Below are 115,343 nucleotides of genomic sequence, written 5' to 3'. Positions count from 1 at the left end.
TGAATAAGAATGCTTTATTCCAAAACGTATTAATCCGTTATAGGCCAATACATACATAAAAATTGTTTCAATGACCATAATTGTTAGATAATGAGCAATTTTATTTACCATTATTTTTTGTTGTTCTAGTCCTTTATAAAAAAAGTCACTTAACAAATAATAAATAGGTAACAAAATGACCGTGTAAATCGGTTTCCACCAGTTTATTTTATAAATCTTTAAAAAGATAAATAATCGTTCAATACAATAATAAAAAAGTGTAAATCCAAGTTTCCATTTCAATTTCTTACCAAAAACAGTAATAAATGTAGCTGATACCGGTATGTATAACCCTTGAGATAGTATAGCTCCTAAAACATTATCAAAATACTTCTTTTTTACTAATGTTGGTTTATACCTATAGGCTTGAAACATATTTAAAACAATGTATTCAAAGATAAACGCCATTCCAATATTTAAAAAAAATAATATCCACGTGTTTGAAGATCTACGTTTTTTTAATAAGCATATAAAGAGAGTTTGAAACAATGCCAAAAGCAAAAAGGGTACAGATCTTTTATTTAAACGAACCTGTAAGTGCATCAAATCACCAACTATTCTAGGTTTATTATTATCATGTGTAATTTCTAATAAATTATGAAGGAAAAAACGCATTAGCTGTCACATAACAAAGGAGGTCAGAGCTTTATGAAAATTAGATTTTTAACTGGATTAGATTCAGCTAAATATAAATCCTTGAGGTTGGAAGCACTTCAAAATAATCCTGAAGCTTTTAGCTCAAGTTATGAAGAAGAGGAAAAAATGCCTATTCGACAAACGGAATTAAAATTAAATACCAAATATACTCATACAATCGGTGCTTTTATAGATGAAGATCTTATTGGGATTGCCACTTTAGTCGTTGAAACCAAAAAGAAAATACTTCACCGAGCCATGATCGTTGCAGTGTATGTTCATCAAGATTATCGAAATGCTGGTATCGGTAAAAAAATAGTAACGGAACTTATTAAAAAGGCAAAATCAATGATGAGCATAGAACAGATTTACTTAACTGTAACAGCAAACAATCATCCGGCCAAACAGCTTTATCAGTCAATAGGTTTTGAAACGTATGGAATTGAAAAAAGAGCACTGAAAATTGAAGACACTTATTTTGATGATGAATTAATGGTGTTATTTATTAAATGATTTTTTATAGCTAGGTAATTTTCCCAATATAGGCATTCACCCAAGAATTTTCTCCTCAGTTAGCATAAGTTTATAGTGGGAAAGGGAGAGGAGTGCTTATATGCAAACTGAATACCATGTACCAGCAATAAATCAGTATGACGTTATTCATCCAAATGACTCACGAATTTTTGGTAGACCTTTTGGCAGATTTGGATATGGCAGACCTTTTGGGTTTGGTTTCGGAAGACCTTTTGGGTTTTATCGACCATTTTGGGGAGCTCCATTTTTAGGTGGTGTATTAGGAGGCTTGTTAGCTGGTTCTTTAGCCTATCCATTTTACTACGGATATCCATATCCATATCCATACTATCCTTATTATCCTATCTATTAATTAGTAAGGAAGTATTTATTTTTGGCCTTAATAATTGTATTAAGGTCGTTTTTTTCAGAAAATTTCTACTTGCTTCAAGGTGTATTTGGTTGCATTATAAAGATAAAGAAGTATGACTGCTTTTTAAGGATATCCTGATTTTTTTATAAAATAATTCAACTTCTTTATCACATTTTACAGGGAGAGAATATGCTTACACCAGTTATAGAAATGTCAAAAAAGCCATGGTTTCTAGGAATGATTGTAATGATATTTATTATCATTATGTTGTGGTTCATTCCGATAGAGAAACGTAAATATGGTGTTGATCAACATTTATTAACTACTGACTACACAGGTTTACTACCTGAAAAAATAGCAAAAGTAGAGAAACATGAAACTCCTTATGAGTTGCAAAAAATCGTAAAACAAGCAAATATTGCGGACGAAAAAGTTTCAATTGCCGGTTTGCAGCACTCGCAAGGTGGTCATACATACTATAAAGATGGTGTTTTAATCGACATGAAATCTATGAATACCATTATTGACATTAACGAAAAGAAAAGAACAGTTAAGGTAGAAGCAGGTGCAACTTGGGAAGATGTTCAGAAAGCTGTAAACCGTTATGGATTAGCATTGAAAGTAACTCAATCTCAATCTATATTTACAATCGGCGGCTCTTTGTCTGTTAATGCCCATGGAAGGGATATTCGCTTCGGGTCCATGGCTGATACCGTTAAGGAAATGACATTACTTACTCCAACAGGTGATATCAAGACTGTATCTCGTGATGATGAAGAGCAATGGATGAAATATGTTTTCGGTGGGTATGGATTATTTGGAATCATTCTTGATGTAACATTAGAATTAACAGACAATAACATTTATACGATTCATACGGAAGAAATGAAAACAGACAAATATGAATTATATCTTACCTCAATACTTAATCGGCAGGAAACAGCGATGCATTATGCAAGAATTAGCGTTGCTCCGACATCATTTTTAGAAGAAATGTATGTGATTGACTACAAAGATACAGGGATAACAGATCGTACAACAAAGTTAAAAAACGAAACAGGGATTAAAATAAGTAAACTAGCCTTAGATATGGGCCGACAGGGCGGATGGCTGGAAGACCTTTTCTGGGAAATGCAAAAACAATTTATTCAGTCTCTTGATCATGATAAAATCACCCGAAATAATGCTATGAGATCTGAATCAACATTTATGGAGTTTACCAAGCCTGGTCAAGTTGAAGTACTTCAAGAGTTCTTTATCCCAGTGAGAAATTTCGAAGAATATATCTCCGCGCTTAAGCCATTACTTACAAGTGATGATCACGACGAAGACTTTAAGATCCATAATATAACTGTCCGTTATGTGGCTCAAGAAGAGGTTACAAGTTTAAACTATTCTACTAATGATATGTTAGGACTTGTTGTCTTAATTCAACATGGGGTAGAGAATAAAGACATAGAAGAGGCGAAAGAAATGATCCGAAAATGGACAGATCTAACGATAAATCATGGTGGCACGTATTATCTGCCATACTATCCTTATCAAACAGAAGAACAGTTCCAAACAGCCTATCCGAATTGGAAGAACTTCCAGACAGAAAAAAGACGCAGAGATCCTAATGGGGCTTTTCAAAATTTGTTTTATGAGCACTATCTCAAATGAGAAGAGCTAAGTTGAAAAGAAGAATAATAGAAAACTTTCCTCTCATTATAACTGTAGGACAAGTTGTTATTTTTCCTTATTATATTATTTGGTTAAAAGAAATTTCTTACACCTATACCTTATTTGCATGGTTTTTTGCAGGGTTCTCTTTTTCAGCTGCGTGGGGTTACAGAGTCTATCATTCTAGGAAGAATCTTCATTTTTTAGGAATATCATTTATCTATTTTGCGATGGGGATCATTTATGTGTCCATTTATTTTATAAACGTACAAATTGAGGTTCTCCCTTATTTTGCTCTGATCATTCAAGTTCTATTAGGTTTTTTACAAGGATATTTTCGTGCATGGCATGTTGAACAATCCCTTTACAAATTGCAAGCTGTTCACCATTACCTACTAGTTGGTGTATGTATGATTGGTCTATCCTTTATAAAAATCCTCTCACCAGTTGCTTTTCTTACATCTTTTGGGGTTTTTCTTCTTACAATTGGGATTATCGGAATCATTCAAAGAGCATTTACAAGATATCCATAGTAAATAATGATTTAAACAAGAATTCACCAATTAAATAATGAAAGTCTACTAAAATAGTCAATAAGAAAAAAGGATGATCTCACAATGAAAAAACAAAGAACATGGATACCCTTAACAGTTCTAGTTTTAGCTATTTATATTTTTCATTCCACTCCTCATCTGTCCTTAAGAACATATGTCTTTTTTACAGGTTATCCAATTCAAGCCATCACATCTGGTATCGTTGATGATAGGTACCACAATAAAATGGATAAAAAAGAGTATGAAAAAATAAAAGCAAAGGCTTATACATTAACAGATCCTCCAGTTGAAAAGCAAACACAAGGTGTCCTTAGTAATTATTTAGTAAGGAAATATGGGATCTTCTACATAACGGATTACTTAGGGGATACTTAAATAAAAAAATAAAGCTCGTTAATCAAGTTAAATAATATTACGAATCATCTCATAAACTAAAACATGTCCAATTTTCGGAGGAGAGACATGAAGTATGTGAGAATCGGTGTCATGATAATTCTTGGCAGTATCCTTCTTTCAATAGGGATTAACTTATTCTTAACTCCGTATAAAGTATTAGATGGAGGAATTATCGGGATAGGGTTAATTTTGCATTATTTATTAGGACTAAAAGCAGGTTTAATGGTCATTTTTCTCAGTATTCCTGTATTTCTTATCGCATGGATTTATTATCGTCAATATTTTTATAATAGTTTACATGGAATGCTTGTATCTTCTTTTTTTATCGATTTACTGAAGCCGCTCTCAGGTGTTATTCATTTAGCTCCTTATATCAGCTCGTTAGTTGGAGGGATATTTGTTGGCCTTGGAATCGGTTTAATGCTTCGGATTGGTACAAGTACAGGGGGAACCGATTTACTTGCTCAATTTTTATTTGAAAAAACAGGGATTAATGTCGGAATCCTGATATTTTTCATTGATAGCATCGTCATTTTACTTGGGGGCTTGTTAATTTCAGGAGAGACGTTCCTATTATCCTGTATAACGATACTTGCCGTTGGATTAACCACAACATTTATTTCAACTAAATCCAGTCACTCTACGTAAATAATGCGCGATATAGCCCTTCCTGAATGGAGGGCTCTATTTTTGTCAAAACATACTCAGTTGATAATCTTTTGATAACAATTCCAATAACCGGATACCGGCAATACTATTTCCTTTTTCATCTAATGAAGGACCAAATATTCCAATTCCGAATTTTCCGGGAACAGATCCCATGATACCGCCGGACACTCCGCTTTTAGCAGGAATTCCAATTTTTATAGCAAATTCTCCTGAAGCATTGTACATTCCACATGTAACCATGAAGGTCTTACATATTCTTGAAACATCAGAGGGAATGAGTTGCTTACCAGTCCGCGGATCAGCTCCATCCATAGCAAAAACAGCCCCAATCCTTGCTAAATCCAAGCAATTCATTTCAATTGAACACTGTTTGGAATACAAGTCAATTAATTGTTCAACATCTTCATCTATAATCCCATGTTGCTTTAAAAAATAAATTAAGGAGCGATTTAAATCAGCTGTTTTATACTCTGATTGAGCCACTTCTTTATTATAGGTAACCGATTGATCATTTGTCAGATCTTGAACAAATGACAATAATCGTTGTAATCTTTCTTCGGTAGAATCTCCATTGATCATATGTGTCACAACAAGTGCACCAGCATTTATCATTGGATTTAATGGTTTTGCAGGTGCCATCGTTTCTAATTTGGCGATGGAATTGAATGGATCTCCTGTCGGTTCCATTCCTACTCGATCAAACACAAACTCTTTCCCTTTGTCCATTAATACAAAAGCGAGGCTTATTACCTTTGAGATGCTTTGAAGAGTGAATTTCTTTTTAATATCTCCCGCTGAAACACATTCTCCACCTGGATAGTGAATCGCTATGGATAGATCATCCGGATTTTCTTTACCTAGTGCAGGAATATAATCTGCAACTTTTCCTTTTGTTGTCCATTCCTTTGATGTTTCCACATACCGTTGTAATTCATCACTTGTTCGACATAGCATTTATTATCACCTTCAATGTAAAAATGTCTTTTGCTGCCGGAATAATGTCCACGCAATCAAAAGACATATATATTAGCTTGATTTTCTACTTTTAAACATCTTGTCAGAAGAACGAAGTTGCAATGGATCAAAGAAGTTCGCAATCTCTCTTTCTGCACTTTCTATTGAATCCGAGCCATGAATCACATTTTCCTCTTTTTTGAATGCAAAATCACCGCGAATGGTACCAGGTTGGGCTTCCGTTGGGCTGGTTTTACCTATCATTGTACGGGAAACATCGATAATATTTTCGCCTTCCCATACCATCGCAAAAACTGGAGAAGATGTAATGAAATCAACCAATTCTCCGAAAAATGGCTTATCCTTGTGCTCCTCATAATGATATTCTGCCTTTGACTGATCAATTGTCATTAACTCGGCATTAAGTAAGGCAAATCCTTTTTGCTCAAAGCGTTTCACAATTTCTCCAATTAACCCGCGTTTGACACCATCCGGTTTCACCATAATAAACGTTCGTTGCATCGACATCTTATATCCACCTCTTGAATCATTTTTAAAGAATCCTGTAAACAGTATTGACAATATGCAACATCCTTTAAACATTTAGTGAAATAATTGTGATCATTCATTTTTTCACGGCATACAATGGTGTTAGACATTAGTTATCAGGGAAGAATCCAGATGAAAGAGTTGTTTTTGTATGGCATTAAGTAAAGATCGCCTTATTGGAAGGAAAGCTATACTTCTATTATTATCAGAAGACCCCGACATGCAGTTAAACCAACTCAAAGAAAACAATTGGAAGGGCTGTATTGGTAAAGTCGGTTCAATGGATGCACATAAAGTAGTGGCTGCGATTGAAACAGCGGCTAAAAAAAACGGCATTATTGAATCTACTATCTATCGTGAATCACACGCTTTATATCATGCAATAATGGAAGCCTTACACGGCGTGACCCGTGGCCATGTTCAATTAGGATCAGTTCTTAGAACGGTTGGACTGTCATTTGCTGTTCTGCGAGGAAATCCTTATGATAAGGAACAAGAAGGTGACTGGATTGCTGTCTCTCTTTATGGAACAATAGGTGCACCTGTCAAAGGGTCAGAACATGAAACCATCGGCCTTGGAATTAACCACATATGAAATTGCCCAAAGTGAAAATAGTGAGTAGGGGGCTATATCTTGGAATCCATTGATTTCAAGATATAGTCCCCTTTTCTATTTGTAAGAAGGAGGAAGTAAATAGGTGATTACGTTAAATGGCCAAAACCTAACGTTTCAATCTTTGCAAAAAGTTATTTTTGATCGAGAGAAAGTTAGTTATACAGAAGAAAGCATGAAAAAAGTGATGGAAAGTAGAAAAGCCGTTGAACATATTGTTTCTAATGGAAAGATTGTATATGGAATTACAACTGGTTTTGGAAAGTTCAGTGATGTTTATATAGATAAAGATCATGTTGAGAACCTTCAACTCAATTTAATTCGATCACATGCATGCGGGGTTGGTGACCCTTTTCCGGAAGAGGTATCACGAGCAATGATTCTGTTAAGAGCAAATGCCTTACTAAAGGGATTTTCCGGTGTTCGACCCGTTATTATTGAAAGATTACTTGACTTAGTTAATGCAGGAATACATCCTGTTATCCCTCAACAAGGCTCTCTTGGTGCAAGTGGTGATTTAGCCCCGTTATCACATTTAGCTCTTTGCTTACTAGGGGAGGGAGAGGTTTTTTATAAAGGAAAAAGAATGCCTTCAATCGATGCATTATCAAAAGAGTCTATTATACCGGTTACGCTTACAGCAAAAGAAGGTTTGGCCTTAATTAATGGGACACAAGCGATGACTGCGATGGGTGTTATAACATATTTGGAAGCAGAAAAACTAGCATATCAAGCTGAGTTAATTGCTGGTGTTACGATTGAAGCATTGGAAGGAATTATAGATGCCTTCGATCATGAAATACATGTTGCAAGAGGCTTTAAGCAACAAATAGATGTAGCAACAAGAATTCGAGACTATTTAAAGGATAGTCTACTCGTAACAAAACAAGGAGAACGGCGAGTTCAAGATGCTTACTCAATAAGATGTATCCCTCAAGTACACGGAGCGATATGGCAAACATTGGACTTCACAAAAGAAAAGCTTGAGATCGAAATGAATGCAGCAACAGATAACCCTCTTATCTTTCAAAATGGATCAAAAATCATTTCAGGTGGGAACTTTCACGGTCAGCCCATTGCGTTTGCGATGGATTTCTTAAAAATCGCCTTGTCAGAGCTTGCCAATATATCAGAACGAAGAATTGAACGACTTGTTAATCCTCAGTTAAATGATTTACCGGCATTTTTAAGTCCGGAGCCGGGCCTTCAATCAGGTGCTATGATCATGCAATATGTTGCCGCATCACTCGTATCAGAAAACAAAACGTTGGCACATCCGGCAAGTGTTGATTCCATCCCATCATCGGCAAATCAGGAAGATCATGTAAGTATGGGGACAATTGCAGCGAGGCATGCGTATCAAATTATAACAAATGCACGACGAGTTCTTGCTATAGAAGCCATTTGCAGTATTCAAGCGGCAGAAATTCGAGGTTCTCATAAAATGGCATCTATTACTGGATCATTTTATAAAGAAGGAAGGAAAATTGTTCCATCGATTACACATGACCGCATTTTTTCACTTGACATCGAAGGAATGACAAATTGGTTAAAAACAGAGGCTCTTTACTTCAAAAATGTATTGGAGGGAAAGCTATATGAATAACAATAAAGTATCGAAATACAGAGGAAATACCTTGCATACAAAAGGGTGGCAGCAAGAAGCTGCTCTCCGAATGCTCATGAATAATCTTGATCCTGAAGTTGCCGAGAATCCATCAGAATTAGTCGTGTATGGAGGAATTGGAAAAGCAGCACGTAATTGGGATTGTTTTGATAAGATTGTCCATTCGCTTAAACAATTAAATAACAATGAAACATTACTTATTCAGTCAGGAAAGCCTGTTGCAGTTTTTCAAACACATGAAGATGCCCCACGTGTTTTATTAGCTAATTCCAATATTGTGCCTGCCTATGCTAATTGGGAGACATTTCATGAACTTGATCAAAAAGGGCTAATGATGTATGGACAAATGACGGCCGGAAGCTGGATATATATCGGTTCACAAGGCATTGTTCAGGGGACTTATGAAACATTTGCAGAATTGGCAAAACAGCATTTCAATTCAACATTAAAAGGAACGATTACCTTAACAGCAGGACTTGGTGGAATGGGTGGTGCCCAACCATTAGCAGTAACAATGAACGGTGGTATTTGTATAGCAATTGAGGTTGATGAAAAGAAAATTGATCGTAGAATACAAACCCGGTACTTAGATGTGAAAGCTACTAGTATAGAAGAAGCGATCATGCTGGCCACAAATGCAAAAAAATCACGAATACCGTTATCAATAGGTCTACGAGGAAATGCTTCAGATCTATTACCTGAGATGTTGAAGATTCATTTCATTCCTGATATTTTAACAGATCAAACATCAGCACATGACCCTTTAAATGGATATATTCCATCAAACATGACACTAGAACAAGCAGAACACCTGAGAACATCGGATAAGAATCTCTATATAAAATGTGCCAAAACCTCAATTGCCAAACATGTAGAAACAATGCTTGCAATCCAAAATAAAGGGGCCATTACATTTGATTATGGTAATAATATCCGTCAAATAGCCAAAGATGAGGGTATACATCAAGCATTTGATTTTCCAGGTTTTGTTCCGGCATACATTCGTCCTCAATTTTGTGTCGGCAAAGGACCGTTCCGATGGGTGGCATTATCAGGCGACCCGGAAGATATTTTAAAAACGGATCAAGCAATCTTAAAAACTTTTAGTGAAAACAAGCCACTTTGTAATTGGATTAAGATGGCGCAAGAGAAAATTCAATTTCAAGGCCTTCCATCACGCATTTGCTGGTTAGGATATGGTGAACGTGCGAAGTTTGGAAGAATTATAAATGATATGGTTGCAAGCGGTGAGCTCAACGCACCTATAGTAATTGGTCGTGACCATTTAGACGCCGGTTCCGTTGCTTCTCCTAATCGGGAAACAGAAGCAATGAAGGATGGATCAGATGTTGTCTCAGATTGGCCAATCTTAAATGCGATGATTAATGCGGTTGGAGGAGCAACATGGGTGTCTGTTCATCATGGAGGAGGTGTAGGTATGGGATACTCACTGCATGCCGGGATGGTGGTTGTTGCTGATGGCACAAAAGAAGCTGAACGAAGAATTGAACGTGTGTTAACAACTGATCCCGGAATGGGAGTTGTTCGTCACGCAGATGCGGGATATGACCTTGCCATTGAAACAGCCAAACAACATGGATTAAACATGCCGATGTTAAACCAAGGAGGGGATGCTTGATGAAAAGGCCATTATGGATTAAACACATCAATCAATTGGCCACTTTAAAATCAAGCCAACTTGGTCCTCGAACAAAAGCTTCGATGTCAGATATAGGAATTATTAAGGATGGGAGTATATGGGTCGAAGGCGGTCTTATCCAAGCAGTTGGTACAACAGATCAATTAAAACAACTCTACCGAAACAATCATCACAATGCCGATATTATTGATGCAACAGACCATTTAGTCACGCCCGGCCTTATCGATCCACACACACATGTTGTGTACGGAGGAAGCCGTGAGAAAGAATTCGAATTAAGATTAAATGGGGCTTCTTATATGGACATCATGAATGCAGGCGGTGGAATTCATTCCACTACGAAAATGACAAGAGAAGCTACAGAGGAAGATTTGATAGAGCAAACAATAAATAGGCTCAATTCCTTTTTAGAACATGGTGTTACAACGATTGAAGCTAAGAGTGGATATGGACTTAACTTAGAAACAGAACGAAAACAATTAAATGTGATTAAAAAACTACAGCAACTACACCCCATCGATCTTGTTCCAACTTTTATGGGTGCCCACGCTGTACCTGTGGAATATAAAGGGAAAGAAGACCTCTACGTTAAGCTGATTATTAACGAAATGTTACCGACAATAGGAAATGAAAACTTAGCTGAGTTCATTGATGTATTTTGTGAAAAAGATGTGTTTACCGTTGAGCAATCAAAAAAAATTTTAGAAGCAGGGAAGCAATTTAACCTGATTCCAAAAATTCATGCTGATGAAATTGTTTGTTTAGGTGGCGCAGAATTAGCTGCCGAAGTTGGAGCCATATCAGCTGAGCATTTACTTAAGACAACTGAGCAAGGAATGAAAGCCATGGCTCGTAAGGGAACAATTGGATGTTTACTTCCAGCCACCGCTCTATACTTAAGAGAAGAAGCAGCTAATGGAAGAAAAATGATTGATGAGGGAGTAGCTGTAGCCATCTCTACAGACTGTAACCCTGGTTCATCACCAACTACCTCCATGCCTTTAGTGATGAACTTAGCATGTTTAACAATGAAATTAACTCCGGCTGAAGCATTAACCGCAGCCACATACAATGCAGCCTGTGCAATAAAACGTGAACATATCGTTGGAAGCATCGAAATAGGAAAGCAAGCAGACATCGTGTTGTGGAACGTAAAAAATTATCAAGAACTGCAATATCGATTCGGTGTCAATCATGTCAAAACAGTCTGGAAAAAAGGAATCAAGGTGGTAAACCGATGAAAGAGCATTGGTTAGTTCAACCAGAATGGTCATGGAATCAACCTAATAAACATAATCCAACTTATGTTCATGAATGGGTACAATCCATTCATGCGATGAACACCCCACCTGAACTTCTCATTTATGGCGCACCATTATCACGCTCTTCCATTAGTGTCTCAGGAGCATCTCTTTACCCGTTGGAATTTCGTCGTATTTGGAAAGGTTTTGCTACTTATAACATAGAAAAAAACATTGATCTTAGCTCTTTTCTTGTCGGGGATGCAGGAGATATCTCCATGCATACGACTGATATTTCTATGTCACACGATCGAATCAAACAATCTACATCATATCTTTGCTCAAAATATCCATACACACGAACATGTATGATCGGCGGAGATCATTCCACAACCGCTTGTGCAGTAAGGGGCATTCAACAAGCATTCCCTAATGAAACAATTGGTATTTTGCAGCTTGATACACACCTTGATGTAAGAGATCCCAAAATAATGGGACCTTCAAATGGAACACCTATTAGGCAATTAATTGAAGAGAACATTGTAAAGGGAGAAAATATCGTTAATATTGGCCCACATGGTTATTATAATGCCAAACCATTAGTTGATTTCGCCAATAAACACCATATTAAGACCATCACTTTAAAAACAGCTCGAAAAGCTGGAGTTATCCAAACTGTCCTTCACGCTCTTAAAACATTAAGCGAAAAAGTAGATCGCATTTATGTAACGGTAGATCTTGATGTGCTCGACATCTCTTTCGCCCCAGGTGTTCCAGCATCAACTCCAGGTGGAATGACAACAGAAGAACTTTTTGATAGCCTACTCGAAATTGGACGTCATGCTACTGTTCAGCATATCGACTTTGTTTGTCTTGATCCTAGTAAAGACACTCCCGTAAATGAAACAGTTAAGATAGGAGGGTATGCCTGGATGCAGTTTGTTACAGGATGTGTGTTAGGAAAGTTATCTTGATACATGATTTCAGTTCCCTATTAAAGTGGAGCTGTTTTTTTATGTCTAAAAACGTTTGTTAACATGATTGAGAATAAATCAATCGTTCTATGTAACATAATGCTACACATTTGTAGACTGAAAGACCAAAACGTTGGATAATTTAGAAAATTCAAACTACTGAGGTGATGGATATTTGCCAACTACTCAATTTGCAATTGAGATGACAAACATTGTCAAAAAATTCGGCTCTGTTATCGCGAGTGATCATGTAAACTTTTCCGTAAAAAAAGGTGAGATACATGCATTATTAGGTGAAAATGGCGCAGGAAAAAGCACAATCATGAGTATGATATCAGGCATTTATAAAGCTGATAGTGGAACAATCATAGTCAATGGTTTACCATGTCAGATTCATTCTCCAAAAGAATCTATGAAGCTGGGAATTGGAATGGTTCATCAAAACTTTCGATTGGTTCAGACTCTAACTGCTACTCAAAATATCATTCTCGGCGAAAAAGGTCAAATATGGCGGAGTTCATCTTGGATGAAAAGGAAATCAAAAGAGGTTGAACAAATTGCAGAGCAATATGGATTAACATTCCCTACCAATGTTCCTATTTGGCAGCTTTCCGTTGGTGAACAGCAGCGTGTAGAAATTGTCAAAATACTATACCGCGAGGCAGATATTATCATATTTGACGAGCCAACATCTGTTTTAACACCAGCTGAAGCAGAGCAATTATTTTTAACGATGCAGGAGCTAAAACGCAATGGAAAAACGATGATTATTACAACACATAAGTTAAAAGAGGTGATGAAGGTTGCCGATCGCATCTCAGTTATGAGAAAAGGGAAAATGATCGAACATTTGAACAAAGAGGAAACGACCGTTCAGGAATTGGCCCAGTTAATGGTCGGAAGAGAGGTGAAAAAGGGAATAACTGTGGAGTCGCATCCTATAGGAAAACCAATTCTCCAAGTGAATAAGCTCACCGTTCACACCAAACAGGGATTAAACGCTTTAAGCCAAATCGATTTTACCATACATGAACACGAGATTATTGGGGTTGCCGGAGTCGCAGGCAATGGACAAAAAGAACTTGCAGAGGCATTAACAGGACTAATTCCCTGGAACAGTGGAACTGTCATTTTTGAGAACGATCAATTAGGCAACCCCTCTATTCAGAGCTTAATTGATAAAGGAATCGCACATATACCTGAAGATCGAATGAAGAGTGGGCTCGCAGGAAGCTTAGGAATTGTTGAAAACTTACTGTTTAAATCTTATCGGTCAAAAAAACGAGCAATACTCGGATTATTAAAAAAGAAGCAAAATGAGCAATGGGCTAGAGAGCTGGTCAAGAACTTTGATGTTCGTACTTCAGATTTACTTAGCCCTGTTCAACAGCTTTCTGGAGGTAATCAACAAAAGCTCTTATTCGCAAGAGAAATTGATCAAAATCCAAAACTGATGATAGCCGTCCATCCTACACAAGGACTGGATGTAGGTGCAACAGAAGCTGTTCATCAAATGTTACTAGAGCTTCGACACTCAGGCGGGGGCATTCTGCTCATTTCTGAAGACTTAGATGAAGTGCTTCATCTTTCAGACAAAATTCTTGTTCTTTATAACGGAAGAATAAATGGTGTCATTGAAAGGGGGAAGGAAGAAAAAGAATACATCGGTCAATTAATGGCGGGTTTAGACGCGATGGAAGGAGTTGTTTTATGAGTCAAAAATCCTCAATTGAACAAACGGTCATAAATGATAATAGCACGAATAAAAGACATGAACTACCGTTCCGTTTTGAATATGATCCGCACAAAAAATCACATAGCATCTTTGTTCCATTCCTTTCCATCATCGTAGCTTTAATGCTATGTGCTCTCTTTATTCTATTAAATGGATTAAATCCAATAACGGTGTATTTGAAGATGCTACAAGGTGCATTTGGTTCCATTTTTGGAATTAGTGAAACCCTTGTAAAAGCAACACCACTCTTACTTTGTGGTCTTGGCGTTGCAATCGCGTACCGTATTTCGATTTGGAATATTGGAGCAGAGGGCCAATTTTTATTAGGTGCTATGGGTGCCACGGCAATTACTATTTATTTTCCACAGTTGCCGGGTGTTGTCTATATTCCGCTTATGGTTATCGTTGGTATAGTCTCAGGTGCATTGTGGGGGTTATTAACCGCTATTCCTCGTACATATTTTCAAGTAAATGAACTGATCACTTCTCTTATGCTGAATTATGTAGCGCTTTTATTATTAGATTATTTTGTTTTTGGTCCATGGAGAGATCCAGATGGCTTTAATTTTCCTGGATCACCTATGTTTGTTCCTTCTCAATTACTGGCGACGATTGGAGGTACAAGATTACACATCGGCATATTTTTCGCTGTCATAGCTGTCTCTCTCTTTGCTTTTTTCACATTAAAAACACGTTGGGGCTACGAGTTACGGCTTTTAGGAGCAAATCCAACAGCAGCAAAATATGCAGGTATACGCATTAATAAGCATATTTTGATTGTCATGATGATAAGTGGAGGATTAGCTGGCTTAGCTGGCATGGTTGAGGTGTCGGGAGTAGCTGGAAGGCTGATGTACGGAATCTCACCCGGTTATGGGTATACCGCCATTATCGTGGCATGGCTTGCAAAACTAAATCCATTCGCTATGATTCTTTCTTCTGTTTTTATCGGTGGTTTGATCGTTGGAGGATACAGTGTTCAAACAATAGGATTGCCGTCATCTTTGTCATTCATGCTACAAGGAGCCATTTTATTTTGTTTAATAGGTGGAGAAATGATCAGCAAATATCGCATAAAAAAAGTATACAAAGAAAATTCATAGAGTACTAGAAAGGAGGGATTAACATGGATGTAACCGCGCTTTTAATAACAGCTGCTATATCTTCCGGAACACCCTTGCTCTTTGCTGTACTTGGGGGAATATTGAGTGAAAAAGCCGGTGTTATCCATTTAGGTACAGAGGGTATAATGCTCATTGGCGCCGTAACATCCTGTATTATTTATCTTCAAACAGAGAGTTTGATTATTACATTTTTCGGTGCTTTGTTAGCTTCAGCAGTGCTAGGGCTTATCCATGCATTTTTATGTATTACCCTGCGCGCAAACCAGATTGTAAGCGGACTTTCAATTACTCTTTTTGGAACTGGTATGAGTGCCTACCTAGGAAAAGCAGTAGCTGGAGTTGCTTTATCAATATCCGTTCCACACGTCCCATTAACCTCGCTTGGAAACATCCCATTTTTAGGGCGTATCTTTTCTAATCTTGATCTCTTTATTTGGATGAGTATCGGTTTAGCTGTCCTTTTGTACCTTTATATGTATAAAACTTCTTGGGGTCTTCACCTTAAAGCAGTTGGTGATAGCCCATCAACCTCTGATGTAATGGGAATATCAGTTATCGGCTTTCGATATATCCATGTTATTGTTGGCTCAATGCTCATGGGGCTTTCAGGGTTTTATTTAATTATGGCATACTCTCCTAACTGGATTGAAGGAATGACAGCCGGGAGAGGTTGGATTGCCATTGCCTTAATTATCTTTGCGAGGTGGAATCCATTATATGCACTAGCCTGTGCCTACTTTTTCGGAGGACTAGATGCACTTGGGTTTAGAATTCAAATATTCGATTTTGGCATACCTTCATATTTTTTAAAAATGATTCCGTATCTCTCTACAATTCTAGTCCTTATGTTTATTGGCTGGAAAAATAGACATAAACCGCCGATTGAACCAAAAGCATTGGGACTACCATATTTTCGGGAAAAGCGTTTTTAACTCCATATATCAATTAAAGGAGGTGATGATTCCTTAATAAACTTGGAATTTCATTGAAAAATCTAAGGGGGATTTAGATGAAGAAAAAATGGCTAGGAATGATCGTACTTCTTTTCATGATTTTCATGTTTGCGGCTTGTTCACAAGAAAGCTCCCAACCTGCAGAATCATCACCGCGAGAAGAAAAAACAGACGCTACAACGGAAACAACAGAAATGCCAAGAGTTGCCTTTGTCTATATTGGTGTGCCAGGAGATGGCGGTTGGACATTTGAACATGATAAAGGAAGACAAGCAGTTGATGAAGCATTTGGAATTTCCTCAACAACTGTAGAAAATGTCCCGGAAGGCCCTGATGCTGAGCGTGTCATCGAGGAGCTTGCTCAAGATCATGACATTATCTTTACAACAAGCTTTGGGTATATGGATCCAACAGTTAATGTAGCGAAAAAATACCCGGATGTTGTCTTCATGCATGCAACCGGATATAAAACAGAAGATAATTTAGGTACATATCAAGGTAAAGGCTACCAACCAGGCTATTTAGCCGGGATTGCTGCAGGAGAATTAACAGAAAATAACAAAATTGGCTATGTTGGTGCATTTCCAATTCCAGAGGTTATTTACACAATTAATGCTTTTACATTAGGAGCTCAGAGTGTAAATCCTGATGTTGAGATATCTGTTGTTTGGAGCAATACTTGGTTTGATCCGGCTACAGAGAGACAAGCAGCTATTACTTTACTAGATGAGGGAGTCGATGTTCTCGCAAACTATCAAGATTCACCTGCAGGTATCCAAGCTGCTGCTGAGCGGGGAGTTTGGGGAATGGGGAATGACTCTGATATGAATAAATACGCTCCTGATACCTATGTGACAAATCCAACACTAAACTGGGGACCATATTATGTAGATGTTGTCCAAAGCGTAATCGATGGTACTTGGAAACCAGGTTCATACTATGGGGGTTTAAAGGAGCAAATGGTCGACCTTGCACCATATGGAAAGAATGTTCCACAAGATGTTCAAACTGTTGTTGAAGAGAAAAAACAAGAGATGATCGATGGTAGTTTAGAAGTTTTCACCGGGCCAATCACCGACCAAACTGGAGAAGTAAAGCTTACTGAAGGTGAAACCATGCCATTAGAAGATATATTAAGCATGAACTGGTTTGTGAAAGGTGTAAAAGGAACGATTCCGGAATAAGAAAGGATGACAACATTGATTGTAAAAGTCCCAGTTTTAATTCATCAATGGCATCCGGTTTTACTGTCAAATGAATTAAATGAACAGCCTAAAGCTATTGAAATATTAGGAGAAAAAGTTGTGGTTTTTCGAACCTCTCAAGGTGTTTATGCCTTTAAAGATTTATGTATCCACCGGGGCGTTCCGCTTTCTCTCGGGAAAGTCGTAAATGATGAGATTATATGCCCTTATCATGGATGGACATATAATAGTTGTGGAACATGTACACGCATACCTGCCTTGCCTGCAGGAAAAGCCATTCCAACCAAAGCAAAAACGATTACCTATTATTGTACAGAAGAGCTTGGCTTCATATGGGTTTGTTTAGGAGAACCGGAAATGTCAAAGCCAAAAATTGGTGAACTAACATCTGACTGTTCACAAAATAATCAGGTAAAAATGGGTCCATATGAATTGGAAGCAGCAGGTCCAAGAGTGATTGAAAACTTTTTAGATGTTTCCCATTTGATGTTTGTTCACGAAGGATTATTAGGTGATAGTCAATTTCCGGAAATTAGTGATTACCATGTTTATCAAAAAGACGGAGTCCTGATTTCAGATGAAATTGATATTTATCAGCCTGATCCTGACGGGAGAGGTCACGATGTACAAGCAAAATACACATACAAAGTGTTTAATCCCTTATGTGCCGGATTTAGAAAAAGTATTGATGATTCAGAAGAATTCTTTGATTTATATCTTATTGTTTTACCTGTAAATGAAAAGAAAAGCAAAGCATATATGATCATGGAGCGAAATTATGCACTTGAGGAGGACGAAAATATATTTATACAATTTCAGGATCTATTAATCGAGCAAGATCGTGTAATTGTCGAAAACCAAAAGCCTGAATTGTTGCCTTTGGATCTTCAAGCCGAATTGCACTTGAAGAGTGACCGTGTGAGCATTGCTTACCGAAAGTTTCTGATGGAAGTAGGTTTAACGTTTGGAACAGAGTAAGCTAAATAGAATCATATGAAAACTAATTGAGAACTTCCAGTAATGGTTGTTCTTTTTTTGAGGGTTTGTGTCGTTTTTTTCTAATCGAAAATAAAGTACGTAAAATAGTAAATAAATCCTCAGAATAGAGAATAACCACTGAAAATAGAAAATATTTCAACAATATCGAGAATAAGCTCGATACTAATTTTCCTTCGACAAAAAATATACAGGATCATAATCAACTAGATACTTTAGAACCAAAAATAAAAATAAATTACTAGTATTTCAGTCAAAATACCTGTTTTCTATCTCTCCCCACGTCCTTTTTCACTATAAAAATATAATATTAAAGATAGAAACAACACTATTTCATTTCAATAAGATCTGCTAATTATGTCAAAATGATAGGATTTCTCTGCTATTAAAACAAGGTTACTAAAACAGTACAATAACAATATAAATCTATAAAATATGGGAGGAATATGATAATGAATCTAAAAAGAAAAATAGTATCTGCGTCACTATCAAGTCTATTAGCTTTTGGAGCAATGACAGTTGTTTCCTTACCAGTCGGTGCAGTCGGTAACGGGCCAAACACTGGTAATGGATCCATCCAAACATCCATTCTTCATACATATGATAGTTTAGTGGAGTATTTAAAAACGCAGGATAACAAGCAGGATAAAATGGAGCTTGAAGTCATTGGACAAACGGTCAAAGGCAGAGATATCTACATGGCGAAATACATATCAAATCCACAAAATCCGACCATATTATTCTTAACACAGCAACATGGAAATGAGCAATTGACAACAGAAGGAGCACTTGAATTTATTAAACACTTAGGAACTAATAAAACCAAGGGTGTATTAGATAATGTGAATATCCTTATCATTCCGATGCTTAATGCAGATGGAGCAATGGGGGACGTTAACTTTTCATTAGACAATTACTTAGCTGATGGAGATCGTCACTTAACTCGTTATAATGCCAATAATGTTGATTTAAACCGTGAGCATGATAAAGCTCCAAGTGAAATGGAACCAGAAGCAAGGGTTCTTCATGAAAATGTTTTTGCCAAATACAACATTGATTATATGATCGATCTTCACCATCAAGGTACTCGAAGTGAAACAGAGGGTGAACTTGTATCCGGTTCGATTTTGTATCCTACAAATGCTAACGTAAAACCTGAAGTCCTAGAGCGCTCGAAAAAACTAGGGTCAGTTGTCTATCATACACTTGAAAATACCGGATGGGGTCATATTGGAAAATACAATGGGGGAAATGGTGAAAATATAGGGCGTAATGGTGCAGCCGTTCGATATGATATCTCTACACTATTATTTGAAATGCGTGGAATGTCAGATCATTATATCGAATCTTACGCTCTTGGCCAAAAAAGCAATGGATATTTAATTAAACAAACAATTTTAACACTAGATACTACTGTCAGAGCCATTGCAGATGGTTCAATTGATACCGCAGATACGAGTTTTTGGGACACTCTACCAACACAGACAAATCGTCCAAATGAAGAATCTGACGAATGACAAAACATGATATGAGCACATCCACTATATAGGATGTGCTCATTTTGTAAGTTTGATAGAATCATGAAAATTCGATAACACACATCCGAAAAAATACAAAACACTATGTCGAAATATCTAACATTTCATTTGACAAGCTTAATATAACCTATGGTAGTATAATGATGTGCTTTTTATACACAATTTTACCAAAAAAAGGGGGCTACACTTTGAAAAAACTTCGTAGTAGTTTTTTATTCATCATGGTTCTTACACTTGCAATGATTATTACTGCTTGTGGCGGTGGTAATGAAGGTGGGACAAGCGGTGCTGGTGAAGAAGGCGGCACTGATGGCGGGAAACAAAACCTTAGCCTATTAACTGGTGGTACTGGTGGTACATATTATCCACTTGGTGGACAAATCGGAAATATTATTTCTGATAACACAGATGCAAATATTACACCTCAAACATCAGGTGCTTCTGCAGAGAACATGGAAACTTTGAGAAATGGTGAAGCTGAAATTGCTTTCTCTCAAACAGACATTGCTTCTTATGCTATTGAAGGAAAAGAAATGTTTGATGGCGCTGCTATCGATAACATCCAAGCAATTGCATCTCTTTACCCTGAAACAATTCAACTTGTTACAACTGCAGATAGCGGCATAAAATCAGTTGAGGATTTAAAAGGAAAATCAGTATCAATCGGTGCTCCTGGATCAGGTGTTTACATCAATGCGATGCAAATTCTTGAAATCCACGGTCTAACAACTGATGATATTAAAGCTCAAAACTTATCGTTTGATGAGTCTACCGATGGAATCCAATCAGGTAATATTGATGCAGCATTCGTTACAGCCGGTACTCCTACAGGTGCAGTTGAAGCATTGTCTGCACAAGCAGATGTTGTAATTGTTCCGCTCGCAGATGATAAAATTGCTGAGTTAGTGGAAAAATATCCATATTACTCAGAAGATACAGTACCAAGTGGAACATACAAGATTGATTCTGAAGTGAAGACGGTTGCTGTTAAAGCAATGTTAGTCGCTTCTAAAGATCTTGACGAGAATTTGGTTTATGAGATGACAAAAGCAATGTTTGAAAACACTGACCAAATCACTCATGCAAAAGGAGAGCTTATTAAAGCTGAAACAGCACTAGAAGGTTTAGGTGAAATGGAGCTACATCCTGGAGCAGCCAAATATTTTGAAGAAAAAGGCATTTCAAAATAAAAGCTTTTACATGTCGATAGATCGCATGAGCGGTCTATCGATTTCATATGTTTTATGTATGTAAGGGATGGGTATTATGAAACTAAAATTAGTATTAATGATCATACCTCTACTATCGCTTATCGCATTTTTAATTTTCTTTCCTTATAAATCAATTATTGCCTTTACCTATGAAGATAAAGACGAAATTCTCGCTTTTTTACCTATAAAAAATGAAGATACCTTTCGAATTAAATACACCCATTCCATTCACCTCTCAGATGTTGTTGAAACATATTCCGCCTCTGAAAAAGAGATTACGCTAAAAGAGCTTTCTTACAAAGATTTTGCGGTTGGAATGCCTTCTAATGCTGAAGGTGACGAGGTATTTGAGGTAAAAAATGGTACATACTATATTACAAATATGAATCGTCATTTTCCATATATTGATTTAAGACTCGGACAAGTGAGAGCGGATCATCGAATGATTTATAAGGACCACACATATACATTATCTAATTTTATAAAACCAGGAACCTGGATAAGAATATCACCACAAAAAATTTCATATTGGGAGCAATTGAAAGGAGTGAACATCAGTGAGCAATAAAGAAGAAATAAAGACTTTAACCGAAGAAGAGCAACAGGCACTTTTAGAGAAATATGATCCTGAGGCTGGAACAAGAAAGCTTACTGGAATTATTGGTTGGATAGCATTTTTAGGTTTATTAGCATTCTCCCTATTCCAGCTGTACACGGCCATTTTTGGTGTATTTACAGCACAAATACAAAGAACTGTTCACTTAGGCTTTGCCTTATCCTTAATCTTTTTACTATTTCCTGCTAATCGGAAGAAACTTCAAAAGGGGAAACTTCAGATTGCATGGTACGACGGGATATTGGCTTTATTAAGTGTTGCCGTTGGAGCTTACTGGCCATTATTTTTTAATGACTTGGTTATGAGTGTTGGACGTTTATCAACAATGGATTTTGTTATTGGGATTATTGCAATATTGTTGGTTCTTGAAGCAACAAGAAGAGCAGTCGGTCTTCCTATTACGATTATTGCCGTTCTATTCTTGTTATATGGATTGTACGGTCAGTTTATGCCGGGGTTCCTGGCGCATAGGGGATTATCCTTAGAGCGACTTGTTCAAACAATGTTCTTTACAACTGAGGGTATCTTAGGTACACCACTTGCTGTATCTTCAACTTTCATTTTCTTATTCCTTTTATTTGGTGCATTCCTTGTTAAAACAGGAGTGGGTCAATATTTTAATGATTTAGCAGTTTCGATTGCGGGTCGTAGAATTGGGGGACCTGCAAAAGTAGCTATTTTCTCCAGTGCACTTCAAGGTACAATTAGTGGAAGCTCTGTCGCAAATGTTGTTACATCAGGATCTTTTACAATACCGATGATGAAGAAACTTGGATATAAGAAAGAGTTTGCCGGAGCAGTAGAAGCAGCAGCTTCAACAGGTGGACAGCTAATGCCGCCAATCATGGGTGCTGCTGCATTCCTGATGGTAGAGTTTATTGGTGGAGGCATCACGTATTGGGAGATTGCCAAAGCTGCTGCCATACCTGCAGTTCTTTATTTTGCGGGTATATGGATCATGACACATTTTGAAGCAAAAAGAATTGGCTTACGTGGTTTAACGAAAGAAGAAATGCCTGATCGGAAAGAAGTAATTAAGAAAATTTACTTATTACTACCTATTATTGCCGTTATTGTTTTATTAATGTCAGGTGTGATCGTTACACATGCAGCACTTTATTCCATTTTAATTGCGATTATTGTTGGACTAATTAATAAAGAAACAAGAATGGGACCTAAGGAATTTGTATTAGCTCTTGTTGATGGTGCCCGTTCAGCATTAGGAGTTGCTGCTGCAACAGCCGCAGCAGGTATCATTGTAGGTATTGTAACGAAAACTGGACTTGGTTTAAAAATGGCTAATGGATTAATCGATCTTGCCGGAGGATATTTAATCCCTACATTAATGCTTACAATGTTGGCAGCATTAGTTTTAGGAATGGGATCACCGACAACAGCAAACTATGTTATTACATCAACAATTGCTGCACCAGCTATTATTTTATTAGGTGTTCCTGATTTATCAGCTCACTTATTCGTGTTCTATTTTGGAATCATTGCTGATATTACACCACCTGTAGCATTAGCAGCATTCGCAGCCGCAGGTGTGGCAGGAGGAGAACCATTACGTACGGGAGTGAATTCTGCAAAACTAGCCATAGCTGCTTTCATAATCCCGTATATCTTTGTCCTTTCTCCACAGTTACTCATGATCGACACAACTTGGTTTGAGTTAGTCTGGGTCATCATCACAGCATTCTCAGGAATGATTGCGATTGGTGCAGGTATCATCGGGTATTGGTTTAGAAAGTTACACTGGGCGGAACGAATTATCGCGATCATTACAGGATTGCTGTTAATCTATCCGGAAGGAATCTCCGATATAACCGGAATCATTACCTTCGTTACATTACTTGCGTTACAAATTTTTTGGAAACGAGATAAAGAGAATACATTAAAAATGTCAAATTAAGCAAGCATAACCTGAATTCACAGTTAGTGGATTCAGGTTTTTTTACTTTATTAATTATGAATAATGAAGCTGGTTGTGTTTAGAATTATGTGAAAAAGGGACCCAGATGATTCCAGGTCCCTAAAGGTACATCACATTATTGGTTTCGAAGTTGATTTTCAGCCATAGCGACTAAACGCTTTGTCATTTCTCCACCAACTGAACCATTTGCACGAGCAGTTGTATCAGCTCCAAGTTGTACCCCAAATTCATTCGCTATTTCCTCTTTCATGGAATTCAGAGCATTTTCTGCACCAGGCACGACCAATTTATTTCTTGCCATTGTACAACACCCCTTTGAATGGTTTAGGAACTTTAAGCACTGATATGAGATGCTCAAATTTATTTTGCCCAAAATGCTAAATAATATCATTCTGCTTTCAGATCTCCGTATATCCTTTTTCATAAGAGGGAAACATAGATGTAAAGGCATTAATTGCGTACTGTTATAAAGGAGGAAAACGGTCGATGAATATGTTTGAAAAATTTCCGGTTGCACATTTAGATTCTGATCAACTACAAAAAATCCTTACACTAGAAACCGAACTTCGTAATGAAACAAATGAGAACATCGTTTTAATTGCTTATGATGAAAAAGGGGAAGAATAAACATTATATTTATTTTGTAAAATTATCCAAAATTATGTTGATATTTCCTATCTATTCTTATATGATGATATCTATTGAGTTAAATTTCTCTGTGATTAAAAAAATTTCCCCGCTCAGTTATACTGGGCGGATTTTCATTTTTCATTTTGTCTACTTTTGTATAAACGCACGTATACTAGATTAAGAGTGACCTAGCTTGTTAGTTTTAAATTCATCTGATTTGAGGTGTATTGAACATGTTTTCCCAAGAAGAGAAAGATGCATTATACAAAGTAATTGCAACAAGAAGAGATGTGCGGAGTTTTAATAATAAACCGGTACCTGCAGATGCTGTAGAGCGAATATTGAAAGCAGCACATCAAGCACCATCAGTAGGATTTATGCAGCCTTGGAATTTTATTTTAAATGATTCCAACGAATTGAAAGAAAAGCTAGCTTGGGCTGCTGATAAAGAAAGAAGAGCACTTGCTATTCACTATGAAGGGGACGAAAGGGCATCATCATTTCTTAAATTAAAAATTGAAGGAATTAAGGAAGCTCCAATTACGGTCTGTGTTACATGTGATCCAACCAGAGGAGGAGCCCATGTGCTTGGGAGAAATTCAATTCCGGAAACTGATATGATGTCAACAGCTTGTGCAATTCAAAATATGTGGTTAGCTTCATGTGTAGAAGGCATAGCAATGGGCTGGGTTAGTTTTTATAAAAAGGCTGATATCCGTGAAATTTTAGAAATACCTCCACATATCGATCCGGTTGCTCTCATTTCATTGGGTTATACAGATGTTTATCCAAAGGCACCGATCTTAGAATCGGCAAAATGGGAAAAAAGAAAGGATTTACAAAACTTAATCTCTAAAAATAAATGGGAGGGACCAGAGAAGTAAACATACCATATGATACACATGTCTTGTCATTTTTTATGTGTATCTTTTTTAGAGAAAATAAACAGAAATTATTGTTATAAAGGAGTCATTTTTTACATGAAAGAAAATCAATTAGTACATAAGCATGAGGAAACCCTTTTTATTATCTGTGTGATCACGACGTGTTTAGCTGCTTTATATTTACTAATATCTATTGTTGGTGTTTTTATTTTTTTAGCATTTGCTCTTCTTTCGCTTTTTTCACACGTTATTTCAATGTCACATATTCAGTTAAATGGTGTTCGACTTCGTGAAACACAGTTTCCGGATTTATATGAAAAAGTTGTACAGCTTTCAACAAAAATGGAATTAAAAAATATTCCAGAGGTTTATATTCTTGAATCTGGTGGTTTATTAAATGCGTTTGCGACAAAAGTACTAGCGATCTCGGGAAAAAATATGGTTGTTTTATATTCAGATTTTGTTGATATCGCTGATGAATCCCCGGATTTTGATATTGATTATATTATTGCTCACGAACTTGCTCATTTAAAACGAAATCACATTACAAAAAGTATCTTTGTATCGTTAGCTATGTGGATTCCATTCTTGGGGACTAGTTATCTGCGAATGGCTGAATATACTTGTGATCGAATGGCCGCTTATTATACAGAAAAACCTCAAAATGCAATCAATGGATTATTAATATTAGCAGCAGGGAGACGATTATATAACAAAGTCAATTTAAATGAATTTTTAGAGCAATATAATGAGAAAAAAGGTTTTTTTGCAACTCTCACAGAATTATTGTCAACTCATCCGCCAATTCCAAAAAGAATACACGAAATTGAAACATTTATGAATGATGATAACCAACCATCAGTAACATTAGTAAGTAAAACAAAACAAGTTGTGTTTATCATTATCCTGGTTTTCTTCCTGTTGCCAGGGTTATTTATTGGATTAACCGTAGGAACTGCATTCATAATCTCCAAGCTTGATTTCTTAAGTGGATTTGCAGATCCATATAGCTACGAAGATGAATATAGTTATGAGGACGAACCTTTAATGCAATCAATTGTTGATGATGATCAGGAAACAGGTGAACAATTATTAGAGGATGGGGCAGATCCTAATACGATTAATGAATTTGGCGAAAGTGCACTGATGATTGCCATTATGAATGAAAAACTGGATTTTGTTCCAATGCTTCTTGAATATGGTGCAGATCCGAATCATCAAGATGATTACGGATGGACGCCGTTAATGTCAGCCGTTGTTGCGGGTGATCTTGAATCAGGAAAATTACTGCTCGAATCTGGGGCTGATCCAACATTACAAGATACAGATGGCTTGTCAGCAATGGACTATGCAAATGATTATGATAATCAGGAATTTATTCAGTTACTTGAATCGTATGTAAATGATCCTAGTATGTTCTAACAAGCTACAGTTATATCTTGAATAAATATAGTAAAAAGGATGAACATAATCAAGTTCATCCTTTTTATATAATCTTTTTTCGGGATGGTTTAATGACATGATCCATCAACTTGAGTCAATTTATTTTTCATAAGAAGAAAATTATTATATGATCGTATATACATATAATAAACAATAGGAGGTTTACTTAATGGTAAATGAAGTCTATTTAAATGATACACCTATTTCTATTACCAAATACGAAGAAAAATCAGTTAATAATCTTATTCAACTATCTGTAGAATTCCTTGTTACTAGTGACGATTATCATGACATCACGACTTTATTATACAAAAATACGTTTGATGTAAAAATACCTGAAAGAAATATTACCTTTCACGGTGTTATAAATAACTATTCCACTTCCCTAACAAATTTATATAAAGAAAACCAAGTATCAAAATTTTCTCTTCAAATCATTGAACAGTCAAAATAGAGAGGCGATAATATGAGGTTAAGTATATTAGATCAGGCACCCATATCTTCAAACCAGACACCTCGTGACGCGTTACTGGAATCATTACAATTAGCTCAAGCAGGTGAGCGTCTAGGGTATACTCGTTTTTGGATTGCAGAACATCATGATATAACAGGACTGGCATGCTCATCACCTGAAGTAATGTTAGCTTATATTGGAGCAAATACAAAAACAATTCGTATTGGTTCGGGAGCTGTTTTATTACCATATTACAGACCTTATAAGGTAGCAGAGACATTTAACTTGCTAGCTACCTTATTCCCCGATCGAATTGATATAGGGTTCGGACGTGCACCGGGGGGATCCGCAGAAGCAACAAATGCGTTATCAGACCAATTTCTTCAGCAAGTGTGGGATTTACCAAAATCTATTATGGAGTTACTTCATTTTATTTATAACGACTTTCCATCAGAACATGAATATGCCAGAGTTCAAGCAGCTCCACTTCCTGACACAGCTCCTGTACCTTGGCTCCTGGGGACAAGTAAAAAAAGTGCCTTATTAGCTGCAAAAACAGGCTTAAGCTATGCATTTGGGCAGTTTATGAGTGATAATGACGGTGAAGATATTATTAAACTATATCTTGATCATTTCAAACCAAAACGAATAGAAAACCATCCCAACGTAATTCTGACGGTTTCAGCGATATGTGCGGAAACGAATGAGAAGGCTGAAGAAATTGCGTTAAGTTCACTATTATGGTCTATTCAGAAAGAGAAAGGTGAAGGAACACAAGGTATTCCTTCTATTCAAGAGGCAATAGAATATCCATATTCCGAAGAAGAAAAGCAAAAAATTGAAAAGATAAAACAAAAAATGATTATTGGTAACCCGTTAGAGGTAAAACAGAAGTTAATCGATATTCAAGCTACTTATCAAGCCAATGAAATCATGCTTGTCACAATCACACATTCGCCGGAAGATCGTCTCACATCTTATCGGCTAATTGCAGAAGCATTTATGTAACATGTATAATCCATCTTTTATCGCTCATTCTATAGTAGAGAAGAGTGTATAGATAAGGAGATGGCATAATGAAGGAATATGATATTACACATATGATCATAGATGATGGATTATATGCAGAAGAATCAGTGACAACTGATTTCACTCATAAGAATAAAGATTACAGTATTACGTTTAAAAAAACAGATCTCGAAATTTTAAATAAATGGGTATTCGAAAACAATACCTCACTCCCTGCAAATCTTTCAGATGAATTGATTGAACTCATTCGGGATGAAGTGAAGAAGAAGATAAACGAATAACCTCAACAAGATGATGTTACCTCCTTGTTGAGGCCTATCTTTATATGGAAAAAAGTAAAGAGTCTTTCAGTACTGTTATTTCATCTTTTTGTAGACCATTCTCTGCACTTTCAAAAGCTATTTTTACTAGCCACCTCGTAAATGGAGCAACATTCATTTGTTCAATTTCTTCTAGGCTGTAAAAACCTGCTTCATCTGACTCAATTCCATCAGGAACCGGGTCACCATTTATATAATCCATTGTAAAAGCAATATAAACATTATGAATTTGGCGTGGAAGATCACGAAGTGCAACAATTCGATTTACTCTCGCTGTTATTCCAGCTTCTTCTTTGACCTCTCTTTGGATTGTTTCTACAATGTTTTCAAATTGTTCAATATATCCGCCAGGATTAGTCCAATATCCTCTACCAGGATCATGAGCACGTTTCACAAGGAGAATTTTGTTTTCTCTAATTACTAACCCTCCTACACCAATACTATAATCACCCCAATGAACGAACTCACAACTGGAGCATGCTTTTCTTTCTACACCATCGATTTCTCGAAAACCCATTTCTGAACCACATTTCATACAAAAGTTTACTGACAAATTCATCATCCTTATTTTTATAAATTCTTTTCATATATTCTCCAGGTCGTACACCATTCCCTCTTTTTGCTGAAAAATGAGGGAGAATTACAGCGAATCAAGAAGAGAAATATCATTTTTTGCGCTTGCCCAGGAAATGTTCTTGGTATATTCCTATTACCTATCATGAATAAATTCATGGTAAACTGTATGTTGACATTTATCTTAAAATAGTTAATCCGCTTCAAAGGAGGCCAGACATTGAATATTAAACTAAATCATCAAATCATAAAAGAAGTGTGTGGCATAACATCCTTTAAAAGGGGAAGTGCTTTTTACCATGCAAATAAAGTAGTCTTTGACTCTTATCAAAACCATCAATATAATGCAACAGTCACTGGCACAGAAGATTTCCACGTTACAATAAAACATGCGGGAAAAGGAGAATTTAAAGCAGAGTGCACTTGTCCAAAACTAGCTTCGTTTGATAAAGATTGTCAGCATATTGCTGCTGTTTTGTTATCAATCTATGAGCAGCAAAGGAAAGGAACAATGCTAGAAAATTCTGCCTCGTCAACCGAACAATTGACAGAAGGATTGTTTGGCTTATTTAATAGTTCTCAATTCAGAGCAAGCAGACATCAAGATCACTTTGAAAATCGTGAAGTGTTGGAAACAGAATTTGTTTGTAGGCCAATTAAAGGAGAAGACGGACATTACCTACTTGGAATAGAGATAAGTATTCAGAATCATAAAATTCGAAATATCCGTACCTTCTTAGAAAAATTAAAGCAAGGAGACGCTATCCAGCTTTCTTCTTTTACTTTTTATCATGACAAGCATTGCTTTCTGAAAGAAGATGATGTGATTTTACAACAACTGATTCAAGTTGCACATGACGAGAAAATCTATAATGAACATAGATTAACACAATCACAACTTATATTAATTCCACCGACTTCATTTGGAAAACTATTTCCTTTTCTCTTACAAGCACCGCTCGTGAAGATTGAAAATAAGAAAAAACGTTACCTAAGGATTATTCAGTCAAAGGATTTACTCCCTATTAATTTTAGTTTGGGTAATACTCACCATAACAGCTATGAACTTTTGATTAACGGTTTGGAAAAAATGGTAGTCCTACAACCATATCAATGTATTTTGTATGAAAATACGGTTACTTTTCTAGAGAATGAAGATTCAATACGATTATTTGAAATGCAACAGATGCTCAAATCCTCTGGGACTAATCGACTCATGATTCCTCAAAATCAAATAACGACTTTTCTTGAAAAGGTGGTACCAGGTCTCCGTAGACTTGGAAACGTATCATTTACAACTGAAATGACAAATTTGATGATAAAAACACCATTAGTCGCAAAACTGTATGTAGATCGAATTAAAAATCGGTTATTGGCAAGCCTTGAATTTCAGTATGATCATATCATTCTTAATCCTCTTGAATCCCGTGAACCACCAACGAATACATTGCTCATAAGAGATCTGGAAAAAGAAAATGAAATTTTAAGGTTGATGGAAGAGGCTATGTTTTCTCAAACCGATGAAGGCTACTATCTACAAAATGAAGAACTAGAATATGAATTTTTACACTATCTTGTGCCGAAGCTTCAGAAGTTGACACAAATCTATACTACAACAGCGGTACGCTCTCGTCTCTTTAAGGAAAATGTGAAACCGCAAATACGTATAAAAATGAAAAAGGAACGGATAAATTGGTTAGAATTCAAGTTTGAAATAGAAGGATTTGTAGATAAACAAATCAAGGAAATATTAGAAGCCCTTGAAGAGAAACGGAAATATTATCGATTAAAAAACGGCTCATTGCTTTCTTTAGAATCAAAAGAGTTTCAGGAAATACAACGGTTTCTCCAATCTCCTTTTCTCCAAAATCAACGTTTATCTGATGGATTGGATATACCGTTCGAGAAATGTATTCAGCTTCTTGATTATGTTGACAGCAGTGAATCATTTCAATTAGAAGCCTCTTTTAGAGAGTTTCTTCAAACAGTTCGGGAACCTGGAAGCCTTGAATTTCCAATACCTGAGCGTTTGGACTCAATTCTTAAGGACTATCAAAAAACAGGATACAAATGGATGAAAACCCTTGCCCATTATGGATTTGGAGGAATATTAGCCGATGACATGGGATTAGGGAAAACTGTCCAGAGCATCGCGTTTATTGTGTCAGAGCTTTCATCTATTCGTGAGACAAAAAATCCAGTTCTCATTCTATGCCCATCGTCACTCACCTATAATTGGCTAAGTGAACTTCTAACTTTTGCACCGGAAGTACAGGCTATCGTGTTAGATGGCAGTAGAGCAGAACGGGAATCCCTTCAAAAGGATATATCGAACATAGATGTTGTCATTACGTCGTATCCTTTATTACGTAAGGACATTAAGTGGTATGAGAAACATGATTTCCATTCCGTATTTTATGATGAAGCACAAGCATTTAAAAACCCTTTAACCCAAACAGCACGAGCTGTAAAAAAAATAAAAGCAAACTACCGTTTTGCTCTTACGGGTACTCCAGTTGAAAATTCGGCAGAAGAGCTTTGGGCCATTTTTCATGTTGTGTTTCCACAGCTGTTTTTAGGGTTAAAGGAATACAGTCAGCTTACAAATAAGACGATTTCACGCAGAATTCGGCCATTTTTATTAAGACGAATAAAAGAAGAAGTTTTACACGAATTTCCGAAAAAATACGAAGAAACAGATACTGTCGAGCTACTTCAGGAACAAAAGAAGCTGTATGCAGCATATTTGGCAAAGCTTAGACATGACACACTTAAACATTTAGATAAAGATACAATCCGAAAAAACCGAATTCGAATTTTAGCAGGGATCACGCGATTACGGCAAATTTGTTGTCATCCAAAACTCTTTGTTGACGGATATAAGGGCAGCTCAGCAAAATTTGAACAGCTCTTTCAAATCATTGAAGAAGCAAAACATGCTGGAAAAAGGGTGCTCATTTTTTCTCAGTTTACAAAAATGTTAGAGCTTATAGGAAAAGAACTCACAATAAGAGGACTTTCATATTTTTATCTTGATGGACAAACCCCCTCCGAGGAACGGGTAGAAATTTGCCAACGATATAATACAGGGGAAAGAGATTACTTTCTTATTTCATTAAAAGCAGGAGGAACCGGTCTGAACTTAATGGGTGCGGACACCGTTATCTTGTATGATACATGGTGGAACCCTGCAGTAGAAGAGCAAGCAGCCGATCGTGCCCATCGTATTGGTCAGAAAAATTCTGTTACCGTGTTAAAACTTATTTCAAAAGGTACGATAGAAGAAAAGATGAATGAGCTCCAAGATAAGAAGAGAAATCTGGTCGAAGAAATCATTGAATCCAACAGTGAGACCTCCTCAACTCTTACAGAAGAAGATATAAGAGAAATTTTAATGCTATAAGCCTTCAATCAAAGATTGAAGGCTTTTCCCTATGCTTCCTAAAATTGGCGTATTTATTCCTGCCTATCATCCATTATACTAGAATAATAGATGAACATCGTTTTTTAGAAGGAGGGACGCGAAATACTGCACCAATATGCTAAAACAACTAAAGAGATTCGTTCTCTCAAGCATGATTATTATCCTTTTAAGTATTATTGGCGTTATTGTAACGGTAGAATATTGGAGTCACACAGAAGCAGGAAAGGTTCCTGTAAAAACTGGTGTTTTATTACATGCAGTCGATCAACGGATTGTAACATCCAGTATGAAGGTTCCTAAAATCTTTACAGGTTCTGGTAAATCCCGTTTTGACCGTAAAAATATGACCATTCCAATGCCCGACGGAGCGGAAATACCGATCAGAATTTATCAACCTAAAGCAGACGGTCCACATCCTATCATTTTATATTATCACGGCGGAGCTTTTTTAGAAGGCTATGGAAACATTCAAACACTTGATAATATCGTCCGTACATTAGCCTCTAAAACAAATAGTGTTGTTATTTCTGTCGGATATCGCTTAGCACCTACATATCCTTTTCCAACTGCAACTGAGGATAGCTATAAAGCACTGGTCTGGACAAAGGAACATGCTGATCTATTTGATGGAGATTCTTCTAAACTAGCTGTAGTAGGAGATAGTGCCGGAGGAAATTTAGCGACAGTCGTCACGATGATGGCCCGGGATAGAAACGGACCAAAGATTATCGCTCAAGCACTATTATATCCGTTAACTACGTTTCAAGATGTTTCATTCCCTTCACGTCAAACCTATGATAGCGGTTATTATTTTATATCAAGAAGTGTTATGGAAAAAGCTAGAGAAAATTATACCCCTGATGAAAAAATGTGGTCTAATCCCTATACATCACCACTTGATGCCAACCTTAGCAACCTTCCTCCAGCGTTCATCATAACAGCTGAGTTTGATCCACTTCGTGATGAGGGAGAAGCGTATGGGAAACGTTTAGCTGACTACAAGATTCCAGTTACGGCGACTCGATATAATGGTGTCATGCACGGGTTTATTTCATTATATGAGGTTATGAATAGAGGAAAACAAGCATTAGATGAAACAGCAACATACTTAAATGCTGCTTTTGGGAAACAACCTACCTATCAATCTTATAGCTTTACTATCAATGAAGAGCAATCTACGATAGAAAAACTTCAAGATCGGGGAGAAGCCTATGCAATTGGAGCTTTTTTAATAGGAAAACAGGCTTTTTCCTTAATGCCATCTTGGTGAAATAAAAAAGGATGATCAAGTTATATGTTGATCATCCTTTTTCACTTATAATTCAAAATCTACGACAACAATATCAGAAAGACCGATCTCTTTTAAATAAGAAACAGCTTCCTGGTGTTTTTCATGTGGACCATATGCTTCAAGAGACTGCTTATCTTCAAATCGTACTGTAAGACCTACTTGGAATCCCTGGCTCCTATCTGAAAAGTTTAAACCTGCTTGAATATCGATAATTCCGGAGATTTCATGTTTTAAATTTTTCAGCTTTTGAATCGCTTCTGTTTGTTGCTCAACAGATGTTGTCTCGTTAAATTTAAATATCACTATATGTTCAACCACTGCTACTCCTCCTAATATGTACAACTATTTTACTTTTCCCTTTTATTATTGCATAATTCAGAAGAGATGTTCAATTAAAAAAGGATTGTGTATAAGAAGAAGGAACGCTATAGTTAAATGAGCTTAGAACTATTAATAAAGGAAGTGTCAAATTGATTAACATAGAAATACCAAAAAGTGATGTATCGATTATTAAAAGAAAGCAACCAGAACAAGAGAATACACCTGTCATAAAACCAATCCAAGGATTTATTGACCTTCATGAAATCCCAAGAGATAAAGGTGGAGTCATCTTGTTTTACAACAGACAGGATGAGCTGCTATTTGTCGGCAAAGCTAGAAAACTAAGACAACGTGTAAAAAAACATCTTGAAGACACCGTTTCTCCACTAAAAAATCATCGAGATGAAGTTTTTCGCATTGATGTTTCAATAGTGGAAGATCCGATGGAACGTGAAATATATGAAACATATATCATCAATACACTACAAGCAAAATACAATGTAGACAAAGTGTTCTTTCATTAATTAGTAAAAAATCGGGTACTATGCATAGTTGCATAGTCCTTTTTTTCGGTTTAGGAACAATGAAATGAGTAAAATTTCTCAAGCTGGAAAATTGAGAAACTGAATGTCTTATATTAGACTAAGCTAAGAATAAAGAGGAAGAAAGAGGGGAATATCATTAAGCTAAGTGTTCTGGACCAATCAGTTATTAGAAAAGGGGAAACAGCAAGTATATCTTTTAATCAAACTCTAGAACTGGCAAAGTTATCTGAAGATCTGGGATATACACGGTTTTGGGTAGCGGAACATCATAATACAAGCGGAATTGCAGGAACATCACCAGAGATTTTAATCTCACATATTGCTGCAAATACGAGTACTATCCGTATTGGTTCTGGCGGAGTACTTCTTCCACAATACAGTCCATTTAAAGTTGCTGAGAATTTTAAGCTACTAGAAACTCTTTATCCTAACCGTATTGATCTAGGAATTGGCCGCTCACCAGGAGGGTCTCCCGCAATCCGATTAGCATTAACAGATAGTCTACGAAAAAGCATGAATGAATTCCCGAGGCAGATATCAGATCTACAAGGATACTTAGATGACTCTATACCTGACTCTCACCCTTATCATAACGTTAAAGCCTATCCTGTTAGTGATGGATCACCTGCAGTTTGGATTTTAGGCGTCACACACCGCGGAGCAAGAGTAGCAGCAGAAAAGGGCACTGCATTTACATACGGACATTTCATCAACCCGGAAAATGGATTGAAAGCAATGGAAACATATCGGGAGAGTTTTCAGCCGTCAATTTCTCTGAAAACTCCAAAGACGAATGTATGTATCTTTGTTATATGTGCACCTACACAGGAAAGGGCAGAGGAGATCGCCATAAGTCAGGACATTTGGTTATTATTTTTAGAAAAAGGGATAGATACACATATTCTGCCTGTTCACGAAGCGAATAATGTCAAACTAACTAAAAAGGATAATGAAAGAATCGTGGAAAATAGGAGAAGAATGATAATAGGTACACCTAAGAAAGTTCGAGAGGAAATCATTCGATTAAGTGATTACTATAAGACCGAAGAGTTTATGATCATCAATAATACCTATGACTTTCAAGAAAAGTTGCAAACATATAGGTTATTGGCAGAACAATTTCTCTAAAAAATGCGGGACAAATGTTGTCACCGCATTTTACCTTTTACCGTTTTTTCTTTTTATCATTACCTAATGGCTGATTCTTAACTTTTTTCTCAAGAACCACATTTACTTGAACAAGATTTTCAATATTCTTTACGCTTAAAACCTTCCCTTTACGCCCTTTAATTTTTACCGCATCATCCTCAGAAGGAACATGATTTAATAACTGACACAACAAAACCGTATTTTCTTCCACAAAATGAACAACTGTCACTTTTCATTTCTCCTTTTTATCAATTTGTCAAAAAAGGATTTCTAGAACTAATCTCCATTTGTTAGTACATTGTTATATGATATGAAACGATGTGAAAAAAGACACAGATATTGTTTGAATGGATTCATTAAATCAATGAAAAAACATGCTAATATAGATAAGGTTACATTTCCAGAATAATAGACAAAGTTTTGAGGTGCTTTTGTGGAAAACAAATTTTTAAGAGGAACTTTTTTCTTAACTGCTGCAACACTTATTTCAAAGGTATTAGGGTTTATTTATATCATTCCCTTTACTGCGTTAGTTGGGATACATGGATATGCATTATACCAGTATGCTTATAAACCTTATACGATTTTTTTAAGTTTATCTACAATAGGTTTACCCTTAGCGGTATCCAAATTTGTTTCTAAATATAATGAGCAGGGGAATTATAAAGCAGGACTCACCCTATTGAGGTATGGAATGCTGCTTATGACGGTAAGTGGTGTTGTCTCTTTTACTATCCTTTATTCACTTGCTCCTAGCTTAGCCAGGGTATTATCAGATCCGGACAGCTTATCAGGGAATACTGTTGAAGATGTTGAGTATGTGATTCGCCTTGTCAGTTTTGCATTATTGATCATCCCTCCAATGAGCATACTTAGGGGTTATTTTCAAGGAAGTCAATCCATGGGTCCATCAGCTATTAGTACAGTTCTAGAACAGGTTGTCCGTATTGTCTTTATTTTGGCTGGTGCATATACTGCTATACATATTCTAAATCAATCCATTAGAAATGCTGTAGGATTAGCAACCTTCGCAGCCTTTATTGGTGGAGTAGCAGGTTTTGCTGTCTTGATTGTCATAATCTTATCAAGGAAAAAATTAATAAAAAAACAAATGGAAGAAAGCTCAATGAACGAGAATGTAGCAGTAATCTCCATGTTTAAAGAGTTAATTGGATATGCGATACCATTTGTTGTTACCGGCTTAACTATTCCTATTTTCCAGAACATAGACACATTCACAATTAACAAGTTATTTCGACTTATCGACTATACATTATTAGAAGCAGAGAAGATAAATTCAGTTATTGGCTTAACCCAAATTCTCATAATGGTACCAGTATCATTAGCTACAGCATTCGGCATGTCATTAATACCAGGTATCACATCATCTTTTACTAACGGAAAGATCGGTGAGGTCCAACATAAGATTACCCGCACATTGCAAACTCTCATGTTTTTTATTTTACCTGCAGCAATAGGATTAACTATTCTTAGCAAACCTATTTTTTTGATGATCTTCGGAAATAGAAATAGTCCTGATCTAGGCGGAGAGATTATGCAATCTTATTCCATGGCATCTGTCGTTTTTGCTTTGTTTACTGTTACAACAGCGATTATGCAGGGATTAAATAAACAAAAGAAAGTCATGATCGGAATAATGATTGGAGTCATCGTAAAAATAGTTTTAAATATTATTTTTATCCCTATTTTTAAAGAGGTGGGACCTGTTATAGCTACTTATTGTGGTTTAACCCTGTCTGTCTTGTATAATGTGTATTTTATTCAGAAAACCATTGGCTTTGACTACAAGACTTTGATTAAAACATTAAAGCCTATCATTTTTCTTTCTGCGATCATGTCAATAGCTGTGATATCTTTGAAACTATTAACAGAAAATTGGCTTCTTGAGAGTCATAGTACATATATTAATGCATGTATCGTTTCTATTGTAAGTATTGTGACTGGGGCTCTTGTGTACTTAGGGATGGCGGCGAAAAGCAATCTTTTAAATGATTTAGGAATAGCTAAATATAGAAAATATAAAAATGAGTAAATAAGATGAGTTTTATTCAGAGGCTGTATGAAGAATATTTATTATGATTGAGAATTATCTCTAAAAGCAGAAAGATGATCTACACACATAATCAAAATAATCGTTGAAAATGTGCAGTAGATCATTAAGCTTTTAGCAGGAATGCCATTTCTTAAATCGAATTTAATTCCTCTTCAAAGTAAAACGTATTTGGGTATTCTTTTAGTGTATAAGAATATCGCTTCATATTTGCGACGTAACTGCTGTTGCTGATCGTTACAATTTCATTAGTAGCCTTAAGACGAACTTTTTCATTAACTTCATATTTATTTTGTTTATTTTTCACAACGTTCCAACTTTCTTTGTAAGAGATATTAATATTATCTCACAAAATAAGTTATTTAGTTTGGATAGAAGAAAATATTTTGCCATAATGACTATTTTCAATTCATAGGGACGCATATTTCACAAGTAGGATTCGTATTTATATCACCTGTGTATCTTTCTATAATTGGTTTGTTATCCATTTCAAACTCATTGTTTTGGATGGCTAATAAAATATTTTCATATGCTTTTTGGATATCTACTGCTGTATGTTTGACTTCGTAAACAAGGTAATTCCCACCTGAAATTTCTTTTACACTAATTGTTCCATCTATCTCATAGTTTTCTGAGATCACAATACATGCGTCAAATTTGCAGTTTTCAGGTTGCATGGTTTCAGGGTTGTCTTGTGGAATGCCAAACAGGATTGCTGTTTTAAGAAGATCTTTTTCTCTAGCCCACTTTTTTAATTCCTCCATCACCTTTATGTTTTCAGGACCATATGGACCAACTCTTCGTACATAAGCAACACGATAGTTTGGAATTGTTTCAGTTTTACATTTCATTCATACATTCTTCCCTTCACGATTAATATTGTTAGGTACATTTCGAATGTAGCATGCTTAAAAATGATTTACACTTTATTTTTAAAATTTTGGTAATTATGTATAATATTGTTATGATTTCAAAAGCGGGAAGCAGTAACAATCTTACACATTCACAGTTGAAATATACTACAAGGAGGATCCTGGAGATGGAAATTTTCCCTAGATTAGAAACAGATAGATTAGTATTAAGAGAAATTTCAAGGGATGATGCCGAGGGCATATTTGCTTGTTTTTCTAATGAAAATGTGACGAGATATTATGGTCATGAGACGTTAAATAATCTAGAGCAAGCTGAAGCGTTTGTCGAATTTTTTGCAAACAGTTATAAAGAGAAAAAAGGAATTCGTTGGGGAATTGAAAGAAAAGGAATACAGGGAATAATCGGCACAATTGGATTTAATGCTTGGTCTCCTAAACATAAACGAGCAGAAATAGGATACGAAATACATCCAAAACAGTGGAGAAAGGGTTTCACTTCTGAAGCAGTCTTAAAAGTAATCCAATATGGATTTGATGAATTAGACATTACTCGTATAGGAGCTGTTGTTTTTACAGAAAATGAAGCTTCTAATCAATTGCTTTCCAAAGTAGGATTTCAAAAAGAAGGGATTCTTAGGAATTATATGTATCAAAATGAAAAGGCGTATGATACATATGTTTATTCCTTGATAAGAAATAGATAACGTTCTTTTAGGTAGCGGGTACAATCCAAAAATCCTAGAGGATGATGGAGACAATAAGTAGAATAATCTAATGTTAGAAGTATAGGTATGATCTTAACTATTTGAAAAGGGGATGAGATAAAAATGGATGCTACATTTAACCTGGAAACAGCTGTTTTTAATTATAGGGTAGCAGCAATTATGATTGAAAAAAATCATGTGCTAGTTCACAAACAAGTAAATGATCAACATTGGGCTATACCGGGGGGAAGGGTAGAAGTACTAGAAGATTCACGAACAAGTATTACGAGAGAAATAAAAGAAGAGCTGGGGTTAGATATAATAGTAAATAATTTGCTGTGGTTTACTGAAAATTTTTTTGAATATAATCATAAAAATTTTCATGAAATAGGTTTATATTATGAAGTTTCATTTAAAAGTCAACCTAAATTTGGTAGCGAGGCTTTTTATGGAGAAGAGGGTGAAAGACTAATTTACAAGTGGGTTCCTATAGATGAACTGGGACACCTAGTACTCTACCCTGAATTTCTTAAAAGCTCACTAAAAAAGTTACCAAAATCAACCGAACATGTTGTTATCGGTAAAAAAGCTTGAGTTTTAGTCTCAGTTCGAAGAGCTTTCTTGGTGTTAATCAATCTTGCAAGAAGAGTTTGTATTTGTGTAGAATTACGATTCTTCTATTTGGTCTCTGCCTGTTTTTTATAGAATGATAAACTTATACAGCAACGAGAGTTAATTTTTCATAGAAAAAAACACAACGAGGATCAAGCATTGTTTTCAGGTTTTTACTATAATTAAAACAACTCTAAAATCATGAGGATATAGTACATGGTTACTTCTAGTCGGAAGGAGGATAGAAGTTTTATACATTTTTAGAGTAATATAAATTTGTAAGCGTTAACATACTCTTGATGATTTATCAATGGATGTATATCATTGTGCAAAAGTTAACCGCAAAGGAGGAATTCCAAGTGTCTTTCTACGAAAAAAAAGTAACTATTCTTGTCATTTTCGTTTTACTGGCAGGTTTAATGTCGGGTTGCAGTTTTACAGTAAATGGTGCAAATACGGGGGTTAAAGACGGGAAAATTCAGCTTCGAGTTACCTGGTGGGGATCTCAGGATCGCCATGATAAAACCCTAAGAGCTATACAATTATTTGAAAAAGAAAATCCGGATATACACGTTATTCCTGAATTTACAGGTTGGGATGGGTATTGGCAAAAATTAGCGACTGCCGCTGCAGGTAAAAACTTGCCTGACGTTATTCAAATGGATTATGCGAAATTAATGGAATATATTGATCGAGACCTTATTGTCGATATGAACTCATATGTTGAAACAGGTACACTAGATTTGAGTGATGTTGGTAAGGCGTATATTGAAGGAGGATATGTTGATGGGAAGCTTTACGCTGTTAATTTAGGCACGAATTCTCCAGCGATTGCATATAACCCTGAAATGTTTAAAAAAGCAGGAATAGAAGAGTTTAAGCCCGGTTATACATGGGAGGATTTCGCAAACATTTCCATGCAGCTCCAAGAAAAATTCGGGGAAGGTATGTATGGTGCAGGAGGAGTAGCAAATGCTCTGCCATGGTTTAACATTTATTTAAGACAACATGGCTTTGAAGTTTATAACAGTGATGGAACGGGACTAGGATATGAAGATGACAAATTTCTAATAGACTTCCTTCAATATTGGGACGAGTTGTTAAAGGCTGGCATCGCGGCACCGCCAAAGGTAACATCGGCAATTCAAGGCCTTGAAGATGAGTTAATTGTTCATGAAAAGTCTCCTTTTCTTTGGTTTCACAGCAACCAAATTGTGGCTTTACAGCAATCAGCAGGAAAGGATATTAAATTAGCTGTTTTCCCTAGCACTTCTGGTGGAAAAGAGGGGCTCTATTTAAAACCGTCTCAGTTCTTCTCTATCTCAAAAGATTCAAAACATAAAGAAGCGGCAGCTAAATTTGTTGATTTTATTACAAATGATATAGAAGCCAATGAATTACTTGCTGCCGAAAGAGGGGTCCCTATTTCAAAAAAAGTTCGGGAACATTTAAGACCAAAAATGAATGATGCAGGGAAAGAGATGTTCGACTATGTTGAACGAGTTGAATCTCATTCAAGTCCAATTTATCCACCTGAACCACCTGGATCAGGTGAAGTGGGTATATTGTTTGATCGAATCATAGAGCGATTAAATTATGGAAACATCAGTGCGGAAGAAGCGGCCACTCAATTTAGGGAAGAAGCGGCAGAAATATTAACTAAAAACAAATAAATATTTTTTATACCATTGGAGGTGCGAAGATTGAAAGCGGATACAAACACAAAAGAGATATCGAATATTGAAGTAGTTACTCATCAACGTACAAAAGTCGCTAATTTGAAGAAAAGTTTGAAAAAGGAATGTACAGCTCTTGCGTTTATTTCACCATGGTTACTTGGATTTCTTGTTTTTACAATTGGTCCAATGATTGCTTCACTCTATTTGTCATTTACGGATTATGATATGTTAACAACTCCAAAATGGATCGGTCTTGAAAATTACATCAATATGTTTACAGAAGACCCGCGATTTTGGACCGCTCTTAAGGTAACGTTTACGTTTGTGTTTATATCTGTTCCATTAAAGCTTGCGTTCGCTTTGTTTGTGGCGATGTTATTTGTAAAGCCTCGACGTGGAATTGGTGTTTACCGGGCTGTTTATTATGTCCCATCGATCGTAGGCGGAAGTGTAGCTGTCGCCGTTATGTGGAAGCAGCTGTTCGGTTTGGAGGGAGCAGTGAATGGCATTCTTGGTATTTTTGGAATGGAAGGACCGAACTGGATTGCAGATCCGAACTTTGCTTTGTGGACGTTAATTCTTCTCGTTGTTTGGCAATTCGGCTCTCCAATGTTGATATTTTTAGCCGGACTGAAACAAATTCCAGTCGAACTTTATGAGGCTGCGGCAGTTGATGGTGCAACCAAATTTAGTCAATTTATAAGAATAACTCTCCCGATGCTGACGCCTGTCATCTTTTTTAACTTAGTCATGCAAGTAATTGGTGGTTTTATGACCTTTACGCAAAGCTTTTTAATTACTGCAGGTGGTCCACTCGACAAAACGTTATTTTATGCGGTGTATTTATATGAGAAAGGATTTACTTCTTTTCAAATGGGATACGCATCAGCAATGGCGTGGATTATGTTAATTATTGTAGCGATATTTACAGGATTGATCTTCAAGTCATCCTCTGCATGGGTTTATTATGAGTCGGAAGGTGGGAAGTAAATATGAAAAAATCGACAAGAAGCTTTGTCTTTCACTTTTTCACAATAAGTATCGGTTTTGTCATGCTTTATCCAATTTTGTGGACATTGGCTAGTTCTTTAAAACCAGAATCAGAAGTATTCAAAAATGCAGCTTCCCTGATTCCTAACGCTCTGGAATGGGGAAATTATGTTCAAGGCTGGAAAGGTTTCGGAGGTATTACATTTGGCTCTTTCTTTTTAAACTCAGGACTTGTAACATTACTTGTAGTAATCGGTACACTATTCTCATCTTCATTAGTCGCTTTTGGATTTGCCCGTTTGGACTTCAAGTTTAAACGAGTATTGTTTATCTGCTTGTTAGGAACAATTATGCTTCCGACACAAGTCACTTTAATCCCACAGTATGTTTTGTTCCACAATCTTGGATGGGTTAATACATATAATCCTCTAACGTTACCAGCTTTCTTTGGTGGTTCTGCTTTTTTCATTTTTTTAATGATCCAGTTTATTAAAGGTATTCCAAGAGAATTAGACGAGGCAGCCGTTATTGATGGATGCAGCACTTTCGGAATCTTTTACAGAATTATCCTGCCGTTGATGAAACCGACATTGGCAACCGTTGCTATTTTTTCTTTCTATTGGACATGGGACGATTTTATGGGACCCTTAATTTATCTAAATGACCCGAATTTATTTACTGTTTCTCTAGGCTTACGATTGTTTTCCGACCCATCATCAGTGACAGAATGGGGACCGTTGTTTGCGATGTCAATCGTTTCGTTGTTACCGGTGTTTATCATCTTTTTATTCTTTCAAAAGTACCTCGTAGAAGGCATTTCGACAACCGGGCTTAAATAATCATTAGAAAGGGAGGCGGGAGGTGTAATGGTGAAAACATGTAATCTAGCTTTCTACCGAAACAGGGGCAATCCTAAATCAGACAATTTTGATTTCCATTCTCATTCGGATTTTGAAATTTATATGTTTCATAGAGGGAATTGCAACTACTTAATCAATAATAAGGTTTATTATTTGCAACCAGGGGATATTATTCTGATGAATGGATTAACTCTTCACCGCGCGAATCCGTTGCCACCTGAACCATATGAACGAAGTGTTATTCATTTTTCTTCTGAATTAATTCAATCAAACCTGGATGTTCTTGACTTTCCTGAATTATTAGGCCCTTTTAATACTTTTAACAATTGCTTGTTTCGTAACATACCAGATGATTTGCTGTCACGGATTGAGAAGTTGATCGAAAAAATTGCAGATTTATATGAAGAGAGCAAGAATACATCAGTGATGTATGACATGGCATTAAACAACCGTTTTAGTGAGGCAAAAATACAAACATTGGTGATTCAACTGTTATTTGAAATTTTCGAACTAAGTCAGACTCACTTAAATAGGCTGATTCAAGTTGAATCTGAAAAAGCACAACATGTAAGAAGGATAATATTGTGGATTGAACAGCATTATCATGAAAATGTAACATTGGACAGTATTGCAAAAAACCTCATTATCAGTAAATATTATATGTCCCATATATTCAAAGAGGTGACTGGAGGAACCATAATAAAATATCTTATGGGATGCAGAATAAATCGAGCAAAAAGACTGTTGCAAACTGAACCAAAAAAGTCAATATCAGAAGTAGGGTTAGAAGCTGGATTCAAACACACTTCTCATTTTAGTAGAATATTTTTGGAGAAGACTGGAATGACTCCATCAGATTATCGAATAAAATATTGTAAAACTCAACAATTTTCTCCAGCAACAGAAAATACGTTTTATTTAAACGATAGAAAAGGACAAAGTGAGGGAGTTTGCTCTACGATCGAATTAAATTAAAAGATAACAGTTATATGGACGAAGAATTTGGGCTTACATTATTAGCATTTTCGCAATCACCATTCATTGTACTGCACCCCGATTGTTAGACACAATCGTACAATCGGGGTGCAGTGATTCTGCTCGCTTTAAACTATACACACTCTATTATTAAAATAACAATGGTACTTCACCTAATATAACATCTGCATATAAACACTTCTCGTTTATTTTGAAGACAGAGAAATATAGAAAAATGCCGATAGTCAGCTAAAAGAAAGGACTAAATAAACATGATTTTGGAAGTAATTGCCATTTCTTTAACAGATGCAAAAGACGCACAAGAGGCTGGAGCAGATAGAATTGAACTGGTCACAGGTATAGGTGAGGGTGGATTGACACCAAGCTATGGCATGATCGAACAGGTTTGTGGCGAAATAAACATACCGGTAAATGTGATGATCCGTCCGCACAGCCACTCATTCACCTACAATCGTGATGATGTAAAAACAATGGTAAAAGATATTCAAGTATGCAAAAAGCTTGGGGCAAGTGGAATTGTCATCGGTGCACTTACTGAAGACCGTTCTATTAATCATGAGACACTAAATCGACTGATTGACGCATCAGACGGGTTGGATATTACATTCCACCGTGCATTTGATGAAGTACACGATCCAATAAGATCTTTAGAAATTTTAATGTCCTATAAAGAAATATCACGAATTTTAACATCGGGTGGAAAGAATAAAGTCCCTGATGCTGTTAAAGAAATTCAATCATTAATACAAAGATCAGCTAACTCTCATATTGAAATTATGCCAGGATCTGGATTGACAACTGGTAACTTAACGCAATTTATGGATCAAGTGAATATTTCTGAAGTTCACTTTGGTTCTGGAGTTCGACACCAATTAAGTTTTTCAGAATTCATTGATCCAAATAAAATCAAAAGCATAAGAAAAATAATGAAATCATTCACATAAATACTGTAATCATTTCGGAAATAGGATTCTTCAAATAAAATGTATGGTAGGCACAGCTATTTAAACATGTGTATTTTGATTAGATGGAAAAATCTAAAATACCCAGTCTGAATAATAAAGGAAGAGAAGAAGAACCTGAAGTTGCTAACGAACAAACGGCTTATTTAATAGAATTGATTTCATTATTTAACTTTTGTCGAATGATAAATAACATTATTACGTAAAATATAAATTTGACGTAATAAACTCAATAATTTATACTAAAAGTATAGAAAAATCGTCTCGAGGTGTATGTAATGGCTTCAGAATCACAGCAACAGCATTATAAAAAATTACAAGTGTTGCTCAAAGAATTACCTTGGTATGTTGAAGAATACATTGATCATAAACGCAGAAAACTTTCCGCAGCATCTTTGCTTAATTACTGCCATGATTATAAGATTTTCTTCAATTGGATCATGTCTGAGCAACTATACGCTGGCAATCTAAAAGATATTCCATTAGAACTGTTAGAAACATTAACCGTTCAGCAAGTTGAAAGCTTTTTATACGTATTGCAGTACGAACTACATAACAAAGAAATTACGGTCAATCGTAAATTATCCGCTTTAAAGTCCCTATTTAACTACTTGCAAAACATTGCTGAAACTCGTGATCTTAAGCCATATATTCAGCGAAATGTTATGGCAAAAATTGAGTTTAATGAGCTAAAAGACAGCATGGAAACAATCGCAAACAAAATTGAAGGGAAAATTCTCCTTGGTGATGAATATGAAAAGTTCCGCCGGTTTATTGCTCATGATTATGGTGAATTGAATAAGGAAAATAAAAAGCTTTTTAACTTTTACCAGCTAAACCAGGAACGCGATACGGCCATTGTTTCCTTGATATTAGGCTCAGGACTACGATTATCAGAGGTTGTAAACCTGGATATAGATGACATAGATTTCAGCAAGTATACAGCTCGCGTAATACGTAAAGGAAATAAGGAACAATTCGTTTTCTTCAGTAAAATTGCCATGGATGATCTTCAGGAATATTTAAAAATTAGAGGAAATCGCTATAAGGTTAAAAAAAACAATAAAGCCTTATTTGTAGCAGCTGCAATGGGTCCAAAAGGAAAATCCAGACGCCTAACAGCAAGATCAATTGAGAAACTGATTGAAAAATATGCTGCAGCTTTCGGAAAACCTTCGTTAACTGTACACAAATTAAGGCATTCATTTGCTACAAGATATCACTCAGAAATCAACGATGTACCAAAGTTACGACGCCAACTGGGGCATTCATCAATTCAAACAACGATGATATATACGCATATACGAAATGATGATTTAAAAAGTGCTGTAGATCGGATGGATATGCCTAAGGACCACATTGATTAAAGTGGTCTTTTGGCATAATTTTTTATCCTAGTTAACATAATATATATTATACAAAGTTAAAATAAAAAGATAAATTCTGTCTCAAAATCTAAGATTACTTAAGTAATTGAGACAGAATAAATTTTTTATCATGTATAAGGATCATCAATAAACTTATTTATTCGGAACAATTGTAACGCCTAATTCTGCAGCACGGATTTCTTTTACATTCATAAGCTCTGTTAATTCGCTCGCACTACCAGTCACAACAACACCTAAAACCTTGATATTTTGAGGAGAAATATTGGCATGATCTCCTTTTAAATACCTATATATACGTTCATATTCTCCATAATATTTTCCACCTTCATTATTTAAACCTGCTTTAACATATTCAATAAATCTCTCTTCATTTTTTTCGGACTCATCTTCATTAGTAAAAATGTGATCAAAACCATATATATATGTAGATATTTCCGGCAAACTAGGTATTACTTCTGTTTTATCACTATTTTCAATCGTTACCTCCCCCCCTTTTAGACGCTCTACATCTGTATATGTATCAGCCCAATACCACTTTAACGTTACGTTATTTGGTAAAAATTCTCGAACTTCATTAGGTGAATAGCTTCGGTCAAATGATAGTCCCATCTCCATTAATGTTTCACTTGGATAGTCTTTAAGATTATTAAGATCATTTCTTACATAATCATAATCCACACTTGGGTGATAAAATTGCATCATTCTTTGTTTTGTTTCTTCATCATAAGATCTATTTTGCCCATCTTTCCTATCAGCAATTTGGAACTGTCGATCTCCCTCTACACTTCTTACCCCTCCAAATATACTATAATTAAACACTTGATCACTCCAATTAACTGGTGTACCTTCTATTTCTTTGTATCTATTATAGGATAATGTACCATTGAACAAATCTCTTCCTAGAAATTCAGGACCTAACTCCTCTACGTTTGGACGGGTAATTTGATTAAAAAGTTCGACATCTTTCATTGCCTTTTCTTGATTCCATCTCATAAGCGAAAGCCAGCCAAACCCTAAAGCCACAAATAGTATAAGAACAACTATAATTGTGATGCAAATAGTTCGAAGAGTACTGATTAGTTTTGCTTTTTTTACTATTTTATTGTAGGTTTGGTTTGAATCTTTTTCATTAAACAGATCATAAAGCTCCTGCTCTTTGTTAGTGTTCTCTTTATCATTCATATTTTTCTAACTCCCTTCTATATACTTCTTTAAACGCTTCTCTCGCCCTGTACAAATATGTTTTTAATGTACCTGGATTAAGATCCAGCATTTCAGCAATTTCCTCGTAGCTTAATTCCAAATCATATTTCATGACTAATAATTGTTTATACAGGGGTTTTAATTGACCAAGTATGATTTGAATATCATTTCTGAGTTCTTTGTTATCAATATAATCTTCCGGTAATGATGCTTCATCAACTAATTCATAATTTTCCAACGATATTTGAATTTGTTTTTTCTGCTTCCGGCAAAGATCGTAGTAACGATTAATTGCTACGCGAAATAGCCAACTGAACACTTTATTTGCATCCACTGAGTCCATGTACAACAAAAATTTGTACAATGCATCCTGTACAATATCTTCAGCATCTCGAGGGTTTGCTCCAATCTTGATTAGATACTTAAATATAATGTCTGATTTATTACGTAATAATTTGTGCAGATCTGCTTCCTCAATCAATAACTCCCCTCCTTCCGCTTATATAACGTATATAATCTAAGAAAGTTAACAATAAAAAAGAATTATTTTTCAATTAATAAATAAAAGTTTGATACTCATGAAGTGCAATTGAACCACATTAAAAATCACATACAAAAGAGCTTAGAAATTTTCCTAAGCTCTTTGTCATTTATCTTTATCTCAAAACCAAATGATCAATATCTACACTTCTTGAATCATTTCCACTCTGTTTCCGAAAGGGTCTCTGAACTCAAAACGATCAAAACCTGGGATTGGTACTCCTTCAATTATCTGAATTTCATTTTGTTCTAACACATTTCTCCAGTATGATATATCCTCCACTTGATAAGCTATATGGGCTTTCGTTTTTAAACGGTCAAAACCATCTTCTGTACCTATATGTACATCTCTATCTCCAACTTTTAACCAAAAGCCTCCACGCTCCTTTAGTGATTCGGGCTTTTCCTTCTCAGGTAAACCGAGAATTCCACAGTAGAAATTTCTCCCCTCTTTTTCGGCACCTTTTGGTATGGTTATTTGAGCATGATGTAAACCTAGAATCATACTATCTCCCCCAATTTCATCTACTTTTCTTTTACCAATAGCATTTTAATCATCTAGTGTGAAAAATGATCAGCTAAACAATAAGTACAAGACAATGACGACTACTACAACAAATCCTCCAATTGTTGGGCTTCCATAAAAGGTTCTATTCCAACTATCATCAGTCTCAATTTTGCTTTTTTCACGGTTATCCTTGTTGTTATTCTTCATTCCTATCACCTCTAGAAAAAGGACTAATCCTTATAATCAACTACTCCACTTTAAAATCAATACTATATTTATCACTTAATGACTGTTTTACGTCATGTGATAAATCATATTGTAATGTTATGTTACCCTTATCATATTTATATTGCTTAAATATGTTCTTTTCAGCGATGATCCAGTCTGATTCTTCTTTGTGAAAAATAACATATAAATATCTTTTATAATTCTTTTCCGCTTCAACCGCTACATCCTCCACTGAATACAAGATAACAGTCTGATGATCAGCAAATAATGGCTTAAGTTTCTCTATAACAATTGGTCCTTTTTGGGCACCTTTCTCATTCAAAGAATCATCAGTTAATCTTATAGAGCTTTCCTTTCCTAAAGTTCCAAGATACGTCTCATAGTCACCTATATTAAAAGCGGATATATGTTCTCTATATGATGCTTCAATTTCAGCAACAGTTTGCTCTCTTTCGACTTCACTGAGCACTTTACTATTTTTCATTCGAAAACCATTTTCCAGAAATGGTGCAAGCACTAGAAGGCAAATTAAACATAAACATACACAAGCTAGCGTCATTCTGAATGCTCTATATCTATATTTTTTTCGACGATGATTTGATTGACGAGAAATTTTGCTCTGAATTTGGTCTTTAAGTAATGCTTTTCTGTCGTTGCTCCAGATAATTTCATTGTTTAACGTATGTAACTTTTTATCTAGTGAAAGACGTGATTTCTTCATAGTCTTCCTCCTTTAACAACAACTTCTCAAGATTCTTGTTTGCTCTGTGTAAGGTTGTTTTAACCTTTGATTCACTCCAATTTAAAATCTCTGCTGTTTCTCTTATAGAAAACCCCTGAACCTTTCTAAAAAGGATCACTTGTTTTTGCGCCACTTTTAATCCATTTAAGGCATCTAACAAACGTTTACTTTCTTCTTTCACTTCAACGATCTTTTCCGCAGAAGGATAAACTTTAGTTTCTTTTGAAAGTCCATTTAGTAATCTTCTTATCTTTGATTCTTTTCTAAAGAAATCCATTGTAGAATTATGGGCAATCCGAAACAGAAAATTTCTCACCTTATTTTTATCATTTATATGTATCTGGTATTGATATGCCTTTAAAAATGTCTCTTGCAGTATATCTTCTGCAGTTTGCGACTCCTGCACCATAGAGAATATATATTTAAAAAGTGATACGCTATATTGTTCATACCACCACATGAATTCTTCCTCATCTGTACACTTCATCAAAACACCCTCCGCGAATTACTTGCTAACTAGACGTATCGTTTCGTTTGCGTTCTGACACTTCCAAAATTTAGCACCTTCTTAAAATACCATATAATTACATTCTTTTAAACAAGCATTATATAATTATATTTACAGAGAATTAAGAAAAGCTTAATGATGTTTAAATAAAATAACAGTTAATTATTGAAGGAAGAAATATACTGTACCTATGTTATTCAATATAAAAATCCTGATTTAATAAATAAATCAGGATAAATGAATATTATAACTGTTTAATTTTTTCCTCATACTTCGTTTGAATTAACTTCGTCATCTCACCAGGTTTACCGTGACCAATAGGACCTTTACCTTTAATTTCAATAATCGGAGTTATTTCAGAAACGGTTGCTGATGTAAACACTTCATCACTACTCAATAAGAAGTCTACTGTTATCGTTGTTTCTTCAACCTCAATTCCAATTTCTTTTGCTATTTCAAGTATCGTAAGTCTAGTAATCCCATTTAATATAAGATTATTTGCCGGAGATGTATATAATTTATTATGTTTATAGACAAATACATTTGAGACACTACCTTCTGTTACAATATCTCCTCTATGCAAAATCGCTTCAAATGCACCGTCTTTATTTGCTTTTGTTTTCGCTAATACACTTCCAAGTAAATTTAAGCTTTTAATATCACATTTTGTCCATCTTTCATCCTCGTGTAAAATAGCAGTTGCACCTTTCTCCATTAGTTCAAGAGGTCTTTTCGCCTGTTCAACATAAGCAATTAATTGGGGGCTTAATTCTTCTTTATTATAAATATGACTTCGTTGTGCAGTACCTCTCGTTAATTGTGTATACACATATCCGTTATCTATAGAGTTTCGTTCCAATAGTTCTTCAAACATTGATTCCAGCTGTTCTAAATCCAGTGCTGAATCGATATCAATTTTTCTGGCACTTTCGATATAACGGATTAAATGCTCTTTCAATTTAAAGTACTTCTTATTGTAAAATCGAATTACTTCATATACTCCGTCTCCAAATTGATAACCACGATCATAGATTGATAGTTTGACTTCATTTTCATCCAAGAACTGATCATTTACTAAAAACTTCTTCATCTTATCCACCGCTTTCTTAAAATCTGAAAATGATTAGGCTAAAATCATATCTCAACCTAACGATATGTGCTCATTCTGTATATAAAAAGCTAGTTTAAAATTCTTCATATGTTGCAGGATCTTGATTATTCAATCTGCCATCAGTTCGAGACATTGTTGAGATCTGGACCATTTCTTCTTCATTCAGTTCAAAATCAAATATTGAGATGTTTTCAAGCTGTCTTACAGGGGAAGCCGATTTTGGAATTGAGATAGCTCCTAGTTGATAATGCCAACGTAATATAACTTGTGAAACAGTCTTCTTATAAGTATCTGCAATTTGCTGTAATGCGCTAATCTCCAGTACATCATTTCCACGAGCTAATGGACTCCAAGATTGAGTAGCTACATGATGATTTTCATGCCACTTTCTTTGATCCGCTTGATTAAAAAATGGATGTAATTCAATTTGATTCAAACTAGGTTTCACACCCGTTTCCTGTTCAAGACGTTCCATATGTTCAGGTAGAAAGTTACATACACCAATTGAACGGATAAGTCCATGTTTTTTTGCGTCGATTAGCGCTTGCCACGCTTCCACATAGTGATTTTGTTTTGGGTTTGGCCAATGAATAAGGTAAATATCGTAATAATCTAAATTCGCACGATATAGTGATTCTTGAATCGCGATCATGGCTTTTTCATACTCTTGATATCTTCCAGGCAGCTTAGACGTAATAATTAATTCTTCTCTTGAAACAGTACTTCGTCTAACCGCTTCACCTACTGTACCTTCGTTTTCATAATTATAAGCAGAATCTATCAAACGATATCCTAATTGATCAATGGCATATTGAATCGATTGAACTCCTTGATTCCCTTTTAAATTATATGTACCTAAACCAACAACAGGTATCGTTAATCCATCATGTAACGTTATTTCTGGAATGAATTTGTCCATTTTATTCCTCTCCCTTCGTATTTTAGGTTACCATAATTTTGAAACCTTTTCATAGATAATGTGGTCTGTGTAGCAGAATGATGACATATTTAAATCCCTAATATTATTTATTCCACAACATCTCTGCTAATTCATACAGTGAATTTGGTTGGTTTATTCGAAAGTATCTACCCTCTTTTTGGATATAACCCTTTTTGGAAAATTGTGAAACAACATGCATTAAGTGTCGATAAGATACACCCAAAAACTCACAAACCGTTACATGCTTCTCTTTATATATACCGTCGTCAGAAGTTTGCAAAATAAATTCAGCCAAACGATTTTCAAGAGGAAATGATAAACTTTGTGAATACTTAGCGGCCATGTTTGTTGCTTTCATACTTAAAAATTTAGTTAATTCCTTAAGAAATACCACATCTTCTAATAATGTTTCACGACAGCTATGAAAAGGAATAGCAAAACATATTGTCTTTGTAGAAACTTGAATCCCTTTTGTATAATAAACATCATTTAATAATTCCATTTCTCCAATGTAATCATTAGCATTAATAAAATTAAGTAAAGAGACTTTTCCGTTTTGATGTGTGATATATATCTTTGCTTTTCCTTCGATAACATAAAATAAATAGGATGGTCTTTTTCCTTCTTGAATAATCCATTCATCCCGTTTATATTCATGTACTTCAATAAATTCTTCAATTGGAGACGAAAATAACTGGCAAATCGAATGATTTTTAATAAATCTAAGTTTTTTTTCATTTTTATAAATTTCCATTTTCCACCCCAAAATATGAGATATCTCCTATTATGTTACACAAAGATAGTATATCATCCAATCAAAGGAGAGATATAGAATGAATACACAACACTGGATGAGCAGACAATATTTTAGTTTTTTTGTAACGTGGGGGATCTTTCTACCCTATTGGACAGGGTGGATGATCTCTGCAAAAGGAATGTCGATTTCACAAGCTGGATTGATCATGAGTTTAGGACTTGTTGTGAGAGGCATTTCAACATTATTTATTTTCCCATACTTATCAGAAAAGCTAAGTAATAAAACAATTTTAAATGGTACAGCAATTGGTACTCTCGTTGCTCTTATCTGCTGTATACCGGCTGATTCGTTTTCAAGTTTACTTTTTGCAACCCTTGTATTGCATGTTTTTTACCCAACATTGATGCCTGCATTAGATAGTACCGCTGGCGTACTTTTGCAAAGGAAGCAATTAAAAAACTATGGGAAGAGTAGATTATGGGGCTCTATTGGATTTGTCGTTGCCGGTATTACCTTAACATTCTTTACCGGCTCTTTAGGTGATGAGGTGATATTATGGGCATTGTTAGTTGGAATAGCAGCATTTCTAATCCTTGGGTTAATGAAAACTCCAAGAATTTTATTAGAAAAGCCTCAAAAAGATCCTTCCATAAAAGAGAACATAATAGATTTGTTTCGGAGCAGTCACTTCGGAATAGTACTTGCCATTGTTATATTAATACAAGCTGCACATGCTTCCTATTACAACTATGGTTATATTTATTTACAAGAAATTCATGTACCAAAATATCTCATTGGTTCCATTATTAACATTGCCGTACTTGCAGAAATCATTTTCTTCTCAATCGCTGATAAGTTCTTTCATAAATATTCAGTTAGTACTTTACTAACATTAGCGGCATTGGGATCAACCATCCGTTGGATCATCGTGTTCACTTTTCCAAATGTGATGATGTTTAGTATTTCCCAACTATTACATGCATGTTCATTCGCAATGGCGCATTATGCCTTTATGAAATACTTAATAAAAAATATCCCAAATAGGCAGATACCAAAAGCACAAGGGTTATACTCTGCATTAGCACTTAGTTGGAGCACTGCCGTTTTTACGATTTTCGGAAGCTATTTATACGAAATTGAACCGAGATTTGCTTTTATTGGTATGGTTTTAAGCACCATACCAGCGCTTGTCCTCACATTTTTTGTCCTCACATTTTTTTATCGAAAAGTTGAACACAAAAAACAATCTGAAGTTGCTATATCGTGATACGCAAATGAATGAAATGTTATAGAAAACGTTCATTCACAAACCTGAATTAGTATAGTTTTTAGCATAAAATAGCAATAGGAAAAGCAATGGAATTCACCTTCCATTGCTTTTGAATTTAGCCATCTGTTCGTAATAAGTTGAAATCTATTTAAGACTTGAGCAGTTCGCTCACTAAGATGCAGATCCTCGTAATATCATATAAAGAAGCTAGCCAAATTTGCAAATCTAGTATGTTTGATTTTCTTGAAAAAACCTACCCGTTATCTTGATTTGAGACTTTTTTATTTCGTCTTATGATCTTTTCCTTTACTTTTCGCTTCCCTCTCATTACCCCTTTTAAAATTACCTGTTATCTTGGCCATTACTAATTGTACATCTTTTTCATTTTCTGCTTCGGTAACTTTCCGTAAAAACTTCTCTGCTTCTTTCCCTTTTAAGATTTTCACTTGTTTCCCATAATACTCTAAAAAAATGGTCTTATCTTTATTGACACGATAACTAAAAGGAGTTTCGTCTAAATGATTTCTTTTATCAATTTCACCCATTTTACACACCTATTCTATTAGATTTTTACACAAGCTGTTCTCATTTGGTATACATTAACTAAACATCCGATTAATTAAAAAGATGATATCTATTAAGACATCATCATTTTTAATAAATCATTCTAACCATTTATCTATGCTTATGTTTACTGTTGATTCATAGCACTTTCATCCATATAAACAACTTCCCAAATGTGACCGTCTAAGTCTTGAAAACCCCAACCATACATAAATCCATGATCTTGTGGGTCATTTGAGATTTTACCTCCTGAAGCTACTGCTCTATTTACCAACTCATCAACTTGGTCTCTACTATCAGCTGATAAACATAAAATTGCTTCAGCAGAAGTGGTAGCGTCCACGATTTCCTTCTTACTAAACTCTTTAAAACGATCCTCAGTCATGATCAAGGCAAAAATATTGTCACTGATAATCATACTTGCTGTGTCGTCAGTGGTGAATTGGGCGTTGAATTCAAAACCTAACGAACGGAAGAAACTGGTTGACTTTTTTACATCTTTCACTGGTAGATTGATAAAGATATTTTTAGACTGAAATGCCATTTTTATCACCTCAAGGTAAGATTAAGACGCGCAAAATGCTCTATCAAAATTTGATAGATTCATAATAGGAAACTGAAAAAGATTAAAGAAATAGAATCGTTTTTTAGACAAACTACCTTTAAAATCTCCTCTTCCTAAACGCATATCTATATACAATATTCGACTACCATAATTAGATTCCTTCAATAATTATTCTCCATTACGATTCTTTTTTTGTAACTTCTGTATCATGATTTACCTTTTTTTCTAAAAATAATCTATTTTTAGAAAAAGATCTAATTAATGAATTAAAGACGCTCTCATATTAGTAATATCATTTTCAACATAGCATTTTAAACAGGAAAGCATATATACCCAGCCTTCTTTTTGTCCCATCATTTTATTAACTACTTCAGGGTCATCTTCTTTTAATCCAGTTTCGTTCACTTCAATTATCGTACTACCATAATCCGATTCTTTTAGTAGGATTGTTACGATCGTTTCTTCATCATGTTCCTCGCCCCAGGAAAAAACAATTTTCTTATTGTCTTTGAGCTCTAATACATTTATTAAACCTTCTGCATGATATTCATCATATTTTAATATAACCTTCTTGCCTTGAATCCACCTTTCCGAACTTGACGAAAACCAAAAGTTGCCGATTTTCTCCGGATCTACTATTGCTTCAAATACAACATTTATTGGTTTAAGTATTTTCATTTTGGCAGTAACTTCTGTATTCATTAACATCACACCTTTTCATTTTTATGTACTATGGATCGGTCACCTAAAAATTCGTTCATTTCTTTTAGATTCCTTTTTTAAACGTAATATTAATTCTTTGTATATAATGTTAGTGATGAAATAACACTGGAGCGGAATCAACATTCTTCAACCAAATATATTCCTTGCCATCAAGCACATTCTTTACAAAAACATTTCCTTTTGATTCCTCATCTGTTTTTCGAATCCAAGTTAGGTAGGATCCAATCACCTGTGGATCCTCATCAAGTTCATTTTTCTTTGGATTAGTTAGTTGTTTTTGATCTTTTGTTTTTAGATCAATAAGGTAAAGTGATGTATACATTGTTGGAACTGGTCCTTCATTCCAATCTTTATTTCCCTTTGCACGAGCAACAATTATTTTATCTGAAGAAAGCCATTCTAAGTCAAGATCTACATATCCAACAGGGGTATATTCTTTTTGGTGATTCGATACAGGCATGTCTTTAATTGTGGTGTTCTTGTTTTCAACGAAAAATCTTCCTTCACCTGATATATATGCTAGCTGATCCGAAGATGGAGACCACTTCACCCAATCCTCATATCCCAGCATTTTGCCCACAGATTGAAATTCGTTCCCTTGTTGTGTTAACACACACAAAGTATTACTATCCATTGACCAAGATGCTGTAGGGACTGCTATAAAGCTAAGCCACTTCCCATCATGGCTCCATTTGAAATAGTCAGCATAAATGGCAAATAAGTCAGGTATTTTAGTATCTATCGTATAAAACTGTTTCATTTTTTTTTGATCAAGATTTGCATCAACCGGTATTTTAAAAAGTTCAATAGATCCCCAGCCAGTCGGTAATAAATGGGCTTGTGAGGAAACGATAAAGTCTTGCCCATTAGGAAACCATTCAAACCCGCTAACTCCTAATGAAACATTTTCAAATCCATGTGGACGATTCTTTTTAAACTTCGTAACATTTAAAACACCATTTGAAGTGTATGCTAATTGATTGGTAACGGGAGACCACTTAAAATCAGATGTTTCAATACTTTCATATGGTTGGTAGTTTTCTTTTTCTTTTGTGTCATAGATGAACAAGTTTGATTTTTCTCCATGTTGATCGCCGTCAAGATAGGCTAACAATCGACCATCATATGACCATTTAGGGGAATAAACAAATCTTCCCGTTGTAAGTTGTGTTTCTTGTTCTCCTTCTATTATCCACAGTTGGTGATCGCGAATAAACGCAGCTTTAAGTGGTACTTCTGCATTCACTCCTGTAGAAAATAGACAAGATGTTAAAAATAACAGCAGTAGAATCCTATATCCCACGAAAAACCCCTCCTGCTTTTAGGTTATCCTAAACATTTTTAAGGAATTCATAATAATGGAAAGGGGGAATTCAACGTAATTAAGGAAAGAATGTAGCTGCATATTTAAATAACCATTCTTTGGCTATACTATTCTTAACGTGCTAAATTCTAGTAGATAAAAAGGTTGAATAGAATGGAACAAATCACAAAAAGCCAGCTATTTTCTTTGATGTTATTATATGAAATTGGTAGTACAACATTGTTCGCCTTAGGGATTGGGGCTAAACAAGATGCTTGGATCGTAATCATCATTGCCACTGTTATTAGTTTAGGTTTGGTATGGATTTTCACCGAGCTTCAAAACCATTTTCCGAATCAAAATTTAGTAGAGATTTTACAGAGTCTATTAGGAAAGTGGCTCTCAGTGCCACTTATTCTCCTTTATGCGTTGTATTTCTTTTCAAGCGCAAGTTTTAATTTTTATGAATTTGGCGAAATTATTCGGACTACTTTTCTTATAAATACACCACAATTAGTGATCTTAGGTGTTTTTATGTTTACCACTATTTATATGATCACATTAGGGTTTGAGGTCATTGCGAGAACGGGTGAGATTTTAATGCCTGTTCTTATCATTTTTTTAATAACAACTTATTTTCTAGCTAGTATTTCAGGTGCACTTGACCTACAAGAGATATTTCCTATTTTAGAAAATGGAATCAAACCTGTTTTAAAAGAAGTCTTGCCTGTCATTAACTTTCCATTTGGAGAAAGTGTTGTTTTCCTTATGTATTGGCATTTTATAAATAAGAGAGAGTCTGTACGTAAAATCGCTTTACTCGTTGTCTGTATAACAGGTGGAATTCTAATTCTAACGAACTTAATGATTATTACAATGTTAGGACCAGAACTAGCGGCGAAAGCTGAGATTCCCTTATTAAGAGTTCTTTTTGATATCAATATCGCAGACATTATTACGAATTTGGATATTATCGGGGTTATCGTCATCTTTATTGGGGGCTTCTTCAAAACTGTTCTTAACTTTTATGCAGCCGTATTAACAGTTACAACCCTTTTTAAATTCAAGAATAAAAAATGGATGACAATAATAATGGGTTTAGCTTTAATTGTCTATTCTATTACTTATTTTGAAAATATTTCGTTTCATAGATGGGTGGGGTTCGAATTTAATTCAACTTATATACACGGTATTTTTAGCTTTATGCCGATATTCATAGTACTTTTGAGTTGGCTTAAACATAAAACAAAAAATCTAAAATAAAAAGGTGAACTCTATGTTGAATTTACACTCTTTATATGAAGCTGGTATCGTACTGATCATTCTGATTATAGGAGGATCGCTATACATTTCAATCCTCCTATTATTAAACATTTATTATGGTATCTATTTTGTTATTAAACGTTTTTTTCGCAAATCAACATCTTAATCTTCAGACTTTAATGGCTCCTTTAAAAGTTCGCGTGCACCAATATCTGCTTGTACATTAACATTTACAGCGGCGTTTTGAAATTCTCCTTCCAACCACTTATCTTTTACTTCATTCCACTTCTTGGGTTCTTTCTTATTCAATGTTGTTCCAAATCCAAAAATATCTGAATGATAGTCTTTTTGTGCTTTTTCAACAACATGAACAACTTCTTCTTCAATTAGATTTTTTAATTCTTTTTCTAATTGATTTAAATACTCGTACTGCTCTTTTCTCGTTGATAATGTTCCTGCACCTTGCTGTTCAACCAGTATGCCAGATGTTTTAATATCTATTGTAAAAGAAATTCTGCCTCCTTTTATATCTGGTTTTATCTTCGTTTTTGTTTCTCTTATTTCAATCGACACAAGCTTATTTTCCTCCATTATGGAAGGTATTGTAAGAATGCCGCTATTCACCTCGCCAATAATCCAATTATATCCACGTGCTTCTTTTTCATTAAGATATCCAACCACTTTGTCTTCTTTAATAACAGCTCCTCCCGAAAGCTTTACTTGTTGTGTATTCTCTGACATCGTTCCATTTGACGAAGATTCCCCAGACATTTCCAACACCCCAACAACCGGATTAGTACCTTTAGAAAGTGATTTTTTATAGAAATCATTCAATTGGATGACTGTTACATCAAAATTTAATTTTTGATTTTCATTCAGACTCTCCAAAGAGTTTGCTTGTACTTGTTCAATGCCCTGATTATTTATACTAAGGATTTGTCGGGCCTGCATATCTTTTGCTATACAAATCCATACATATCCCCGCGATTCTTTTCCTCTCGTTATCGCATCTAGAACAGGCAGTATCTCCTCTTTTGCTAACTGTTCGCCGATAACGATGACTTTATTATGTGCATAAAAATTGTTACGATCAAATTTTTGATTCACATTTCTTATAGCTTTATAAACAGTATCCCCAGTCGAAGAAATGACTTTAATAGGAGGCGCTGTACCCCCTCCTTCTGGCTTTAATGCAGAAGGGTTTGCAACTTGAGATGTAAAAAGTATTTCACCTGTTTCAGGATTTCTATCAATTCCAATGGCACTGACTATTCCTATTTCTTTCAATTCTCTCCGATCCCAACAACCAACTAATAAGAACAAACAGCCTAATATGAAAACAATACGCTTCAATTCTCTTCACTTCCATTTTTCCAAGTTGAAGCTTGGGGCTTTTGGTTTTTACCCTGACGATTTGTCTCATGTTGCCATGTAATGGATTGTGGTCTTTGATTCATCTTCCATAGTGGGGCTCTTATTAACGTATCCTTCCACTCCCGTAAGATAATTGGAGCATGTGGGGCTAAATATGGTGTACCGAATGAACGTAAAGAACACATATGAGCTAATATGATTAAAAATCCTATTAATACACCATATAAACCGAGAATACCTGCTAGCAACACAAAAAATAACCGTGATAATACAACAGCATCATTGATGGCAGGGACAATAAAACTTGAGATACCGGTTAGGGCCATTGCTATTACCATAGGGGCACTTACAAGACCAGCCTGAACTGCTCCTTCACCAATAATTAACGCACCAACAATTGAGATGGCTGAACCTACCGGTCTTGGTAAACGAACCCCGGCTTCTCTTAGAATTTCAAATGCAGTACCAATTAATAATGTTTCAATCAAAACAGGAAATGGAACGGTTTCTTCCGCTGCAGCCATTGACGTTAACAAAACTGTTGGAATCATGGCATGATGATAGCTAGTAAGTGCTACATAAAATGCAGGAATTGTGACGGTAAGAAACAATGCAAGCAGCCTTAATAATCGAATCGCAGAGGCAAAATAAGGACGTGAGTAATAGTCTTCACTAATTTGAAAGTTTTCAACAAACATGTAAGGAACAGATAAAACAAATGGTGTACCGTCACATAATATAGCTACTTTTCCTTCCAATAACCTTGCAGCAATAATATCAGGTTTTTCACTATTCCCAACAGTAGGAAAAATGGATGTTGGATGGTCTTCAATGAGTTGTTCGATATATCCTGACTCTAATATAGAGTCAATATCAATTTTATTTAATCTTGCTTTTACTTCTTGGACAACCTTTTTATTGACAATCCCCTCAATATAAGCAATACGTATTTTTGTATGAGTTTGTTTACCAATTGTAAACTTTTCAAAATAAAGCTTCGAATTAACAATTTTTCTTCGAATTAATCCTGTATTAACTTCAATATTTTCAGTAAAACCTTCTCTTGGGCCTCTTACAACTGACTCTGTATCAGGTTCTGAAACATTTCTCATTGCAAAACCCTGTGCTTCAATTATCAGGGCAGTATCTGAACCATCTATGAATAATGCAGCCTTTCCAGATAAAATTTGGTTTACTACCACTTCAATTCCTGAGTGTTCTGAAAGACTGCCAACATCTAATACATTATTTTTCACAATATCTAAGTTGCTTTTTTCTGAATATGTTATCTGGTTATTGTTCAAGTTTAGTTCTTGTAATGGTTTTACAACAAATTCGTTAATGTATTCATTACTAGATAAAGTTGAAAAATAACAAATGAACACTTTTACAGGTTTTTCAATAAAAACAACACTCTCTCTAAAAACAATGTCATCATTTGTTCCAAGTAGTTCCTTTACCTTACTAATATTTCGATCAATATTCACCTCAAACTTTTCGTTGTTTTCTAAAACATGCTTGTTTTGAGAATTCGTATACGTAGGTTTATTTTTCTTTCGATGGAAACGGAATTTTTTAAACACTTCGATACACCAACCACCTTCAAAGCTTCGAATTATATAGTATTATTTGCCATCAAAAGAAAATTTATCAATAATTGTATTTCCCTATATAGATGACGAATATTTAAACTTTTCATTTGAATATACAATCTATGAGATCAGGTATAAAAAAACGCCTCAAATCCATTAAAATTAAGGATCTAAGACGTCTTAATGTTTAGTTACTTATAATTAATCATCAATATAAATTATTATTAAATTATTAACATCTTACATATTTGCGTTTGAAACCAAGTTTCCCTCTATCTATTTCCTTTTGAATTGTATCTGAAGCAAGGAGAATACTGCTTTTCTTCTTGTCCCGCTTGATCTCAACTGGTCCAACTGCCTTCGCGGTTTGGACTGCCTTTTCATGTAGAGGCAAATAGGAAACCGCTACTGTATACATAAAATTATTCATAGCGGATTTTGTTCGATCAGGAGAATCGTGAATTGTTTTTTCTATCTGGTCAAGCATACCGGCAATCTTTTCTTCTTTAAATTCAGTGTCTGACCGATTCCCTAAAAGCCAGCAGTAACAGCTCCAGCCTGCAGACATTCTAAGTTCTTCACCGCTTTCAATCCATTTATCTGCTACTGATTGCGCAATATCGGTTTCAGATAAAGTAACAGCTACAACATAATCAGACAACATATAGAAATACGCAGCATCAATCCAGCGGTCAAAGTCTGCCTCAGTCATGATTGTTGGATCTGCGATGATACCGGCAAAATACATAGCATCATAATTACCAGTCGCGTATAGTTGCTCTGCTAAAGGTTGGTTTTTTCCGATTTTCTTTGACATCGGCTTCATCGCTCCTGTAGCCACGCCAAAAACGGGTTCATGTGCACCATTTCTTATATAAGTATTTTTTGTTCGTTCTTTCCCTAAATCTTCCAGTTCCTGCATAATTGTTTCAAAATCCATCGTTTAGCACACCCTTCATGATTGATTTTAACATTATCTCCTTACATTTGTTCAGGAGCTTTAACTCCTAATAAACGTAACCCTTCTTTTAGAACGATCGTCACTGCTTCAACTAATTGTATTCTCTTATATAGATGTTCGTCATCTTCTAAAATTCGAACAGAACCATAGTATTTATTAAAAGCTTGTGCAAGATCAATCGTATATTTGGCAATTTGAGAAGGATCAAACTGAGAATATGCCTGCATGATCACTTCTTCGAATTTCATTAATAAGGATATGACTCTCCAAGCCTTCTCATCTTTATAAGCATCTACTGAAACAGATGATTGATCTATTCTTTTTGCCTTTCTTAAAATAGAGCATGCACGTGCATGTGTATATTGTACGTAAGGGCCTGTTTCTCCTTCAAAAGTTAACATTTCTTTTAGAGAGAATTCAACATCGTTTAAGCGGTAGTTTTTTAAGTCATGGAAAATAACCGCACCAACCCCAACCATCTTTGCAACTGCCTCTTTTTCATCAAAATTCGGGTTACGTAATTCTATATTTTGTGCTGCAAGTTTAATAGCTTCTTGAAGCACTTCCTCCAAAAGGACAACCTTTCCTTTTCGTGTCGACATCTTTTTTCCATCTTTCAACATCATGCCGAATGGTATATGGTGCATATCTTTTGACCAATCATACCCAAGCTTGTTTAAGACGTGAAATACTTGTTTGAAATGAAGAGATTGCTCACCACCTACTACATATAACGCTTTAGTAAAATGATATTCTTTTTCTCTGTATAGAGCTGCAGCTAAATCTCTCGTTGCATACAAAGTAGCTCCATCTGACTTTTTTATTAAGCAAGGCGGTAGATCATATTCATCTAATGAAACAACCATGGCTCCATCTGATTCTGACAACAGGCTTTTTGTTTCAAGCTCTTTTACAACAGCATCCATCTTGTCATTGTAAAAAGCCTCTCCATTAAACGAATCAAATTCAATATCCATAAGGTTATAAATTCGTTCAAATTCATTTAATGACTCTTCACGAAAGCATTTCCACAGCGATAATGCTTCTTTATCGCCGTCTTCCAATCTTTTAAACCATGAGCGACCGTTATCTTCAAGCTCTGGAGTATGTTCAACTTCTTCGTGAAACCGAATATATAAAGAAAGTAACTCCTTAATCGGATCCTGTTTCACCCTATCTTCATCCCCCCATGTTTTATATGCGGTAATTAACTTTCCGAATTGTGTACCCCAGTCACCTAAATGATTAATTCTTATTGGGGAATAGCCGCATTTCTCCATAATATTTGCTAACGAGTTTCCGATTACAGTTGAACGTAAATGTCCCATTGAAAAAGGCTTTGCAATATTAGGAGAGGATAAATCAATCGTAACTTTTTTATGCTTGCCAATCGATAATTCTCCGAAATTGTCTTTTTCGTTAAGTATTTTCATGACAACTTCATTTCCAGCCTTTTGCTTTTCTAAAAAGAAGTTCACGTACGGGCCAACAACCTCTACTCTTTCGATATACTCATTGTTAATGAGAGAACCTATCTCTTGGGCAATTTGTGCTGGAGCTTTCTTTAACTCTTTTGCAAATACAAAACAGGGAAATGCATAATCACCCATTTCTTGTTTTGGGGGAACTTCTAACTTTTTGCCGACTTCATCTTTTGATAAAGAGCTCATTCCTATTTGTGTTATGGTTTCATAAATTGTGGAAATGATAATCTGCTTATACTTCATTGTTCATGCTCCTTTGTTTTCTGTTGTACTTCATTGAATGAAAGAAATTAGAAAAACTTGGCTTGTCGACAAGTCCTAGTGGCGAAAGGTTTAATTCTTCTGATACTATTATCCATAAAATGTATATCACTTTCTGATATCATAAAAAACCCCCGTCTCTAAATATATTAGAGACGAGGGTTAAACTCGCGGTACCACTCTATTTGCTAAAATAGCCTGCTTGAAATTGTAACGGTCATAACCGGACTTATCTACATGATGAGATTTCAATAAGCCTTCTCCGAGGTGCGCTTCATAATCAATTTCGTACCAGGCTCCCACCATTCCCGGCTCTCTATATCGAATAGTGATTGCTACTCTCCTCTTCTTAGAATTATCCTTTATTAAAATGTTATTGCATATTATACAACATAGTTAACTTAAAAATCCATTTCTTTTTAATTTTATATTTTTAATTTATTTCTCAGTTGTTCATCTCAATAAATGATCATTTAAAGTGATTTGACGCTAACATGATGATACACTAGGATTAGTCTAGAAAACCAAATAAATGGTAGGGTGTTCTCAATATGAAAATTTTATTAGTTGAAGATGATAAAACGATTGCTTCAGGTTTGGAATATTCATTACAAACGGACGGATATGAAACGGTTACATGTCATAGTGCTGAATCAGCGAAAGTTGTCGTAAGGGAAAGATTAGCAGAAATTGATTTATGTTTATTAGATTTATCCTTACCAGATGGCAGCGGTTATGAGTTGTGCGAAATGGTAAAAACCTGCAGTGATAAACCCGTTATCTTTCTAACAGCATTAGATGATGAAGTAAATGTGGTGATGGGATTAGATATGGGAGCAGATGATTATATTACGAAGCCTTTTCGTATTCGCGAGCTTATCTCGCGGATTAAGTCTGTTTTCAGAAGATATGACAAACAAATACAAACAAAACCAAAAACAATAATAGAACTTGAAAATGTCCAAATTAATACGTTGGAAGGTAAAGTTTATAAAAACAATGAAGAAATATTGCTTACCGCTTTAGAATATCGGCTTTTTTTGATTTTTGCCAATCATATTGGACAAGTATTAACAAGAAACCAGCTTTTAGAACGGATATGGGACGTCGCTGGTGAGTTTGTTAATGATAATACACTCACAGTCTACATTAAAAGACTGCGACAAAAGCTTGAGGATAACCCTCGTAATCCTATCATTATTAAAACAGTCCGTGGTATGGGTTACAAGGTTGGTGATTAAGAATGCTGCGTAATCGTGAAATACAAGTCTTGTTGATCATTCTCACAAGTATTTGTATGGCTTCAACAGTCCTGGCAATTTTCTTTTTTTCTTTGCCTGTGGCTTTATATATATTTTTAACAACAACGATCTTCGTGATTGTTTTTTTCTATTTTACCAAATGGCGGTATAGGGAGATTGAGAAGCTTTCAACCTATTTGCGTAAAATAACAAATGGAGATTATAACCTGGATATCCGTGACAATACTGAAGGTGAATTAAGCATTTTAAAAAATGACATTTATAAAGTTACATTAATGCTTTCTGAACAAAGCTCATATTTGCAACAAGACAAAGTTCGGTTAACGAATGCGATCTCAGACATCTCCCACCAGCTAAAAACTCCATTAACATCAATGATGGTGATGGCTGATTTATTAAGTCACCCAAATCTTGACGTTGTTAAACGGAAAGAGTTTACTCACAACATCCAAGCACAACTAGAAAGAATTGAATGGCTCGTCACATCTCTATTAAAATTATCCAAAATTGATACGGATATTGTTCAATTTAAAAAAGATACTGTTCCCGCTAATGTTTTAATACAAAAAGCTGTACAATCTGTCCTTATTCCAATGGATATCAAACAGGTCTCTTTAAAGGTAAGTGGTGATGATGGTGTTTCATTTCTAGTTGACTTGAATTGGACCTCAGAAGCCCTTATTAATATTCTGAAAAACTGTATAGAACATACCGATGAAGGCGGATCTATATCAATCTCTTTTGTTGAAAATACTTTATACACAGAATTAAAGATTCAAGATTCAGGAAAAGGAATTCTAAAAGAAGACCTTCCTTATATTTTCAAACGATTTTATAAAGGCAAAAATGCTGGAGAAGAAAGTGTCGGAATCGGATTGGCCTTGTCATATAGCATTATAAAGAGTCAACAAGGGGACATTGAAGTGAAAAGTGAGATTGGAGAAGGAACCACCTTCTTAATCAAGTTTTATAAACAGATCATATAACACTTGGATGCCAATCACTCTAAGTGACTAAAATGTCACTTAAGAGTCACTCAATCGTCATTTTAGGCAGATATACTATAATCACAAATGAACTGGAGGTAATATAATGAGTATTCTACAAATAGAAAATCTGTCTAAAGTGTACGGTAAGGGAGAAACAGCTGTAACAGCCTTAGATAATGTGTCATTTTCAGTAAACAAAGGTGAATTTGTCGTCATTATCGGTCCATCCGGATCTGGAAAATCAACTTTGCTTCATTTACTTGGTGGTGTAGATCAACCTACCAGCGGTAAAGTATATATCGATGGTACCGATTTATACAATTTAAATGAAACACAGCTAGCTATTTTTAGAAGAAGACAAATTGGATTAATCTATCAATTTTATAACCTTATTCCTATTTTAACTGTTGAAGAAAATATCACATTACCATTGCTATTAGATGAACATAAAGTTGACCAAAAGCAATTTGATGAAATTGTTGAAAAACTGGGTTTGAACCATCGACTCGGCCACTTACCAAATCAGCTATCAGGTGGTCAACAGCAGCGTGTATCAATCGGTCGAGCATTAATAAGTAATCCTGCGATTATGCTGGCGGACGAACCTACCGGTAATTTAGACAGTAAAAATAGTGAAGAAATCATGGAACTATTAAAAATGTTTAACAAAACATTTAATCAAACACTTATTGTCATCACACATGATGAACGGATAGCCCTGCAAGCAGATCGCATCATTTCAATTGAAGACGGAAGAATTGCCAAGGATGAGGTGATTCGTTCATGAATATTGTGAATAAGTTAACAGTTAGACATTTAAAAAAGAATAAAAGAAGGACACTAATAACGTTTATTGGCGTGATAATATCAGTTGCCATGATTACGGCTGTTGCAACCTTAGGTGTTTCGTTTCTTGATTTTATGAAAAGACAAACCATCGCCTCCTCCGGTGAATGGCATGTGCAATATAAGGATATAACCAAGAAACAGCTGGAATCGATCTCAGCTGATGATACAACAAGCAAACTTGTCATTGCGAATGAACTTGGTTATTCTCCTTTAGAAAACTCACAAAATAGGAACAAACCCTACTTATTTATTCAAGAATACAATGAACAATTCTATAACCAATTTCCGATTGAGGTCAGCGAAGGGCGCCTTCCGAAAACTGCAAATGAGGTCATTATTTCTGAAGAGATTATTCATGATGCTAAAGTCAACTACAAAATTGGTGACAAAATCTCGCTGGAAATTGGACAAAGGCTCATTCCAGGAGCAGGCACTCCGTTAACACAAAATGATCCGCTCCAACAAGATGAGGAGACAGGAAAAGAATCTCTACAAATTGAAAAAACGGAAACCTTCACCGTTGTAGGAATAATGAAACGACCTATATTGGAACCGACATGGTCTCCTGGATACACAGTGATAAACTATACAAATTTTACATTATTAACTCAACATGAGTTACTAGATGCCTTTGTTGTTATGAATAAGGTGGATGGATCACTGTATAACAAAGTAGAAAAGATCAAAAAGGAAAATAAAATCGACAAAGTGGAATATAATGATGCATTACTGCGCTATTATGGAGTTACTGATAATGATAATTTGAGAACAACCTTATTTTCTCTAGCCACAATTATTATGCTCGTCATAATTATAGGTTCAGTAGCATTGATATATAATGCTTTTGCCATAAGTGTTTCCGAACGGGCAAGACATTTAGGCATGCTTTCAAGTGTAGGTGCTACGAAAAAGCAAAAGCGTAACTCTGTATTTTTTGAAGGCAGTCTTATTGGTTCAATAAGTATCCCAGTTGGAATCATTGCTGGACTTGGTGGGATTGCTGTTACCTTTTGGTATATCAACACATACCTTGAAGGTGCTTTAGGAGATGGTACTGAACAGCTGGAAGTTGTTGTGACACCCTATTCTTTCCTTATTGCTTGTTTTGTTTCGATCATTACAATTTTCATCTCAACTTATTTACCTGCACGAAAAGCATCAAAAATCTCAGCCATTGATGCCATTCGTCAAACACAGGATATTAAATTAACAGGTAAAACGGTTAAAACATCTAAACTTGTGCGAAATATATTTGGGATTGAAGCCGAAATCGGCTTAAAAAACGTAAAGCGTAATAAAAAAAGATATCGGGTGACTGTTTTCTCACTTATCATAAGTATTATTCTCTACTTATCTGTCTCTTTTTTCACAGATAGCATAAGTAAATCTGCCGAGCTTTCACAAGATGGAATTAATTATGATATTCAAGTATCTGGAAGTAACATGACAATCGATGAACTAAAGCCTTTCTCCCATTTAGATGATGTCACTGATGCTAGTGTACAAACTAGAATTCAACTAAACGCAGACATCCAAGAAGAATTTCTTCCCGATTTATTAAAGGAGATGATCGAAAAAGATAACCTTCCACTCGATAATGGAAAGTATGAGTATTATGTAAATTTGTATGGTTTAGATGAAGCAAATTTCCGAGAATATGCGAAATCAATTGGAACAGATGGAGCAATTTTCACAGATACAGACAAACCAAAAGCTATTGTTATCGACAAAATTTCCTATCAGGATTTTAACACAGGTAAATTTATTGAAACGAACTCGATTGAAGCAAAACCCGGTGAAAAGATCGATGTCGTTTTAAAGAACTATGAGACAGAGGAGCATGTGTTATTACCTGAACTAAAAATTGGAGCATTAACTGATCAAGTCCCATTTGGAGTCATTACATCTCGCTTGGGCGGTTTAGATATTATCGTACCACAAAAAACGTTGAACAAATTAACAAGTGGTAATGAACAAGTAAAACAAATGGTTGAAACATATCTATTTTTAAATAGTTCCGATCCACTAACAACACAAAAAGAAATCGAAGATGCCACCTCTTCTGATGTATATATTTATAATGTCTACAAACAAAAACAAAATGAACAACAGCTTATCCTATTTCTTTCTGTATTTACGTATGGCTTTATCGCTTTAATCTCGTTAATTTCAATCGCAAATATTTTCAATACGATCTCTACAAGCATTTCATTACGAAAAAGAGAATTTGCCATGTTAAAATCTGTTGGGTTAACTCCAAGAGGATTTAATAAAATGATTTATTACGAGAGTATTTTTTACGGTGTAAAAGCATTATTATACGGCCTACCAATAAGTGGAGTTGTGATGTTCCTTATTTATTGGTCATTACAACGGACATTTGAATATGGTTTTCAGCTTCCATGGTTGAATATCTTATTCGTAATTGCTGCGATTTTTATTATCGTTGGCTCTGCTATGCTTTATTCCATCCAAAAGATTAAAAAAGAAAATATAATTGATGGGTTAATTCAGGAGAATATTTAATAGTTAGCCAGGTGGTCATTAATTATCCACCTGGTTTTTCCTACTGCCTTAACCTCCTCTAAATATATGAATCCCGGACTTTCATTCTTTAAACATAGTGGTTTTAGGTTCTACTTTTTGAACGGAGTAATAAAAGAAAACTCGATTGTTGGAAATTAGTCTGTTCCGTGTGTACCATTAGAATTGATCCCATTTTGATTGATTACTTCCCCCAGCTTTTCATCTTGTATATTTTCATTTGGTGGAGCCATCCCAGATTTTTTTTCAAAATAAATAGCTATAGCCCCTATTATTAAAACAGGTATTAGTATGAATAACCAAATCATTAACACACCTCTTTTTATATAAATATATTTCAATTTATATTTCTAACACCATTAGGCACAGAAACCTTTTTCGACACAGTTTTCATAAATCATATCACTTCCATAAGCGCTTATAAGTTACTTTATGATTTTCAGCTTTTAATAAATATACGTCCGGATTGGTTAGATCTCTCCAATCCTCAAAACCAACTTTATTGTTAAAATGCTTAAGAAGTAATGACATTAAATTTCCATGTGTAACAATAATGGTATTTTTAGCTTCATTTTCGAAAACTTCTTCCACAATCTCAACTATTCTGTTCATTGCTTCTTGACTTGATTCTCCGCCTTCATATTTTATTTCCATATCATCATAAGTTACTTTTAATTTATCTAACCAATCAGTAAGATTGTTGCTGCTCAGTACACGCTCAGTCAAATTTTGATTAACTTCAACCTTCAAATTTTGCCTATTAGCCAAAGGTTGAATTGATTCAATTGCACGTTTATAAGGACTAGAAATAATATGGTGTATATTTAGATGAGAAAAGTAACGGGATAGTTCCAAAGCTTGTTTATGACCAATTTCTGTAAGCGGTGATTCAGGATGTTGCCCTTCTGCTTCACAATGCCTAACTAGGTATATATTTTTCATAATTTACACTCCCAATTTATCTAAAGTCCCCTATTTAGTTCCATACCTTTTAGCTGCTTTAATACGAGCACGTTCTGCTTCAACCTCACGATTGCGTGGCTCTGCATTGGTTACAAGTATATTTAGTAGATTCTTAGATACCATAGCAATCTCATTAACTGCCTGATTAAATGCTTCTTCATTTGCCATCGATGGCTTGTTATATCCACTAATCTTTCTGACGTATTGAAGAGAAGCCGCATAGATCTCCTCATCAGTAGCTGATGGGCTGAAATTAAATAGTGTCCGGATGTTTCTACACATTTGTAATACACTCCTTATTGTAATGAATACTACATAATTGTTTTCCACAAAGAATGCCTAATAACCTTTAACTCTACTTAAAATAATATATCTGTGATTGATCGTTACATCGTCCAATCATACTCCATGAGATTTGCAGCTTGAATGGCTCGTTCGTTTCCTAATAATTTTTCAACCACATACAAAGACATATCGATACCAGCTGATACCCCTGCAGATAAAATAATTTTCCCATTATCGATATAACGAGCATTCTCAACGATTACAGCAGATGTAGGAGCAACTTCTTTTAGCTCATTTAGCGCATTCTGATTCGTAGTAAGTCTTAATCCTTCTAACAAATTTGCTTTTGCTAATAATAATGCACCCGTACATACAGATAATACGAGTTCGGCTTCATTAGATTTTTCATTTATCCAGTTGGTGAGATTCCGATTATGCATTTCTTTTCTTGAACCCCAACCTCCAGGAATAATAAGAATATCAGGAGTCGGGCAGTTATGAATGGAGTAGGCGGGGTTTATACTAAGGTTACCTAATGCATGAATAGGGCGTTTTTCCTCTGCTACTGTATACACTGAAAAGTCATGTCCTCTATTGCTTCCTACTAGAAACACCTCATAAGGACCGGCAAAATCCAAGATTTCAACATTTTCATATATCAAAATCGCAACATTCTTTGGTCTTATAGCGCTATTCATTTCATCATCCCCATAAAGTAGTAAAAGCACTTGGTGAAATTCCAAATGCTCTCAATTTCTATAAAATAAAAACATATTTTACATCTCTTATTTAAAGCGCCAAATTGTTAAGGGTCAAAAAATCATAGGTTCAATGAATTATTTACATACCATGATTATATTTCCATCCAGATCTTTAAAGTTGAACCAATGTCCGTTTTCAATTTCAGTTGTTATATGAACATTCTTTTGTTTCAAGTAATCATATGATCCTTTAATATCATCTGTTAGAAGTTGAAAAGCTGGAACTTTATGTATATGTTCTGGTGCATATATTTTACTATCAAGTATAATATTTTGTCCGTTTAACGGAAGAACATATATATGGCCAAAGTGTATTTCTCCATCTATTGGTAAGTCTAATATATCGCAATACCAGTCACGTGCTTCTTCAATGTTACTAACCGGAATAAAAACTCCGCCAATTTTATTTAAAAACAAATTCTTTTCACCTCAATATAGTAAAGTTAAATAAGCTTTTTCCCAATCGGTGTTACGATTCCGTCCATACTTATAGAATTTTTCTTTTTCCAGTAGTTTTCTAAGTCTTGTTCACTTTTATTTTCAGCCCACTTTTGGAGAGTATCCCGCTCACCATTATATGAATAAAAAGGGACACTAAATCCGCATGATGTTTTTACTGTTTCAATTATTGCCTTTACAATTTGACGAGAACCGGGAAGTATTTCAAAATGTTTAGACATATTATCCCATTCAGATGAATCAGGCAATATTATCTTTCCTCTACCATATAGTCGTAGAATCATAGGAGGTCCTTCAAAGGCCAAGAACATAAACGTCACTCTTCCGTTATCTATTAAATGGGCACTCGTTTCATTTCCACTACCCGTTAAATCTAAATATGCTACCTCATTTGGTGAAAGTATTCTCAGAACATCATAGCCTTTTGGAGATATGTTAACATGCCCCTCTTCATTTAGAGGTGCTGAACCTACGAAAAAGATTTTTTGTTTTTTAATAAATTCTTCATGTTTTGGAAGTATAGATGAAAATACAGTTCCCAATGAAATTCCTCCTCGATACACCAATTTAAAAACATTCCATTTAGAGAAGCGTTCGTCAGCGTATTATAAAATATGAAAGATTTTCTCCATACATACCTCTGATGTAAGAATGTAACTAATTATAGACCGTTGTTCTTCAGGACCTTACCATTTCCTCAATGAACGATGCTTAAAAAGGGACACCGCTTCTACGTTGCCCCATTTAGTACTAACCTTTGTGTATTAGTAACATTGAGTTAGCGTTTAACTGGAATTCATAAGGAACTTTTACTTCTTTAACGGTAAAACCATTGTCCTCCAAATAACTAGTTACTTTATCTAAATGTTCATATCTTTTTCCCTCTAAATCCATTAATGGAAAAATTCGGACCTCCTCTTTCGTCACCCTTACCAATTCATTTATTGACTCTATATGAAATTGGTAATCTAATCGATCTCCATACATAAATAGAAAATGTGCAGACAGAAGTATATCAAACTCTTCATTCCCAAACGGTAAAGTGGGCAGTGTAGCAGGAATGTATTTTTTTCCGGAATCTTTCATATCCTTGGAACATTCTTGCAGAGCATTTAAACGATGATTCCTTAGCCCGTCAATATCCTTAAAATAATCCCATTTAAAATTCTTTTGGGCTTTTTGCATATGTTCCATAGCATGATCAATATCCTGAATACCTTTTCTTCTAAGGTCTTCTGCAGAATGAAAATAGGCTATGTCACAAGCTGTTACATCTAAACCTGATCTGTTACCGACTGCTGTAAATGAACAAGCCCCTGCTGGACAATCCAGTATTTTCTTTCCTTTCAAATCTTCAACTGTAAGCAGAAACATATTCAAGTATTCTTCATATGTTCTCCCAATAAAAATGATTCTATCTAGATCTAACTTTGTTCTCTGCTCAACTTCGCTCATCTAATCTAACCTCACCTCATCTATAAGATTACAAACATTTTATCACAATTAATTGGTAACTTTAACCTTTTTTAGCGAGTTTCAATAATAAAAACGCATGACTTTTAAAATATTGTCATGCGTTTTGTAATTAAATAAGGTATTCCACATTTTGAATTTTCATCTTCTTAAGGCAATGATTAAGGACATTTTTATCGATTTCATTCACTAGTGAGTATTTCTCTTTATAAATTGCATAAATAATTTCTGTTACTTCTTCCTTACTTAGTTTAGTTTTGTGTAAATTCTTAATAAAAAGATTAAGTGGTATTTCTTCCACCTTTTCATGAAGTGCTGGTTGTAAATAGTTGATTTCGTCGTATTTTTCATAGTTATTTCTTAAAAAAAATCTATTTCTTTTAATGCAATCTTCCTTTTCTTTCTGAGTATGCACCATTTCTTGTGTTTCAGTTTCCAAAATAATAGCTCTTAATGATGAGTTACCCGCTGAAATGGCATCCTTCTTAAATAACTCTTCTATTTTTAATAGTGTTTTCGTTCCTAACCCGTTACTTCGCACATGGGGATTCGTTACAATATACACAATAAATCCTGTATTCACATTAGCAAAATAGTGCCCTGTTGCAAATGATACAAGCTGATCACCTTCTAACCCAATCAGGAAATGAAAACGATTGGGCTTGTTTAATTTTGCCAATTTCAAACTTCTTAGAAAAACCTCTTGTGGTTCTCTCACTTCAATCGGAAATGCTTGATCATATAAGTTCATAGCCGTATCAAAGTAAAATAAATGACTCTCTGTCATTTCGATCCATTTTATTGCCATGATATATCCATCTCGTTTCATCTATTTCATACTGGAAATTCAACTTGCTCTTTAAACGTTTTAAACAAGATATTATTACAAGTCAGCCTGTACCTCTTGTACGGTCTCTTCTACTTCAATTCGACTGATTTTTTCACGACCGTCTTTTATAGCTTTCAATGTTTTATGAGCGATTGCTAAAGGTAAACGGCAGAACAATAGTATAGGCCTTTTATTGATACTCTTCATATATTCATTTGCCATATTTAAATTTTCATTGGCATATGCCATTAACTCATCCTGAGTCCAACCATTTGGGATAAATCTTACCCCGCGCTGATCCAAATCTTCATCCTGGTTACGCAAAATATTAACTGCCTGTAACCCCCGTCCATATCCAATGGCTAAATTCCTATCTGTTTCAATTCCGTCATGCCATTTCCAAAGATCTGATAACATAACCCCAACAAGACCAGCAACATAATATGTATAGTCATCTAGATCTTCACGTGTTTGGATTTTCCAATTTGCTTTTGCCCATTTCGCCATCCCTGCAGCCATTTCGCTCGTTGCTTCTTGAATATTCTTTTTCGCCCCGTCTGGAGCTAACAATAGCCAATCTGCTAGACGCAATGTCACTTCTGGAAGTACTTCGGAATATGGACCGACTAAAGCACTATATTTTTGATAACTAAAATTATCTTCAAGTAATAACTGGCTTACCTCTGAAAGTAAATAAGCTTTCACATCATTAGGCATTTCTTCGTGGTCTTCAATTTCATCAATAGCACGCATTGCTAAGTAAGCCACTGCTACTGCATCTTTCAATTCTTTCTTTAAAAACATAATCGGTATGTAAAATGTTCGACTTGTTACCTTTAGTACTTCCATTGCCTCTTTAATCAATACCTTTTGTTCATTCATCAATAATCCTCCGTTTAGGTCTGAAATTGGTGCATTCCTTACACAAGCATTTGTCTAGATGGTAGAAGGTGACGAAAAAAATGAACACCATTAACTATAATAAGAATGTATATACTAATGAGTATATCTTTGGTAATATTTCAAAATAGAATCTTACACATCTGATGTAGACTTTCCAATTACATTTCATTTGATTTTCAGAAATAAAATATACCATTTTATTAGCCAATTTCCTCGACTATCTACTAATTCATCATACTAATTATTTCAAATTAATGAAACGAACTCAAATATTTTCTTTAATAAATATACAAAACTTTTCATTTTCCAATTTTATAGTAAATCAGTGTGTAGAGATATTGGTCAATTAATTTGATCAAAAATAAATGTCGCACGATACGTCTGCCATCTGAAATATTCATTTCGGAGGGTTCAACTATGTATAAGGAAGATAGACTTCCTCAAAATCAAAGGGAAGGCATTTTGTTTCTATTCATTATTTCAATTATATAGGTACAAACAAAATAAGCATGGAGCCTTTTCGAAACTTCTTTTACAATTGGTTTAGAAACTTCGGTATAGCATTTTGGATTGAATTGTTACTTGCACAACCTATAGCAAGATTCGCCATGAAAAAATTACATAAAAAACAGACAAATAAAGAAAAGTCAATTAATCTTTAAGCAATGCCACTTCAAGTTAACCGATAGTTATATTCATAGCTATCGGCTTTTTAATAACATGAAATAGAGAAACCCAAGATTAATGGATTCCTCTACTTAAAAATTTTTTTTATTTAGAAACATCACGGTTCCAGTGACGATGACTAGAAATAGCTTGAACAAAGTCCTGAGCAAATTTATTCATATTTTCATCTTCAAGTATTACTCCCGGACTGTCTTCCATCACACCCTTTGGTAGCCAGCTAATGCCTTCACTTGACGCCCCGATGGCTTTAAAATGAGAGAATGCTTCATTAATAAAATAGGTAGCTTGGTCTTTGAATTTTTGACTTACATCTTTTCCACCAGCAGCATAAATAGCATCAAACAGCACTGAATCGCTAGTTAAGAATGTATGATCAACAGTTATTTCTGTGCCATCAAGCCCTTTCTGAATTCCAAGCTTATCACTGATCACTTCAACTATAATTCCTTCTGCTTTTAAAGCATGACAAACCTTTACTACATCATCTCCATTAAAATCAGGACCTATAATAACTCCAACTTTGCGTGTATTCGGCAATATTTTTGTATTTAACTGACTTAAAGCTGGAGAGGTTTTTGTTATGTTTGATCCACCCTCTTTAGGTGGTGTGGCACCAATTGATAATGCAACAGCAGAGGCTAACTCTACATTAACATTCGCGAACATATCAACTACCTGCTGCTGAACAGATTTGCTTTTTACTTTTCCTAACTCAAAGGAAAACGCATCAATAATATGTTCTTTCTCAGGCTCGCTCATGCTGTTCCAAAACATTGTAGCTTGTGAGAAATGATCTTTAAAACTTTCACTTCTACTTTGAACCTTGCGCCCCTCTACTTTTTCCTGATAATGCACATAACCTCCTTCGTCTTTACTTGCAGGATCCGGAGTATTGGCTGCTAGAGAATTTTTATGATAGCTTATCTGTCCAACGTTAATGGTTTGACGACCGTAGCCATCTCGTTGATTATTATGAAATGGACAAACTGGACGGTTTATTGGCAGCTCATGAAAATTCGGACCTCCAAGACGAAGTAGTTGTGTATCTGTATAGGAAAATAATCGTCCTTGCAACAATGGATCATTTGTAAAATCAATACCTGGTACGACATGACCAGGATGAAATGCTACTTGCTCCGTTTCTGCAAACACATTATCTACATTCCGATTTAATGTCATCTTTCCAATGATTTTGACTGGTATATCTTCTTCCGGCCAAATTTTTGTTGGATCAAGTACATCAAAATCGAATTTAAATTCATCTTCTTCAGCAATTAATTGTACACCTAGCTCATACACTGGATAATTTCCGGTTTCGATTGAATCCCACAAATCTCTGCGATGAAAATCAGGGTCTTTACCGGCAATTTTTTGTGCTTCATCCCACACTAGTGAATGAACACCTAAAACAGGCTTCCAGTGAAACTTTACAAAATGTGCTTGTCCTTCATCGTTCACAAACCTAAATGTATGGACACCGAACCCTTCCATCATTCTAAAACTACGTGGAATGGCACGATCGGACAAATGCCACATGACCATATGAGCTGACTCTTGATTATTAGCCACAAAATCCCAAAATGTATCATGAGCACTTGCTGCTTGAGGAATCTCATTATGGGGTTCTGGCTTGACGGCATGGATTAAGTCCGGAAATTTAATGGCATCCTGAATGAAAAAGACGGGTATGTTATTTCCAACTAAATCATAATTTCCTTCTTCCGTATAAAACTTTGTCGCAAATCCACGAACATCTCTTACTGTTTCTGCTGAACCACGTGAGCCAGCTACTGTAGAAAACCGTACAAAAACAGGTGTTTTTACAGCAGGATCTTGAAGAAACTTCGCTTTTGTATACTTTTTCATTGATTCGTATACTTCAAATTCTCCGTGTGCTGCAAATCCACGGGCATGAACAATTCGCTCAGGAATCCGTTCATGATCAAAATGAGTCATTTTTTCACGAAAATGAAAATCCTCCATTAATGTTGGTCCGCGTTCACCAGCTTTTAGTGAAAACTCATCTTCTGACACCTTAAGTCCTTGATTTGTTGTTAGTTTTTCTCCTTCATCCCTAACTCGGAACTGTTCCAATTGTTCATTCTTATTGTTCTCATTCTTTTTTCCGTTGCTTTTCATAGAAACGCTCCTCCCATATGTTCGTTATATGTAAAAAACATTACATTACTTCGTACCCTCATATGAGTGGGAGCAAACGGGACTTTTGAAAGATCTTTATTTAATTATTCATAGAATCGTTTCTTTTTAAGTCATTTATTCAAGTGCTAGTCATTTCTCTTGTTAGTCTGCTTATAACCATTATGTTTAGAAAGTTATATAGATTCATAACGAATCATTGTCCAAAATCCAATATCGCTAAAACCCAATCTCTTGTAAATTTTTCCTGCAGCAGGATTATCGTAAAATAAACAAAGTGATTTCCCCTCTGATAATAATTCATTGCAAAGCTTTTCCATACATTTTGTCGCATATCCTCTACGTTCATAGCCTGGTCTTGTTCCAACACCAACAATCATAGCTGATTGTGAGTTTTCCGCTGTTGAAGAAGCTGAGGCGACCATTACTCCTTGTTCATTTCTGACAATATACGTTCTCCCAGTTTTAAATGCTTCAGCACGTTCTCTTGCTTCAACACTAAAAGTTCCTGTGCTAAATTCAGGTATTGAACGTAACATCTCCACATTTTCTTCATAATTTAAAGGCTGTAATTTACCTACTTGTTTCATTTCAACTTCAGAAACCTCATAACTTAAACTTGTGCATTTAGCATAATATGTTTCACTATGTTTTCTAACCTTTCTATTTATTAATCGTTGAAGAGGCTCCACTACATGCTTTAAACCACTTATTTCTATTTGATCAGGGTTATTGTTAATAATTTCTGCAAATCCCTTTATATCATAATTTTGTTCACTAAAGGGAATATAATTTTTGTCGTAACGTAATAAAACAGCAATTAATCTGTCGCCTTGAAATTGTCCCCAAATTTCCTGAATATCAGAATCATACCCAAATGCTTCAATATCACCTATAATAAATAAATTTTCTGCCGGCTTATGACCAATTAGCTCCATTACTTCTTCATGGTCTTCTTTATTTAATTTACGAATCATTTAACTCCCCCCATATATTCGCCATTATCTGGATAATAGTTTACATTTACAATTTTTTGTTTATTGTACCTGTTTCCAATAAGTATATGGTCCGTTACTTTTTAGAATTGCATTTTTTGGTATCTGTTTCATGATAAGAAGGAGATTAAGCATATCAACTGATGACGCCAATGAGTTTAGTAGAATTAAAAACTTCAATGTTGGTGTTAACAATCCAAACACACTTAATAATAGTGGCAGAATGACTGAAATAATGATGAAAGGAGCAATTGTAATGAGAATATATCTTGATTTTGATATCTCCTCTTCTGTTATCACAAAACCACCAAACATCGTTATCCCTACAAATGTTTTGTCTGATTCAATAAATTTCGGAACAAAAACCAAATGCAGGAATTCATGAAGGACCAAAAGTAAGAATAACCATAAAATAACAGATAGGTTGATTGTTAATGTAAATGAATCAGATGTCAGTCCGAAATCGTTTAAAGAAATTGTGGAAAAGATATTTATTACTCCAATCGTAATCATTGCATTGACCAGCATTAATGGGACAGATAACAAAATAGCGTTACCTACATTCTTAGGTTCTTTCATCGGTACCCAACCATTTCTAATCAGGTCCATATGAATACTTTCTTTACTTTTTGGCAACTTTTTTAGTATCTTCATTAGACTCCCCCGTAAATAAGCAGTGATTTTCAAAATCATTAATTTATTTTAACATAAATATCCAATCCCCTTGAGAAGTTATTTCAGAATATCGCTTAAAAATAAAAAAGCATCTATCCTTTATTAGACTATTTAATTAAAGTGCTTGTTTGGACACCAACTTTTTATATGAGAAAATAATCCAACCACAAATAACCGCTACAATAATAAATGTTACTACATATAAAAAAGGGGAACTACTATTGCCAAAGGCTACTTCATTCTGATGTATTTCAACCTTTTCCCACGCATCCACTATATCCGGTTTATAATTTCTTGTTTTTATATAACCGACCATCATCATAGCAACCATATAGGTGACATGAATGACAATTGAACCTATAATTGCTTGAATGGCTGTTTTCATTTTTGAATCACCTTCCTCACATACTATAAGGTTATTATTACTACTATAGCTCAATCCTCAATAAGTCTATGTTTCAATTATCTTTAAAGTTTCAACTTAATGTCCGTTTAATTTTTTGATGATTAATACCAGCTCTGCCAAATCATTTACTGTAAAATCAGCTTTAACACATTCCCATCGATCATTTTTTTTCCAAATTCCTTTCATTCCAACATTTTGAGCAGCATTAACATCATTTTTAGGATGGTCCCCCAAAAATATGCTTTGATTAGGTGATACTTTAAGTTGTTCTAATGCTCTTAAGAATATTTTGGGGTTAGGTTTTCTTATTCCTTCCCATTCCGATATCAGGATCACATCAAAATAATTTTCAATACCTAATGCTTTAATATTGTCCTGTTGAAATTGGCCATATCCATTTGTAATAATCCCTAAATGAAGATTGCTGCTCTTTAATTCTTCCAACATTTGAAATAAGTTTTTAAATGGAACACAATTATCTTTAAATTCATTGATATAATCTTGAAGCAAGCCTTCCCATGTTATTCCGAATAGTTGGAATTCCTTTGTTAACTGTTGATATACTTTATCCTTCCAAATATACCCACCGTTGTCGAGTTCTATAAATCTTGAAATGTATGTCTCTTTTGGAATATGACCTAACCATTTAACTAATCGCTGGTACTGATTATCAATGAACCACTTTAATGACTCATCCCGATTTAACAAAGTCCCGTCTAAATCAAACAAGACAGCCTTGATCATTTATCCAACTCCCTATATTATCGGCTCTGTAATTATCCTTATTTTACCACTAAAAGTTCACAAGGTAAGTAAATATTAAACGTACGTTTTGAATGAAAATAATTATAATATTTAACTTTATTTCATATAATTCGCAACCAGCTCATAGCATCTTTCTCTTGTAAGACTTGCTTGTGTCGCCACATATTCTAATGATTCTGTCGATCCACCTTCATATCTGAGTGAAGCTTCTTTTGCGGCTTCATCTCTGTGTGTTACCCAGTTCCTCTGTTGTTTTCTTAACTCTTCCATTTGATCTGAGTCAAGCTGATCTTTTAACACTCCATAGATTTCGTTCAATTCCTTATCCCACTTTTTATATCTTTCCTCTTCTTGTTCTTCCATCTCTACCGTTGTTGTTTTAGCTTCTGTGTATCGGTCTGATTCTTCCATTTCATTTAGTTTCTTGAGGTATACATCCTTTTTACTTTCCATCATTTCATTGCTATTATTATCGGATTTCAATAGCTCACCATCTTCATTACTTGTAGATGTTTTTTTTGACATATCTTCTTGTTCTTCTAGCTGATTTTTGCCGTTTTTCTCACCAAAGGAGTTTACTGTTTTCCTTTCATCTTTATTTGTTAAATCACTATCAGTATTAAGAGCGGAGTTATTATTCGAAGATTTAGCATTTGATTCAACAGATGACTCTCCACACGCTGTCAAAAAACCTAATCCAACTGAAATAAATACTATTAAATATTTACGACTACTACTCATTTAAAATCTCCCTTTTATACATATAATAAATTCATTAAAATTAACGGTGGATATCCAGCCTCCCCTAAAAAATATATAGCTAGTGTAAACATTAACATAAAAAACGCAGTTAAAATTATAGGCAATGATAACAATTTATTTGTATGGTACTTTAATATTAGTACTCCTACTATAAGGCTTGTTATACTTAGGAATAAACACAAGATAGCACCTACTACATTAGTCATTTCAGATAAAATTGCACTAAAATACAAAATTAGGAACGCGAATTGTAGGATGATTCCTATTGTAAATAAACTTCTCCACATGACATCCTCACCACCCAATCAGTCAATAATTAATTCCCTAACCTTAACCACTATTGTTTCAAATTTCCTGCCACTGCTCAACTATTTAATCCAAAGCTAACTAAAAAAAGCACTAACCTTATATAAGGAAAGTGCACGATTATTGGTTTTTTATTGTTTCTTAATCGCCTTTATAATCAAAAAATTAGGCTGTTTTATTAGCTGTTCATACCTCTCGGGATTTAGTGATTTAAACTCTATTGTAGGCTTAGGTTCGACTATTCCTTCAATCGAAAAATATTCCAGTGTTTTATTTATTATTTCATTCAATGGCCTTCGGTAAAAAGGAACATCAATTAATTTTCCTTGCCTTTCCCACTGGTCAATAATTAGCTCTTTAGAAAAATACTCTTGATTTTTGGAGAATTTAATATCCATGAATGGATGGTGTATGGAAAATTGTAATATCCCTCCTGGTTTCATCATCCTATGAAATTCACTAAAGGTCTTATCCCAATCTTTTATATAGTGAATGACAAGTGAACTGATTATGTAATCAAAAGAATCGTTTTCAAAAGGTATTTCTTTTTCTAAGTCTAAATTTAAAACTTTCGCTCTGTTTCCTACACGTCGCTGAGTGGCTGCTACCATTTCCTTACTTATGTCAGTTGCGGTTACTTCTGCACCAAGTTCTAGTAACTTCGCTGTATACCAGCCTGCAGCGCAACCAGCATCAAACACTTTCATATTTGTTAAATCGGCTGGGAGAAGATTTACCATTGCAGGTCTTTCATAATAAGCATTATATGCATTTTTTGTATCAACATTATGTTCATAATCGCTCGCTAGCTGGTCGTAAGCTGTTTTTACGCTTATTTCCATATCTATCCCTCTTCTCTATATCTATCAAAATTGTCAACACCAAGTCCCATCTTTATATTTAATACGGTTTCCATAATGCACATGCCAATGTAGATGCTTATTACTCTGATACTCTCCAATATTAGTCGATACCGTACAAGCACCATATTGATCATTTACTTGTTTTGACACGATTTGAATGACTTGAAATAAATCATCAAAGATACTTCTTTCATTAATATTAATGTCTACTAAAGATGTGATATGTTTTTTGGGGATTACAACGATATGTACATCATAAAAAGGACGAGTATGATAAAAGGCTAAAGTTTGATCGGTCTCTAAAACTATTTCAACCGTCGTCTTACCGCTTAACACCTCGTCACAATAAAAATCTTCAACTCCATTCGCCATATAACCAACTCCATTTTCTCTTTTTACTATGATATACGGTGAATCTGTTTTTTCTCCTTCTTATTTAAAGATATATATGCATTTTATTTCATTAATTATTGTTACATTTATCAATTACAGGTAAAAGTAAGGTACTCGAGTCGTTAGTTCGCTATTATTAAATCTTTGATATTCAAACTCTCCTTTCAGGCCCTAATGAAAAAGAGCACAAGCTGCGCTCTTTTTTAATTTCCTTATCGTATTTTAACTTAAACAATGTGTTTCTTTACTTGTTAGCCGCTGGCTGTTTGTACTGTTTTGGTCCGGGAATCGAGGCCTAAACCCATATCCAGCAATCCGTTCCCCTGGTAGCGCCTACTGTAATTTAATGAGACAGTTCTTTTAATTAGTTGAGCGTACACTTCAGCCTCAGTCAGAGAACGGTCAAATTCTTTTTCACATTGTTCAATAATAAGAGCAACAGCTCCTGATACATGTGGGGTCGCCATAGAAGTTCCAGATAAGACGGCAAATTCATTATTGAGATATGTTGAAATAATTTCTTCACCAGGTGCAACAAGATCGAGCACCTTATTCGTATTGCTGAATGTTGAAATCTCCTTCTGTAAATTAACCGATCCTACCTGTACAACTTCAGGATATGCTCCCGGATAGGCAAACTCATCTGTTTCATGATTTCCATCCCCTTCATTACCGGCAGCACATACGATAAGAATTTCTTGGCTAATCGCATCTTGAATAGCCTTATGAAGATCTGGATGATCCTCTTTTCCCCCTAAAGACATCGAGATTACTCTTACTCGTTCACCATTTGGTCCTCGCCATTTTGTTGCATAACGAATGCCCTCTGTAACCCATTTTGTTTCTCCATAACCTTGACCTGAGAGCACCTTCAAAACAAGAAGCTTTGCTTTAGGTGCAACACCTACTACACCTCTATCATTTTCTTCAGCACAAATCGTCCCACATACATGGGTACCGTGCCCATTATAATCCTTTATGTTTTTTGGATCTCCCATATCATCTGTTGTAAAATTATACACATCAATAATTTGATTTTGAAGCTCGAAATGACTGGAATCACATCCTGTATCAAGAACAGCAATAACATTTCCATTACCAAAATAACCTTGCTCCCATGAACTAGGTGCACCGACTAATTTAATACCTGGTGGAATAATTTTTGTATCTTTTAATACAGTTTGAATAGTAAAAGGAATTAATCCAACTTTACTCATTGTGATTCCTCCTTTATTAAAAGTGACATAATTCCATATATCCTTATTATCCAATAAAACTTCTGATAATTTTATTTTTTTCGCACCTTTTGTTATAATTTGTATTATAATTTACTTGTAAGCACTGTTTATTGACGTCTTCCTTATAGGAGGCGTCTTTTCTTTTTTGACTTTCTTTTTAAATCATCTATGTTTTTTAACCCTATTGTGATGGAAGAGAAAAGTGTGGCAGCAGCAACTAACAATTTGACAAGAAGCTCTAACCACTCCAACACGAATACCACCTCCTTTTTACACAAATAGCCCTACACAGTAACAGGATGACTGGTAAGGCTGGTTTTCGAAATGAAGAAGACTCTCACTTGGAAATAAGGATATTTATGGAATATATGTCAAGTTTTATTTTACCATGACCAAGCTTAATTAGCATTACTATTATGAATTTTCATACAATTATACTGTATACTCGAAAAGAAACCCCTTACTTAATACCTACAACCGCTAATTAAGTATATTTCTTTATAATTAAAATACATATAATTTGCTTGGAGAGAATTTCCTAGAATTAATCAATTTAGGTTTATGTCATTAAAGCAGCCCGTTACAAAAACATTCAACCCCTACTATTAAATACCAACCCTTCAAATTAAAAAATAGACACCAGCTCTTTTGTATAGGGATGACGATCATCACTAAATAGATGCTCTTGATTAAATTGATCCACAATCTCGCCTGAATTCATGACTATTATCCGTTGGCTCATATGGCTAACTGCTGCAAGATCATGGGAGATAAATAAATATGATAGATTTAATGTTTCACGAAGTTCAGTGAGTAAATTTAAGACAGCCTTTTGTGAGATAACATCAAGACTTGCAGTTGGCTCATCTAATACAATGAGTTCCGGCTCTATACTAATAGCACGTGCAATCGTTACACGCTGCTTTTGTCCTCCACTTAATTCATGTGGATATCGATCAGCCAATTCTGAAGGCAATTTAACAGCATCAAGAAGCTGAGAAACAAACTGCTCCTTAGAGGTGTAGGAGAAATGGTTAAGGTTCAGAGAGGTTTGATACTGTCCATAAGGATCAATTAATGAATCTTTTATTTTCAGCTTAGGATTTAATGCAGCTGAAGGATTTTGAAAGACAATTTGTATTTTTTTACGATAAGGATGCAGACGGCGTTCATCCAATTTTTCAATTGATTCACCCTGAAAAGAAATGGTGCCGCTGTCTATTTTTTCAACCCGTAATAAACAACGGGCCAACGTACTTTTCCCACAGCCGCTTTCTCCAACAAGTCCAAGACATTCACCCTTATTCAAATCAAATGACACATTATTCAGCACTACTTTTCCAGACTTAAATGTCTTCGTCAAATCTTTCACAATAAGCAGACTCATACATGCTTCACCTCCTCTAATCCTGACCGCAGACCACTACCTAAAATAGGTGCAGCAGAGATAAGCTGCTTTGTATAAGGATGACCGGGATGGTCAAGGATACGATGCTTATTCCCTTTTTCAACAATTTCGCCATCCTTCATGATCGCAAGTCGATCTGCATACCGCCTCACATGACGCCAATCATGGGTAATAAATAAAATCGTACAACCTGTTTCCTTTTGCCTACTAGCCAATAACTCCAGGATTCTATGTCCCGAAACGCTATCAAGAGCAGTTGTCATTTCGTCAGCTATAATTAAGTCTGGTGATAACAAAAGAGCGATTGCAATGGAAACCCTTTGGAGTTGGCCTCCACTCAATTGAAATGGATAACGTTTGTATAATGTTTTATCTAACCCGACAGATTCCAGAGCGTCAATGGAATATTGTTTTCTTTCTTTTTTATCCTTTAAGCCATGTGTTTTCTGGTATTCGTCAAGATGCTGACCAATTGTTCGAAAAGGGGTAAATGAGCCCTGATAATCCTGGAAAATATACGATATTTTACGTCCTCGAATGTTTCTCATATCTTTTTGTTTGTAGGTCAGCAGATCCTGCCCTTTAAAAAGGATTCTTCCGGTTACCTTTAAATTCGGCGACAGCATTTGCCCGATTGCCTGAGAAAGTAAACTTTTACCGCTACCACTTTGACCAACAAGCGCAAACCATTCTCCTTCTTTAATCGAAAGAGATACAGTATCTACAATATTCTTTTCTTTGCTCGCAATTGATAGTTGTTCAATCGATAATATCATTTACCGCACCTCTTTCTTCACATCAAAAATATCTCGTAAATAATCCCCCAACATATTCGTTAACAGCACAACAAGTACAATAGCCAAACCAGGATAGACCATTAACTCAGGTCTTGATTGAAAATAAGAACGAGAATCGTTTAACATCGCACCCCACTCAGGCGTTGGAGGCTGTACACCGAGACCAATATAAGAGAAGGCAGAAATTAGCAAAATAATCTTTCCTAAATCAAGGCTGGCGAGGACCAGTACATGACCAACGATATGAGGGAACAAATGCTTTCGCATAATTTTCCATGAGGAAAGTCCGTTAATTTTCGCGATTAAAACATATTCCTTCTGAGACTCCGATAATACTGTACTTCTTACTAACCGAGCATAACTAACCCATTTAACAAAGACGATTGCAAGCACCAGGTTACCAATTCCCGGGCCCATAAGACCGCTTAGTACAATCGCGACAATTGTATCTGGAAATGATAAAAACCCGTCAGCAATACGCATAAAAATCTTATCAACTATACCTCGTTTATAGCCGGAAATTAGACCAAAAGGGACACCGATGATGAGCGCAACAACCAGTGCCAGTAAGCTATACCCTATAGTCTGCTGTCCACCCAGCAATAACCTTGTCAATACATCCCGGCCAAGTTGATCCGTACCAAGCGGATGCTGAAAACTCATTCCCAAAAGCCGAGCATCTAGATTTGTCAAGAAAGGATCATGCTTTAAGTATAGGAAAGTATAGATGATCATACCCAACACCATAATGATGGCCAAAAGGAGCACGATCATTTTCCAACTGTATTTTTTCACTTTCATTAACTGTAATGACATTGCTTTCATCAGTTGGTCTCTCTTTCTTTTAATTTCAATTCAGGATTTAAATAGCGATACGATAAATCTACACATGTATTTACGATAAAAACGATTATCGCCATAATTAAAATATATCCTTGAATAATCGGATAATCTCGTTGACGAATGGCATCGATCACCATCTTCCCGATTCCCGGATAGGCAAATAATACCTCAATAACGACGACCCCGCCGATTAGACTTCCTAAACTAACCCCAAACACTGTAATAACAGGTGGGAGACTATGGCGAAAAGCGTGCAGCACGAAAATACGTCTTTCTGACAATCCACGTGCTCTCGCTGAACGAACAAATTCCTGACTCAATGAATCTAGTAAACTTGAACGAAGTAAACGAACGTAAACACTTGAAATAGCTAATCCAAGTGTTAACGAAGGTAAAATCATCGACGAAAACCCGTCCCGGCCCATTGTAGGGAACAAGCTAAATCGTACGCCAAAAAGATCAATTAAAATTAATCCTAACCAAAAGCTTGGTACAGCAGCACCAAGAATCGATAATGTACGACTCACTTGATCAATCCAGCTATTGCGATAAAGAGCAGATAGCGAGCCTAACGGGATCGCTACAGCCAGCATGACAACTAACGAACCTACCGATAATTCAATTGTGGCTGGTAGACTCTGCAAAAACATTTCCATAACAGGTTGTCCTGTGACATAAGATGTTCCTAAATCCAACTGGATAAATTTCATTAACCAAAGTCCGTATTGAGCAAGCAAGGGCTTATTAAAGCCCATGTCTTCTCTCAATTGCTCCACCTGCTCCTGACTAACAGATAACTCATCCACATTTAAAATCGTTAAGACAGGATCACCAGGTGCCATTCGTACAAATAAAAAACTAACAAATGTTAAAAACAACATAAAAAGAAGTACTTCAAAAAATTTTCCTGCAATGATTCGAAGCATTTACTTCACATCCAATTTATTTGTGATCATGTAATATTCACTACGAGTAGTCACCCAGTTTTGCACCTTGTTTTCGTTATAAGCAACAATTGTAGAAGGATGTAAAACAAATGAGTTTATTACATTTTCGTGAACATAATCAGCTGCCTGCTCTGCAAGAACAGCACGGTCTTCCTGGTTTACCGTTTGGTTTAGCTTATCAATTATTTCTGTTAATTTTGGCTCCTCGGCACCACTAAAGTTAAGAGCACCAGTTGGATGATAAGTGGCATTTAAATAATAGCCCGCATCTCCACGAGGAGCTGTTAAATTACTATATGTAGCCAAGTCCCAATCACGATTTGACGCCATATATTCTTCAGGAATATCTATCTGACGAATTTCTACATTGATTCCAATTTGTTTTGCATCTGATTGGAATACTTGAGCAATTAAAGGTAAATCTGCTCGTGCACTATAGGTTAATAGAGTAAAGTTAAGCTGCTCCCCATCTTTTTGCATCTTTCCATCTTTAAGTGTGTAGCCCGCATCCTCTAAATACTTAACAGCTGCTTCTTTACTACCTGTTTCACTTTGATCATAAGATGGAGCAAACGGTAATGAAGGGGCAAAAGGACCGACAGCAGGTTCTGCATAACCTAATAGAATGGTATCCACAATCTTTTGACGATCAATCAGCGCATTAACAGCACGACGAACATTTACATCCTGTAAGCTTTTTCGCTCCATATTCATGGTCATCTGATGAACGCGGAATGTCTCTGTTGCTTCCACCTTCATGCCTTCTTGTTTGCTTAATGAATCTAAGCTTTCAACCTCTGGACGATACACAATATCCACTTCTCCTGACTTAAGAGCAAGAGTTCTGGCATTTGCATCCTCGTTAAAGGCAAACGTAACAGAATCAAGATTTGATGGTCCGTCCCAATAATCATCATATCGTTCAAGCTCCAGCTTGCTTCCCGGCTCAAATGATGTTAAAGCGAAGGGTCCTGTACCAATAGGATGATTTATAATGTCTTCTTCTGTAACATCTATAATAGATACATTCGGGTTTACAAGTTCAGAAATAAATTCAGGGAAAGGCTGCTTTGTTTTGATATTCAATGTATATCCGTCTGCTTCAATCGTGTCGATTTTCAATGCATTTTGAATTGCAACACTTTCTTCAAGAGCACGCTCAAGAGATGCTTTTACCGCATCAGCATCCATCTCTTTTCCATTGTGAAAGGTAATTCCTTCACGAAGATTGATTGTCCAATTAACTCCGTCATCACCGCTCCAATCCTTCGCAAGCCAAGGAGCAATGGTTAAGTTTTCTTCATCCAATCTTACTAGCGTCTCGGTTATTCCCGCTCTTAGTGGAACATAGCTTGTATCAACATGTGGATCAAGAGAATTCGTTGAAAAATTATACAGAAAACTAATATGCTTACTATCTTCTTTTTGGTTGCTATTACTTGCGTCCGTGCAAGCTGTTAACATGCTTGCAATAATCAATACGACGCCAAGCTTCATCATCATTCCACTTATAGACCATTTTTTACTACTTAAAAATTCCATGATTATACTCCTTTTACAATCGTAATAATTCCGTTTTAAATAATATCGTAATAATTACGATTTATCAAGTGCTTTTATATTTTAATAGAACTTTATTCAAATAACTTTAAGAAAAGCTGGTATTCAACGATATGATTCAATCTAATGAAACTTTACAATCAGCTAAGGTTTTAACAAGAAGCGCCTACGTCTCCAAGCCTTGTCGCTAAAAATTAAACATCCTTTATAATCGAATGAGGAACATACAATTATTAAGAATACGAAAACAAAAACAATTAGAAAGCCTCTAAGTAAACTTAGAGACTTCTTACTAACCTTTTTTATTAATCTTTTAGCTTACATTAATTACTCTACCTACAAAAATTCTTCAATTATTAGCTAGGAATCTAATAGGATTATGATCCTATTTTTAACTTATCTACGATTTTTTTAGGATCATATTCTTGAAACGCAGGATTCTCTCCGCAAACCATTAAACCTTGACCCCAATCAACATGGACATTTTTCACAGGCAGATCTGATGGATCACGATATTGAAACAGAACATTTCTTCTAATCCGATTGCTTTTGTTAGATTGTGATCCGTGAACTGTTAAATAGTTAAAAAACAACACATCTCCAGCTTCCGCAGGACATGGTGTACCTAATTCAATCGGATATTCCTTATGATTTAAATAATGCTGTCCTCTATGTTCAAGAGGTCCACTTTGATGAGATTTAGGTATAACATGTAAACATCCATTTTCAATGTCAGCATTGTCTAAATGTACACTAGCAGCCAGCATAGAATGTTTCTCATGAGGAAAATATGGATAGTCTTGATGCATAGGAAAAGCTGCACCTTTTTCTGGCGGCTTCACTAACATTTTTGAGTGATGTAGTTGAACATTCGGACCGATTAGTTTTGATAAAATCTCAATCATGTTCTCATGTATAATTGCCTTAATAAAAGAAGAATCATGGTATTCAAGATTATGAAACCCCTTTAATACTAGCTTTTGAATTTCTCTTTCCGAGACAAAGTCCCCTTGCCATGCATGGTTACTATCAAGTTTTGCTTCTGCAGCTTTTTTAATAATATTGTCAACAGATCTGCGCATTTCTTCTACTTCGTGACTATTAAAAACTCCCTTAACAAGCAAATAACCATTTTCATGATAATATTCAACATCATTTCTTGTTATCATTTTCTCTCCCACTTCTATCAAATAAATTTGTAACAGCTAGTAGCAATGTCTGACATAAAATGCCTTCACATGGATGATTGAGAATAGTAATGTATAGTCCTGATAAGAGATCTATCCTTGTGCTTCTTCAAGTATCTTACATTCTAGTATTTTCTTTTTCTTCTTACTTAAGAACATTATTATGTTTTCTGATTTGCTCTTATGATAAGCCCTTGTTCTGTCACCAAAATTTGTATGTGTAGAAACACCTCCTCCATCCCTCCAGCCAACCTTTAAGAGAAGCTCACCAAACTATCTCTTCCTTTATATGAACCCACATTCTTTTGATGCTTATAGATGCAAATACACTTCTTAGTATAAAGATTAGCCAGTGTCCCACACCAAAATAAACCGCTTTCATTTAAAGGGTGCTGAACGGTTTAGTGATGTTATGTTGTTTATTATCTAATCGAACCTATTAAAAAGTCAATGAATTTCTGTCATTTTCACAAAAAACCACTAAAACACTCACAAAAACGTCACCAACCTTTAAAAACGGATATGCTTTTATCCCCACCTTTCCAGTTTAATTAAAAATCATTTACATGAAATACCTTTCTTTGTTCATCTGAATTTTTGTACTGAGTAATGTGTCCTCTAACCATTTCAAGGTTGAAACATTTTTCCACCTAGCATATATTCAATTAGGGTTTTTATAATGTTTTCTAAAGCCTTTGTTATATGTAACTTTTAATCCTTTCAACCTCATAAAGATTAGCAAACACTTATTAGCTAAACTATTTATATACAATAACTCTTATGATAAAAGAGAGACCAAACGATTATGGTCTCTCTCTTAAAATAAAATAGTAATTATATTCTAGAGAATGACGGATTAATACAGTTGACATTCACCTCTTCAAATACCAAATTAAATTTAAGCTCTTTCCGGAATATCCCATTGAAACGGATCCTTTAACAATGTCCAATCAGCATCAAATTCATCACTGGTTAATAGGCAAGCATCTAATTGTTTTGTTACCTCTTTTTCATTCATATCTGTTCCGATAAAAACCAATTGAGTCATGCGATCACCAAATTCCGGATCCCATTCTGCTTTAATATGAGGATTTTCATTTAGAATAAGCTCTTGCTCACCAACTGGCATAGCGGCTACCCAATAAGCCACAGGTTCTATTCCGATGGAAGGACCTGCTTGTGATACAGAAAGAGCGAGTTTATTTCTTGTTGCACACCAGGCAATTCCTTTAACCCTTACTATATGTTCAGAAAGGGAATGCATGAGCTGATAAAACCGTTCACTATGAAAGGGAAGTCTTCTTTTATAAACAAAGGATGTAATGCCATACTCTTCCGTTTCTGGCTGGTGTTCCTTATGTCCGATTGTCAGCTCTTTTATCCAACCTGCGGATTCACTTGCTTTTTCAAAATCAAATAGATTTGTATGAAGAATATCTGTTGGTTGGATTTTACCTTTGCTTGTTTTGATCATTCTTGCTTCCGGTTGAAGTTTGCGCAGGACCTTTTCTAAATGCGCTAATTCTTCTTCACTTACAAGATCACATTTGTTAATAATCAGAACATCACAAAATTCAATTTGATCCAGCAGTAAATCTGCAATATCACGATCATCTGCCTCGCTCAGTCCTTCCTTTCGATCAAGCAAGCTTTCTCCTGATCTAAAATCCTGCCAAAAGCGGTTCGCATCCACGACAGTTACCATCGTATCGAGCTTACAAAAACGAGTTAGATCAATACCCAGCTCCTCGTCTATGTATGAAAAGGTTTGAGCAACAGGAACAGGCTCACTTATTCCTGTAGACTCTATCACGATATAATCAATGTTCCCCTCTAACGCCAGTTTTTCAACCTCGACAAGCAAGTCTTCTCTGAGGGTACAGCAGATACAACCATTTGACATTTCAACTAATTTTTCTTCTGTTCTTTTTAATCCTCCGCCTTGTTTGATGGTTTCCGCATCAATATTGACCTCACTCATGTCATTTACGATGACAGCCACCTTCAAGCCTTCACGATTTTGGAGAATGTGATTTAGTATAGTTGTCTTTCCGGCTCCTAAATAACCACTTAAAACTGTTACAGGGATTTTTTTCATACATGTAACCTCCTATAGATTTTTATGGACAATTGTCCTGCAAGAAACCATTTCTTATTAGGTTGTTTCTCTCAAGCTTTGAATATAAAACAACCACTCTTCAAACCTATCTTGTTGCATCATGTAGATACCTTTCTTTCTCATTCTTTGCCGTAACCCAATGCCAGCCTGTATCTCTTTTTTTCACATAGCCTAAACCGGGAAATGGATAATGGCAGACAAATAGCAGGGCATTCTACCTGGATGTTTCTTCAAAAAAAAAAAAGGATCTTGGTTGCATCCCCATATCCGGATCAACCTCTGCTGCTATGTGAGAGGAAAGATGTTGAAGTGTACAGGGATCATTAAGGATGTCTGAAGCAACTACCAACCTTTTTCTTTCTGACTGGATTGAGACAGTCAAATGGCCATCTGTATGACCAGGCGCATGCTGAAGACAGATTCCGGGATGGAACTCGAAATCTGAAGAAACAAACACCAACTGGTCTTTAATGGACTTTAACTTCTGATATTCCATGGACTCCGATTTGTTCATCCAATATGCCCATTCTTCCTCTCTGATTACGTAATTAGCTTCTGAGAATACGGGAACACCTTGTTGTGACACCCCGCCAATATGATCCATGTGAGCATGAGTTATGATAACTGTATCAATATCCTCTGTAGATATTCCTTCATGTTGAAGGCATTGAAGTAATCTTCCTCTCGTTGGAAGATAATCTTCTCCGAATCCAGTGTCCACCAATACTTTCTTTTCGCCTGTATCTATTAGAAGAAAGTTGAGCGGTGCATCAAATTGATCCGGGAAATGGTCAATTAGTTCTATCGGTGTATCAGCAAAAAAGAACTCTTTCGACACCGGAAATGCTCCGTCCGATAGAACGACAAGCTTATAACTCCCAAATTGAAAACTCCAGTTTTTTACTTCCTTATTCATATTGCACCACCTATTGAGAAAATATTGTGATCATTCTGCTATATCTTCATGAATCGAAAAGTTCTCTATTGCAAATTAATAGTTAGCTCTTTGCATCACTTTCCTCCTTCCGGGAAAATTTGTGGTAGAACAAAATCTTCAGAAGATCTTGTTCAAATCTAAAATAAATGTTAGATTATATTTACTCATTATAAATCGTAATGATTACGTTTTTCAAGTAGTGAGTTTTTTCTTTTTCACATTAACCTTTGGAGGTACTTATAAATGATTCTTTCCAATCAATCTATTAAAAGAAAATTAGTAGATCAGGAGCTGAAAATTGCTCCAATTACTGAAACCCAATTCCAACCAGCTTCTGTAGACCTGCGTTTAGGTAACCACTTTTTAGCTATAAATGAAACTTCAGTTCCTTATCTTTCGTTAGAGAAATCTTTTGAGTATAAAGAGTTTTACGAAGATAAAATTCTTATTCCTCCCCATGGATTTATCCTAGGCACAACTCTTGAGTGGATTAAGCTCCCAAACAACGTAACAGCATTTGTAGAAGGAAGAAGTTCAATTGGAAGGCTCGGACTTTTCATTCAAAATGCAGGCTGGGTGGATCCCGGTTTTGAAGGGAATATCACTCTTGAATTGTACAATGCAAATCAGGTGCCAATTGAGTTAACTTCCGGCAGAAGGATCTGTCAACTCGTCTTTGCTGAACTTGATCAGGGGGGTCCTACTTATTCGGGCAAGTATATGGGTCAAGACAAGGCTGTTCAAAGTCGAATTTATTCGGATGAAGAATGCGTAAATCAGTACCTTCCAGGGAAGTTATTTAAGGAGTTTGATTAAATTACGAGTTCGATCGAACGGTTATCACAAGAAAAAGCATGCGAAGAAATTACTTATTCTCATGCTTTTTTTAGGTATATTCTATTCATTTTCCAGTCAGGTGATCAAAATACCTGACATTCTTACCTTCCATTCCTTAACCCACAAGTACTTTTCTGCGATCATACGCAAAAAAAATCATCATCACACCTAAGCCGGCACAAATCATGTACATAAATGAATACGAGTATATATCAACTATCGGCCCCATGATGACACTACCTAATGAAACACCTAGATCAGCCATCGCTATAAATAAACCCAATAATACATTTCGATTATCATGAGGTAATACAAAGCTTAGATACGTGGTTAACGTAGGATACAGCAAAGCCTGGGCTATCCCCATTAAACAGGCACCTATATAAAAGAGAATTGGTCCCCCATTTAAAGCAAAGCCCACACACAGTGCCGCTATTGCTAACAGAAGCATATTTCCCATCATAAACAATGAATGCCATTTCCCGTCAGAGGGAATTTTTTTTCTTAAAGTAAAACGGGAAATAACAACAGTTCCCGCCATAAGCATTAAAAAAATACCAGCGTTACTGCTTGGTAGTTGTGCAGCATATAAAGGTATAAAGGTAGTTATTGCTCCAAATACAATAGAACCTACTAACATCAGGATACTACATTTTAATAAATATGGATTTTTCACTAATTGACCAAATGAACTGAACGTTTTAACGCCATGATCAGGATTTTCTATTATCTTTTCTGTCTTTGCTTTATCTATTTTTGCGCTATAGCCCACAACACCAGTAAAGATGGCAATTGATATCATCATTATTGGAAAGTATTCCATTCCTCCCTGCCAAATACTCAATGCAAGTAGAGGGCCAATAATCCCAGGTATATAGGAAAATAAAGAATAAAGGGAAATTCCCTGAGAGCGATCTTCTTCCGGCAATGCATCAATAATTCCTACCTGTAATGCCATTGAAAAAAAAGCTGTCGAAACACCTTGTAACATACGCGCAACCAGGTAGCCTCCAAGTCCTGTAATCGTATATAAAAGCAACGCCAAACCATTGACAATCAAAATAATTCGCAGTACTTTTATCGGTTCATGTCTTTGGATAATATGACCTGCCCACGGTCTAAAAAACATGGTCGTAAACATATACGCCCCCATAATCAGCCCGATTGTTGTATTGGTAGCTCCTAATGATTCTCCTTTTAATGGAATAAGAACATTTAATAGAGAATTTGCACTAAAATAAAGAAGTACCAAAATATACAACCGTAAAAATGGCCAAGATAATGCTCCACTCACAATCGGTTCTCCTCCACTTCTAGACAATATTAGACTAGACAGTCGACATGATTAAATCGTTATAATCGAACGTACTAATCTTCTTGCATATGCTGACCTAACATCCTTTAAGTGTTCAATCTCAGTTATTTCTTCAATTTGGCCATCCTTAAAAATGATGACTCTATCACAAATATAGGCAGCAGCTTGTATATCATGCGTTATAAAAATGTAACTCATGTTATACATTCTTTTTAAATCCTTAAGTAAATCAAGAACTTGTGTTTGAACGGACACATCTAGAGAACTGATTGCCTCATCTAATAAAATGCAGGTTGGTTCTGTAGAAATCGCTCTTGCAATACATACTCTTTGAACCTCTCCTCCCGATAATTCATGTGGGTATTTGTTTCGATAAGAAGAAGGCAATCCAACTTGATTTAGTAGAATCAAGATCTTATCTTTCATCTCTTGTCTATTCTTGCTCTGAATTTTCATTGGCTCCATTATGGCTTCTTCAACGGTAAAGAATGGATTAATAGAAGATTTGTAGTCTTGAAAGACAGCACTTATATGACCTGATCTCACTCTTCTTTCTACTACATTTCTTTCATTTAACAAGACATGTCCACGATCAGGTTTTTCAATTCCTATGATCAAGCGCCCTAATGTTGATTTTCCGCTTCCACTTTCCCCGATAATACCAAGACATTCTCCACTCTCACACTCAAAGCTGACATTCTTTAAAACATTTTGCCTTTTAACAGAAAACAATCCACCTTTTTTATAGGATTTCTCAACAGAATCAACTCTGAGCAACGATAACGCCTCCCCCCATTATCTTCTTAAAGTGATTGCTTAAAGCCACTCTAGTAGAAATCAAATAGTTCGTATATTCATGTTCAGGTTGAACAAATATAGCTTCGGTTTTACCTCTTTCCACAATTTCTCCATTCCTCATGACTAATACGTCATCCGCAATTTTCCTTACAACACCTAAATCATGGGAAATAAATATCATTGAACAGCCCATTCTTTCGCGCAAATTCATCAACTGGTCAACTACTTCAAATTGTGAAATAGTATCAAGTGCTGTTGTCGGTTCATCTGCAATAATAATATCCGGTTCCAAACAAATTGCTAATGCAATCATGATTCGCTGCAGCATTCCACCGGATAATTGATGAGGATATTTGTTCATTATTTCTGTCGGATTTTTCAACATCACACTCTCCATAGCAGCTGTCATGTTTCCTTCTATTTCGTTTTTACTCCAACCAAAATGTTCTGTTAAGGTTTCCCTTAGATGAACACCCACCACACAGGAGGGATCAAATACACTCATTCCATTTTGTAAAATCATGCAGAGGTTTCTTCCCCTTTTCTTTCTCATCTCTTTTTCAGATAGCTGGTTGATGTTTTCGCCATTTAACAGGATGTCTCCTGAATGAAGAAGAGAGGGGCTATTTAATCTCATGATGGTTCGACAAGTAACAGACTTCCCGCTCCCACTTTCACCTACAATTGCCAGGCAGTTTCCACGCTTTAAGTGGAATGAGCTATCTTGGATAATCTTTTTACCAGAATGAGCATCCCATACTTTTAAGTTGTTTACCTCTAAAATATTCATGATCTAATTAGCCACCTTTTTTTCTTGAACATTCATCTTAGATAACCGCAATTTATATGTAGTAGTGTTTTTAGAGTTTACTAGTTTCGGATCAAAAGCAACTTGAAGGGAATCAGAAAAAAAATTAAACACAGATACGATAATTACAATAGCTAAACCCGGGGCTACCATTAATTCCGGTCTCGTAAACATTACCTCTCTGGTCTCATTTAACATCATTCCCCATTCAGCATGAGGGGCTTGAATACCTAATCCTAAGAATGAAAAGCCGGAAATTTGCAAAATCATTGATCCCATAGATCCGCTAGAAATTACCGCAATATCAGAAAACGTAACAGGTATAATGTGCCTGCAAATAATTTTGAACTCACTTAAGCCTGATGCTTTGGCAAATTTGATATAATTTAATTCTGAATATTGCAAAACAGAAGATCTAGTAATGCGAGCAAACCACGCCCATTTGATTAATGCAAATGCAATAAGGATGTTTTCAAGACCAACTCCTAAAATACCAATAACAGCAAGTGCCATAACATATCCTGGAAAAGAAAGCATGATGTCACATACTCTCATAATGACTGCATCAGTTTTCCCTCTAAAATAGCCAGCCACAAAACCTAAGATTGCACCGATCAATACGGATATAAAGAGAACAACCAAAACCCATAAGACACTTGGCCGAATACCATAGATCAATCTAGACAGGACACATCTGCCAAGGTGATCATTACCTAACAAATATCCCCATGAAGGAGATGCATAGCGCAGACTCATCTTCACTTCATTAGGATCATGTGGCGCAAACACCGGGGCAAAAATGCCAACAATTATCGTGATCATGATAACAACCAAGGATATGAAAGCTAATTTATCCTTACATAAGTTTTTCAATATTCTCATTTAAACATCATTCCTTAGCCTAGGATTCATTGCAACATTGATAATGTCAGAAATTGTATTAAACAAAACAAAAGAGGCTGCTAGTATAAGAACATATGCCTGAATAATAGGGAAGTCTCTGCTTAGAATGGCATTCACGCTTAACGTTCCTAATCCCGGCCAGGCAAAAACATTTTCTACCACAACCGTACTTCCCAATATGATAGGTATAGCCATACCAAATATTGAAATGGTTACTTGCAATGAATTCCTAAGGATATGAATCGTGATTTTCTTCTCTGATAACCCTGATGCCCTTCCATACAATACATAGTCCTCATTCAAATTGCTCAACATAGAGGTTCTCACATTTCTAAAATAAATACCGGCATAACTGATGGTGATGACAAGCACTGGTAAGATATAACTTTTATACGAATCATCCATCCCATTAGTTGGCAATAAATCTAATTTGACCGAAACATACCAAATCAAAATAGATGCTAACAAATACGAAGGCATGGCTGTTAAAAAAAATGAAAATCCTCTGATTGATTTATCAATCATTTTCCCTTCTTTCAATGCACATATCACACCTAGCAGAATAGACATGAGGATAATAAAAACAGATGATACGACTGTTAACTTTAACGTGTTTATAAATGCAGGACCTAGTAATGACCACACCGGTTCGCCATTAATATATGAATCTCCAAAATCTAACTGTAAGGACGCAAACAGCCAATCAACATATTGAAGAATAAATGGTCTATCCATCCCAAACTCTTCTCTCGTTTGTTCTAATAATTCATCTGTTATCTGTGGAACACCTTGAGCTTGTAATACAACTTCAGCAGGATCTAAAGGAGAAAGATTCATTAAGAAAAACGTCAAGAACGAAATGATAAAAAGTAAAGGTACAGATATGAGTATCCTCTTTATAATGTAACTTCCCATAGACAAACTCCTTTTTCATCAAATCTACTAAAATATATTCGTTTTCTAAAAATAAAAAAGGAGGAAATTCTCCTTTTAGAATGTAGACAAAGTAAAATTTCTAGTCCTTCAGACTGATTGCTAACGCTTGCGCCTCAAAGCACGAAGCCTTGTGGGGAACGGCGTTAGCGGGGTTGGTAATGAGCACCGCAGCAAGGTGAGTAACATCAAAAGCGGAAGCGCCTTGACCAGCCCCGACAAGCATAAGACGATTTAGAATAGAAGGCGCTCTTTACCTTCAATTCTAAATTGGCTTATGACCTCGAGGGGCTAGGCGCTGTAGCTGGACTCGAAGAAAGCGAGCGTTTGTCAACAGTCTGAAAAAGGGGAATATTCCCCTTTCTATTTAAACTCCATCAACTCAAACGGCAGTTCAAATTGTGTTTGTTTGAATGATAATCCAGTTAAGCTTTTTGGAGCCACAACCGTCACACTTCCATTTGAAATTGGTATAAATACAGCTTCTTCATGAACCATTGTCAAAATATCAGCATACAATGATTGTCTTGTTTCCTCATCCGTTGACACCATAACTTCGTCAATTTTCTTATACAGCTCGTCTGCATGTTCCATACCTTTCGTCGTATGTAAGTATGAAGCATCAGATGTAAATGCAGCGATTGTACTTTGCGGATCGTATGCTAGTCCCCAAGTTTGATTGAATAATAATTCATAGTCACCCGTTGCTCTTCTATTCGCAATCGAGGTTGACTCCTCACCTATGATCTCCAACTCAATACCGATTTCTTTTACTGAAGCTTGGATAAATTCAGCCTGAGTTTTCTGAGAAGAAGAATTGCTGTCATAATAAAGGTTCATCACTAACTTTTTATCAGCTTTCGTTCTAACGGCACCACCATTCTCTATTTCCCAACCTGCATCTTCGAGAATCTTTTTCGCTTTTTCTATATCGTAGTCACGTTTCTTTAAATCAACATCAGCATAATTGACGTTCTTAGAAAATAATGTATTGGCTACCGTTTCAGTACCACTCAATATATCCTTTGCAATGGTTTCTCTATCAATCGAATACCAAATCGCTTCACGAACAGCTTTTTCCGTAACAGGATGATCTGTTTTACTGCTATTGGCTACAATCATTTTCGTATTCATTGGTTCACTTCTAAAAAGTTGGTAATCACCTGAATCAACTAATTGATTCATAGCTTCAACATCAAGGCTATCTGCACCCCGATCATCCGTAAAGGCAAAGTTGACTTCTCCTTTTTTCATGGCTAAGAACGTCGTTTCCCCTGCCGGAAGAACTTTAGAGGTAATGGTCTTGATCTTAGGTGTGCCACCCCAGTAGTTTTCATTTGCTTTAAACGTTGCATACTGATCTGTTTTATGTTCAGCTAGAATGTATGGACCTGTACCGTTAAATCCACTTACCCCATCTTTTGTTCCATTATTAATGAAATCTTTAGGGGATATAAATACATACGGCCTGGTCATCGACAATTCAACCAAAGTAGGGTAATAAGATTCTGACAGAACGATTTCAACTGTATAATTATCTACCACATTCACACGTTCAATTTTTGTAGATAACTTAATCCAAGCATGTTTTTCTGCATTCCCCTGTACAGCATCGATATTTTTCTTTACTGCCTCTGCGTTAAACGGTTCGCCGTCATGGAACTTCACACCTTGCCTTAAATGGAACGTGTAAACTTTTCCATCCTCAGAAATCTCCCAAGATTCAGCAAGTAATGGTTTGATTCCTTCTTCCGTATTCTCAACTAATGATTCATAGACTTTCCCTTGAGCAGGCATTGAACCCGTATACAAATGTGGATTCATATCGTTAATATCTTTAGCAGTAGCATAGATTAAATCTGTTACACTATGATTTTTTTTAGTATCAGCATTTTCTTTAGTACTAGAATTTTCTGCAGAGCAGGCAACTAGAATAGAAAAAACCAATACGATTATGGATGCTAACTTACACTTTTTACCGATCAATGTACTTCTCTCCCTTGACGTTATATCCTAAAAAACTTTTAACTAGCAAAAAAAATTCACACGTATAGGAACCTTTCCTCCTTTATATTGTAATTTGAAACTTCTTTCTCATACCTTTTCATGAATCTAGCTCTACACTTTTCCTGCTTTTTACTTATTCCTCCGCAATAAAACGAAACAATTACGATTTATTAAATAAAAAAATAGCTGCTTTCACATTTAATTTACACCAAAACCGTAATGGTTACTATTTAGATAGTACTATGTAAATAAAATACTCGTCAACTACATTTTGGGGATTTTTACCGTTTTATAGAGCACCTGAGATTCATTCATAAACTCACGCATTTTTACACAATAAACTCATTTACAATTCGTTCTGCTGCTTTTCTTGCTCCTGAAATATTTCTAGAGACTGGACCAATTTCCAGTTCCGCTAATGGTCCTGAGACAAATAAATGTGGACACCATTCGAGTTTTTGATTAATAATTGGATATCCACAACTTGCACATCTCAAATTTTCGGTTTCAATTAATGCTTTTAACCATGATTCATCTGGAAGATTTGAGTTGAATCCTGTAGCCAACAATACAGTTTTAGTAGCGAGGCTATTACCACTTCCACGATAGAAGGTGTTAGTTCACTTAGTCTCAAAAGTTTTTCACTAAAAATATGTTTGACGTCATTCGAGGATTCCTTTGCCCACTCAGGAATATGTAGTTTTTCATTAACGCTCACACTAAGAACAAGATTTTTAGTGATAAATGACTGACCATCATCTGTCTGAACGATCCATTTATCTAAATCCCTGTATACACGAATCACTCTTCCTTGTTTCCAACATTTTTTTAACTGAGCTTGCTGAAGAACCTTTTCACAATGTTCATTAAATAATTGAAGAGAGGGGCGTTTATATTGACCATAAAAAGCCGTATAATCAGTTGGGTTTCTAAAATTTTGAAGGCTAAATACTGGTACATCAATATGATGAACAGACGGAGAACGAAGATACTCCATACCAATCTTGTCAGTATATGCTCTCCATTTTTCCATTGGTTCTTGATGAGGGTCAATGATTATAAGGTTTTGAATCGTTGTTTTTTCATACTTAATTAAGTAATTGCCAATAGTACAACCATGTATCCCTCCACCTATTATTATCCATTCGTACATAAAAGCTCTCCTCCGACACAAATCGTAATAGTTACGTTTTGTATTGTACTATACTCCCTTAGATAAGAGCAAATGTTAATCGATAATCTTCTTTCAGATAGCTATGAAAAAATCTTCAACTTCATGTAGAATCCATGTGATCCCTTCTAGAAAAAAAAAAGTCTATTTGCAATTCATTGAAAAAAAAGATAAAATGACTTTTAAATCGTAATGATTACGTTTTGTTGTAATTCATAAATACTTAAATAAGGAGTTGTTTGTATTGGCTAAAAAGTCTAAAATTGCAAAAGAAAGAAAACGCCAAGAAATGGTAAAGAAATACGCAGAAATTAGGAAAGAGTTAAAAGATAAGGGTGATTATGAAGCATTAAGAAAATTACCAAGAGATTCTGCACCTACCCGATTGCATAATAGGTGTGAAATCACCGGAAGACCTAGAGGATATCTCCGTAAGTTTAAAATGTCCAGAATCGCTTTTCGGGAATTAGCTCATAAAGGTCAGCTTCCTGGTGTGAAAAAGTCTAGCTGGTAAGATTATGTCAAGGCCGATTTTTTATTCATAATATGATGATGATCAAAGAATTGATATGTATGGCTACATGGAATTTAAACAACACGATTCATCAAGCACTAGATAAAGTGTTTAAAGACGAGGAAAAGTACCTTCCATTCCAATAAATATCATAACAGGACAGTTCCACATTATTTTTTGGACTGTCCCTTTATAAAATCTATGAAAAAATATAAGGATTTTTTGGTGTATCAATGGTCTCAACACTATTGACATGAATAACAGGTATATATTGTTGGCTCTCTTCCTTTACTTTTAACGTCCCCTTCATCCGAACCCACGTATTATTGGTTAAGTGAAACTCATTACTATTCTCAAGCTTAAATCCACTTGCATGTGCATCAGCTATACAGTGGGTAACTTGAAATCTAGCAATCACTTTTTGTTTTTTTCTCAGAAATTGATCTTCTGCAATAAACCCTTCTATCTCAATCTTTTTCCCTTCAAAAACCTCTGGATATTCCGATAGAATCCCCATATAATTAGCAAAATCTGTACCGTCAAAGCGAATAACAGGAAGACTCATCATACTTTTTATATCGCTATTCCCTAATCTCTTTTGATCGAGACCAGCATATTGGATGCCCCGCTTCAGTGTTTCCTCAGCCCCAAAGGTTTTATAAGGCATCATAAGCCCTGTTAAAAGCGGAACAATAATCATTCCAATAGAAAATATAGTCTTTATAGAAAACCCTTCTTCTTCATGATGACATCCCCAAGGACTGCAATGAGTATGATCAGGCTCTGCATCAAGTGGTCTAAAAATTCGTGGAACTTGAAAGAAAAATAGAATCAAAAAAAGAATGGATGCGAACTGACTAACATGTAGATAATTAGGATGAATAAAGTTTGTCATCTCTCCCGATTGATGCAAAATAAAAAGAAAGCTGGCAAACACCAATAAAATAAGAGCTTTAATTGCTTGTCTCTTTTGTAAGGGCATTGATGAGTCTCTCCTTTATATCATGGGGTGAACTAGTAATAAAACGGCTAGAACAGTAACCGTTATAAGTATCGTTAACGTCATTACAAAACGAAATTTGAAGACAGACAGTAACATGATCGTATTCTTTAAATCTAGCATGGGACCATAAATTAAAAAACCTAGTAACGAGATTTTCGAAAAAAGGTGATCAAAAGAAGCTGCAATAAATGCATCCGCTTCTGAACATAGAGATAATAGATAAGCTAGCCCCATCATGACAAGAGTTGAACCTATTAAACCTTCTCCGAGATTTAAAATAGACTTTGTTTCGATAAACGTCTGAACGAAAGCTGCCAGAACCGCTCCAATAATTAAAAACTTCCCTATATCAAAAAATTCATCAATAGCATGTTCGATCATAGTCTGTAATCTCTTTGGCAATGGTTGCCTCATTTGTTGTTCCTGAACATCAGAATTAAAAGAATTCTTCGTTAGTTTTAATTGATTTTGTTGAAAAAGGACACAGGTAACAGCAGTTATGATCATAGCAATGATCAAACCTAAACCCATTCGTAATAACGCCATTTTCGTATCCTCACCAAAAGCCATATAAGTAGAAAAAATAACAATTGGATTAATTAATGGTCCTGTTAGCAAAAAACCAACACCTGCAAAAAGAGGCATTCCTTTTCCAACCAACCTTCGAACAATTGGAACTATTCCACATTCACATGCTGGAAATAGTGCACCAACAAGACAACTCATGATAATCGCTAAAAACTTGTTGCGGGGAATGAATTTGCTCAATTGTTCTTCTGACACAAAAACTTGAATAACTCCTGAGATCACAACCCCAATTAATACAAATGGTAAGGCTTCTAACAAAATACTAATAAACACCATATTGAAGGTTAAGAAAGAATCAGAAAAAAAAGATTCATTAAGCCTTATCCCCTTGTGAAAGTAGAAGAGCAAAAAGCAAGAGCCAAGAAAAGCAAAACCAATTAATTCGCTATTGGCTTTTGTCCTCATTTTATATGTCCTTTACTTTTTTCATTTGCATAATAGTACCTCCCGAAGTGCATGCGCTTTTCTGTTTGCTGTCTAGATTCATCCCCATTTTCTCACGGATTCAACCACTTTCTTACTTTTTCCAACCAACTTGTCTCTTTTTTCGACCATTTGGCTTGTTCTCGTCCCTATTTACGTCAACACGCTGTCTGATTCAACCACTTTAGCCTATATCAACTATTCTTCCATCCCACTCTATAAAAAGGGAGGCAACAATGTTTTGGACGCTCCTTTTGATGTTGTATAGCCCCCATTGCCTGCTATATTTATCTTTCAGAGTATATTGGCCTCTTAAATGTCCTTTCCCAATCTTGTTTTATTTCTTTCGTATCCAGACTGACACCAATCATGACTAAATAATATTCACCTTTAAATGTTGAAGGTTCCCAATTCACACGATTCATGACACATTGCATTAAGTATATGCCTTCATTTATATGAAGATATCCCTTTGCCCGGATTATATGACTTTTCCACCTCTTTAAAAACCTCTCGATTTGTTTTGTTGTTGTTTGTGTTGTTAATGGAAGAGAGATGCTGTTTATTCGAGAAAAGGATGTCCGCTTTTCATCTGGTATTTCTTCATTTCTTTTCGTGTTCGTCCTCATTACACTCGAACTTTTACTGAAGAAGATGTCATTTATATCTACCTTACTGAATGTTGTGTAGAAAATCGGTGATAATGCATTTTCTTTTCTTAAAAGCTTATCTACCTTTTTCTTCTTCCCATCCGACACTAAGTCCGTTTTATTGACGATAAGATAATCCGCCACATTTATTTGTTTTTTTGTTGTTCTAACCAGATCACGGTCTGATTCAAACACATTATGATAAGATAAAATATTTTCTGCATCCACAATCGTTACAACTTTTTCTAAGCGAAGAAGATGAAGAAGTTCAGGTTCTGTTATCGAGTCAACAACCTCCTCTGGATCTGCCACCCCTGTTAGCTCAATAAATAGCACATCCGGTTTTTTACTAAGAAGGGTTAGGAGACATTTCGTTACTTCACTTTTCTTATTACAGCACATACATCCATCTAGCAATTTTTCTAAATGACTATTTTTTAACATTCCCGAGATACTTTCTCCATCTGTATCTGTCTTTCCAATTTCATTCATTAAAACTGCCGGGTTTATATGTTTTTCACTACAAGTATGTAATAATTGCTTTAACAGAGTTGTTTTTCCACTTCCTAGAAATCCACATAAGATATAGACCGGTATTTTCCTCATCACTTTCCCTCCTTTACTATTACAATACATATATACCTACCACAAATCGAAACTATTCCTATTAAAAACAATTTGTTTCTTCTTGACTTATTGAGTAATACAATAAAGGTAAGAAAAAACAAACAAAGCTGATTCAATAAAGAATCAGCTTCTTGCATTTTCATCTAAATGAAATTTAAATGTCCTCTTTCCTTATTCTTTTACAATAATTAATTCTTTTTCAACTGAAAGTAAGTTTGAAACCATTTTGTTAATCGCACTAAATAAAGCTTTTACCGATGAAGTCATAATATCTACGTCAATCCCGCAGCCCCAGTATATCGTACCATCTTCTGCAGTTATTCCTACATAAGAAACAGCTTTTGAACCAGATCCAATTTCTAGAGCATGCTCTTTATAGACTAAATCTTTATAATCAATATTCAAATGATTTTGAATGGCGTTACTAATTGCATCAAGTCTTCCATTTCCCTTACCGACTAACTCATATAGGTCATTATCCGTCCGAATGGAAACAATTGTCTCATATTCTCCATTTGAGATAAAATTATAATGAATAAATTCAACTGGTGTATTAATATTCACATATTCATCAATAAAAATATCATAAATTTCATTTGGCATAAGCTCTTTGTGTTTACGGTCTGATACATTTTTCACGCAGTATCCAAAGTTTTCACGCATTTTAACAGGCAAGTCAAGACCATAAGATTGTTGAAGGATATAACCGATACCACCCTTCCCTGATTGGCTATTAATGCGGATAATATCTCCTTCATATTCTCTTCCAATATCCATTGGGTCAATTAATAGATAAGGTACAGTCCAATGCTGACATTCTTTTTCTTCTCGCCATTTCATCCCTTTCGCAATAGCATCTTGATGGGAGCCTGAGAATGCCGTAAATACGAGTTCACCACCGTATGGGTGTCTTTCATGGACAGTCATTCTCGTCAATTTTTCATATATGGAAATAATTTTTGGGATATTATCAAAGTTCAGTTTTGGATCTATTCCATGAGAAAACATATTTAAGGCAAGTGTGACAATATCGACGTTTCCTGTTCTTTCTCCATTTCCAAACAGTGTTCCTTCAACTCTCTGTGCACCTGCAAGCATACCTAGCTCTGAGTCTGCCACACCAGTTCCTCTATCATTATGAGGGTGGATGGAAAGGATCACATTGTCTCTGAAATGAAGATGATCACTCATATACTCAATTTGACTAGCGTAAACGTGTGGCATGGACATAGATACCGTTGCTGGCAGGTTAATAATGACCTTATTTTCAGCAGTAGGCTGCCAAATATTTAGAACAGCATTGCAAATCTCAAGTGCAAATTCCATTTCTGTACCTGTGAAGCTCTCTGGGGAATACTGAAATTGAAATTGCCCTTCGGTTTCAGCAGCATACTTTTTAAGCAATTTTGCACCATTTACTGCTATATCAATAATTTGTTCTTCAGATTTCCTGAATACTTGCTCACGTTGGGCAACAGATGTGGAATTATAAAGATGAACAACAGCTTTTTTTGCACCTCTTAATGCTTCAAATGTTTTACTTATAATATGCTCTCTTGATTGTGTTAACACTTGAATGGTTACATCATCTGGAATAAGATCTTGTTCAATTAACGTACGTAAGAAAGCATATTCTGTTTCCGATGCGGCAGGAAATCCAACTTCTATCTCCTTAAATCCTACTTCCAAAAGCAATTGAAAATATTCTAATTTTTCCTCAAGACTCATCGGGACGACCAAAGCCTGATTTCCATCACGTAAATCAACACTACACCAAGTTGGAGCTTCTGTAATATACTCCTTTTCAGTCCATTTCATGCTTGTTACTGGGGGCATAAAGTATCCTCTAGTATACTTATTTGTATTTTTCATGATTAACTTCCACCTTTTTTGTAATAATTAATTTTCAATTAAAATAAAAAAGCCTGTCGTCTCATAAGAGACGACAGGCTTAGCCTACGTGGTACCACTCTTTTTGGTTCATATAATAAATAAAATGAACCCGCTTAATGACTTTATTACGGTCGTCATCCGTTAAGACCTACCTATATCAGTCTTACCGCTCCCGGGCGAGTTGGGGAATGAATTGACTGTCTTGCACCAGCCGACAGCTCTCTGAACAATTTTTAATCCTTAATACTCCCGATCAAAGCGTTTCATTATTAGATTTATCTGATTTTTCTAATCTTATAATGAATTTAGAAAATATTCAAGACCTTATTGATTTTTTTTGGGAAAATAATTTCACTCTCTACATTCTTTTCATTAGTCTTCATATAAAAAACACCTACAGATTAAAATTCTGCAGGTGTTTAAAACTATTATTCTTTTAAATCTTCAATAGAATCAATGTCCATATATGCAGGAACAACTAGTCCTGTTTTTGCTCCTTCAAGGTTTTCACCTAGATCTTCGAAGTCACCTTCATACTTTTCATATTGATCAGCATGTGTTAATGGTAACCATCCAGCTATATGTGCATCAACACTACCATCAGCTACACCAGCCCACATCGGACCAGCTTCAACTTGACTTAGTGTAACATTATATCCTAAGTCAGTTAATATTTTTGCCACAACATTTGTGCTGGCAATTTCACTATCCCAAGCAACATATGCTAGTTTAACTTCTTCACCATTTCCTTTTTCAGCACCTTTTGTCCATTCCGCCACTTTGTCCGCATTGTCTTCCACCCATGCAGCTGCAGCTTCTTCAGGTGTAGTACCATCTTGAATTGCACTCATTACTACACCCATTTCATCAGGTGTCCAGAAGAACTGATCTAGTACTTTGTGTACACCAGGCAGGTCTTCTGCTAAGCCGTTACGTGCAATAGAATGAATATTTTCTGCTTCTCCATAAACACCCTTAGGATCTTCTAAGTATTTTAAATCAAACTTAGAAAACATCCAGTGTGGTGTCCAACCTGTCACAATAATAGGTTCTTCTTTCTTATAAGCTTTTTGAAGAGCAGCAGTCATCGCAGCACCTGACCCTTCTACTAATTCCCAGTCAGTTAATTCATACTCTTCAAGTGCAGATGAAGTTGCCTTCATGATACCAGCACCTGGATCAATCCCAGTGATTTTGTATTCAACGCTTTCTCCGACAGTTGCGGTGCTTCCTTCTGAGTTTGATGAATCGTTTGATGTTTCTTCACCACCACATGCAGCCAGACCAAATGTAAGACCCAATGCTAATGTTGCTTTTGATAATTTTGTAAACATTCTATTGTCCCCCTTTAAGTTTTTACATCCTATTTGGATGAATCTATTAAAAACTTACACGTACAAAACGTACGGAAGTTTTTTATGCTTTCTTCCCAATATTCTGCGTAATTCGATCAAGTATAATGGCAATAATAACAATTGCTAATCCAGCTTCAAATCCCGTACCTGTTTGTAACTGTGTCACTGCCCGATAAACATCTGCTCCAAGTCCGGGAGCACCAACCATTGAAGCAATAACAACCATCGATAAAGCAAGCATGATACTTTGATTTATACCAGCCATAATAGTCGGCATCGCTAACGGAAGCTGAACCTTTATTAATTTTTGACGAGTGGTTGACCCAAACGCTTGTGTTGCTTCAATCAAGTCTTCTGGGACTTGTTTTATTCCGAGAATTGTTAGACGGATAGTGGGAGGCATCGCAAAAATAACAGATGCTACAACTCCAGGTACAACACCAATATTAAAGAAAAAGATTGCAGGTAATAAGTAAACAAACGCAGGCATTGTTTGCATGAAGTCGAGAAGTGGTGTCACAATTTTACTGACTACCTCACTTTGCGAGGCCCAAATTCCGATCGGAATACCAAGAATAATAGATATACCAACTGATGTTAAGACAAGGGCAATCGTATCGAGCATATTTTCCCAATATCCTAAGTTATCTATTAGTAATAACCCTATAAATGTAAATAACGCAATCTTCCAATTACATACTTTCCACGCGAGTAAACCAACAAGAACAGCTAAAATAATCGACGGAATGAAACCGAGACCCATCACAATTCCTTCGACAAATGATTCCAAACCAATGGCAATTCCTTCAAAAAATGGTTCAAAATGATCAACTAACCACTCGATGAAAAAATCAATCCATGCTCCTATTGGTAGTTTAGGTAATAAATTTCCCATTATAAAACCTCCCTTTCTTCAGTTACAGGGAGCTCTACTTTTTCCGTATCGTTTATATACGTATCATTGCCTGCTAGTGCACCAATGACTGCACCTCTGATCACAATCCCTTTTAACCTGTTGCTTTCATCAATTACTGTTACTGGAATTGCAGCGACTGAGACATCATCAAAGAGATCAACTAATAAAGTATCAGGTGACACAGTTTTAACGTCTTTTATAATGACTTCATTTAACGAAAGTCCCTTTTCAATTGCCTGTTTTGCATCTTGTGCAGAAACAGCTCCGATTAGTCTTTTTTGCTTATCTACTACATACACAGTAGAGATGGCATGGTCCTGCATTAGTTTTAATGCGACTCGCGGACCTTTTTCTAGCTGAACAGTTTCAGGACGTTTCATTACATGTGCAGCCGTAAGTACTTTCGATAAATCAACATCTTCAACGAATCTTTCAACATATTCATTTGAAGGGTTCATAAGAATTTCTTCAGGAGAACCAATTTGAACGATATTTCCATCTTTCATTAAGGCGATGCGATCACCTATTCGTAATGCTTCATCTAAATCGTGTGTAATAAAAATAATCGTTTTCTCCATTGTCGATTGTAGCTCAAGTAATTCATCTTGCATATCCTTACGGATGAGCGGATCTAATGCACTAAAGGCTTCATCCATTAACAATATGTCAGGATCATTTGCTAAAGCTCTCGCAAGACCGACACGCTGCTGCATACCGCCACTTAGCTGGCTTGGAAATTGTTGTTCATATCCCTCAAGTCCTACAAGTTTCAAAGCTTCCAATGCTCTTTTCTTACGGTCTGATTTTTCGACACCTTGAATTTCAAGACCATATTCTGTATTTTCAAGTACTGATCGATGTGGAAACAAAGCGAATTTCTGGAAGACCATACTTAATTTTTTTCTTCGTACATTCCGTAGCTCTTCCTTGTTCATTGATACAATATCTTCTCCATCGATCAACACTTGACCACTTGTAGGCTCTATTAATCTGTTGAACATACGAACAAGTGTAGATTTCCCACTTCCCGAGAGACCCATAATCACAAAAATTTCACCAGGATACACTTCAAAATTCGCACGGTTCACACCAACTGTTGAACCTGTTTCTTTTAAAATCTCCTGTTTTGACTTTCCTTTTTTTAAAAGTTGTGCTGCTTTTTTGGTATTCTTTCCAAATATTTTCGACACATCTTTTACGGAGATTTTTACCGTTTTTTCTTCCATATTCATTTTTTCACCTCTATATATTCACTAGATAAAACGTGACAACCATCAATTTTATTCTGTTTAGCCCTCCATTCAAATGAATTGTCCGTCTCATATAACTCGCTCCTCTATTATAGAAATATTACAAAAAGATGACAAAGCTCATATATGCTCATATTCGAGCGTAAACTTTATACAGAAAAAACTGTACGTACTTTACATACTTGATTCTTATAAATCCTTCCATATGCTTCACTTTCTTTATCTTTACTTTCAGATTAGAAATAGGTAGTCTATACATATAACAGGTTTATAGGATGTGAAAGGGTTTGCAGGAAGGTAAAGACGAACTTGAGAGAGCTCGCGAACGTGTGATTGAAGCAATATCACAAAACATGAACTTATATGGTGTTACTCCTTCGATAGGAAGGCTTTGGGGTCTTCTCTATTTTCAAAATGAACCTATGACATTAGATGAAATGAAGAATGAATTAGGGATGAGTAAAACGAGTATGAGTACATCTGTAAGAACCTTGATGGATCTTCATATGGTCGATAAAGTATGGAAAAAAGGAATTAGAAAAGATCTTTATGAGGTGGAAGAAGACTGGTACCAAACGTTTATTGATTTTTTCACTATTAAGTGGAGAAGCGGTGTCATGATAAATGTTAACGCTATTGAAAAGTCACTTCAGGAACTAAACAAACTTCTTGAACGTCCTGACATTTCTGCGGATGATAAAGAAACTGTAAAACGTGATATTGAAAAATTACATGACGCTTTAGATTACTATAATTGGCTAAATAGATTGGTTGATACGTTTGAAACACATGAAATTTTTAAATACATCCCCAAAAAGAAAGAAGACCCATCGCAATAAATTATGGGTCTTCTTCTTTATTAAGCGATTAAAATATCTTGTAACGTTTTATCAAGAGTATCATATGTAAAATTAAAACTTTCTTTTTGAAGTCTCTCTGGTATGACCCAACGACTTTTCAATACAAGCTCAGTTTCCGTTCCAATGAGGATTGATCCTAACTCGAGCATCCATTTAGGTGCAGGGACACCAAAAGGAACGTTCATCACACTTCGAAGATTTTGCATCAGTTCTTGGTTTGTCACAGGGTTAGGAGCAGAGCAATTAAATACACCTTCAAGATCTTTTCTTTCTTGTAAAAAGAGGACAACCCTGAATAAATCTTCTACATGGATCCAGCTGAATTTTTGATGACCGGATCCTTGATTACCTCCTAAACCAAACTTGACTAAGTTTTGGTATGGGACCATAACACCTCCATTTTTTCCTAAGACGATTGCAATTCGCAGGGCTACTTGCCTTGTGTTTGGCAGATTGAATGAAAAAAAGGCATCTTCCCAAGCAGTCGCTACGTCTACGGAAAAACCGGATCCTACCTCACCATCAATTTCTGTCATTGGACGATCCTCAGCATGACGGTAGATTGTAGCTGTACTGGAATTGATCCACAGTTTAGGTGGAGTTGTACAACGTTTCATTGCTTCTCCTAATTGGTTCGTTGTCATTAATCTCGAATTCATAATTTCTTGTTTATTTCTCTCGTTATATCGGCAATTCACTGATTTTCCTGCCAGGTTTACGAGTAGCTCAGCATGATTTAACGCCTCTGCAATATCTCCTTCATTTTCCCATGATACATGCTGTGGACGTCTTGATATTATGATTACATCATAACCGAGTCTAATAAATTCCCGCTCAAAAAATTGTCCGATAAAACCCGTTCCTCCGGCTATTACGACTTTTTTGTTCATTTTCTCACTCCCTCACACACCAATAATCCCTAAAGCTTACCATATGTTTAGTTTGGTAAGGAATGTTATTTGGCTGACCTTATCCTTTTAAAGAGTAAGAAGTCTTTTTGTGAATGTCCAGCTTTCTCCCTCTAACATGATACCATTGAAGACAAAGGACATAGATGATTCCCAAATCAATAAGATCCCCACCATAGTACATAACCATCGCACCTATTTCAGCATCATTCCGGGAAACACCTAAAGGTGGGTGCACATATATTAATTTCGATAGTATTCCATGTGCCGCTATAGCTAAAATTAAGATTGTTGCCCGATATATAAACGACTTTTTATGTGCTGTTGGATCAATACATAGAATTGAATAAGTGAATG

Annotated in this window: 118 protein-coding genes and 2 other annotated features (2 of these 120 cut by a window edge); of the genes, 48 read left to right on the top strand and 70 right to left on the bottom strand. The window is 35.5% G+C overall.

What is annotated here, in order from left to right; translation table 11 throughout:
• Positions 1 to 414, bottom strand: the 5' portion of a protein-coding gene (locus tag LC095_RS04095; protein WP_226526945.1) for a hypothetical protein. It extends 255 nt beyond the left edge of the window; 414 of the gene's 669 nt are visible here — the first part of the coding sequence; the start codon lies at positions 412 to 414; the stop codon falls past the left edge of the window.
• A 273-nt stretch (positions 415 to 687) separates the two neighbouring features.
• Between LC095_RS04095 and LC095_RS04090 the strand changes: the two genes are divergently transcribed.
• The 6 genes from LC095_RS04090 to LC095_RS04065 all read left to right on the top strand — a co-directional run bounded on the left by LC095_RS04090 (position 688) and on the right by LC095_RS04065 (position 4,821).
• Positions 688 to 1,188 carry a GNAT family N-acetyltransferase gene (locus tag LC095_RS04090; RefSeq protein WP_226526944.1) on the top strand — a complete coding sequence of 167 codons (501 nt, stop codon included), beginning with the start codon at positions 688 to 690 and terminating at the stop codon, positions 1,186 to 1,188.
• Between the two features lie 127 nt (positions 1,189 to 1,315).
• Entirely contained in the window at positions 1,316 to 1,561 is a 246-nt protein-coding gene (locus LC095_RS04085; RefSeq protein WP_226527120.1) for a hypothetical protein, read from the top strand.
• 210 nt (positions 1,562 to 1,771) lie between these two features.
• A complete protein-coding gene (locus LC095_RS04080) occupies positions 1,772 to 3,223 on the top strand; it encodes an FAD-binding oxidoreductase (protein WP_226526943.1) in 1,452 nt (483 codons plus the stop codon).
• 11 nt (positions 3,224 to 3,234) lie between these two features.
• Complete coding sequence (locus tag LC095_RS04075; RefSeq protein WP_226526942.1) at positions 3,235 to 3,756, top strand: hypothetical protein; 522 nt, start codon at positions 3,235 to 3,237, stop codon at positions 3,754 to 3,756.
• An 84-nt stretch (positions 3,757 to 3,840) separates the two neighbouring features.
• Positions 3,841 to 4,152: a hypothetical protein gene (locus LC095_RS04070; protein WP_226526941.1), complete on the top strand. Its 312-nt coding sequence runs from the start codon at positions 3,841 to 3,843 to the stop codon at positions 4,150 to 4,152.
• Positions 4,153 to 4,239: 87 nt separating this feature from the next.
• On the top strand, positions 4,240 to 4,821 hold the full coding sequence (locus tag LC095_RS04065) for a YitT family protein (protein ID WP_226526940.1): 582 nt from the start codon (positions 4,240 to 4,242) through the stop codon (positions 4,819 to 4,821).
• A gap of 45 nt (positions 4,822 to 4,866) precedes the next feature.
• Here LC095_RS04065 and glsA read toward each other — a convergent pair whose 3' ends face one another.
• The gene (gene glsA / locus LC095_RS04060; protein ID WP_226526939.1) at positions 4,867 to 5,796 is read right to left on the bottom strand and encodes a glutaminase A; all 930 of its coding nucleotides are present in this window, start codon (positions 5,794 to 5,796) and stop codon (positions 4,867 to 4,869) included.
• Positions 5,797 to 5,868: 72 nt separating this feature from the next.
• Complete coding sequence (ndk, locus tag LC095_RS04055; protein ID WP_226527119.1) at positions 5,869 to 6,318, bottom strand: nucleoside-diphosphate kinase; 450 nt, start codon at positions 6,316 to 6,318, stop codon at positions 5,869 to 5,871.
• A 178-nt stretch (positions 6,319 to 6,496) separates the two neighbouring features.
• On the opposite strand from ndk, the gene hutP reads away from it, so the two are divergent.
• From hutP to LC095_RS03985, 14 genes are all read left to right on the top strand, one after another.
• Positions 6,497 to 6,940: a hut operon transcriptional regulator HutP gene (gene hutP, locus LC095_RS04050; RefSeq protein WP_226526938.1), complete on the top strand. Its 444-nt coding sequence runs from the start codon at positions 6,497 to 6,499 to the stop codon at positions 6,938 to 6,940.
• A 103-nt stretch (positions 6,941 to 7,043) separates the two neighbouring features.
• Complete coding sequence (gene hutH, locus LC095_RS04045) at positions 7,044 to 8,564, top strand: histidine ammonia-lyase (RefSeq protein WP_226526937.1); 1,521 nt, start codon at positions 7,044 to 7,046, stop codon at positions 8,562 to 8,564.
• Entirely contained in the window at positions 8,557 to 10,224 is a 1,668-nt protein-coding gene (gene hutU / locus LC095_RS04040) for a urocanate hydratase (protein ID WP_226526936.1), read from the top strand. Before hutH ends, hutU begins: the two co-directional genes overlap by 8 nt.
• Complete coding sequence (gene hutI, locus LC095_RS04035) at positions 10,224 to 11,486, top strand: imidazolonepropionase (protein WP_226526935.1); 1,263 nt, start codon at positions 10,224 to 10,226, stop codon at positions 11,484 to 11,486. Before hutU ends, hutI begins: the two co-directional genes overlap by 1 nt.
• Positions 11,483 to 12,460: an agmatinase family protein gene (locus LC095_RS04030; RefSeq protein WP_226526934.1), complete on the top strand. Its 978-nt coding sequence runs from the start codon at positions 11,483 to 11,485 to the stop codon at positions 12,458 to 12,460. The genes hutI and LC095_RS04030 overlap by 4 nt, the downstream gene beginning before the upstream one ends.
• A gap of 175 nt (positions 12,461 to 12,635) precedes the next feature.
• Positions 12,636 to 14,174 (top strand): ABC transporter ATP-binding protein, encoded by a 1,539-nt coding sequence (locus tag LC095_RS04025; protein WP_319005753.1) that lies wholly within the window; start codon positions 12,636 to 12,638, stop codon positions 14,172 to 14,174.
• Complete coding sequence (locus LC095_RS04020) at positions 14,171 to 15,298, top strand: ABC transporter permease (protein ID WP_226526933.1); 1,128 nt, start codon at positions 14,171 to 14,173, stop codon at positions 15,296 to 15,298. Before LC095_RS04025 ends, LC095_RS04020 begins: the two co-directional genes overlap by 4 nt.
• 23 nt (positions 15,299 to 15,321) lie before the next feature.
• Positions 15,322 to 16,251, top strand: coding sequence for an ABC transporter permease (locus LC095_RS04015; protein ID WP_226526932.1), 930 nt, complete (start codon positions 15,322 to 15,324; stop codon positions 16,249 to 16,251).
• 77 nt (positions 16,252 to 16,328) lie between these two features.
• Complete coding sequence (locus tag LC095_RS04010) at positions 16,329 to 17,456, top strand: BMP family ABC transporter substrate-binding protein (RefSeq protein WP_226526931.1); 1,128 nt, start codon at positions 16,329 to 16,331, stop codon at positions 17,454 to 17,456.
• A gap of 6 nt (positions 17,457 to 17,462) precedes the next feature.
• Positions 17,463 to 18,455 carry an aromatic ring-hydroxylating oxygenase subunit alpha gene (locus LC095_RS04005; protein ID WP_226526930.1) on the top strand — a complete coding sequence of 331 codons (993 nt, stop codon included), beginning with the start codon at positions 17,463 to 17,465 and terminating at the stop codon, positions 18,453 to 18,455.
• Positions 18,456 to 18,925: 470 nt separating this feature from the next.
• Positions 18,926 to 19,990, top strand: a complete 1,065-nt coding sequence (locus LC095_RS04000; protein ID WP_226526929.1) for a M14 family zinc carboxypeptidase — start codon at positions 18,926 to 18,928, stop codon at positions 19,988 to 19,990.
• 209 nt (positions 19,991 to 20,199) lie between these two features.
• Positions 20,200 to 21,201, top strand: a complete 1,002-nt coding sequence (locus LC095_RS03995; protein ID WP_026562565.1) for a TAXI family TRAP transporter solute-binding subunit — start codon at positions 20,200 to 20,202, stop codon at positions 21,199 to 21,201.
• Between the two features lie 76 nt (positions 21,202 to 21,277).
• A complete protein-coding gene (locus LC095_RS03990) occupies positions 21,278 to 21,790 on the top strand; it encodes a DUF1850 domain-containing protein (RefSeq protein WP_226526928.1) in 513 nt (170 codons plus the stop codon).
• Positions 21,780 to 23,750: a TRAP transporter permease gene (locus tag LC095_RS03985; RefSeq protein WP_226526927.1), complete on the top strand. Its 1,971-nt coding sequence runs from the start codon at positions 21,780 to 21,782 to the stop codon at positions 23,748 to 23,750. Before LC095_RS03990 ends, LC095_RS03985 begins: the two co-directional genes overlap by 11 nt.
• Positions 23,751 to 23,886: 136 nt before the next feature.
• Here LC095_RS03985 and LC095_RS03980 read toward each other — a convergent pair whose 3' ends face one another.
• Complete coding sequence (locus tag LC095_RS03980; RefSeq protein WP_026562562.1) at positions 23,887 to 24,072, bottom strand: alpha/beta-type small acid-soluble spore protein; 186 nt, start codon at positions 24,070 to 24,072, stop codon at positions 23,887 to 23,889.
• Positions 24,073 to 24,257: 185 nt separating this feature from the next.
• Here LC095_RS03980 and LC095_RS03975 point away from each other — a divergent pair, with 185 nt between their 5' ends.
• The 6 genes from LC095_RS03975 to LC095_RS03950 all read left to right on the top strand — a co-directional run bounded on the left by LC095_RS03975 (position 24,258) and on the right by LC095_RS03950 (position 28,492).
• Positions 24,258 to 24,398: a hypothetical protein gene (locus tag LC095_RS03975; RefSeq protein WP_226526926.1), complete on the top strand. Its 141-nt coding sequence runs from the start codon at positions 24,258 to 24,260 to the stop codon at positions 24,396 to 24,398.
• 236 nt (positions 24,399 to 24,634) lie between these two features.
• On the top strand, positions 24,635 to 25,285 hold the full coding sequence (gene bluB, locus LC095_RS03970) for a 5,6-dimethylbenzimidazole synthase (RefSeq protein ID WP_226526925.1): 651 nt from the start codon (positions 24,635 to 24,637) through the stop codon (positions 25,283 to 25,285).
• A 96-nt stretch (positions 25,286 to 25,381) separates the two neighbouring features.
• On the top strand, positions 25,382 to 26,707 hold the full coding sequence (locus LC095_RS03965) for a M48 family metallopeptidase (RefSeq protein ID WP_226526924.1): 1,326 nt from the start codon (positions 25,382 to 25,384) through the stop codon (positions 26,705 to 26,707).
• A 190-nt stretch (positions 26,708 to 26,897) separates the two neighbouring features.
• The gene (locus LC095_RS03960; RefSeq protein WP_226526923.1) at positions 26,898 to 27,182 is read left to right on the top strand and encodes a DUF3219 family protein; all 285 of its coding nucleotides are present in this window, start codon (positions 26,898 to 26,900) and stop codon (positions 27,180 to 27,182) included.
• Positions 27,183 to 27,194: 12 nt separating this feature from the next.
• Positions 27,195 to 28,190, top strand: a complete 996-nt coding sequence (locus LC095_RS03955) for an LLM class flavin-dependent oxidoreductase (protein WP_226526922.1) — start codon at positions 27,195 to 27,197, stop codon at positions 28,188 to 28,190.
• A 68-nt stretch (positions 28,191 to 28,258) separates the two neighbouring features.
• Positions 28,259 to 28,492, top strand: a complete 234-nt coding sequence (locus tag LC095_RS03950; RefSeq protein WP_226526921.1) for a hypothetical protein — start codon at positions 28,259 to 28,261, stop codon at positions 28,490 to 28,492.
• Positions 28,493 to 28,532: 40 nt separating this feature from the next.
• Here LC095_RS03950 and LC095_RS03945 read toward each other — a convergent pair whose 3' ends face one another.
• A complete protein-coding gene (locus LC095_RS03945) occupies positions 28,533 to 29,066 on the bottom strand; it encodes an NUDIX domain-containing protein (protein WP_226526920.1) in 534 nt (177 codons plus the stop codon).
• Between the two features lie 258 nt (positions 29,067 to 29,324).
• Here LC095_RS03945 and LC095_RS03940 point away from each other — a divergent pair, with 258 nt between their 5' ends.
• Positions 29,325 to 32,507 carry a DEAD/DEAH box helicase gene (locus LC095_RS03940; RefSeq protein WP_226526919.1) on the top strand — a complete coding sequence of 1,061 codons (3,183 nt, stop codon included), beginning with the start codon at positions 29,325 to 29,327 and terminating at the stop codon, positions 32,505 to 32,507.
• Positions 32,508 to 32,643: 136 nt separating this feature from the next.
• Positions 32,644 to 33,798 (top strand): alpha/beta hydrolase, encoded by a 1,155-nt coding sequence (locus tag LC095_RS03935; protein ID WP_226526918.1) that lies wholly within the window; start codon positions 32,644 to 32,646, stop codon positions 33,796 to 33,798.
• Between the two features lie 45 nt (positions 33,799 to 33,843).
• Here the strand turns inward: LC095_RS03935 and LC095_RS03930 are convergent, their stop codons facing one another.
• On the bottom strand, positions 33,844 to 34,137 hold the full coding sequence (locus tag LC095_RS03930) for a Dabb family protein (protein WP_226526917.1): 294 nt from the start codon (positions 34,135 to 34,137) through the stop codon (positions 33,844 to 33,846).
• A 152-nt stretch (positions 34,138 to 34,289) separates the two neighbouring features.
• On the opposite strand from LC095_RS03930, the gene LC095_RS03925 reads away from it, so the two are divergent.
• Entirely contained in the window at positions 34,290 to 34,664 is a 375-nt protein-coding gene (locus LC095_RS03925; RefSeq protein WP_226526916.1) for a nucleotide excision repair endonuclease, read from the top strand.
• Positions 34,665 to 34,820: 156 nt separating this feature from the next.
• Complete coding sequence (locus LC095_RS03920) at positions 34,821 to 35,813, top strand: LLM class flavin-dependent oxidoreductase (RefSeq protein WP_226527117.1); 993 nt, start codon at positions 34,821 to 34,823, stop codon at positions 35,811 to 35,813.
• A gap of 37 nt (positions 35,814 to 35,850) precedes the next feature.
• On the opposite strand, the gene LC095_RS03915 is transcribed toward LC095_RS03920, so the two are convergent.
• Positions 35,851 to 36,063, bottom strand: a complete 213-nt coding sequence (locus LC095_RS03915) for a hypothetical protein (protein WP_226526915.1) — start codon at positions 36,061 to 36,063, stop codon at positions 35,851 to 35,853.
• Positions 36,064 to 36,267: 204 nt separating this feature from the next.
• Between LC095_RS03915 and LC095_RS03910 the strand changes: the two genes are divergently transcribed.
• Positions 36,268 to 37,887, top strand: coding sequence for an oligosaccharide flippase family protein (locus LC095_RS03910; RefSeq protein WP_226526914.1), 1,620 nt, complete (start codon positions 36,268 to 36,270; stop codon positions 37,885 to 37,887).
• Between the two features lie 151 nt (positions 37,888 to 38,038).
• On the opposite strand, the gene LC095_RS03905 is transcribed toward LC095_RS03910, so the two are convergent.
• Complete coding sequence (locus LC095_RS03905) at positions 38,039 to 38,212, bottom strand: hypothetical protein (RefSeq protein WP_198025776.1); 174 nt, start codon at positions 38,210 to 38,212, stop codon at positions 38,039 to 38,041.
• 97 nt (positions 38,213 to 38,309) lie between these two features.
• Positions 38,310 to 38,756 carry an AraC family transcriptional regulator gene (locus LC095_RS03900; RefSeq protein WP_226526913.1) on the bottom strand — a complete coding sequence of 149 codons (447 nt, stop codon included), beginning with the start codon at positions 38,754 to 38,756 and terminating at the stop codon, positions 38,310 to 38,312.
• A gap of 194 nt (positions 38,757 to 38,950) precedes the next feature.
• Between LC095_RS03900 and LC095_RS03895 the strand changes: the two genes are divergently transcribed.
• From LC095_RS03895 to xerS, 8 genes are all read left to right on the top strand, one after another.
• Entirely contained in the window at positions 38,951 to 39,481 is a 531-nt protein-coding gene (locus LC095_RS03895) for a GNAT family N-acetyltransferase (RefSeq protein WP_226527116.1), read from the top strand.
• Between the two features lie 123 nt (positions 39,482 to 39,604).
• Positions 39,605 to 40,075, top strand: coding sequence for an NUDIX hydrolase (locus tag LC095_RS03890; protein WP_226526912.1), 471 nt, complete (start codon positions 39,605 to 39,607; stop codon positions 40,073 to 40,075).
• 377 nt (positions 40,076 to 40,452) lie between these two features.
• Positions 40,453 to 41,766 (top strand): ABC transporter substrate-binding protein, encoded by a 1,314-nt coding sequence (locus LC095_RS03885; RefSeq protein WP_226526911.1) that lies wholly within the window; start codon positions 40,453 to 40,455, stop codon positions 41,764 to 41,766.
• 105 nt (positions 41,767 to 41,871) lie between these two features.
• A complete protein-coding gene (locus LC095_RS03880; protein ID WP_226527115.1) occupies positions 41,872 to 42,762 on the top strand; it encodes a carbohydrate ABC transporter permease in 891 nt (296 codons plus the stop codon).
• Positions 42,763 to 42,764: 2 nt separating this feature from the next.
• A complete protein-coding gene (locus LC095_RS03875; protein WP_078434036.1) occupies positions 42,765 to 43,601 on the top strand; it encodes a carbohydrate ABC transporter permease in 837 nt (278 codons plus the stop codon).
• A gap of 30 nt (positions 43,602 to 43,631) precedes the next feature.
• Positions 43,632 to 44,597, top strand: coding sequence for an AraC family transcriptional regulator (locus LC095_RS03870; RefSeq protein WP_226526910.1), 966 nt, complete (start codon positions 43,632 to 43,634; stop codon positions 44,595 to 44,597).
• A 272-nt stretch (positions 44,598 to 44,869) separates the two neighbouring features.
• The gene (locus LC095_RS03865; protein WP_226526909.1) at positions 44,870 to 45,562 is read left to right on the top strand and encodes a copper homeostasis protein CutC; all 693 of its coding nucleotides are present in this window, start codon (positions 44,870 to 44,872) and stop codon (positions 45,560 to 45,562) included.
• 296 nt (positions 45,563 to 45,858) lie between these two features.
• Positions 45,859 to 46,947, top strand: coding sequence for a tyrosine recombinase XerS (gene xerS, locus LC095_RS03860; RefSeq protein WP_226526908.1), 1,089 nt, complete (start codon positions 45,859 to 45,861; stop codon positions 46,945 to 46,947).
• A gap of 153 nt (positions 46,948 to 47,100) precedes the next feature.
• On the opposite strand, the gene LC095_RS03855 is transcribed toward xerS, so the two are convergent.
• From LC095_RS03855 to yeiL, 9 genes are all read right to left on the bottom strand, one after another.
• The gene (locus LC095_RS03855) at positions 47,101 to 48,150 is read right to left on the bottom strand and encodes an anti sigma factor C-terminal domain-containing protein (protein WP_226526907.1); all 1,050 of its coding nucleotides are present in this window, start codon (positions 48,148 to 48,150) and stop codon (positions 47,101 to 47,103) included.
• The gene (locus tag LC095_RS03850; protein ID WP_226526906.1) at positions 48,143 to 48,652 is read right to left on the bottom strand and encodes an RNA polymerase sigma factor; all 510 of its coding nucleotides are present in this window, start codon (positions 48,650 to 48,652) and stop codon (positions 48,143 to 48,145) included. The genes LC095_RS03855 and LC095_RS03850 overlap by 8 nt, the downstream gene beginning before the upstream one ends.
• A gap of 201 nt (positions 48,653 to 48,853) precedes the next feature.
• Positions 48,854 to 49,216 (bottom strand): VOC family protein, encoded by a 363-nt coding sequence (locus LC095_RS03845; protein ID WP_226526905.1) that lies wholly within the window; start codon positions 49,214 to 49,216, stop codon positions 48,854 to 48,856.
• 69 nt (positions 49,217 to 49,285) lie between these two features.
• Entirely contained in the window at positions 49,286 to 49,426 is a 141-nt protein-coding gene (locus tag LC095_RS03840) for a hypothetical protein (RefSeq protein ID WP_226526904.1), read from the bottom strand.
• 40 nt (positions 49,427 to 49,466) lie between these two features.
• On the bottom strand, positions 49,467 to 50,168 hold the full coding sequence (locus LC095_RS03835; RefSeq protein WP_226526903.1) for a hypothetical protein: 702 nt from the start codon (positions 50,166 to 50,168) through the stop codon (positions 49,467 to 49,469).
• Positions 50,140 to 50,676, bottom strand: coding sequence for an RNA polymerase sigma factor (locus tag LC095_RS03830; protein WP_226526902.1), 537 nt, complete (start codon positions 50,674 to 50,676; stop codon positions 50,140 to 50,142). The genes LC095_RS03835 and LC095_RS03830 overlap by 29 nt, the downstream gene beginning before the upstream one ends.
• 265 nt (positions 50,677 to 50,941) lie before the next feature.
• Positions 50,942 to 51,787, bottom strand: a complete 846-nt coding sequence (gene dat / locus LC095_RS03825; protein WP_226526901.1) for a D-amino-acid transaminase — start codon at positions 51,785 to 51,787, stop codon at positions 50,942 to 50,944.
• Positions 51,788 to 51,881: 94 nt separating this feature from the next.
• Positions 51,882 to 52,727 carry an aldo/keto reductase gene (locus LC095_RS03820; protein ID WP_226526900.1) on the bottom strand — a complete coding sequence of 282 codons (846 nt, stop codon included), beginning with the start codon at positions 52,725 to 52,727 and terminating at the stop codon, positions 51,882 to 51,884.
• A gap of 103 nt (positions 52,728 to 52,830) precedes the next feature.
• Positions 52,831 to 53,502 carry a transcriptional regulator YeiL gene (gene yeiL, locus LC095_RS03815; protein WP_226526899.1) on the bottom strand — a complete coding sequence of 224 codons (672 nt, stop codon included), beginning with the start codon at positions 53,500 to 53,502 and terminating at the stop codon, positions 52,831 to 52,833.
• A gap of 79 nt (positions 53,503 to 53,581) precedes the next feature.
• On the opposite strand from yeiL, the gene LC095_RS03810 reads away from it, so the two are divergent.
• The gene (locus tag LC095_RS03810; RefSeq protein ID WP_226526898.1) at positions 53,582 to 54,772 is read left to right on the top strand and encodes an MFS transporter; all 1,191 of its coding nucleotides are present in this window, start codon (positions 53,582 to 53,584) and stop codon (positions 54,770 to 54,772) included.
• Positions 54,773 to 55,056: 284 nt separating this feature from the next.
• On the opposite strand, the gene LC095_RS03805 is transcribed toward LC095_RS03810, so the two are convergent.
• The 4 genes from LC095_RS03805 to LC095_RS03790 form a co-directional block, all read right to left on the bottom strand.
• The gene (locus LC095_RS03805) at positions 55,057 to 55,320 is read right to left on the bottom strand and encodes a hypothetical protein (protein ID WP_226526897.1); all 264 of its coding nucleotides are present in this window, start codon (positions 55,318 to 55,320) and stop codon (positions 55,057 to 55,059) included.
• 146 nt (positions 55,321 to 55,466) lie between these two features.
• Positions 55,467 to 55,883, bottom strand: coding sequence for a VOC family protein (locus LC095_RS03800; protein ID WP_226526896.1), 417 nt, complete (start codon positions 55,881 to 55,883; stop codon positions 55,467 to 55,469).
• A gap of 279 nt (positions 55,884 to 56,162) precedes the next feature.
• Entirely contained in the window at positions 56,163 to 56,606 is a 444-nt protein-coding gene (locus LC095_RS03795; protein ID WP_226526895.1) for an SRPBCC family protein, read from the bottom strand.
• 109 nt (positions 56,607 to 56,715) lie between these two features.
• Positions 56,716 to 57,930, bottom strand: a complete 1,215-nt coding sequence (locus tag LC095_RS03790) for a translocation protein TolB (protein WP_226526894.1) — start codon at positions 57,928 to 57,930, stop codon at positions 56,716 to 56,718.
• 174 nt (positions 57,931 to 58,104) lie between these two features.
• On the opposite strand from LC095_RS03790, the gene LC095_RS03785 reads away from it, so the two are divergent.
• A complete protein-coding gene (locus tag LC095_RS03785; protein ID WP_226526893.1) occupies positions 58,105 to 59,193 on the top strand; it encodes a GerAB/ArcD/ProY family transporter in 1,089 nt (362 codons plus the stop codon).
• Positions 59,194 to 59,355: 162 nt separating this feature from the next.
• Here the strand turns inward: LC095_RS03785 and LC095_RS03780 are convergent, their stop codons facing one another.
• The 4 genes from LC095_RS03780 to argS form a co-directional block, all read right to left on the bottom strand.
• Positions 59,356 to 60,546, bottom strand: a complete 1,191-nt coding sequence (locus LC095_RS03780) for a Ger(x)C family spore germination protein (RefSeq protein ID WP_226526892.1) — start codon at positions 60,544 to 60,546, stop codon at positions 59,356 to 59,358.
• On the bottom strand, positions 60,543 to 62,150 hold the full coding sequence (locus tag LC095_RS03775) for a spore germination protein (protein WP_226526891.1): 1,608 nt from the start codon (positions 62,148 to 62,150) through the stop codon (positions 60,543 to 60,545). Before LC095_RS03775 ends, LC095_RS03780 begins: the two co-directional genes overlap by 4 nt.
• Before the next feature lie 241 nt (positions 62,151 to 62,391).
• Positions 62,392 to 63,099, bottom strand: a complete 708-nt coding sequence (locus tag LC095_RS03770; RefSeq protein WP_226526890.1) for a DNA alkylation repair protein — start codon at positions 63,097 to 63,099, stop codon at positions 62,392 to 62,394.
• Between the two features lie 41 nt (positions 63,100 to 63,140).
• The gene (gene argS / locus LC095_RS03765) at positions 63,141 to 64,847 is read right to left on the bottom strand and encodes an arginine--tRNA ligase (RefSeq protein WP_226526889.1); all 1,707 of its coding nucleotides are present in this window, start codon (positions 64,845 to 64,847) and stop codon (positions 63,141 to 63,143) included.
• Between the two features lie 166 nt (positions 64,848 to 65,013).
• Positions 65,014 to 65,225, bottom strand: a binding site (T-box leader).
• Positions 65,226 to 65,416: 191 nt separating this feature from the next.
• On the opposite strand from argS, the gene LC095_RS03760 reads away from it, so the two are divergent.
• The 4 genes from LC095_RS03760 to LC095_RS03745 all read left to right on the top strand — a co-directional run bounded on the left by LC095_RS03760 (position 65,417) and on the right by LC095_RS03745 (position 70,491).
• Positions 65,417 to 66,106: a response regulator transcription factor gene (locus LC095_RS03760; RefSeq protein ID WP_226526888.1), complete on the top strand. Its 690-nt coding sequence runs from the start codon at positions 65,417 to 65,419 to the stop codon at positions 66,104 to 66,106.
• A gap of 2 nt (positions 66,107 to 66,108) precedes the next feature.
• Positions 66,109 to 67,113, top strand: a complete 1,005-nt coding sequence (locus LC095_RS03755) for a sensor histidine kinase (RefSeq protein ID WP_226526887.1) — start codon at positions 66,109 to 66,111, stop codon at positions 67,111 to 67,113.
• 106 nt (positions 67,114 to 67,219) lie between these two features.
• A complete protein-coding gene (locus LC095_RS03750) occupies positions 67,220 to 67,903 on the top strand; it encodes an ABC transporter ATP-binding protein (protein ID WP_216773383.1) in 684 nt (227 codons plus the stop codon).
• On the top strand, positions 67,900 to 70,491 hold the full coding sequence (locus LC095_RS03745; protein ID WP_226526886.1) for an ABC transporter permease: 2,592 nt from the start codon (positions 67,900 to 67,902) through the stop codon (positions 70,489 to 70,491). Before LC095_RS03750 ends, LC095_RS03745 begins: the two co-directional genes overlap by 4 nt.
• A gap of 155 nt (positions 70,492 to 70,646) precedes the next feature.
• On the opposite strand, the gene LC095_RS03740 is transcribed toward LC095_RS03745, so the two are convergent.
• From LC095_RS03740 to LC095_RS03615, 27 genes are all read right to left on the bottom strand, one after another.
• On the bottom strand, positions 70,647 to 70,817 hold the full coding sequence (locus tag LC095_RS03740; RefSeq protein ID WP_226526885.1) for a hypothetical protein: 171 nt from the start codon (positions 70,815 to 70,817) through the stop codon (positions 70,647 to 70,649).
• Positions 70,818 to 70,911: 94 nt separating this feature from the next.
• Positions 70,912 to 71,451, bottom strand: coding sequence for a histidine phosphatase family protein (locus LC095_RS03735; RefSeq protein ID WP_226526884.1), 540 nt, complete (start codon positions 71,449 to 71,451; stop codon positions 70,912 to 70,914).
• Positions 71,452 to 71,481: 30 nt separating this feature from the next.
• Complete coding sequence (locus LC095_RS03730) at positions 71,482 to 71,754, bottom strand: DUF2277 domain-containing protein (protein WP_226526883.1); 273 nt, start codon at positions 71,752 to 71,754, stop codon at positions 71,482 to 71,484.
• Positions 71,755 to 71,858: 104 nt separating this feature from the next.
• Positions 71,859 to 72,455 (bottom strand): DJ-1/PfpI family protein, encoded by a 597-nt coding sequence (locus LC095_RS03725; RefSeq protein WP_226526882.1) that lies wholly within the window; start codon positions 72,453 to 72,455, stop codon positions 71,859 to 71,861.
• Positions 72,456 to 72,593: 138 nt separating this feature from the next.
• Positions 72,594 to 72,935, bottom strand: a complete 342-nt coding sequence (locus LC095_RS03720; RefSeq protein ID WP_226526881.1) for a VOC family protein — start codon at positions 72,933 to 72,935, stop codon at positions 72,594 to 72,596.
• A gap of 26 nt (positions 72,936 to 72,961) precedes the next feature.
• Positions 72,962 to 73,519 carry a pyridoxamine 5'-phosphate oxidase family protein gene (locus LC095_RS03715; RefSeq protein WP_226526880.1) on the bottom strand — a complete coding sequence of 186 codons (558 nt, stop codon included), beginning with the start codon at positions 73,517 to 73,519 and terminating at the stop codon, positions 72,962 to 72,964.
• Between the two features lie 208 nt (positions 73,520 to 73,727).
• On the bottom strand, positions 73,728 to 74,432 hold the full coding sequence (locus LC095_RS03710; RefSeq protein WP_226526879.1) for an SAM-dependent methyltransferase: 705 nt from the start codon (positions 74,430 to 74,432) through the stop codon (positions 73,728 to 73,730).
• Between the two features lie 130 nt (positions 74,433 to 74,562).
• On the bottom strand, positions 74,563 to 75,258 hold the full coding sequence (locus LC095_RS03705; RefSeq protein WP_226526878.1) for a GNAT family N-acetyltransferase: 696 nt from the start codon (positions 75,256 to 75,258) through the stop codon (positions 74,563 to 74,565).
• Positions 75,259 to 75,333: 75 nt separating this feature from the next.
• Positions 75,334 to 76,161, bottom strand: coding sequence for a squalene/phytoene synthase family protein (locus LC095_RS03700; protein ID WP_226526877.1), 828 nt, complete (start codon positions 76,159 to 76,161; stop codon positions 75,334 to 75,336).
• Positions 76,162 to 76,953: 792 nt separating this feature from the next.
• The gene (locus LC095_RS03695) at positions 76,954 to 79,008 is read right to left on the bottom strand and encodes a catalase (protein ID WP_226526876.1); all 2,055 of its coding nucleotides are present in this window, start codon (positions 79,006 to 79,008) and stop codon (positions 76,954 to 76,956) included.
• Between the two features lie 194 nt (positions 79,009 to 79,202).
• Positions 79,203 to 80,003, bottom strand: coding sequence for a GNAT family N-acetyltransferase (locus tag LC095_RS03690; RefSeq protein ID WP_226526875.1), 801 nt, complete (start codon positions 80,001 to 80,003; stop codon positions 79,203 to 79,205).
• Positions 80,004 to 80,063: 60 nt separating this feature from the next.
• On the bottom strand, positions 80,064 to 80,675 hold the full coding sequence (locus LC095_RS03685) for a DUF3267 domain-containing protein (protein WP_226526874.1): 612 nt from the start codon (positions 80,673 to 80,675) through the stop codon (positions 80,064 to 80,066).
• Between the two features lie 136 nt (positions 80,676 to 80,811).
• Positions 80,812 to 81,081, bottom strand: coding sequence for a hypothetical protein (locus LC095_RS03680; RefSeq protein ID WP_226526873.1), 270 nt, complete (start codon positions 81,079 to 81,081; stop codon positions 80,812 to 80,814).
• Positions 81,082 to 81,177: 96 nt separating this feature from the next.
• Positions 81,178 to 81,846 carry an HAD family hydrolase gene (locus LC095_RS03675; protein ID WP_226526872.1) on the bottom strand — a complete coding sequence of 223 codons (669 nt, stop codon included), beginning with the start codon at positions 81,844 to 81,846 and terminating at the stop codon, positions 81,178 to 81,180.
• 117 nt (positions 81,847 to 81,963) lie between these two features.
• Positions 81,964 to 82,608, bottom strand: a complete 645-nt coding sequence (locus tag LC095_RS03670; RefSeq protein WP_226526871.1) for a lysozyme inhibitor LprI family protein — start codon at positions 82,606 to 82,608, stop codon at positions 81,964 to 81,966.
• Between the two features lie 458 nt (positions 82,609 to 83,066).
• Positions 83,067 to 83,777, bottom strand: coding sequence for a class I SAM-dependent methyltransferase (locus LC095_RS03665; RefSeq protein WP_226526870.1), 711 nt, complete (start codon positions 83,775 to 83,777; stop codon positions 83,067 to 83,069).
• Between the two features lie 33 nt (positions 83,778 to 83,810).
• A complete protein-coding gene (locus LC095_RS03660) occupies positions 83,811 to 84,170 on the bottom strand; it encodes an HIT family protein (RefSeq protein ID WP_226526869.1) in 360 nt (119 codons plus the stop codon).
• Positions 84,171 to 84,442: 272 nt separating this feature from the next.
• Positions 84,443 to 85,408 carry a S8 family peptidase gene (locus LC095_RS03655; protein ID WP_226526868.1) on the bottom strand — a complete coding sequence of 322 codons (966 nt, stop codon included), beginning with the start codon at positions 85,406 to 85,408 and terminating at the stop codon, positions 84,443 to 84,445.
• A 143-nt stretch (positions 85,409 to 85,551) separates the two neighbouring features.
• Positions 85,552 to 85,683, bottom strand: coding sequence for a hypothetical protein (locus LC095_RS26730; RefSeq protein ID WP_264195905.1), 132 nt, complete (start codon positions 85,681 to 85,683; stop codon positions 85,552 to 85,554).
• A 371-nt stretch (positions 85,684 to 86,054) separates the two neighbouring features.
• Positions 86,055 to 86,816, bottom strand: coding sequence for an ABC transporter ATP-binding protein (locus LC095_RS03650; protein ID WP_226526867.1), 762 nt, complete (start codon positions 86,814 to 86,816; stop codon positions 86,055 to 86,057).
• Complete coding sequence (locus tag LC095_RS03645; protein WP_226526866.1) at positions 86,813 to 87,613, bottom strand: ABC transporter ATP-binding protein; 801 nt, start codon at positions 87,611 to 87,613, stop codon at positions 86,813 to 86,815. The genes LC095_RS03650 and LC095_RS03645 overlap by 4 nt, the downstream gene beginning before the upstream one ends.
• Entirely contained in the window at positions 87,614 to 88,459 is an 846-nt protein-coding gene (gene nikC / locus LC095_RS03640) for a nickel transporter permease (protein WP_226526865.1), read from the bottom strand.
• A complete protein-coding gene (nikB, locus tag LC095_RS03635) occupies positions 88,459 to 89,403 on the bottom strand; it encodes a nickel ABC transporter permease (protein WP_226526864.1) in 945 nt (314 codons plus the stop codon). The genes nikC and nikB overlap by 1 nt, the downstream gene beginning before the upstream one ends.
• Positions 89,404 to 90,888 (bottom strand): nickel ABC transporter substrate-binding protein, encoded by a 1,485-nt coding sequence (gene nikA, locus LC095_RS03630; RefSeq protein WP_413467454.1) that lies wholly within the window; start codon positions 90,886 to 90,888, stop codon positions 89,404 to 89,406.
• Positions 90,889 to 91,361: 473 nt separating this feature from the next.
• The gene (locus tag LC095_RS03625; protein WP_226526862.1) at positions 91,362 to 92,153 is read right to left on the bottom strand and encodes a phytanoyl-CoA dioxygenase family protein; all 792 of its coding nucleotides are present in this window, start codon (positions 92,151 to 92,153) and stop codon (positions 91,362 to 91,364) included.
• 916 nt (positions 92,154 to 93,069) lie between these two features.
• Positions 93,070 to 94,269 (bottom strand): GTP-binding protein, encoded by a 1,200-nt coding sequence (locus LC095_RS03620; RefSeq protein ID WP_226526861.1) that lies wholly within the window; start codon positions 94,267 to 94,269, stop codon positions 93,070 to 93,072.
• Positions 94,270 to 94,504: 235 nt separating this feature from the next.
• Positions 94,505 to 95,206, bottom strand: coding sequence for an MBL fold metallo-hydrolase (locus LC095_RS03615; RefSeq protein WP_226526860.1), 702 nt, complete (start codon positions 95,204 to 95,206; stop codon positions 94,505 to 94,507).
• Between the two features lie 264 nt (positions 95,207 to 95,470).
• On the opposite strand from LC095_RS03615, the gene dcd reads away from it, so the two are divergent.
• Positions 95,471 to 96,043, top strand: coding sequence for a dCTP deaminase (gene dcd, locus LC095_RS03610; RefSeq protein ID WP_226526859.1), 573 nt, complete (start codon positions 95,471 to 95,473; stop codon positions 96,041 to 96,043).
• A gap of 136 nt (positions 96,044 to 96,179) precedes the next feature.
• On the opposite strand, the gene cntE is transcribed toward dcd, so the two are convergent.
• The 8 genes from cntE to LC095_RS03570 form a co-directional block, all read right to left on the bottom strand.
• Complete coding sequence (gene cntE, locus LC095_RS03605) at positions 96,180 to 97,358, bottom strand: staphylopine family metallophore export MFS transporter CntE (protein ID WP_226526858.1); 1,179 nt, start codon at positions 97,356 to 97,358, stop codon at positions 96,180 to 96,182.
• Between the two features lie 51 nt (positions 97,359 to 97,409).
• Positions 97,410 to 98,156 carry an ABC transporter ATP-binding protein gene (locus tag LC095_RS03600; protein WP_226526857.1) on the bottom strand — a complete coding sequence of 249 codons (747 nt, stop codon included), beginning with the start codon at positions 98,154 to 98,156 and terminating at the stop codon, positions 97,410 to 97,412.
• Positions 98,143 to 98,967, bottom strand: coding sequence for a staphylopine uptake ABC transporter ATP-binding protein CntD (gene cntD / locus LC095_RS03595; protein WP_226526856.1), 825 nt, complete (start codon positions 98,965 to 98,967; stop codon positions 98,143 to 98,145). The genes LC095_RS03600 and cntD overlap by 14 nt, the downstream gene beginning before the upstream one ends.
• A gap of 3 nt (positions 98,968 to 98,970) precedes the next feature.
• Positions 98,971 to 99,867 (bottom strand): staphylopine uptake ABC transporter permease subunit CntC, encoded by an 897-nt coding sequence (gene cntC / locus LC095_RS03590; protein ID WP_226526855.1) that lies wholly within the window; start codon positions 99,865 to 99,867, stop codon positions 98,971 to 98,973.
• Positions 99,868 to 100,803, bottom strand: coding sequence for a nickel/cobalt ABC transporter permease (gene opp1B / locus LC095_RS03585; protein WP_226526854.1), 936 nt, complete (start codon positions 100,801 to 100,803; stop codon positions 99,868 to 99,870).
• Positions 100,804 to 101,184: 381 nt separating this feature from the next.
• Positions 101,185 to 102,807 (bottom strand): staphylopine-dependent metal ABC transporter substrate-binding lipoprotein, encoded by a 1,623-nt coding sequence (gene cntA / locus LC095_RS03580; protein WP_226526853.1) that lies wholly within the window; start codon positions 102,805 to 102,807, stop codon positions 101,185 to 101,187.
• Between the two features lie 350 nt (positions 102,808 to 103,157).
• Positions 103,158 to 103,394 carry a hypothetical protein gene (locus tag LC095_RS03575; RefSeq protein ID WP_226526852.1) on the bottom strand — a complete coding sequence of 79 codons (237 nt, stop codon included), beginning with the start codon at positions 103,392 to 103,394 and terminating at the stop codon, positions 103,158 to 103,160.
• The gene (locus LC095_RS03570; RefSeq protein WP_226526851.1) at positions 103,349 to 103,981 is read right to left on the bottom strand and encodes an FAD/NAD(P)-binding protein; all 633 of its coding nucleotides are present in this window, start codon (positions 103,979 to 103,981) and stop codon (positions 103,349 to 103,351) included. Before LC095_RS03570 ends, LC095_RS03575 begins: the two co-directional genes overlap by 46 nt.
• A 262-nt stretch (positions 103,982 to 104,243) precedes the next feature.
• On the opposite strand from LC095_RS03570, the gene rpsN reads away from it, so the two are divergent.
• Positions 104,244 to 104,513, top strand: a complete 270-nt coding sequence (gene rpsN, locus LC095_RS03565; RefSeq protein ID WP_226526850.1) for a 30S ribosomal protein S14 — start codon at positions 104,244 to 104,246, stop codon at positions 104,511 to 104,513.
• Between the two features lie 199 nt (positions 104,514 to 104,712).
• On the opposite strand, the gene LC095_RS03560 is transcribed toward rpsN, so the two are convergent.
• The 7 genes from LC095_RS03560 to LC095_RS03530 form a co-directional block, all read right to left on the bottom strand.
• Positions 104,713 to 105,495, bottom strand: a complete 783-nt coding sequence (locus LC095_RS03560; protein WP_226526849.1) for a TIGR03943 family putative permease subunit — start codon at positions 105,493 to 105,495, stop codon at positions 104,713 to 104,715.
• A 15-nt stretch (positions 105,496 to 105,510) separates the two neighbouring features.
• On the bottom strand, positions 105,511 to 106,509 hold the full coding sequence (locus tag LC095_RS03555) for a permease (protein ID WP_226526848.1): 999 nt from the start codon (positions 106,507 to 106,509) through the stop codon (positions 105,511 to 105,513).
• A 305-nt stretch (positions 106,510 to 106,814) separates the two neighbouring features.
• Positions 106,815 to 107,783, bottom strand: coding sequence for a CobW family GTP-binding protein (locus LC095_RS03550; RefSeq protein ID WP_226526847.1), 969 nt, complete (start codon positions 107,781 to 107,783; stop codon positions 106,815 to 106,817).
• A 192-nt stretch (positions 107,784 to 107,975) separates the two neighbouring features.
• The gene (locus tag LC095_RS03545; protein ID WP_226526846.1) at positions 107,976 to 109,676 is read right to left on the bottom strand and encodes a 2-isopropylmalate synthase; all 1,701 of its coding nucleotides are present in this window, start codon (positions 109,674 to 109,676) and stop codon (positions 107,976 to 107,978) included.
• A gap of 63 nt (positions 109,677 to 109,739) precedes the next feature.
• Positions 109,740 to 109,963 (bottom strand) — a binding site (T-box leader).
• 162 nt (positions 109,964 to 110,125) lie between these two features.
• Positions 110,126 to 111,031, bottom strand: a complete 906-nt coding sequence (locus LC095_RS03540) for a glycine betaine ABC transporter substrate-binding protein (RefSeq protein WP_226526845.1) — start codon at positions 111,029 to 111,031, stop codon at positions 110,126 to 110,128.
• An 82-nt stretch (positions 111,032 to 111,113) separates the two neighbouring features.
• Positions 111,114 to 111,947, bottom strand: coding sequence for an ABC transporter permease (locus LC095_RS03535; RefSeq protein ID WP_226526844.1), 834 nt, complete (start codon positions 111,945 to 111,947; stop codon positions 111,114 to 111,116).
• Entirely contained in the window at positions 111,947 to 113,200 is a 1,254-nt protein-coding gene (locus tag LC095_RS03530; RefSeq protein WP_226526843.1) for a quaternary amine ABC transporter ATP-binding protein, read from the bottom strand. The genes LC095_RS03535 and LC095_RS03530 overlap by 1 nt, the downstream gene beginning before the upstream one ends.
• A 305-nt stretch (positions 113,201 to 113,505) precedes the next feature.
• Here LC095_RS03530 and LC095_RS03525 point away from each other — a divergent pair, with 305 nt between their 5' ends.
• Positions 113,506 to 114,057: a GbsR/MarR family transcriptional regulator gene (locus LC095_RS03525; protein WP_226526842.1), complete on the top strand. Its 552-nt coding sequence runs from the start codon at positions 113,506 to 113,508 to the stop codon at positions 114,055 to 114,057.
• A gap of 20 nt (positions 114,058 to 114,077) precedes the next feature.
• Here LC095_RS03525 and LC095_RS03520 read toward each other — a convergent pair whose 3' ends face one another.
• Both LC095_RS03520 and LC095_RS03515 read right to left on the bottom strand, forming a co-directional pair.
• Positions 114,078 to 114,968 carry a TIGR01777 family oxidoreductase gene (locus LC095_RS03520; protein ID WP_226526841.1) on the bottom strand — a complete coding sequence of 297 codons (891 nt, stop codon included), beginning with the start codon at positions 114,966 to 114,968 and terminating at the stop codon, positions 114,078 to 114,080.
• A gap of 79 nt (positions 114,969 to 115,047) precedes the next feature.
• On the bottom strand, positions 115,048 to 115,343 hold the final stretch of the coding sequence (locus LC095_RS03515; RefSeq protein WP_226526840.1) for a cytochrome c oxidase assembly protein. The gene runs 508 nt beyond the window's last position; 296 of the gene's 804 nt are visible here — the last part of the coding sequence; its start codon lies off the right edge, out of view — the gene reads right to left on this strand; its stop codon occupies positions 115,048 to 115,050.

Origin of the sequence: Metabacillus niabensis, assembly GCF_020524345.1 — a bacterium.
Classification (GTDB): Bacteria; Bacillota; Bacilli; order Bacillales; family Bacillaceae; genus Metabacillus; species Metabacillus niabensis_B.
Note: the sequence above shows the minus strand (reverse complement) of the source record. Positions and strands in the feature narration are given on the sequence as shown.

Bases quoted from the DNA above. Each gene is read 5' to 3' on its own strand.
- LC095_RS03660 (WP_226526869.1), bottom strand. From the start codon at position 84,170: ATGGCGAATGGAGTTGAAGATTTTTATTGTGACGAGGTGTTAAGCGGT.
- LC095_RS03685 (WP_226526874.1), bottom strand. From the start codon at position 80,675: ATGAAGATACTAAAAAAGTTGCCAAAAAGTAAAGAAAGTATTCATATG.
- LC095_RS03690 (WP_226526875.1), bottom strand. From the start codon at position 80,003: ATGATTCGTAAATTAAATAAAGAAGACCATGAAGAAGTAATGGAGCTA.
- LC095_RS03540 (WP_226526845.1), bottom strand. From the start codon at position 111,031: ATGTTTACAAAATTATCAAAAGCAACATTAGCATTGGGTCTTACATTT.
- cntC (WP_226526855.1), bottom strand. From the start codon at position 99,867: ATGAGAATATTGAAAAACTTATGTAAGGATAAATTAGCTTTCATATCC.
- LC095_RS03710 (WP_226526879.1), bottom strand. From the start codon at position 74,432: ATGAGCGAAGTTGAGCAGAGAACAAAGTTAGATCTAGATAGAATCATT.
- LC095_RS03810 (WP_226526898.1), top strand. From the start codon at position 53,582: ATGAATACACAACACTGGATGAGCAGACAATATTTTAGTTTTTTTGTA.
- LC095_RS03955 (WP_226526922.1), top strand. From the start codon at position 27,195: ATGAGGTTAAGTATATTAGATCAGGCACCCATATCTTCAAACCAGACA.
- LC095_RS03960 (WP_226526923.1), top strand. From the start codon at position 26,898: ATGGTAAATGAAGTCTATTTAAATGATACACCTATTTCTATTACCAAA.
- LC095_RS03855 (WP_226526907.1), bottom strand. From the start codon at position 48,150: ATGAATGATAAAGAGAACACTAACAAAGAGCAGGAGCTTTATGATCTG.
- LC095_RS04010 (WP_226526931.1), top strand. From the start codon at position 16,329: ATGAAGAAAAAATGGCTAGGAATGATCGTACTTCTTTTCATGATTTTC.
- LC095_RS03655 (WP_226526868.1), bottom strand. From the start codon at position 85,408: ATGAGTAAAGTTGGATTAATTCCTTTTACTATTCAAACTGTATTAAAA.
- LC095_RS03945 (WP_226526920.1), bottom strand. From the start codon at position 29,066: ATGAAATGTGGTTCAGAAATGGGTTTTCGAGAAATCGATGGTGTAGAA.
- LC095_RS04065 (WP_226526940.1), top strand. From the start codon at position 4,240: ATGAAGTATGTGAGAATCGGTGTCATGATAATTCTTGGCAGTATCCTT.
- nikA (WP_413467454.1), bottom strand. From the start codon at position 90,888: ATGTTAACAGCTTGCACGGACGCAAGTAATAGCAACCAAAAAGAAGAT.
- LC095_RS03665 (WP_226526870.1), bottom strand. From the start codon at position 83,777: ATGGAAATAAGCGTAAAAACAGCTTACGACCAGCTAGCGAGCGATTAT.
- LC095_RS03545 (WP_226526846.1), bottom strand. From the start codon at position 109,676: ATGAAAAATACAAATAAGTATACTAGAGGATACTTTATGCCCCCAGTA.
- hutP (WP_226526938.1), top strand. From the start codon at position 6,497: ATGGCATTAAGTAAAGATCGCCTTATTGGAAGGAAAGCTATACTTCTA.
- LC095_RS03795 (WP_226526895.1), bottom strand. From the start codon at position 56,606: ATGAATACAGAAGTTACTGCCAAAATGAAAATACTTAAACCAATAAAT.
- LC095_RS03750 (WP_216773383.1), top strand. From the start codon at position 67,220: ATGAGTATTCTACAAATAGAAAATCTGTCTAAAGTGTACGGTAAGGGA.
- nikB (WP_226526864.1), bottom strand. From the start codon at position 89,403: ATGCTTCGAATCATTGCAGGAAAATTTTTTGAAGTACTTCTTTTTATG.
- LC095_RS03675 (WP_226526872.1), bottom strand. From the start codon at position 81,846: ATGATCAAGGCTGTCTTGTTTGATTTAGACGGGACTTTGTTAAATCGG.
- LC095_RS03770 (WP_226526890.1), bottom strand. From the start codon at position 63,099: ATGGATTTTGAAACAATTATGCAGGAACTGGAAGATTTAGGGAAAGAA.
- LC095_RS03530 (WP_226526843.1), bottom strand. From the start codon at position 113,200: ATGAATATGGAAGAAAAAACGGTAAAAATCTCCGTAAAAGATGTGTCG.
- LC095_RS04005 (WP_226526930.1), top strand. From the start codon at position 17,463: ATGACAACATTGATTGTAAAAGTCCCAGTTTTAATTCATCAATGGCAT.
- opp1B (WP_226526854.1), bottom strand. From the start codon at position 100,803: ATGGGAAGTTACATTATAAAGAGGATACTCATATCTGTACCTTTACTT.
- LC095_RS03650 (WP_226526867.1), bottom strand. From the start codon at position 86,816: ATGAGTCTGCTTATTGTGAAAGATTTGACGAAGACATTTAAGTCTGGA.
- LC095_RS03935 (WP_226526918.1), top strand. From the start codon at position 32,644: ATGCTAAAACAACTAAAGAGATTCGTTCTCTCAAGCATGATTATTATC.
- argS (WP_226526889.1), bottom strand. From the start codon at position 64,847: ATGAAGTATAAGCAGATTATCATTTCCACAATTTATGAAACCATAACA.
- cntD (WP_226526856.1), bottom strand. From the start codon at position 98,967: ATGAATATTTTAGAGGTAAACAACTTAAAAGTATGGGATGCTCATTCT.
- LC095_RS03975 (WP_226526926.1), top strand. From the start codon at position 24,258: ATGAATATGTTTGAAAAATTTCCGGTTGCACATTTAGATTCTGATCAA.
- LC095_RS03620 (WP_226526861.1), bottom strand. From the start codon at position 94,269: ATGAAAAAAATCCCTGTAACAGTTTTAAGTGGTTATTTAGGAGCCGGA.
- LC095_RS03990 (WP_226526928.1), top strand. From the start codon at position 21,278: ATGAAACTAAAATTAGTATTAATGATCATACCTCTACTATCGCTTATC.
- LC095_RS03730 (WP_226526883.1), bottom strand. From the start codon at position 71,754: ATGTGTAGAAACATCCGGACACTATTTAATTTCAGCCCATCAGCTACT.
- LC095_RS03735 (WP_226526884.1), bottom strand. From the start codon at position 71,451: ATGAAAAATATATACCTAGTTAGGCATTGTGAAGCAGAAGGGCAACAT.
- yeiL (WP_226526899.1), bottom strand. From the start codon at position 53,502: ATGGAAATTTATAAAAATGAAAAAAAACTTAGATTTATTAAAAATCAT.
- LC095_RS03800 (WP_226526896.1), bottom strand. From the start codon at position 55,883: ATGGCATTTCAGTCTAAAAATATCTTTATCAATCTACCAGTGAAAGAT.
- LC095_RS03705 (WP_226526878.1), bottom strand. From the start codon at position 75,258: ATGGCAATAAAATGGATCGAAATGACAGAGAGTCATTTATTTTACTTT.
- LC095_RS03555 (WP_226526848.1), bottom strand. From the start codon at position 106,509: ATGAGGACAAAAGCCAATAGCGAATTAATTGGTTTTGCTTTTCTTGGC.
- dcd (WP_226526859.1), top strand. From the start codon at position 95,471: ATGATTCTTTCCAATCAATCTATTAAAAGAAAATTAGTAGATCAGGAG.
- glsA (WP_226526939.1), bottom strand. From the start codon at position 5,796: ATGCTATGTCGAACAAGTGATGAATTACAACGGTATGTGGAAACATCA.
- LC095_RS03570 (WP_226526851.1), bottom strand. From the start codon at position 103,981: ATGTACGAATGGATAATAATAGGTGGAGGGATACATGGTTGTACTATT.
- LC095_RS03535 (WP_226526844.1), bottom strand. From the start codon at position 111,947: ATGGGAAATTTATTACCTAAACTACCAATAGGAGCATGGATTGATTTT.
- LC095_RS04070 (WP_226526941.1), top strand. From the start codon at position 3,841: ATGAAAAAACAAAGAACATGGATACCCTTAACAGTTCTAGTTTTAGCT.
- nikC (WP_226526865.1), bottom strand. From the start codon at position 88,459: ATGAAAGCAATGTCATTACAGTTAATGAAAGTGAAAAAATACAGTTGG.
- LC095_RS03900 (WP_226526913.1), bottom strand. From the start codon at position 38,756: ATGAAATGTAAAACTGAAACAATTCCAAACTATCGTGTTGCTTATGTA.
- LC095_RS04080 (WP_226526943.1), top strand. From the start codon at position 1,772: ATGTCAAAAAAGCCATGGTTTCTAGGAATGATTGTAATGATATTTATT.
- LC095_RS03950 (WP_226526921.1), top strand. From the start codon at position 28,259: ATGAAGGAATATGATATTACACATATGATCATAGATGATGGATTATAT.
- LC095_RS03670 (WP_226526871.1), bottom strand. From the start codon at position 82,608: ATGAGTAGTAGTCGTAAATATTTAATAGTATTTATTTCAGTTGGATTA.
- bluB (WP_226526925.1), top strand. From the start codon at position 24,635: ATGTTTTCCCAAGAAGAGAAAGATGCATTATACAAAGTAATTGCAACA.
- LC095_RS03865 (WP_226526909.1), top strand. From the start codon at position 44,870: ATGATTTTGGAAGTAATTGCCATTTCTTTAACAGATGCAAAAGACGCA.
- LC095_RS03625 (WP_226526862.1), bottom strand. From the start codon at position 92,153: ATGATAACAAGAAATGATGTTGAATATTATCATGAAAATGGTTATTTG.
- LC095_RS03785 (WP_226526893.1), top strand. From the start codon at position 58,105: ATGGAACAAATCACAAAAAGCCAGCTATTTTCTTTGATGTTATTATAT.
- LC095_RS03980 (WP_026562562.1), bottom strand. From the start codon at position 24,072: ATGGCAAGAAATAAATTGGTCGTGCCTGGTGCAGAAAATGCTCTGAAT.
- xerS (WP_226526908.1), top strand. From the start codon at position 45,859: ATGGCTTCAGAATCACAGCAACAGCATTATAAAAAATTACAAGTGTTG.
- LC095_RS03740 (WP_226526885.1), bottom strand. From the start codon at position 70,817: ATGATTTGGTTATTCATACTAATACCTGTTTTAATAATAGGGGCTATA.
- LC095_RS03755 (WP_226526887.1), top strand. From the start codon at position 66,109: ATGCTGCGTAATCGTGAAATACAAGTCTTGTTGATCATTCTCACAAGT.
- hutI (WP_226526935.1), top strand. From the start codon at position 10,224: ATGAAAAGGCCATTATGGATTAAACACATCAATCAATTGGCCACTTTA.
- LC095_RS03745 (WP_226526886.1), top strand. From the start codon at position 67,900: ATGAATATTGTGAATAAGTTAACAGTTAGACATTTAAAAAAGAATAAA.
- LC095_RS03845 (WP_226526905.1), bottom strand. From the start codon at position 49,216: ATGATTCTAGGTTTACATCATGCTCAAATAACCATACCAAAAGGTGCC.
- LC095_RS03560 (WP_226526849.1), bottom strand. From the start codon at position 105,495: ATGCCCTTACAAAAGAGACAAGCAATTAAAGCTCTTATTTTATTGGTG.
- LC095_RS03615 (WP_226526860.1), bottom strand. From the start codon at position 95,206: ATGAATAAGGAAGTAAAAAACTGGAGTTTTCAATTTGGGAGTTATAAG.
- LC095_RS03680 (WP_226526873.1), bottom strand. From the start codon at position 81,081: ATGAAAACAGCCATTCAAGCAATTATAGGTTCAATTGTCATTCATGTC.
- LC095_RS03760 (WP_226526888.1), top strand. From the start codon at position 65,417: ATGAAAATTTTATTAGTTGAAGATGATAAAACGATTGCTTCAGGTTTG.
- LC095_RS03725 (WP_226526882.1), bottom strand. From the start codon at position 72,455: ATGAATAGCGCTATAAGACCAAAGAATGTTGCGATTTTGATATATGAA.
- dat (WP_226526901.1), bottom strand. From the start codon at position 51,787: ATGAAGAAGTTTTTAGTAAATGATCAGTTCTTGGATGAAAATGAAGTC.
- LC095_RS04000 (WP_226526929.1), top strand. From the start codon at position 18,926: ATGAATCTAAAAAGAAAAATAGTATCTGCGTCACTATCAAGTCTATTA.
- LC095_RS03695 (WP_226526876.1), bottom strand. From the start codon at position 79,008: ATGAAAAGCAACGGAAAAAAGAATGAGAACAATAAGAATGAACAATTG.
- ndk (WP_226527119.1), bottom strand. From the start codon at position 6,318: ATGCAACGAACGTTTATTATGGTGAAACCGGATGGTGTCAAACGCGGG.
- LC095_RS03520 (WP_226526841.1), bottom strand. From the start codon at position 114,968: ATGAACAAAAAAGTCGTAATAGCCGGAGGAACGGGTTTTATCGGACAA.
- LC095_RS04090 (WP_226526944.1), top strand. From the start codon at position 688: ATGAAAATTAGATTTTTAACTGGATTAGATTCAGCTAAATATAAATCC.
- LC095_RS03830 (WP_226526902.1), bottom strand. From the start codon at position 50,676: ATGAAGTGTACAGATGAGGAAGAATTCATGTGGTGGTATGAACAATAT.
- LC095_RS03805 (WP_226526897.1), bottom strand. From the start codon at position 55,320: ATGGGTGAAATTGATAAAAGAAATCATTTAGACGAAACTCCTTTTAGT.
- LC095_RS03875 (WP_078434036.1), top strand. From the start codon at position 42,765: ATGAAAAAATCGACAAGAAGCTTTGTCTTTCACTTTTTCACAATAAGT.
- LC095_RS03645 (WP_226526866.1), bottom strand. From the start codon at position 87,613: ATGATATTATCGATTGAACAACTATCAATTGCGAGCAAAGAAAAGAAT.
- LC095_RS03835 (WP_226526903.1), bottom strand. From the start codon at position 50,168: ATGAAGAAATCACGTCTTTCACTAGATAAAAAGTTACATACGTTAAAC.
- LC095_RS03890 (WP_226526912.1), top strand. From the start codon at position 39,605: ATGGATGCTACATTTAACCTGGAAACAGCTGTTTTTAATTATAGGGTA.
- LC095_RS03550 (WP_226526847.1), bottom strand. From the start codon at position 107,783: ATGAGGAAAATACCGGTCTATATCTTATGTGGATTTCTAGGAAGTGGA.
- LC095_RS04015 (WP_226526932.1), top strand. From the start codon at position 15,322: ATGGATGTAACCGCGCTTTTAATAACAGCTGCTATATCTTCCGGAACA.
- LC095_RS03840 (WP_226526904.1), bottom strand. From the start codon at position 49,426: ATGAAGAATAACAACAAGGATAACCGTGAAAAAAGCAAAATTGAGACT.
- LC095_RS03700 (WP_226526877.1), bottom strand. From the start codon at position 76,161: ATGAATGAACAAAAGGTATTGATTAAAGAGGCAATGGAAGTACTAAAG.
- LC095_RS04030 (WP_226526934.1), top strand. From the start codon at position 11,483: ATGAAAGAGCATTGGTTAGTTCAACCAGAATGGTCATGGAATCAACCT.
- LC095_RS04020 (WP_226526933.1), top strand. From the start codon at position 14,171: ATGAGTCAAAAATCCTCAATTGAACAAACGGTCATAAATGATAATAGC.
- hutU (WP_226526936.1), top strand. From the start codon at position 8,557: ATGAATAACAATAAAGTATCGAAATACAGAGGAAATACCTTGCATACA.
- LC095_RS03820 (WP_226526900.1), bottom strand. From the start codon at position 52,727: ATGGACAAATTCATTCCAGAAATAACGTTACATGATGGATTAACGATA.
- LC095_RS03965 (WP_226526924.1), top strand. From the start codon at position 25,382: ATGAAAGAAAATCAATTAGTACATAAGCATGAGGAAACCCTTTTTATT.